This is a genomic window from Prauserella sediminis (assembly GCF_014195435.1).
Classification (GTDB): Bacteria; Actinomycetota; Actinomycetes; order Mycobacteriales; family Pseudonocardiaceae; genus Prauserella; species Prauserella salsuginis.
This window is the reverse complement of the sequence record NZ_JACIBS010000001.1, coordinates 3,531,477-3,646,819: the sequence shown is the minus strand read 5'-3', so window position 1 is coordinate 3,646,819 and position 115,343 is coordinate 3,531,477. Positions and strand designations below refer to the sequence as shown.

Below are 115,343 nucleotides of genomic sequence, written 5' to 3'. Positions count from 1 at the left end.
GTAGTCCTGGCTGATCGTGCCCGCCAGCTCGTCCTCCCGCTTCTCCAGCTCGGCCAGCACGCGACCGTAGTGGTTCGAGAGCTGGTGGGTGTGGTCGTCGAACTCGACCGACTTCATGCCGAGGCGCGTCAGCTCCTTCTTGTAGAAGCCGGGCGCGCCGAGGCTGTCCAGGTGCAGCCGGTCGAGGATCGGCTGCAGCGACGACGTGTCGCAGTTGTCCGCGGCCATCGGGTCGGTGAAGACCATCTGGCCGTTCGGCTTGAGAACGCGCACGGCCTCCTCGACCACGCGGACACGGTCACCGCTGTGCAGGTAGGCGTCCTGCGACCAGATGACGTCGAACTCGTTGTCGTTGAACGCGAGGTTCTCGAAGTCGCCGTCGACGACGTCGATCAGCTTGGCAAGGCCCGCGTCCTTGTTGAACTGCCGGTTCCGGTCGTTCTCGACCTCGGAAAGGTTCAGGCACGTCACGTGTACACCGTAGGTCTCGGCCAGGTAACGGGCGGCACCCCCATAGCCCGCACCCAGGTCCAGCACCTTCTGACCCTTCTTGAGGTCGAGCTTGTTCGCCATCTGCTCGACCGTGCGGCGGCTGGCCGCAGCGATCTCCTCGTTCTCGGACTGGTAGAGGCCGACGTGGATGTCGGTGCCACCCCAGACGTGGTAGTAGAAGTTGTCCGCGTCCTCGGAGTTGTAGTACTCGCGCGCGGTGTTGACCGCGCTCGAGTAGTTCTCCGTCATCGCGCTCTCCAGGTACTCCTTCGTCGCGACGTGCACGAAGAAGTCCGGCGCGTTGTCGTTGCCGTAGGCCTCCTGGAAGTCGCCGTACGTGTCGACCTTCTGGAAACCGACCTCACGCAGCAGCCGGCGCAGGTAGTTCTTGCGCAGCGGGAACATGTTGAGGTGGTAGAGCGAGCCGTCGGGGAACTCGTAGCGGAAGCGGGCGAGGCCGTCGTCGACGTACTCGGGCTCTGCGCTGACCTGGTCACCGCAGTAGTAGTACGTGTGCTTGCTCGAGAACCCGTCATCGAGGATCGAGTCGTAGTTGCGCTGGTCGATGATCAGGAGGCCGTCGTGCTTGAGCACGGCGTAGAACTCGGCGAGCGCTTTACGCCGGTCGTTCTCGTCGAACAGGTGCGTGAAGGAGTTGCCGAGGCAGACGATCGCGTCGTACTTGCCCTGCACGTCCTTGCTGAGCCAGCGCCAGTCGGAGTGCACGACCTTCAGGACGTAGTCGCCGTACTGCTTGCCGTTCTCGAACGCCTTGGCCAGCATCTCGGCGGCACCGTCGACACTCGTCGTGTCGAAGCCCGCCTCGAGCATGCGCACGGAGTGGAAGCCCGTGCCGGTCGCAGCGTCGAGCACGGACTCGACACCGTGCTTACGGAGCAGGTCGACGAAGAAGCTGCCCTCGCTCTCGTACCGGCCCTTCCAGTCGATCAGCTCGTCCCACTTGTCGACGAAGCCCTCGTTGTACTCCTCGGCGTAGTGGTCGCTCTCCCGAACGGCCAGCGGGTCGGAACCGAACGCCTGGTCGGGATGCGCGTCGGCGCGGCTCTTCTCTGCGACTTCGGCCTGCGCATCGGTGGTGCCAGCCGCTGATTCCTGCATTAGGTTCCCTCCACGTTCGGCGGATCGGTGCTTGATCGTCCGTGGCCGGCTCACCGCAGTCTCGCCTGCACCTCTCGGCGCACATCGGTGCGGAGATACGGCCGCGAACACGTCGGGGAAGGGCACAGAAAAATCCCGGGCCGACGACGCGATGTATCGATCGCGGTTCAAATCAGCCCGCGGCGCGCATTGTGCGCAGCCTGAGTATCGCGCGTCACACCTGACGCGGCCCTTCGCCCCGACTGGGCGGAATTGCGCCGTGATCCGCACTGATCCCGCGCAAACCGCCTGAGCCACAATCTATTCACAAACTCGCCGTTCGATCAATGGGTCCATGGCGTGACGTGAATTTTCACCCCTCGTATACCGCTCGAGCGGGCCGCGACGAGCGGAACAGCGCCGCTCGCCACGGCGCGGCGAGCGGCGTTCTGCCAGGTCGGAGCGCCAATGCGCGCCATGCGCAACCGCGCCTCCGTTACACATCCAAGGGTTTTGTGACCTCCGCAACAAGCCGACACGTTCGGCCGAGCGAGCACTACTCAGGGTGTGTTTGTACGGATATTTCGCCGCAGCTCTAGTCCACGAGCCTGATGAGTGATACGGGATCTAAGTTCGTAGCGTATTCGGCAACGCGTTGCGTATGAATCAACAAGAACACCCTCGCGAAAATCGTGAGATCTCCGCGAGGGTGCTCCGCTGCCTGCGCTCCGGTTGCCAGAATGTTGTACCGTTATCGTTCTGTTACCACCATGACATCGTCATGAAACACTGCAATGTGCACGGACCGCAATTTCGAGGTGTGCGAACAGGCACAATTCCGGTGATCGAGATCATCACTGTCGGCCGATTCGGATTGCGAATCAGAATTTTTATGAGATGGACTACCCTCCCCTTGAAAATAGCGCTTCCCGCCGGACATCGCCGTCGTAGCCGCCCTCGATCGGCGGCAGACCGAGTAGCTCGCCCACGGTGGGCGCCACGTCGACCGTGGTGGCCGGGGCCGACGACATCGCCCCCTTGCGCACTCGCGGATGCCCGCCCGCGATGAAGAACGGGATCGGCTCGGTCGCCGGGTGGCCGTGGTTGCCCGGGATCGGATTCGATATCGGAGTCGGATCCGAGAAGCGCCAGCCCGCCTTGCAGTACACGACCAGGTCTGCGCAGTCCGGCGCGAGCCGCAGCGAGCCGGGCCGATGGACCGACAGCACACCCGGCGTGGCGAGCGCGATCTCGCGCATCCGTGCCACGGCCGCAGCACGGTCGGCCTCGGGACCGGTGAAGGTCAGCAGGTCCGCTCCGCCGTTCTGCGCGATCGCGATCCTGCCGGCCAGCGCCGCATCGGCCTCCAGTGGCGCCTGCAGCGAGATCACCTTGTGACCGTGCGACCAGTCCATCGAATGGTCCGCGATCACCATGACCACGCTCGACTCCCAGCGTCCGCTGCTGCGCAGTTCGTCGACGAACCGGCCGACGTACGCATCCGTCGCACTCAGCGCACCCGCACGCAACAGGCCCAGCGACGTGCCGGTCAGATCCGCATGGCCGACCCTGTCCACGTCACCGAGGTTGACGAACACCAGGTCGGGATCGGTCTCGGCCACCATGGCCGACAGCGCCAGCTTCGTCGCCAGGTCCGGCGCGTGGTCGGTGATCGGGATCAGCGGCTCCGGTTCCCAGCGGACGCTCGCCCGCTCCCCGAAGATCGTGTACAGGTACTCCTTGCTGAGCACGCTTCCGCTCACCCGGCCGGTCTCCGCAACGCGCTCGAGCAGGGTGGGCACCCGGATGTCCGACGGCCGGTCGAGCGTGCGCACCGCGCCTTCCGCACGGTCGTAGACATCGTTGGCAGGCACGCCGGAACGGTCCGGCCGCACGCCGGTCATCATCATCACGTGATTGGGCAACGTCTCCATCACCGGCAGCGCCCGCGCCTGCGGGAAGTTCGTTCCCTCGGCACGCAGCGTGTACAGGTGGGGAGTCGTGTCCGGGGTGATCTCGTCCGGCCGCAGTCCGTCGACGACGAGAACGTAGACGCGCAGCTTCTTCTCCCCCGCGCCACCGGCACCGTGTACTCCTGCCTGCGATGCCGACACCGCCGGCACCCCCGCCGCCGTGGACAGCACGACGGCGGCGCCGGTGGTCGTCGCGACCCGCAGAAACCGGCGCCTCGACACGTCCGTGCCGTCCGATGCCGCCGCGCCGGGCGTAGTGATCTCGTCGTTCATCGCGCCTCCTGCCGTGCCAGTGCCTGCCGGTGCGCGGCCGCGAGCTCGTGTTCCGTCGCGGCCTCGTGTCGCGGGACGATCCCGTCCATCGAGCGCGGAGCCCGCTCGAGCTTGTCGGAGCCCGCAGGTACGCGGTAGGACGCCGTGACCTCGGCAGCGCTGGCAGGGTCGGCGCGATCGGCGAGCCGGAACCAGTCCATACGCACATGCGCGGGCGTGACCTCGAGGACCGAAAAGCCGTGCGAGTCGAAGTCGAGGTACTTCACATGCGGGTTGGCGAGCTTGATGACCGCTTCGACGACCAGCGACAGCGTGCGGGGCGGCAGCTTCAGGTAGTCGTCGAGGTTGTCGCTCGTGACCGAGGTGCAGACCAGTTCGGTCGCGACAGAGTCACCGCTCAACGGATATGTCATCGGGTCGGCAGGTAGATCGGCGGCCCACCCGGAGTGGATATCACCGGTGAGAAACACGGTTCCGGAAACACCGTGGTCGCGCAGCGCCCGCAACACCTCCGCCCGATCGGACGTATAACCGTCCCATTGATCCACATTGTACGGAACGCCCTCGATGGGACCGAGTATCTCTGCGACCGCCTCGAGTTCGCGATTGTTCAATGTGGATGGAAACTGCACGGGCGAGATCATCACAGAATTGCCCACGAGCTTCCACTGCGAGGTAGCGGTCGTGAGTCCGGCCGTGAGCCAGTCCAACTGCTCCTTGCCCGTGATGGTGCGCTCCTCGTCGTGGACGCCCCGGTCGAACGGGTGCGCAACCTGCTCACTGCGATAGGACCGAAGGTCCAGCATGGACAGTTCGGCCAGCGAGCCGAACGTCAGCCTCCGGTACAACTTGCCCCCAGGCTCGTAACGCACCGGCATCCACTCCGCGTACGCCTGCTGGGACACGGCCTTGCGGTCGGCCCACGCGCCCTCGTCCGGCTCGGTGTGGTTCTCGGCGCCACCCGACCACGCGTCGTTGGCCGACTCGTGGTCGTCCCACGTGACCGCGAACGGCGCTGCCGCATGCAGGGCCTGCAACGACGGATCCGTCTTGTACTGCGCATGCCGTCGGCGGTAGTGCTCCAGCGTCGTCATCTCGACCGGCGGATCGTGCCGGCGCGGCGCATCGGACTCGGCGCCGTACTCGTACAGGTAGTCCCCGAGATGGATCACCAGGTCGAGATCACCCCGCTCGGCCAGGTGCCGGTACGCAGCGAACTGCCCGGCCTGCCAGTTCGAGCACGAGACGACGCCGAAGCGCAGGCTCGCCACCGCACTGCCGACGGCGGGGGCCGTGCGGGTACGGCCGACGGGTGAGCTGCTGCCACGCCAGGAGAATCGATAGAAGTACCACGTGTCCGGATCGAGCCCGACCACATCGGCCTTGACCGTGTGATCGCGATCGGGGCCGGTCCGCACATGTCCGCGCGCAGCGATCCGACGGAAACCGGCGTCGTGGGCCACCTCCCAGCCCACGAGCGACTCCTCTCCCCTGCCCGAACCGGGTGTGGCGCCTGCTGACGGGGTCAGGCGCGTCCACAGCAGCACACTGTCGGGCAGCGGGTCCCCCGAGGCCACCCCGTGCCGGAACGGCTGCTCGGCGCCGGCCGCGACCGCAGGCCCGGCAAGTGTGACGCCACCCACAGCAGCGAGCGAACCCGTTCGCAGCACCTGTCTTCTGTTCATCGTGTTCACGCTGGCACCCTTGCCGAAGGCACACGTTCGTGTCACGGGGCGCAGCCGGTTCGTTCAGCAAGATTTCGCCCGGACGAACAGGGACCGACGCTCGCGTGTGACCGTCATGGTTGATGGACTCAGCACGCTTGTGTGAGTATCGGACAACTGCTCGCTGAGTCGGTCCGGATGCCCCCGGATTCGGACGGACAGGAGTCGGTGTTGAACCAGGTTCAATTCGCCTTCCAACCGCTCTACAGCCTGCACACCGGCAGTGCGGTGGCTGTGGAAGCACTGGCCCGCCCTGCCGCGGGCCGCATAAGCGAACTGCTTGAATCAGCCATGCGCCTCGGCAGGCTGGTTCAAGCCGACACGGGCCTCGCGGCCCGTGCGATCCATGAGGCCGAACACCAGGCCATGCGACTGCCGCTGCACCTCAACATCACGGCACTGACGGCCGCCTCCCCCTCGTCCTCACTGGAACCGCTCCTCACCGCGTTACAGGAGACCGGACGCCGACCCCACGAGGTCGTCTTCGAAGTCGGCCCGCCCTTCCACACAGCCCCGCCCGCCGCCCTGCTCGACGGACTGAACCGGCTCACCGCACACGGCTTCCGACTCGCCTTCGACGGACTCGGCGCCGCCGACCTGCCACTCAATCTGCTCGCCGAGTCCCAGACCGACATGGTGAAGCTGGACCGCAGTTCACTCCGCCGGCTGCCGGACGACACCCCGACGGCCGCGTTGACCGAGGCGCTCGTGCACTTCGCCGACCGCACCGGTGTCCGGCTCGTCGCGACCGGCATCGAATCCGAGGACCAGCTGGACATGGTCCGCGGCCTCGGGATCGGCCTCGTCCAGGGAAACCTGTTCGCTCCGGCAGGACCCGGCTCCGTCCCCGCCGGCGCCATCGCCCCCGCCCACCAGGGCCGCGACGTGTACCCGTCCGGCGGCACACCCGCGATCAAGGACTTCCTCCGTCCTGCCAGGACCGTCGCCGCCGACGCCACGTGCGACGAAGTGCGCACGGTCCTCGTCGACGACGTCGCACTCAGCGGCCTCGTCGGCGTCGACGCCGACGGCAGGCCGCGCTGGTCGATCGACCGCACCCGGTTCCTGCTCGCCGTCACCGGCCCGTTCGGCCACGCGCTCCACGCGCACCGCCCGGCACAGCGGCTCGCCGACCCGCCGCACGTGATCCGGAACTCGGCGTCCGCACTCGAGGTGCTCGATCTCGTCAGCGACAGCCCGTCGGGGCGCGCCTCGGACGACGTGGTCGTCATCGACGAATCGGGCCGCTGTCAGGGCGTGGTGCTGATGCACGAGCTCGTTCGCGGCATGGCCGAGGCCAAGGTGGAGCAGGCCGCGGCCCTGAACCCGCTGACCCGCCTGCCCGGCAGTGACGCCGTGGCGAGGGACGTCGACCGTCGCCTCGCCGCGAACGAATCGCTCGTCGTCGGCTGGCTGGACATCGACTCGTTCAAGACGATCAACGACACGGCCGGTTTCGCCGCGGGGGACGACGTCATCCGCGCGATCGGGCGGGCGCTCACGCGCCTCGCGACCGACCTGGGCGGCGTGACCGTCAGCCACGTCGGCGGCGACGACTTTCTCATCTCGTGCGGGCCGGACACGATCCGCCCGCTCGCCGACGCGATGCTGGACACCCACTGGTCGGCGGACGGCATGCCGGTCACCGTGTCGTTGTCCACGCTGTGGTGCCTGCGACGGTCGGTCGAGTCCTACGGCGAGATCTCCCGGCTGCTGGCGCCGTTGAAGAAGCACGCCAAGAACCTCGCGGGATCGAGCTGGGTGTGCGGCAAGCCGGGCACGGACCACGTCGAGGTGTTGCGCGGCACGCCCGGCGGCTCCGGGGCATCGGCGTCCGCGGTCTGAGGGTTCACCCGTCACCGATCCGTGCCGGGCGCATCGCCCTCTGCATGGCCCGCCACGGCACACCGGACCCGGCCACCAGCCGGCACCGGCCGACCGGACACGAGGCCGAACTCGGCGCGCACCTCCCTCGCAGCCGCCAGGCACACCGAGGCAAGGGCGACGGGCTCTCCCGGATCGCCGAGGCCCGCCTCGACCGCATCGAAGTCGTCCCACAACGCGTCGATCACGCGCGGACCGGCATCGCAGGCCGGATGGACCAGGCGCCCCTCCCCGGGGTCACGCCTGCCGTCCTGCGGTTCGATCCGGGTGACGGCCGCTGCCGGCGCACCTCGCGTGTCGACGATCGTCGCCGCCAGCTCGGCGGCCCTGGCGGGAGCATCCCCCGGGCCCGCCAAGAAGGAGACCCGCTGCCACACCTGCCAGCACGGGCCCGGCATGGACGTCTGCGGCAGCGTCCGGCGTACACCGCGGCCCGCCAGTTCGAGCGCCGCGGCGTGATCGGCGGACTGCGCACGTTCCGCGTCCCGGCGAGGCACGTCCGGACCGCACGGTAGACCCCCCACGAGAGTCTCGTACTCCGGTCCGGACGACGGATGCGGGCCGCCGTGCAGGCGCCCGTCCACGGCGGCGTCCACCGATCCCGGCGGACTCCACCGGACCGGACCTGCCACCGAACAGAGCCGCCGGGCATGGCCGGTGCGGTGGTACGGGTGCGCCAACGTCACGAGCCGAAAGGTCGCGTCCTCGACGTCCCGTGCCGTCGTTCGCACCAGCAGCTCCGCACACCACAACCGCACGGTGCGGCCTCGCCGCCGCGCCTCCCAGGCCTCGACGTCCAGCGCCTCCTGACGACGCCTCCACTCGTCGCCGTCCTCCTCGTACGGACCGGGTTCGGCGCCACGGAGACGCGCCTCCCCGACGGCCACCGCCGTCCACGGCAGATCGGCCCTGCCACTGATGCCCACGATCGGCTCCCCCGTTCCCTGACGTCCTCCGCCGCGCACCGCGCCCGCTGAAACCGCACAGTGACGACGCTGGACAGCTCGTGACGCTGGGCAACTCGTGACCCTGGGCAGTTCATGACACTGGGCAGTTCATGACACTGGGCAGTTCATGACGCTGGACAGCGTCGACACCTGCCCAGAGCCGACGGTGCATCGGTGTGATGTTGTGCCGACCCGGGACGCGCGGCCCCAATCCGGCATTCAGTGCGTCAACGCTGGTGAGCGGCCCGCGACGCGCGCTGATGGCGGGAAAACTAGCACGGAACGGGACAGCCGCGCTACAGCGCGTTGCACAATGGTGTGACGCGGACCGACGCCGACCGACGCGGTGTGCCGCGTTCCACAACTTCGTGCAGCTCGGGACCGTTCTAATGTCGAGGTCATGAGCGGTCCCGCACCACGCAAGTACAACCCGGACAACAAGACCGGATACGAATACGAGCTGCTGGCCGAACACCTCGCCGGACTCATCGCCAGCGGCGAATGGACCCCTGGCAGGCGCATGCCAGGTGAGCGGTCCCTGGCCGAGGAGTACGGCGTCGCTCTCGACACCGTCCGCAAGGCCACCCGCATCCTGCGCGAGCGCGGCCTCGTGCAGACCTTGAAGTCGAAGGGCACGTTCATCGCCCATCCCGACTGAACCGCCGTCGCCGGCTGCCGCCGCCGAAACCTACAACGGGCGCATCGACCGCACCCGAATCCGGCCGACCGCTGTCGGTGCGGCCACCGAACGTGTCACCGTGGAACCATGAGCGAGCGCAACATTCTCGGCGACGAGCTCGAACCGTGCGGTAAGGACCCGCTGACCGGCTACTACCGCACCGGATGCTGCGAGACGGGCGACGACGATCCGGGTAATCATTCGGTCTGCGCCGTGGTGACGACCGAGTTCCTCACCCAGCAGCGGGCAATGGGCAACGACCTCACGACGGCACGCCCCGAGTTCGGCTTCCCCGGCCTCACTCCGGGAGACCGGTGGTGCGTCTGCGCCGACCGCTGGCTCCAGGCACACGAGGCCGGCGCCGCTCCGCCGGTCGTACTGGCCGCGACCCACGAACGGGCCGCCGAGGTCATCCCGCTCGACGTGCTCCGCGACCACGCGGTGGACGTCCCGGCCGACCCGAGCAGCCTGCTCTGACGCCGGGCCCGTCAGGCGCGCTCGGGTCCCGGCTTCTCGGCGAGCACCCGCGCGACGGGCGCCGTCGTCTCGGCCTCGACGACGGTCATGCCGTGAGCCCGCAACGTGGCCGCGATGGCCCGGTGACCCGGCATCCGCAGTCCGGCGAGGCCCGCCGCCGCGGCGACGGCACCCGCGCCCGGCCCGGCGTATCCCGGTTGCAGGACCGCGATCCGGCCACCGGGTGCGACGACCCTGGCGCATTCGGCCAGCGCCGTCTCCTGATCATGCACGAGTTGCAGCACCATCAGGCACGTCACGGCGTCGACGCTCGCATCCCGCAGCGGCAGGTCCGTGACGTCGGCCCTCAGGAACCCGACGTTGGCCCCGGAATGGGCCTCAGCCGCGCGTCGCAGCATCGACCGTGACACGTCGACACCGATCGCGAGTCCCCGGCGGCCGACATCACGTCCCAGCTCCGCGGTCACGGTGCCGGGCCCGCATCCGACGTCGAGCGCCGTCCCGCCCTCCGGCAAGTGCAACCGCTCGGCCGGCGGCCGCAGCCGCGCGACAACCTTCCTGGCGAATGCCTGCACCGGTTCGTAGACGGCCGTGCCCGCGCGCGATTCCCACAGCGACTGCACCGGACCACTCGGCTGCGGCTCCTCGGCGCCCAGCAGGTCGAGGTAGCCGTCCTGCAGCGGCGCGGCCGCCGGCTCGGTGGTCAGCAGTGGAAGTGCGCGGCGCAGGGCGTCGGGCAGCGCAGTGGTGTCCATGCGCGCGACCGTACTGGGCCCGTGGCGCCCCGGCACTCCATCGACCGAGTGGGGCGGCAGGTGAATACCGAACGACCCGTGATCACCGTTCAACAGTAGTTCGCCGGTCGGAAGCCGGAATGACACCGGGAATTCACTCCCCGGGTGCGGCTGACGTCGAGCTCCGCCTCCATCGGTGACCGAGCCGGAGAGTCCGGTTCACACCGGCCGCGACCGACGACGCCCGCCCAGCCGTCCGAACCTCCGTCGACGCCGGCCGCGACCGACCGCGACTTATGCCGACATCGACCTGCTGGGCATGCGCACCGCGTCGACCGCGGGTGGGACGTCACGGTAGACCGGAAGTTGCCGCTCCAGACCGGTCACCTCGATCGGACGCAGGACCGGCCGTGCCGCGGCGAGCGCCCACGGAATGTTCCGCGACCGCGCATCGGCTCCGGTCTGCAACAGCAGAGACAATCCCGCCGCGCTCAAGTAGCTCGTCTCAGTGAAATCGAGAACCAGAGCCCGCACACTCCGTAATTGACGTTCGAAGCAGGGACGCAACAGGGAAACACCGAGCAGGTCGATCTCTCCCAGCACGTGCGTCACCACCAACCCGCCACTCCGAGGTTCGATCACCACTTCGACCCCGGTGGCCGAGATCGTGCCCGCGCCGAATCTTGCGCCGACGACCGTCTCCATGAAATTCCCTCCCCCGGATTCCATACTCTGTTGTCCCGCCCCGACGTCGGAACCCCGGATCGGTGCCCCGCAACACCACAGCACCGCAACACCGCCGCAGCGCCGCAGCACCCGACGCTCCGTCACTCGGTGACACCTGCCGTCTCGGTGACACCTGCCGTTCAGTGCCACCCGCCGTTCGGCGACGCCCCGTCGTTCGGTGAACCCCGCCGTCCGTGACGTCCGCCGTTCCCGTGGCTCGTCGTCGACCCGCGGCCCGCCGGACTCACCGGAGGATCACGCCACATCCCGCGATATGACGAGTACCCGCAGCGGCGAACAAATCGGAGCCGACCGTCCGCGATCTCACCTGCCCCGAGCCGAATTCACTCGGCGAAACCCGCTGCGAATCGGCGAAACTGTCACCAATCGCCGTCACCAATCGACGATGCGTCAACGGCCCCGACGCCGCTGCGGAAAACGGTACGCCCGTCGCAAACGAACTTCAATACCCGACCTCACCCGGCATTGGCTTGTCCTTAATGGACATCATCTGGAAAGTAACTCACGAACTTCATTCGTTCTACGATTAATCGCCGAATGCGAATGCGGCACTTCCGAGCGTCCACCACAGTCGGACCTCGTTCACGCACCCGCGGCGCATCTCCGACACGGCCCGTCACTGCGGCACGGTGACCACACCACTCTCGCCGCGACCGTCGCCCCACCCGGCCGTCGCCGCACCCGGCCGTCGCCGCAACCGGCGCGGACCCGAACGGCTACGGTCGTTTCCATGGCGACGCTGGTGACTTTTCACGCGCATCCGGACGACGAGTGCATCACGTGCGGCGGCGTGATGCGCATGGCAGCCGACCAAGGGCACCGGGTCGTGCTCGTGGTCGCCACGCGGGGTGAACTCGGCGAGGTGACCGACGGCGTGCTCGAACCGGGGGAACCGCTGTGGCGACGGCGGGTCGCCGAGACCCACGCCGCCGCCGACATCCTCGGCGCCGCCCGCGTCGAGTTTCTCGGCTACACCGACTCCGGCATGATGGGCGAGCCCTCCAACGACGAACCGGGCACCTTCTGGCAGGCCGACGTGACCGAGGCCGCGCAGCAGCTGGCCGACCTCCTCCGGGAAGAGGCCGCCGACGTCCTCACCGTCTACGACTCGCACGGCGGCTACGGCCATCCCGACCACATCCAGGTGCACCGGGTGGGCATGCGCGCGGCGGAGCTCGCCGGCACGCCACGCGTCTACGAGGCCACGCAGAACCGCGACCACATGGTCAGGGGACTCGCACAGCTGGCCGACAACCCGGAACTCGCGGGCATCGAACTGCCGGATCTCGACGACGCTCCCGAGTTCGGCAGCCCCGAATCGGTCCTCACCGCGGCGGTCGACGTGACCCCGTATCTGAACGCCAAGCGCGCGGCTATGCGGGCGCACGCCAGTCAGATCGCCGAACAGTCGTTCTTCCTCGCCATGCCCGATGAGGCGTTCGGGTTCGCTTTCGGCACCGAGTGGTTCATCCGGGCGGGCGGCGGGCCGGGAATCACCGAGAGCGACCTCATGGCGGGGCTGGACGTCACGGCCGGAGCGGAAACGTCCGGGTGAACTCACCGTCGCCACGGGCATGAGCGACCCGGCCGTCTCGCGGGTAACGCGGCGCCTCCGCGCGCACGGACCGGTCACCGCCGAGTGCGGCCACGGCCGGGTCGGCTCCCACCGGCTCACGGACGAGACCATGCCGAGGTGATCCACCGGGTTCGTCCGCGCCGGTGAGCCCGATCAGCTCGGCCCGATCAACGTTGACCCGCGAGCGCTGTGCAGATGGCAGGGTGACGACGAGCCCACTAGCGTGGAGGCACATGATCGGCCTTCCCGCGACGATCACCGCCTGCCTGTTCGATCTCGACGGCGTGCTCACCAGCACGGCGTCCCTGCACCGGGCCGCATGGAAGCGCACGTTCGACGAGGTGCTCGCCCGCCACGGGGACACGCCCTTCACCGACGAGGACTACGCCACCTACGTCGACGGGCGGCCACGGCTCGACGGTGTGCGTGCGTTCCTCGCCTCACGCAGCCTCGACCCGCCGGAGGGCGGTCCGGACGACCCGCCGGATGCGGAGACGGTCCACGGCATCGGCACCCGCAAGAACGACCTGGTCATGCGGCTCATCGACGAGACGGGCGTGACCCCGTTCCCGGGCTCGGTGCGGTATCTGACTGCCGTGCGGGAGGCAGGCCTCGCGATCGGCGTCGTCACGTCGTCGGCGAACGCGGTCCACGTGCTGGGCGCCGCGGGCCTGGACGGGTACGTGCAGGCCCGCGTCGACGGCGTGACGATCGCCGGCGAAGGTCTGCGCGGCAAACCCGCGCCCGATTCGTTCCTCGTCTGTGCCCGGCAGCTGGGAGTCGCACCCGAGGCCGCCGCCGTGTTCGAGGACGCGCTCGCCGGGGTCGAAGCGGGCCGAACCGGCGGCTTCGGCCACGTCGTCGGCGTCGACCGGGCCGGACAGCCAGCCGCGCTGCGCGAACACGGCGCCGACGTGGTCGTAGCCGACCTCGCCGACCTGCTGGAGGTGCCATGACCGGAACACGAGGTTACGAATGCTCGCCGTGGCAGCTGCTGTGGCGGGGTCTCGACCTGAAGGGGCTCACCCAGACCGAATCGACGTTCGCACTGTCCAACGGGCACATCGGCCTGCGCGCGACACTCGAGGAGGCCGAGCCGCGCGGCAGGCCCGGGACGTATCTGAACGGGTTCTACGAGGAACACCCGCTGCCCTACGCCGAGGCGGGGTACGGCTACCCGGAGGCAGGCCAGACGGTCGTCAACGTCACCGACGGCAAGATCATCCGCCTGCTCGTCGAGGACGAGCCACTCGACCTGCGCTACGGCCACACCACGGCACACCACCGCGTGCTCGACTTCCGCTCCGGCACGCTGCGGCGGGAGACGGAGTGGACCTCGCCGACGGGCAGGCGGGTGCGCGTGCGCAGCGAACGCCTGGTGTCGTTCTCGCAACGAGCGGTGGTGGCGATCCGGTACGAGGTCGAACCCCTCGACGGCGAGATGCAGCTCGTGGCGCAGTCCGACCTGCTGACGAACGAACCGATCGAAGCCGAGACCGGCGATCCCCGGGTCGCCGCCGCCCTGGAGGCACCGCTGCACTGCGAGTACATGACCGCAGCCGACTACGGTGCGGTGCTGATCCACCGGACGAGCCGGTCCGACCTGCGCATGGCCGCGGCGATGGACCACGAGATCGGGGCTCCCAACGGCACCGGCCTTCGCACCGACATCGCCGTCGAGGACGATCTCGCCCGGTTGACGGTCGCCGTCAACGTCGCCGAGGGCGGGAAACTCCAGCTGACGAAGTACCTCGGCTACGGCTGGTCGGCACAGCGTTCGATCCCGGCGCTGCGTTCCCAGGTGGACGCGGCACTGGCCGGGGCGCGTCAGACCGGGTGGGAAGGCCTGCTTGCTGAACAGCGGCAGTTCCTCGACGACTTCTGGACCTCGGCGGACGTCGAGCTCGAGGGCGATCCGGAGCTGCAACAGGCGCTGCGATTCGCGCTGTTCCACGTGCTGCAGGCCGGCGCCCGCGGCGAGAGCCGCGCCATCCCCGGCAAGGGACTGACGGGCCCCGGATACGACGGGCACGCGTTCTGGGACAGCGAAACGTTCGTCGCACAGGCCCTCACCTACACGTTGCCCGGCGCCGCCGGGGACGCACTGCGCTGGCGACACTCCACATTGGATAAGGCGCGTAGCCGCGCGCAGCAACTGGGGCTGCGCGGATCGGCGTTCCCCTGGCGTTCGATAAACGGGGACGAGTGTTCGGCGTACTGGCCGGCCGGCACGGCGGCGTTCCACGTCAACGCCGACATCGCCGACGCCGTGGCCCGCTACCTCGCCGCCACGGGTGACACCGAGTTCGAACGTGATCACGGCACGGAACTGCTGGCCGAGACCGCTCGGCTGTGGGTGTCGCTCGGCCACCACGATCCGCACGGCGGGTTCCGCATCGACGGCGTCACCGGGCCCGACGAGTATTCGGCCATTGTGGACAACAACGTCTACACGAATCTGATGGCGCAGCGGAACCTGTTCGAGGCCGCCGCATCGTGCAACCGCCAGCCGGACGTCGCCGCCCGCCTGTCGGTGACCGAGCACGAGATCAAGGCGTGGCTTGCGGCGGCCAGGGCGATGCTCGTGCCCTACGACGACCTGCTCGACGTACACCCGCAGTCCGAACGGTTCACCGAACACGCGCGCTGGAACTTCCAGGCGACGCCGGCGTCGGCCTACCCGCTGCTGCTGCACTTCCCGTACTTCGACCTGTACCGCAAGCAGGTGGTCAAGCAGGCGGACCTGGTTCTGGCCATGCACCTGCGCGGCGACGCGTTCACCGACGAGGAGAAGCGGCGCAACTTCGCCTACTACGAGGCACTCACCGTGCGGGACTCGTCGTTGTCGGCCGCCACACAGGCGGTGCTGGCGGCCGAGTGCGGCCATTCCGACCTGGCCTACGACTACCTGGCCGAGGCGGCGCTCGTCGACCTGCGCGACGTCCACGGCAACGTACGCAACGGCCTGCACATCGCGTCCCTCGCGGGCGCGTGGATCGCGCTCGTCGCAGGGTTCGGCGGCATGCGCGACCACGACGGCGAGCTGTCGTTCCGGCCCCGACTGCCGCGCGACCTCGACTTCATCGCCTTCCACGTGTGTTTCCGGCAGGCGCGGTTCCGGGTCGAGGTCAGGAAGGACGAGGTGACGTACACACTCACCGACGGCGGACCGGTGTCGCTGCGCCATTACGGCGACACGGTGACGCTGGTGGCGGAGCCGGTGACGTTGCCGTTGCCCGAACCGCCCGACCTGCCGCGTCCGGCACAGCCCGAAGGCCGCGCGCCGCAGCGGCGTCGGCCGCGGCCGGGAACCGGTGCGGCTGCCGCCGCCGCTGCCCCTGCCTCGGTCGCGCAGGGCACGGTGACCGGCGCGGAGGACGGCAGGGTCAGCGGCCGCTGACTAGTCGGGGGGCTCGACCGCCCCGGCATCCGGGTTGACGTCGTCGTTTCCCTGCAGCTCTCGGCGCTGCCGGCCGGGCAGTCCGGTGTCGACCTCGTCGCGGTTCGGCGGTTCCGGCACGTCCTCGGTGCCGCCACCGGCATCCGGATGCGGCGGCACGGGTACGTCCGGGGACAGCGGCGGTGGCTCGGCCGGCCCCTCTGTCGTCGGCTCGTCGGGATTGCGCTGATCGCCCATACCCCGAGGTGTACCCGCAACGCCGCGACCCTGTCGACGTCACCGACACGGGCCGCGGCCGCGGCTCGCAGCGACTATCCTGCGCGCCATGGGGAAACGTCGTCAGCGGATGTGGCCGCCGTGCCAGTGCGGCGAGGCGTCGTCGCACTCGGAGCAGATGCCGGCCTGTGGCCGCGCCACCTGTCTGCGCCGCTGGTGGACGCTGGTCGGCATGCCGTCGTTGCTCGCACTCGCCGCCCTGGTCACGGCGGGAATGCTGCTCGGCTCCGACCAGACCCGCAGCTGCCCCGACGGCATGATCGACAAGGGCGCCGGCATCTGCGTCGACGCCGGCTGAGACCGCGAAGGGACCCGCCGACTACGAGGCCGCCACCTCGGTCGCTCCCGCCCATGCGGATACGACCCCGTCGAGTACCGACAGCGGCATCGCACCGCCGCCCAGCACCACGTCGTGGAACGCCCGGATGTCGAAGGCCTCCCCCAGCGTCTCCTCGGCCTTCGCACGCACCCGCTCGATCTCCAGCCTGCCCACCATGTACGCCAGCGCCTGGCCGGGCCAGTTGATGTACCGGTCGACCTCCGAGACGATCTCCACCTCCGGCATGGGCGTGTTCTCCAGCAGGTAGTCGATCGCCTGCTGCCTGCTCCAGCCCTTCGCGTGCAGCCCCGTGTCCACGACGAGCCTGCCCGCGCGCATCGAGTCGTTGCTCAGCATGCCGAGTAGCGTCACGTCACCGGAGTACAGGCCCATCTCGTGCGCCAGTCGTTCCGCGTACAGGCCCCAACCCTCGGTGTAGGCGTTGAAGTCACCGAGCCTGCGCAGCAGTGGCAGGTCCGTGAGCCCCAGCGCGCGGCTGATCTGGAAGTGGTGACCGGGAACGGCCTCGTGGAAGGCGGTGGCCTCGACGGTGTGCCGGAACCGCTCCTCGGCCTGGTACGTGTTGGCGAAGTACATGCCGGGACGTGACCCGTCGGTCGCGGGCGAGAGGTAGTACGCGGGCGCCGACCCCGGGGCCTCCGCCTCGGGTACGGCCTCCACCACACACTGCTCCGACGGGATCGTGCCGAACCACTCCGGCGTGGCCCGCTCGGCGCGGGCCACCGCCTCCCGGGAAGCCTCCAGCAGTTCGTCCCCGCTGTTCCAGCGCAGTTCCTTGTCGGTGCGCAACCGCCGGAAGATCTCCTGCAGATCGCCGGTGCCGAAGACCCGCCCACCGATCTCGCGGTACTCCTCGGCCAGCTCACCGATCAACCGCAGCCCCGTCTCGTGCAACTCGTCGGCGGTGCGATCGGTCGTCGTGTGCACGCGCGCCAGCGAACGGTAGATCGTCTCCCCGCCGGGCACGTGGCACACGCCGGACTCCTCGTCGGGCCTGCCGCGGGGCAGGATCTCGGTTTCCAGCACATCGCGGTACCGGCGGAACGCGGGCCGGACGCGTTCGGCGAGGATCTGCTCCCGCTCGGCGGCGAAGTCGGGCGCGTCGGCGGGCGCCTCCTGGCGCAGCAACGGGTCGGCGCCCGAGTCGGCCAGATAGCGGTCGATGTGGGCGATCGCGTTCCGCACGCCACGGGCGACCGGCCTGCGTCCCGCGGCGATCCCCGTGCGATGCCGTTCGGCGGCCTCCTCCAGGAAACCGGGGACCGCGCGGAGTCTGTCGAGCTGCGCGGCGGCCTGCCCCACCGTGGCGACGGGCGTCATCGGCAGCAGCATCAACACCCCCGTGGCCGGCGCCTGGAATCCGTCGCTGACACAGAACTCGACGGTCTTCGCGTCGAGGCTCTCGAGGCGAGCCTGCGCCGCCGCGATCAGCACGTCCCTCGTCGTACTGCTCTCACCCGACAACCGCGCCGGGTCGATCGCCTTCGCCCGAGTGACGATGTCGGTCAGGGCCCGCCACTGCCGCTGCTCGGCCTCCTCCCCGAGGTCCTCCAGCCCCGATCGCTCGGGATCGATCCCGAGAATCGCCGGCATCAGCGGGTCCACGTCGAACATCAGGTCCATGTACTCATCAGCGAGCGCCACGACGTCATCCATGGGCGACGAGGATAACGGCTGTCGCGCGTTCCGGCTGCCCGTTTCGACTGCGCCCGGCGGCCGTGGCCGGTCACGGTATCGTCGGTGGCGTGTCCGTCACCGATCCCGCTGACGCACGGCTGCTGCAGGTCGTCGCCGACCTGGGCAGGGCGTCGGTCGTCGACATCGCGTCGCGTGCCGGCATGGATCCGCGCGAGGTCGCTCAGCGACTGCTGGCACTCTCGGCGACGGGCCTACCGTTGCAGGTCGGTGTCGAAGCCGACGGCAACCGGTTACGCGCCGCACTCGCGGCCGCGCCAGCGTCCCCGAACACCAACCCGCCGAACATCACCGCACCGGGTTCCGGGCCTGTACCGGGTTCCGGGGCAGCGCCGGGTTTCGGGGCCGCCGCACCGCAGGGCAGGCCCGCGTATCCGGAGCGGCAGGGGCGGCCGGGTCCGTCGGTGCCGCCTCCGGCCGGCCCTCCTACTCCGAGCGGACCTCTCCCCGCGGGCCCGCCGTATCCGGCCCCGCCCACCGCACAACCGCCCACTCCACAACCGCCCACTTCACCACCGCCCACTTCACCACCGGGCACGGCTTCACCACCGGGCACGGCCGCGCCGGACACGGCACCACCGCCGCCCACCGAGTCGCCAGCGGCACCGCCACCCGCCGCCGAGCCCGCCGAAGCGGACGAGTCCCGGCAGGCGATCGACCCGGTGATCAGCACATGGGGACCGCCGCAGAGCGCGTCGTGGACACGCCACGACGACGCCTGACCACCGCGCCGGCGGCGGGCGATGACCTCGTGCCACACGTTCCGCCTCAGGCCTGCGCGGTACCGGGCCCGTGTCGTCGGCCCCGACGTCGTCAGGATTCGGCGCGCAGGATCTCCAGCGCGTGAGCCAGATCGTCCGGATAGTCGCTCGTGAACTCGACCCACCGGCCGTCCGCCGGGTGGGCGAAGCCGAGGGCCCGTGCGTGCAGCCACTGGCGCGTCACGCCGAGCCTGCGCGCCAGCGCGGGATCCGCACCGTAGGTCGCATCGCCCACACACGGGTGCCGCAGTGCGGAGAAGTGCACGCGGATCTGGTGCGTCCGGCCTGTCTCCAGCTTGACGTCGGCCAGCGACGCCGCGCGGAACGCCTCGATCACTTCGTAGTGCGTCACCGAGGGCCGCCCGCCCTGCACGACCGCGAACTTGTAGTCGCGGGTCGGATGACGGTCGATGGGCGCGTCGATCGTGCCGCGCATCGGATCCGGATGGCCCTGCACCAGCGCGTGGTAGCGCTTCTCGACGGTGCGCTCCTTGAACGCACGCTTGAGCACCGTGTAGGCGTGCTCGCTCTTGGCCACGACCATCGTGCCGGTCGTGCCCGCGTCGAGGCGGTGCACCACGCCCTGCCGCTCCGCCCCTCCCGACGTGGAGATCCGCAGTCCTGCGGCGGCGAGACCGCCGATGACGGTCGGGCCCTCCCAGCCGGGACTCGGGTGCACGGCGACACCGACCGGTTTGTCGACCACGACGATGTCGTCGTCCTCGTGCAGCACCTTCAGCCCGTCGACCGGCTCGGCCACGACCTGCGGCGGCTCCTCCGGTTCGGGAAGGGTGACCTCGAGGAGTCCGCCCGCGACCAGCCGGTCCGACTTGCCTGCGGGCACGCCGTCGAGGAGCACGTCGCCCTTGCCCGCGAGCTCCGCCACCACCGTGCGCGACAGGCCGAGCAGCTTGGCCAGCCCCGCGTCGACGCGCATGCCGTCGAGCCCGTCCGGCACGGGCAGCATCCGGGCGCTCATGCCTCGTCCTCCGGGTTCGTCCGCCCGGCAGTGCCGGACCGCGATCCGTCCGCCGGTTCGGCTGCCGCGGTCCCGGTTGCGGTCCCCGACGGTGCGTCGACGTCGGAACCGGTGTCGGGAGCGGCCGCTGCACCATCGTCGTCGGCGTCGCCGGTGTTCTTCTTCGGCCCGCGGGTGATCGCGCCGTCGTAGTCGCGGCCGAGGACCGACAACACCACGATCAGGACCGCGCCGACCGTGATGGCCGAATCGGCCGCGTTGAACACCGGGAAGTACCGGCCGTCGGGGCCGAACACGGAAAGGAAGTCGACCACGTGCCCGTGCATCGGCGCGGGGGCACGGAACACCCGATCGGTCAGATTGCCCAGCGCACCGGCGAGTACGAGGCCGAGACCGATCGCCCAGCCGGTCGAACGCAGCTTCCTGGCGAACCAGATGATCACACCCACGACCGCGAGGGCGACCAGCGCGAGGATCCACGTGCCCCCGAAGTCCATCCCGAACGCGGCGTAAGGGTTACGGATGAGCTGCAGGTAGACGATGCCACCGAGGATGCGGACCGGCTCTTCGCCTTCCAGCGCGGTGGTCGCCGCGACCTTCGTGCCGAGGTCGATCAGGTAGGCGACCAGGGCCACGGACGCGAGCAGCACGACGTACCGGGCCGGTCGACCGCCGGTGCCCGCCGGTTCGCCGGACGTGGCGGTCTCGGGTTCACGCTCGGTGTTCACCGGTCCATTGTCCACCCCGGCCACCTCGACCCTCCCCGGTGGTCAGTCGCCGGACTCGCCCTTCCACGCGGCCAGCGGCCCAGCGCGGTCGACCGCACGGATCCGCCGCTCGGCACGACTGCGCGCCTCGCTGGTGGTGACGACCAGCAATCGGTCCCCCGACTTCAGCCGCGTCCCCGCGCCGGGGGTGAAGCTCGCCCCGTCTCGCACCACCAGGCTGACGCCCGAACCGGTGGGCAGGCGCAGCTCGCGCAGGTACACCCCGTGCAGCCGGGAGTCCGGCCGGATCGCGACCTGCAGCAACACCGCGCCCAGCTCGTCCAGCGGTGCCGCGTCGACGTCGAGCTCCTCGGGTTGCCCCGTGCGGGCGAGCCCGAGCAGCCGCGCGACCGGGCCGAGCAGCGCCCCCTGCAGCAGCGTGAAGACGATGACGATCACGAACACGGCGTCGAGCAGCCCCTGCGCGCCGGGCAGCCCCTCGGCCAGAGGGATCGTCGCCAGCACGATCGGCACCGCACCCCGCAGCCCCGCCCACGACAGGAACACCTGCTCCCGCCACGGGAGCCGGAACGGCAACATCGACACCAGTACCGACACGGGCCTGGCGAGCACCAGTACGACCGCGCCCGCGACCAGGCCGGGCACGATGCCGTGCACCAGGCGTTCCGGCGAGGCGAACAGCCCGAGCAGCACGAACAGCCCGATCTGGGCCATCCAGCCGAGTCCCTCGGCGAACGACAGCGTGTCACCGCGGTGCGGCAGCCGGGCGTTGCCGAGCACGAGCCCCGCCAGGTAGGTGGCGAGCAGCCCGGACGCCTGGCCGAGCTGCCCGGCCGAGTAGGCGACCACGCACACCGCGACGGTCGCCAGTGGGTACAGGCCGGTGGCCGGCAGCGCGATCCGCCGCAGCGCCTGCGCACCGAGCCAGCCGAGCGCCAGCCCGATACCGGCACCTGCCCCCAGTTGGTACAGCACCACCAGCGGCAACGTCCACTGCACGTCGGCGCCACTCGCCAGCAGCACCACGGCGATGTAGGCCGGCGCGTCGTTGAGGCCCGACTCTAGTTCCAACGTGCCCGACAGCCGCCGGTTGATCCCCGACCCGCGCAACATCGAGAACACGGCCGCCGCGTCGGTACTGGCCAGGACCGCGCCCCACAGGAACGCCAACTGCCAGTCGAGGTCGAGCAGCCAGTGCAGCGCCGACCCCGCGACGAGGATCGTCACCACGATGGCCATTGTGGACAGCGCGATCCCCGGTCCGAGTGCGGGCCGCACCGCCTCCCAGCGGGTCGTCAGCCCACCTTCGGCCAGGATCATCACGAGCGCCGCGAGCCCGAGACTCTGGGTGAGATCGGGATTGTCGAACTCGATGCCCAGGCCCGCTTCGCCCAGCAGCACACCGATACCGAGATAGATCAGCAGCGACGGCAGTCCGAGTCGGATCGAGAACCGGACGGCGAACACCGACGCGAGCAGGACGATGGCCCCCGATCCGAGAATGATCGGAAGCTCGTTCATGCCGCACGTCCCTCGCTCTCGCCCCCTGCGCCGTCACCCCCGCGACTCCGCCCTCCGGCCGGGCTCACCCGCACCGCGGGCCGACTCATGGAAATACGGTATCCGGCCGCGGCGCCGCCGGCCGTCACAGCCGCCGCGGACGTGACGCCGGCCGCACCGGTGGTGACCACGCGAGCACGCGCGGGTGAGGTGCCGCCGTCGCCTCAGTCGAGGCGGTAACCCATGCCCCGCACGGTGACGATCCGCTCCTGGCCGATCTTGCGGCGCAGCGTGCGCACGTAGACGTCCACGACGTTCGAACCGGGATCGAAGTCGTAGCCCCACACGTGCGAGAGCATCTGTTCGCGGGAGAGCACCTGCCGCGGATGCCGCAGGAACAACTCGAGCAGGGAGAACTCGCGCGCGGTGAGGTCGACGACGCCATCCGGGGTTTCGGCGCGGCGAGTCCGCAGGTCGAGCGACAGCTCCCCGTGCCGCAGGACCGTGACCTCGGGCGTGCGATCGGCCGACCGCAGCCGCAGCCGCACGCGCGCCAGCAGTTCCTCGAACCGGAACGGCTTGGTCATGTAGTCGTCGGCGCCACCTTCGAGCCCCGCGACCGTGTCGTGCACCGTGTCCCTGGCGGTCAGGATGATCACGGGGATGTGCACGTGGGCGCGCCGCATCGCCTGCAGGACCGCGAAACCGTCGCGTTTGGGCAATCCCAGATCGAGGATCACGAGGTCGAACTCGCCCGCCACCACCTGTGCGAGTGCGGTATCGCCGTCCTCGACCACCGAGGTGGTGAAACCGTTGGACCGCAATCCCTTCTCGATGAACGCTGCGATCTTCGCCTCGTCCTCGGCGATCAGGATGCGGCTCATCGGTCTCCTCCCTGTAGCGGCAATTCGAATCCGAACGTCGCGCCCTGTCCCGGCGCCGACATCACCCGCACCTGTCCGTGGTGCGCACCGGCGATCGCCTTCACGATCGCCAGGCCCAGACCGGCCCCCGTACCGTCGCGCGCACCGGCGCCGCCCCGTACGAACCGGTCGAAGATCCGCTGCTCGTCCCCGCTCTCCAACCCGGGACCGGTGTCGCTGACCCAGAACGAGACCGTCTCCGCGCCGACAGCCGAACCGATGCGGATCACCGCCCCGTCGGTGGTGTGGGCCGCCGCGTTCTGCGCCAGCTGCACCATCGCCTGGGTGACGCGCTGGGCGTCGACGCGGGCATCGCCCTCCCCGACGGCCTCGAGCGTCCAGGCCCGCGGTGCGATCGCGCGCACCTTGGCGTCGATGTCGCTCGTCAGCTCGGGCACGGACGTCCACGCCGGATGGACGAAGTCCGGCTGCTCGGCCTTCGCCAGCAGCAGCAGATCATCGACGATCCGCGCCATGCGATCGAGTTCGTCGGTGCACAGGCGCACGACCTCCGCGCGTTCGGCCGGGTCGTCGCCCATCAGCTCGAGATGCCCGCGCACGATCGTGATCGGCGTGCGCAGCTCGTGGCCCGCATCGTCGAGGAACTGCCTGCGCGTGTCGAACGCCCGCTCCAGCCGGTCGAGCATCGCGTTGAACTGCTCGGCCAGCGCCGCGACGTCGTCCCGGCCCTCGACCCGGATCCGCCGCGTCAGATCGGCCTCGGTGAGCCGCCCCGCCGCCTTCCGCACCGTGTTGACCGGGGCGAGGATCTGCCCCGCGACCAGCCACGACACCCCTGCCGCCAGCACCAGCGCCACCGCACTGACGATGATGAGGGTGCGAACCGTCGCGCCGGCCTCCGCCCTGACCTCGTCGACGAAGTAACCGCTGACGAACCAGGCGTCGGCCTCGGTGCCGCCCTGGCGGGGCAGCACGTCGACGCGCAGCCAACGCAACGTCCCTGCCGGGGTCGACACCGTGCCCGTGACGTCCTCGCGCGAGACGATGTCCCGCAGCACCGCGTCGGAGAGCCGCACGTCCCGGAACGTCTCGTCGGCCTGCCGGATCGCCTCGAGCTCGCCCGCGGTGCTCCGGATACCCAGCATGAGCTCGGCATTGTCCGGATACTGGCTGCTCAGGTGGCGGTAGAACAGGTCACCGGGGTCCGTCACCGGCTTGCCGGTCGCCGGGTCCAGACCCGCTTCGGCGAACCGCCGGAACTCCTCGGCATCCTGGGCGAGGGCCGCGTTGACCCGGTCGTCGATCGCGCGGTACTCGAATTCGACGACCAGCAGGACGACCGAGGCGAGGCCTGCCGCCATGACGGCCGCGAGCCAGCCCGTGATCTGCAGCCGGGCCGGGATGCGCGTCCCTCGCCTGCGTCCGGGCACGGGCCTGCCCGCGCCCTCCGTGTCCGACGCGTCACCGCCTGCACCGGACGCGGCGAGTTCCTGCGTGGTGAACACGTCAGGCATCGGCCACCGCACCCGCCGGTCCGGGTCGGCCACGCCGGTCAGTCGTCGTCGCCGTCGTCATCGTCCCCACCGTCGTCGTCATCGTCGTCATCGTCGTCGTCGACCGGCGGCGGTGGCGGGACGACATCGCGGGTCGGCTGCGGCTCGGATCCGGGACGCGACGGCGGCCGTTCCGGCCCGTCCGGACCGGTTCCGTGCCCGTCCGTCGTGGTCGACGACGGCGGCGGCGTCGAGTCGCGAGACGGCAGCGAAGGCAGCTCACTGCGTGATCCGTCGGCTCCGCCGATACGGACCACCGGGCTCTCGTTGACGGGCGCGTCGGACCCGCGCAGCAGCAACGTCACGACCACCGCGGCCACCGGCAGTGCCAGCACGGCCACGAGCGCCAGCGCCCTCGGTGTCGGTTTCATGGCGTCCACTCTGCCCCGATACGGCGAAGCCCGGATGAGCCGGAGATGAAGACATCTTCATCAAGTCTCATCCGGGCCTGCTCACCGGCCGGACGCGAACGTCAGCCCGCGTGCGCGCGCACCGCGACGGTCACCTTGTCACCGTCACCGACCGCACCGGCGAAACCGTCGCTCACAGCCGCGTACGCCACCTCCGTGGCCAGCGTCTCCGACGCCACGAACTCCTGGTGCTCCCGCACCGCCGCCACGACCGCGTCCGGCGCGTCGATCGTCAGCGCGATGCGGTCGGCCACGTCGAGCCCCGCATCGCGCCGAGCCTGCTGGACCACGCGCACCAGGTCACGCGCCACGCCCTCGGCGGCCAGCTCCGGCGTCACATCGGTGTCGAGCAGCACGAGGCCGGAACCCCCCGGCAGCTCACCAGCGATGCCCTCACCCGAGGCGACCAGCCTGCGCTCGTACTCACCGTCGACCAGTTCGATCCCGGCCGCGACGACCGCGCCCTCGGCCGTGGTGGACCAGTCGCCCGCCTTCACGGCCTTGATCACGGTCTGCACGTCCTTGCCCAGCCGCGGTCCCGCAGCACGGGCGTTGACCGCGACCTCGAACGATCCGTGCGCCGCCACGTCGGTGGTCAGTTCGAGGGCCTTGACGTTCACCTCGTCGGCGACGATGTCGGAGAAGGGCCGCAGCAGCTCGGCATCCTCGGCCGCCACGAGCAGGGAGGCCAGCGGCAGCCGGACCCGCAGCTTGTTCGCCTTCCGCAACGACAGCGCCGCGGAACACACCTGCCGCACCCGGTCCATCGCGGTGACGAGCTCGGGGTCCGCGGGCAGCACCGCGGTGTCCGGCCAGTCGGCCAGGTGCACCGACCGACCACCGGTCAGCCCGCGCCACACGGCTTCCGTCGTCATCGGCAGCAGCGGTGCGGCCACCCGGCACACCGTCTCCAGCACTGTGTGCAGCGTGTCGACCGCGGCCTGCTCGCCCGCCCAGAACCGGTCGCGGGAGCGCCGCACGTACCAGTTGGTCAACACCTCGAGGTAGTCGCGCAACGTCGCGCACCCGCCCGCGATGTCGTAACCGTCCAATGCGGACTGCACATCGGCCACGAGCTCGCGCGTCTTGGCGAGGATGTACCGGTCGAGCACGTGCCGCGAGGGCTGCTTGCAGGCGCGAGCCATCGCTTCAGCGTCGGTGACCGATGTTCCCTCGACGCCCTCGGCGTTCGCGTACAACGCGAGGAAGTAGTACGAGTTCCACAGCGGCAGCACCGCTTGGCGCACCGCGTCGCGGATGCCCTTCTCCGTGACGACCAGGTTGCCGCCGCGCAGGATCGGGCTCGCCATCAGGTACCAGCGCATCGCGTCGGAACCGTCCCGGTCGAACACCTCGTTGACGTCCGGGTAGTTCCGCAGCGACTTCGACATCTTCTGCCCGTCGGAACCGAGCACGATGCCGTGCGAGACGCAGGTCCGGAACGCCGGCCGGTCGAACAGCGCCGTGGCCAGCACGTGCAGCGTGTAGAACCAGCCCCGGGTCTGGCCGATGTACTCGACGATGAAGTCGCCCGGATAGTGGTCCTCGAACCACCCGGTGTTCTCGAACGGATAGTGCACCTGGGCGTACGGCATCGACCCGGAGTCGAACCACACGTCGAGCACGTCCGGAACGCGGCGCATCGTCGAGGCGCCTGTCGGGTCGTCCGGGTTCGGCCGGGTGAGCTCGTCGATGTACGGCCGGTGCAGGTCGGTGGGCCGCACCCCGAAGTCGCGTTCCAGCTCGTCGAGCGATCCGTAGACGTCGACGCGCGGGTGGTTCGGGTCGTCGGAGACCCACACCGGGATCGGCGTGCCCCAGTAACGGTTGCGCGAGATCGACCAGTCGCGGGCGTTCTCGAGCCACTTGCCGAACTGGCCGTCCTTGATGTGGTCCGGGTACCAGGTGATCTGCTGGTTCAGCTCGACCATCCGGTCCTTGAACTCCGTCACCGCCACGAACCACGACGACACGGCGCGGTAGATGAGCGGGTTCCGGCACCGCCAGCAGTGGGGATAGCTGTGCTCGTACGTCTCGTGCCGCAGCAGGATCGCGCCCTGCCGCGCGGCCGAGCCGGTGCCGTTCTTCAGGTCGCGGATGATGTTCGGGTTGGCCTCGAACACCTGCTGGCCCTCGTAATCGGGCACCTGCGCGTCGAATCGGCCCTTGGCGTCGACCGGCGTCGCGGGAACGATGCCCGCCGCATCGGTCACGACCTTGTCCTCGTCGCCGTACGCAGGGGCGATGTGCACGATGCCCGTACCGTCGTCGGTGGTCACGTAGTCGGCCGACAGCACCCGGTGGGCGTTCTCCCTGCCGACGAAGTACGGGAACGGCGGTGCGTAGCGGGTGCCGAGCAAGTCGGATCCCTTGTACCTGGCGACGACCGTCGGCTGTTCGCCGAGTTCCTTCGCGTAGGCGCCGAGGCGCGCTTCGGCGAGCACGAAGCGCCTGCCGTCGGCGTCGGCGACCTGGACGTAGTCCACATCGGGATGCACGGCCGTGGCCAGGTTGGACGGCACGGTCCACGGCGTGGTGGTCCAGATGAGCAGATATGCCCCGTCCAGCTCGCTGTCGTTGCCCTCGACGCGGTAGCCGATGGTCACCGCCGGGTCCTGCCGCGACTGGTAGACGTCGTCGTCCATCCGCAACTCGTGGTTGGACAACGGCGTCTCGTCACGCCAGCAGTACGGCAGCACCCGGTAGCCCTCGTAGACCAGGCCCTTGTCCCACAGCCGCTTGAACGCCCAGATCACCGATTCCATGTAGGTGACGTCGAGCGTCTTGTAGTCGTTGTCGAAGTCGACCCACCGCGCCTGCCGAGTGACGTACTCCTGCCATTCGGCGGTGTAGCGCAGCACCGACTCGCGGCACGCCCGGTTGAACTCGGCGATGCCCATCTCGTCGATCTGCGACTTGTCGGTGATGCCGAGCTGTTTCTCGGCCTCGAGCTCGGCGGGCAGGCCGTGGGTGTCCCAGCCGAACCGGCGCTCGACCCGCTTGCCCCGCATCGTCTGGTAGCGCGGAACGGTGTCCTTGACGTACCCGGTCAGCAGGTGGCCGTAGTGCGGCAGCCCGTTTGCGAACGGCGGACCGTCGTAGAAGACGTAGTCGTTGTCACCGCCGGTGCCCGCATCGCGCGCCTCGACACTGGCCTGGAACGTGCGGTCGCTCTCCCAGTAGGCCAGGATGTCCTTCTCCAGGGCAGGAAAGGACGGCTGCGACGGGACCTCGTCGGCGGCCTGCGCGCCGACGGATGCCTTGGGGTACATCCGGTGTGCTCCTCGCGGAAATGTCCGTGTTGCCGTACGGGCCTTCCGGCCCACACGGGGACGACGCGAGCGCTACAGAGCGCACGTTCCGCGGTACCACCCCGCTTGCCCGCGCCGGTCGGCGCGGACCCCTCGTTCGGCGGCTGTGACGGGCCGCTGCCGTCCGGTTCTACTGAGCCGTCGCGGGCGTGTCGCCCCGCGACGTCCGTTCTTCCGGAAGCTCCCCGGTGATGGCCGGATCGTCGCCGTGTGTGTTCAGGATAACCGGTCACGAACCGGCCCATCACGCGCCCACGGAATCACGCACCCGCGGAGTCACGCACCAGCCGAGTTACGGTGCCGCTGCGCGAGCGTCGCGTCCGGCGCGCACCGGCCGCACGGGCTGAAACCGAGTTCCCTGGCCTCCCTGGCCGGCAGCGGGATCGTCTCGCGCGTCTCGAGCCACGCGCATTCGGCGAGGTGGTACCGGGGCCGCTCGTCCACGACGACGACCTCCTCCTCCAGTCGCGAGACGAGCAGCGCGTCGGCGTCGGCGGAGTTCTCCGTGGCCGGTTCGTCGTCCGGATCGGCCAGGTCACCCTCGGCCGCGATCAGCTCCGTCTGGCCCTCGCCGACGGGCTCCTCGGCGTCGTCGGCCTCCTCGAGGGCCCGGTCGATGTCCTCGTCGTCGGTGTCCGAGGCCGTGGACCGCTCCGAGTCCGCCTTGCCGGCCTCGTCGTCCGATTCGGCCCGCTCCGGCTCCGCCTCCGGCTTCGCGTCGCTTCCTGCCGAACGGCGGCGCCACCAGTCGATCACGAGCAGAATCGCCGCGACCACGGACACACCCAGCGAGATCCAGGCCCACAGCGAGTCGGCGGTGATGAGCGCCGCGACCACGAGGCCGAGCGCCCCCAGTACGAGAATCAGAACGATGTAGAGCACAGTGAATTACAACACGAACGCGAAAGAGACGGCCCCGACCCCTTCCTCAGGGTGTCGGAACCGTCTCTCTCGGTGAACATCAGCCCGGTGGTGCCGGTGACAGTGCCGTGTCGGTGTCAGCCCGCTTCGGCTCGCGGACCGAACGAGTAGCCCTGGCCACCGTTCGAGGAGTTCGAGCTCGAGCTGCCCGTCGACGACGAGGACGAGGACTCGGACGACGAGGACGTCGACGCCGAGGCCGGTGCGGCCGAACCACGGTCGTCGAGCTCGCGCAGCTGCGATTCGAGGAAGCCGCGGAGTCGAGTGCGGTACTCGCGCTCGATGGTGCGCAGCTCCTCGATCTTCTTGTTGAGCTCGCCCTTCTCGGTGTTCAGGTTGTTCATCGTCTCGGTGTACTTGCGCTGCGCCTCGCGATCCAGAGTGGTCGCCTTGTCGCGCGCCTGACGCTCGAGCGTCTCCGCCCGGGTCCGTGCGTCGTTGAGCATGCTCTCGGCGCGCGTGCGCGCCTCGTTGACCATCGAGTCCGCCTTCGAGCGGGCGTCGGACAGCAACTGCTCGGACTTCGTCCTTGCCTCGGCGAGCATGCCGTCGGACTCGGTCTTGGCCTCGGCGGTCAGCCGGTCGGCCATCTCCTGTGCCAGGCCCAGGACCTTCGCGGCCTGCACGTTCGGCTCGCCGTTCTCACCACCGAGCAGGCCTGCGGCCGTGGCCTGCGTCTGCTCGGTCGACGACGGGGGCGGCACCGGGGCGAGCCGCCGAGACGGGGCCTCGTCGGTGGACCCGCGCTGCGGGGCGGGCTGTGCCGCCTGCGCGCTGCCGCCGGCCTTCGCCGACTCCAGCTCACCGCGGGTCGACTCCAGCTCGGCGTCGAGCTGCTCCACCTGCTGGCGCAGCTCGTTGTTGTCCTCGATCAACCGGGCAAGTTCCGTCTCCACCAGGTCGAGGAACGCATCCACCTCGTCCTCGTTGTAGCCCCGCTTGCCGATAGGCGGCTTGCTGAACGCGACGTTATGCACGTCAGCAGGGGTCAACGACATCAGATCACCTCACGCACTCCATGGGCTGTCGGACGATCCGGGTTCCCCGTCACCCGGGTAGCGCCAGTTGCATCAGTATGAACACAACCAACAGCAGCACCATAATCGATAAGTCCAGGCCCACGCCGCCTATCCGCACGATGGGAATAACACGTCGTACGAGCTTGACCGGTGGGTCTGTCACTGTGTAGATGCTCTCGACCGCGACCGCAACCCCTCCCGCGGGTCGCCATTCGCGCGCGAAAGCCCGTACAAGCTCGACGACGATCCGCGCCGTGAGCAGGAGCCAAAAGACAAAGAGCAGCCAATAAAAGACCATCCGGACCGCATCCACGCCGCCACTCTAGCCACAACCGGCGACGTTGTGGGCCACCGGCCCGCCGACGCGCCCGGCGGCTCTCCCCCGGCGCCCGGCGGTGGCCGGGTGACCGGCGGCGGGGGTCAGTGACCGGTGACGGAGGTCAGCGGCGGAGGAACAGTCCACCCTCGGCGATACGCCTACGGTCCTCGGCCGAGACGTCCGCGTCCGGCGGCGAGAGCAAGAACACCTTGTTGGTGACGCGGTCCATCGAGCCACGCAATGCGAACGCGAGCCCCGCCGCGAAGTCCACGACCCGCTTCGCGTCCGCATTGTCCATTTCGGTCAGATTGATGATCACCGGCGTGCCGTCCCGGTAGGCCTCGCCGATCTCGCGCGCCTCGGTGTAGCTCGTCGGGTGCAGGGTGCGGATCCTGCTCAACGGGTCCCGATTCGCCGCAGGGGCGCGCGCAGGCGGCTCCGGCGCCGGACGCAGCCGGGTGACCGGCTCGGGCTGCCGGTCGACCGCGAGTGAGCCGTGGACCGGCGACGGCTCAGCGGCCGAACGCCGCGCGCGTGCGGGTTCGGGCTCCTCGAACTCGTCCATGACGTGATACCGCGAACGTCCCCGGCGCGGCGGCTCGTCGTAGTCCGCCTCCCGGTAGTCGCCCCTGCCGCGGTCGTACGCGTCATAGGAGTCGTAGGCCTCGTAGGAGTCGTACGCGTCCGGGTCGTCGGCGTAGCCGCGCCGGTAGTCGTCGTAGTCGTACTCGTCCTCGGCAGGGACCATCCCGAAGTAGGCCTTCAGCTTGTGCAGCGTGCTCATGCCTCTCCCTCGCCCGCACGGTCGCGTCCCCACCCTTGACGCTGAGTCACCGCAAAACGCCACTGTGGGTGAACGTCTCTATGGCGAGGCTAGACCGCGGCCACCGAGCAACGCGGTTCCGACACGCACACAAGTCGAGCCGTGCGCCACCGCGGCCTCCAAATCCCCGCTCATCCCTGCTGAAAGTTCCACGGCGTCGGGATGATCACGTCTCACCCTCGCGTGCGCCTCGGCGAGTCGGGCGAAGGCCGGCTCCGGGTCCCCACCCAGCGGGGCGACGGCCATGACTCCCCGCAGTCGCAGCGACTCACCCGACCGAGCGATGACGTCGGCGAGTTGTGGCAGCTCGTCGAGCGGACATCCGCCGCGCCGTGCGGCATCATCGGCCGTGTCGAGGCTCGCCTGCAGCAGCACGTCCAGTGGTCCGGACCGGGTGCCCGCCTCTTGAGCGGTACGCACGGCCTTGGCGAGTGCCTCGGCGAGCCGCTGCGAGTCGACCGACTGCACCTCACTGGCCCAGCCGGCGACCGACTTCGCCTTGTTCCGCTGCAGCCGCCCGACCATGTGCCAGCGCACTGCCGCCTCGGGCCGCAGTTCGGTGACCTCCGCCGCCTTCGGGGCCGCCTCCTGGTCGCGATTCTCGGCCAGGTCCGTGACGCCAAGGTCGCTCAGCAGCGCGGCGTCGGACGCGGGAAAAGTCTTCGTCACGGCCAGTAGCCGCACCTCACCGGGCTCGCGCCCGGCCGCGGCACACGCCTCGTCGATCCGGCCCCTGACCGCCTCCAGCGAGGCCGCCAGCTCCGCGCGGCGCTGCTGCGGATCACCCTGGGTCTCGACGGTCACGCTCACTCCTCGATCCACGTCAAGGCAGCGATCCGCCCCGACGGGTTGTCCCTGCGGTGACTGAACAGTGTGTCGTCCTCGACGGTGCAGCGTGGGTCGACGCCGATCCTGCCCACTCCCGCGTCGGCCAGCTGCCGCCACAGGCCCGCGCGCAGGTCGAGCGCCGCCGTGCCCTTCCGGCTCCGGCAGCGACTGCCCGGCAGGTGCGCCTCGACGTCGGCGGCCATGTCGTCGGGCACCTCGTAGCACGAACCACACACCGACGGCCCCAGCAGCGCCTCGATCCGGCTCGGCTCGGCTCCCACCGAACGCATCGCCTCGAGCGCGGCGGGCACGACGCCCACTCTCGCGCCCACTCGGCCGGCGTGTACGGCGGCGACAACACCCGCCTCGGCGTCTCCCAGCAGCACCGGCACGCAGTCCGCGACGAGCACGACCGGCACCACGCCGGGCGTCGCCGTCACCAGCGCGTCCGTGGCCTCCGCGGGTTCGGTCTCCGTGCCGTCGACAACCGTTGCGGTGCGGCCGTGGACCTGTTCCATCCAGGCGAGGCGGTCCTCGGTCAGTCCCAACTCCGTCGCCAGCCGCGCCCGGTTGGCGCGCACCGCGTCGGGGTCGTCCCCGACGTGCAGGCCGAGGTTGAACGAGTCGTACGGGGGTTTCGAGTAGCCGCCCGCCCTCGTCGTGATCACGCGCCTGATGCGCACCGATTCGTCCTTTCACTCGGGCGTCGTCCGCGAGCGGCGCCGCAGAGCCGCCTGCACCGGAGAGCCTACGGACCCCGGACACACACCGAGGGTCACCGCCCCCTGCCGTGGGAACGGTGACCCTCGAAAGCGATCCGGGTGCTGCGAACGTGCCTCAGCGGCGCATGAACGGCGGGACGTCGACCTCGTCGTCGGACGGGTCCTCGGTCACCGGCTGGGTGCCGCCCGGCAGTCCCGTCTGCGGGCGCGGTGCGCCGGCCTGCGCCTGGCCCGGAGCCGGCTGCTGCGCCGAACCCGGCTGCGGCTGGCCCTGCGGTGCCGCTCCCTGCGGTGCCTGACCCTGGGGTGCCTGCCCCTGAGGGGCGGACGGCTGGGGCGCGGGCCTGCCCTGTTGGCCGCTCGGCACGGGCTGGGCGCCACCAGACGGCGGAGCCGAACCCGCTCCGTTGGCGTGCGCCGAGGCCGCCCCGTTGGCAGGGGTCGCGCCCGCCGAGGCGGACGGCGACTGCTCGCCGGGCTTGCCCGCGGCGGGCTGTGCCGGGGCGGCGGGGGCCGCGGGGCCTCCCGATTCCGCCGCTGCGCCGCCGGCCTCTCCGGCCTCGACCGTCATGGTCGACCCGTTCGCCGTCAGCGTCCCGGGATCGAGCTTCTTGTGCGTGGGAGTGCCCGCGTCGAAGCCGGCCGCGATCACCGTCACCCGGACCTCGTCGCCGAGCGAGTCGTCGATGATCGTCCCGAAGATGATGTTGGCCTCCGGGTGCGCGGACTCCTGCACCAGCGACGCAGCCTCGTTGATCTCGAACAGGCCGAGGTCGGACCCGCCGGCGATCGACAGCAGCGCGCCGTGCGCACCGTCCATGGACGCTTCGAGCAGCGGAGAGTTGATGGCCTTCTCCGCGGCCTGCACGGCGCGACCCTCGCCACGCGCCGAGCCGATGCCCATGAGTGCGCTGCCCGCGCCCGACATGACGCTCTTGACGTCGGCGAAGTCCAGGTTGATCAGACCGGGCGTGGTGATCAGGTCGGTGATGCCCTGCACACCGGACAGCAGCACCTCGTCGGCCGAGCGGAAGGCGTCCATCAGCGAGACACCGATGTCGCCGAGCTGCAGCAGCCGGTCGTTCGGGATGACGATGAGCGTGTCGCACTCGTTGCGCAGCTCCTGTATCCCGTCCTCGGCCTGCTTTCCGCGCCGTTTGCCCTCGAACGAGAAGGGCCGCGTGACCACACCGATGGTCAGTGCGCCGAGCTTGCGGGCGATCTGCGCGACGACCGGGGCACCGCCGGTGCCGGTGCCGCCGCCCTCACCCGCGGTCACGAACACCATGTCGGCGCCCTTGAGGACCTCTTCGATCTCCTCCCGATGGTCCTCGGCCGCCTGCTGGCCGACGTCGGGGGCGGCGCCCGCACCGAGTCCCCGGGTCAGTTCCCGGCCGATGTCGAGCTTGACGTCCGCGTCGGACATCAGCAGTGCCTGGGCGTCGGTGTTCACCGCGATGAACTCGACACCTTTGAGGCCGACCTCGATCATGCGGTTCACGGCGTTCACGCCGCCGCCGCCGATACCGACGACCTTGATCACCGCGAGGTAATTGTGCGGGGGCGTCATCGGGTTCGCCTTCCTGATCGTGGTGCTTGTCCCTGGCTCGCGCTGGATGTCGACCTCGGACTCCCGGAAACCCTCAACCTCAAGTTGAGGGTCAGACTTATGTCAACTACCAACGTTGCGGTAGGACGGTATGCATCGCGCGGGCCCGAATCCAGGCGCCACGCCGCGTGTCGCCGGATGTTTGCACCACGTCGGGCGTTATTTGCACCACCGCGCGGCCGGCGTCTCGGCTGCCCTGACCGCGTTGCCGCACAACGGAAAACCGGTCGGACACCGGATGCGGCGCGGCCGTCAGGACACGGTCGGCAGTTCGGGGCTCGACACGTCGTAGACCTTGCCGGGCCGGGTCATCAGCGCGCCGAGGACCTTCGCCTTGCTCTCGCTGTCCGACGCATCGCCCCACCGCACCGACTTGCCGCTGCGGAGCGTGAACTCGACGCTGCCCGGCGAGTCCGCGCGCCACTGCGTGACCTTGTCCCGCAGCTGTTTCGGCAACGCCTTGCGCACCGCGATCACCGCACGGGTCTCGGCGTTGCCGACGCCCACTTCGGACATCTTGAACTCCGGAAGTCCTTGGGGCCGCTTGGAAATCTCCTTGTACACCACCCCGCCGGTGTCGACGAGGTACAGCGTCGAGCCGGTGTCGTACACCCCGGCGGGGGCGCGTTCGGTGACCGCGATCTCGATCGTCGACGGCCAGGACCGCGAGACATCGACGGTCGCGACACCGGGGATCTCGGCGACCCGTTCGGCGATCGCGTCGGTGTCGACGCGGAGCATCGCGCGCCGCTCGGGCACTTCGGCCACCTGACGCACCCGGTCCGCCGCGACGTCACGATTCCCGGCCACCTCGACCGACCGCACACCCAGCAATGACGTGAACAGCAGCACGTAGGCCAGGCCGAGCACCGTGAGCACGCTCAGCACCGCGATCCAACGCCGCCGCAACGCGCGCGCCCGCGACACGAAACCCGTCGCCGCCTGCGCGGCGGTGCGGCCCGGCGCTGCCCTGTCCCGCTGTCCGGAAGCGGGACGACCGCGTCGTTGGGCCGCCCTGGCAGGCCGCGTGGGGGCATCGTCGTCCCTGCGCGGCCTCCGCCGGCTCGTGCTGGTCATGTCCGGAGTCCGTTCGCCGATCAGGTCCCGCGACGGTCCAGCTCGGCGAGGATCTCCGGACCGAGTTGCGTCACGTCGCCCGCGCCCATGGTCACCAGCAGATCGCCCGGCTTGACGAGGTCGGCCGCGAGCACGGTGGCACGATCGAAGGCCGGCTCGTAGTGCACGGCGGCACCGGTGATCCGCTCGGCGATGAGTTCGCCGCTCACGCCCGGCTTCGGTTCCTCCCGCGCGCCGTAGACGTCGAGCAGGATCACCTCGTCGGCCAGGCCGAGCGCCTCGGCGAACTCGCTCGCGAACGCCTCGGTGCGGGAGTAGAGGTGCGGCTGGAACACGACCACGACCCTGCCGGTCCCCGCGGCGTGCCGCACCGCCCGCAGCTGGGCATCGACTTCGGTCGGGTGGTGGGCGTAGTCGTCGTAGACGCGCACGTCCGCGGCACGGCCCTTGAACTCGAACCGCCTGCGCACACCACCGAACACGGCGAGGCCCGCGAGCATCCCGTCGACCGGGGCGCCCAGCTCCAGGCCCGCCAGCAGCGCGGCCACGGCGTTGAACGCCATGTGCTCGCCCGGCACGGTCACCCGGACCTCGAGTTCCTCGCCGCCGAGCGCGAGGCGCACCGTGCCGCCCTCGTCCGCCGGCTCGTAGGTCACGACCCGCGCGTCGTGCTCTCCGGTCGCCGACCGGCCGTACCGCAGCACGCGCACGCCCGCCGCCTCGGCGCGGACCGCCAGCTCGGCGGCGGCCGCGTCGTCGGCACACACCACGAGCGCGCCGCCCGGCGCGATCCGGTGGAGGAACTCGGTGAACACCGCGATGTAGGCCTCGACGGTGCCGTGGTGGTCGAGGTGGTCGGGCTCGACGTTCGTCACGACCGCCACGTCCGGCGTGTAGCTCAGGAACGAACCGTCGCTCTCGTCGGCCTCCGCGACGAACACGCCGCCCTCGCCGTGATGGGCGTTCGCTCCGGACTCGTTGAGGTCGCCGCCGATCGCGAACGACGGATCGAGCCTGCAGTGCTGCAGCGCCACGGTGAGCATCGACGTCGTCGACGTCTTGCCGTGGGTGCCGGCGATGCACGCGACGCGGTGTCCCGCCATCAGCTCGGCCAGCGCCTCCGCGCGGTGCAGCACCGGGATGCCGCGGGAACGCGCGGCCGCCAGTTCGGGGTTGTCGTCGCGGATCGCCGTCGACACGATCACGGCGGTCGGTTCACTTCCGGCGAGGTCGAGATTCTCGGCGGACTGTCCGACCGCGATGTGCGCACCCTGCGCACGCAGGGTCAGAAAGGCCCGCGACTCCTTCGCGTCGGAGCCGGACACCTGCGCGCCCCTGGCCAGCAGGATCCGCGCGATGCCGCTCATGCCGGCACCGCCGATGCCGATCAGGTGCGCCCGCAGCAGCACCTCGGGCGGCCGCGACGCGACGGCGTTCATGCCGGCCTCCTCGGGTGTGTCAGTTGCCATCGCCATGTCCCCCGGCCTCCAAGACCATCCGCGCCAGTGTTTCGTCGGCCGCGCCGTGGCCCAGCCCGACGGCGGCCGCGCTCATCTTCGCGAGCCGCTCGGTGTCGGTCACCAGCGGGATCACCTGTTCGGCGATCGCCTCCGGCGTCAGCGCCTCGTCGGCGACCAGCAGACCGGCTCCCGCGTGCACCGCGGGTTCGGCGTTGAGCGCCTGCTCACCATTGCCGTGCGGCAGCGGGACGAACACCGCGGGCAGGCCGACGGCGGACACCTCGGCGACCGTCATCGCACCCGATCGGCACAGCACCAGGTCCGCCGCGGCATAGGCGAGGTCCATCCGTTCCAGGTACGGCACCGGCACGTACGCCGGAGCGCCGGGGAATTCGCGCACCGCGACGGAGTTCTTCGGGCCGTGTGCGTGCAGCACACCCACACCGGCCTCGGCGAACGTCTGCGCGGCTCCGGACACGGCCTCGTTGATGGACCGCGCGCCCTGCGAACCGCCGAAGGCCAGCACGGTCGGCGCGTCGGGGTCCAGTCCGAAGTGGGCGCGCGCCTCGGCACGCAGGGCGGAGCGGTCGAGGGAGGTGATCGAGTGCCGCAGCGGGATGCCGACGACCTCGGCGCCCGGCAGCGGGGTCCCGGGCACGGCCGCGGCGACCTTCGCGGCGAGCCGGGCGCCGATCTTGTTGGCCAGGCCCGGATGCTTGTTGGCCTCGTGCACGACGATAGGTGTCCGCCCGCGTGCGGCCAGGTAGGCGGGCAACGCGACGTACCCGCCGAAGCCGACGACGACATCGGCGCCGACCCGGTCGAGCACCTCACGCGTGCGCCTGACCGCGTCGCGGACCTTCAGCGGGAGCCGCAGCAGCTCCGCCGTCGGCTTGCGCGGCATCGGCACCGGCGGGATCAGCTCCAGCGGGTAGCCGCGGTCCGGCACCAGCGTGGTCTCCAGGCCGCGCTCGGTGCCCAGCGCGACTACCTTCGCGTCCGGCCGGAGCCGCGTGACCGCGTCGGCCAATGCGAGCGCGGGCTCGATATGGCCGGCCGTGCCGCCCCCTGCGACCACAACCGTCGGCGCGGTGCGTGCCGGTGTCTTCTCCGCACCGGTGTCGGGCTGGCTCACCTGCGTCCTCTCCGTGTCGATCGACTGGTTCCCGTGGAACGGTCCGGTTTCGGCCTGCGCGGTCCGCCGCGCGCCGATTCACCGCGGCTGCGGCGACCGTACTCCGGCGCTGCACCGCGCCGGTCGGGCGCCGACGCCGACCGCGCCCCACGGGTGGCCGGCCGGCCTGCCTTGGCTCCCGACGACCGGGTTCCGCCTTGACCGCGGCCACCGCCCCTCGAGCCGCCGCGCCGCGTGGCGGGAGGCCGGTACGGGTCCGGGGCGGGCAACCGCATCAGACGTCCGAACTTACCCGGCCCCTGAGTGCGCAACGCGGCCACGGCCTCCGGTTCGTGCCGCGCACAGTTGGCGAGGAGGCCGAACAGCAGCATCGTCATCAGCAGCGAGGTGCCACCGTAGGAAATCATCGGCAGTGTCACGCCCGTGACGGGGAGCAGTCCGACGACGTAGCCGATGTTGATAGCGGCCTGCGACACGATCGACACGGTCAGTGTCCCGGCGACGATCCGGATCCACGGGTCCAGGTTGCGCATCGCGATGCGCAGGCCCACGAAGGTCAGCAGTCCGAACAGGCCGATCACGACGATACAGCCGACGAACCCGAGCTCCTCCCCGATCAGCGCGAAGATGAAGTCGTGCTGCACGTTCGGCAGGTACATCCATTTCGACTGGCCCTGCCCGAGGCCCTTGCCGAACAGCCCGCCGTCGGCGAGCGCGTACAGCGCCTGGTTGGCCTGCATCCCCTTGCCGAGCGGGTCGGCGCCGGGGTTGAGGAACGTCATGACCCGGTCGAGCCGGTAGTCGGCGATCAGTGCGAGCACCACCGCCCCCGCGACACCGGAGGCCAGCACGATGCCGAACAACCGTTTCGGCGCTCCTGCGAACCACAGCAGGGCGATGAGCACGATGCCGAGCGGCACGGTGCCACCGAGGTCGGGTTGTGCCATCACGAGTGCGCACATCAGCAGCGCCCCGGGTACCACCGGCACCAGCAGGTGCCGCCACTGATGGAGCACCTGGTATTTGGTCACGAGGATGTGGGCGCCCCACAGCGTGAGCACGACCTTGCCGAGCTCCACCGGCTGCAGCGAGAGCGGCCCGACGACGAACCAGCCCTGGGAACCGTTCTGTTCGCTGCCCAGCGGGGTGAGCACGAGCGCCAGCAGCCCCAGCGTGACCACCATCGCCGCGGGCGAGAGCGTCCGGATCCGCGGCAACGGGATGCGCACGCCCAGCCAGAACACGACAGCGCCGACGGCCGCGAACACCAGATGCCGCTGGAACAGGGCGTACACACTGCCTGCGTTGCCCGGGTCGTAGGACGAGACCGACGACGCCGACAGCACCATCACGGTGCCGATCACCATGAGCAGCCCGCAGACGGCGAGGATCAGGTGGAAGTCCGCCAGCGGACGCGACAGCCACGCGGTCAGTGCGGTACGGACCGCCGCGAATCCGCGTTCGGTGCGTTTCCTCCGGTTCCGGTCGTCGCTCCGCCGGGCGGAGTCGGAGGAACCGGATCGGCTCTCGTCAATCGCCGTCACCGAGGCGTTCCCGTCTCAGCGCGTCGACGGCCGCCGTGAACGCCTCGCCCCTCGCGGCGTAGTCGCGGAACATGTCCAGCGACGCCGCCGCGGGGGCCAGCACCACCGTGTCGCCCGCCGTTGCGAGCGTGTGAGCCGCGTTCACCGCCGATGTCATGGGCTCATGGTCACCCGGATCGACGCGTGTGACGGGAACATCGGGCGCGTGTCGCGCAACAGCGGCGCCGATCACGTCCGCGTCGACCCCGAGCAGGACCACCCCGCGTAGCCGGGCGGCCACCCCCTGCACGAGTTCGTCGACAGACGCGCCCTTGAGCTGGCCGCCCGCGATCCAGACGACACCGTCCTGGGCGAGCAGTGAGCCCGTGGCGGCGTGCGGGTTGGTGGCCTTCGAATCGTTGACGTAACGCACCCCGTCGACCTCCCCCGCGACGACGGCGCGGTGCGCGCCGGGGGTGAAGGTGCGCAGCCCTTCGGCGACGGCGGCGGACGGGATGCCGTAGGCCCGTGCCAGCGCGGCCGCGGCGAGGGCGTTGGCGACGTTGTGCGGGCCGAGGGGACGGACGTCGGCGAGCGTGGCCAGTTCCTCGGCGCCCTGCACCGGGTCGCCGACGTAGGCGCGGTCGACGAGCAGGTCCTCGACGATGCCGAGTTCACCGGGCCGCGGGGTGTCGAGGCGGAAGCCGACCCGGCGTGCGCCCTCGGGTGCGTACTCGTCGGCGAGGCGCTGCGACCACGCCTCGGCCACGTTGTGCACGACCGTCCCCGAGCGTGCGTGGACGGTGCCCTTCGCGGCGGCGTAGGCCTCGAGGCCGCCGTGCCAGTCCAGGTGGTCCTCGGCGACGTTGAGCACGACGGACGCACGCGGCGCCAGCGTGGCCGACCAGTGCAACTGGAAACTGGACAGCTCGACGGCCAGCACGTCGTGGCCGCCCCGGACGGCGTCGAGCACGGCGAAACCGACGTTGCCGCAGGCCACGGCGTCGGCACCGGCCGCACGCAGGATCGACTCGAGCATGCCGACGGTGGTCGTCTTGCCGTTGGTGCCGGTCACGACCAGCCACGCGGGCGGCCGCTCGCGCTCCTGCCCGAGCCGCCAGGCCAGTTCGACGTCGCCGATCACCTCGACACCGGCCTCGGCCGCCGCCTGCAGCAGAGGTGCCGTCGGCCGCCAGCCCGGGCTGGTCACGACCAGTTCGGTGCCCTCGGGGGGCACGTCGAGCCCAGGCTCCAGCGTGGCGCCGAGCCCGTCGAGTTCGGCGAGCCGCTCCGCGTTGCCGTCGGTCACGGTCACGTCGGCGCCGAGTTCGGTCAGCGTCTCGGTGACCGACCGGCCGGTCACCCCGGCGCCGGCGACCAGCACCCGTGTTCCAGCCAGCTTCACCGGTCAGCCCCCGCCGAGACCGAGCTGTTCGCTGTAGAACAGGCCCAGGCCGAACATGCAGCACACGGCTGCGAGCAGCCAGAAGCGGATGATCACCGTCGTCTCGGCCCAGCCGGAGAGCTCGAAGTGGTGGTGGAACGGCGCCATCCGGAACAGCCGCTTGCGCGTCGTGCGGAAGACCGCGATCTGCAGCACGACCGACACCATCTCGACCACGAACAGACCGCCGATGACGATGGCGAGCAGCTCGGTGCGCGTCGTCATCGACAGGCCGGCGATGAGGCCACCGAGCGCGAGCGAACCGGTGTCGCCCATGAAGATCTTCGCCGGTGCGGCGTTCCACCACAGGAACCCGACACACGCGCCCGCCGCGGCCGCGGCCACCACTGCGAGGTCGAGCGGGTCGCGGACGTCGTAGCACGCGGCCTGCGGCGTCTCGACACAGCTGAGCCGAGCCTGCCAGAAGGCGATCACCACGTAGGTGACCAGCACCATCGCCCCGGCGCCGCCTGCGAGGCCGTCGAGCCCGTCGGTGAAGTTCACCGCGTTCGACCACGCCGAGATCAGCAGGTAGCAGAACAGGATGAATACCGGGAGGGGGAAGAAGATCAGTGACAGGTCCCGCACGTACGACAGGTGCTGCGAGGCGGGTGCCAGGCCGTTGTCGTTGACGAACTGCAGCGCGAGGATGCCGAACACGACCGCGACGAGCAGCTGGCCGACCAGCTTGGCCGTCTTGTTGAGACCGAGGTTGCGCTGCTTGCGGATCTTGATGAAGTCGTCGAGGAAGCCCACGAGGCCGAGCCCGACGGACAGGAACAGCACGAGCAGACCGGACGCCGTCGGCCCGGAGTTCGACGAGTCCCGCAGCACGTCGACCAGGTGCGCCACGAAGTACGCGACGACCATCGCCACGATGATCGCCACACCGCCCATCGTGGGGGTGCCGCGCTTCGAGCGGTGGCCTTCCGGCCCTTCCTCACGGATCTCCTGCCCGAAGCCCTGCTTCGAGAACAGCCTGATCAGATACGGGGTGAACAGGATGGAGATCAGCAGCCCCACCGAGGCCGCGATCAGGATGCTGATCACTGGGTGCCCTCCAGCTCGGTGCCCTCCAGCAACGCGTCGGCCACCCGCCACATCTCGGCGACCTTGGAGGCCTTCACCAGGACCACGTCGTCGGAACGCAGTTCGTCGCGCAGCAGGGCGACGGCCGCGTCGGTGTCGGGAACCAGAACCGACTCCTCTCCCCAAGAACCTTCGTGGCTGGCACCGGTGTGCATCGGGGCGGCCGCGTCTCCGACCACCACGAGTCTGCTGATGTTCAGGCGCACCGCGAGCCTGCCGATCTCGTCGTGCGCGGACACGCTATCGGTACCCAGTTCGCCCATCTCCGACAGGACCGCCCACGACCGCCTGCCCGCGCCCCGGGTCATCGACGCGAGGGTCTTGAGAGCGGCCTTCATCGACTCGGGATTGGCGTTGTACGAGTCGTTGAGCACGGTGACGCCGTCGGCGCGCGTGGTGACCTCCATGCGCCGGGAGGACCGGCGCTCGGCGCCGGACAGGCGTTCGGCCACCTCGGCGACGGGCGTACCGAGTTCGAGGGCGATCGCGGCGGCGGTGAGGGCGTTGCCGACGTGGTGCTCACCGTGCAGCGACAGCGTCACGTCGGCGGTGCCCTGCGGGGCGACCAGCCGGAACGAGGCACGCGCCTGGTCGTCGAGGCGGACGTCCTCGGCCCGCACCGTCGCCTCGGAGCTCTCGCCGACGAACACGACGCGCGCCGAGGTGCGCGAAGCCATGGCGGCGACCAGCGGGTCGTCGGCGTTGAGCACGGCCACGCCGTCGGCGGGCAGCGCCTCGACCAGCTCACCCTTCGTCCGCGCGATGCCCTCACGGGAGCCGAACTCGCCGACGTGGGCGGTGCCGACGTTGAGCACCGCACCGATCGTCGGCGGCGCGATCTGCGCCAGCTCGGCGATGTGGCCGGGGCCGCGGGCCGACAGCTCCAGGACGAGGTTGCGCGTCGAGGAGTCGGCACGCAGCGCGGTCCAGGGGTGGCCCAGCTCGTTGTTGAACGAACCCGGCGGCGCGATCGTCGGGCCCAGCGGCTCGAGCAGCTGCGCGATGAGGTCCTTGGTGGAGGTCTTACCGGACGAACCGGTGACGCCGACGACCGTCATCCCGCCCTCGGTCAGCCGCGTGACGACGTGCCTGGCGAGCCTGCCGAGCGCCGCGAGCACCGCCGCGCCGGACCCGTCGCTGTCACCGGCCAGCGCCATGGCGTTCGCGTGCGCGGCCTCGACCGGCGGGGCGATCACGGCGGGGGCGTCGACCTCGCGGCCCGCGAGCACACCCGCGGCACCGTCGGCCACGGCCTTCGCGGCGAACTCGTGCCCGTCGACCCGTTCGCCGGGCAGTGCGACGAACAACCCGCCCCCGGTGAGCCTGCGGGAGTCGAACTCCACCGACGCCGTCACGCGTTCGGTGCCCTCGGCCCGGTGCAGCCGGCCGCCGGTCACCTCGGCGATCTCGGCCATGCTCATCTCGATCACACGCTCACCTCGAACCTGTCGCGGATGGCGGCCGCGAGTTCATCCCTGTCGGAGAAGGGATGCACCACGCCCGCGATGTTCTGCCCGCTCTCGTGTCCCTTGCCCGCCACGAGCACGACGTCCCCGTGGCCTGCCGCGGCGACGGCGGCGACGATGGCCTCCCTGCGGTCGCCGATCTCGCGGATCTCGCCGGCCTCGGCCGAGTCGACGGCCCTGGCGCCCTGCAGTATCTCCGCCCTGATCGCGGCCGGATCCTCGCTACGCGGATTGTCGTCGGTGACGATCACCAGTTCGCTGCCGCGCACCGCCGCCTCGCCCATGATGGCCCGCTTGGCGGTGTCGCGATCGCCGCCGCATCCGAGCACCGTGATGATGCGTCCCTGCGTGCCCGCCCGCAGCGCACGCAGGGCCTCCGTGACGGCAGCGGGCTTGTGCGCGTAGTCGACGACGGCGGCGAACGGCTGACCCAGCGCGACGCGTTCCATCCGGCCCGGGACCTCGACGGATGCCAGGCCCGCGACGATGGCGTCGAGGGGGATGCCCACCGTGTCCAGGATCGCCGCGGCCAGGGTCGCGTTGGCGACGTTGAACTCCCCCGGCAGCGGGATGCTGGCGCGGGCGGTGCGCCCGTCCGGCCCGTGGAGGGTGAAGCCCTGTTCGCCGGTGGGCGTCGTGGCGATGTCGGTCGCCCGCCATGCGGCGTCGACGCCGCGCTCGGTGGCGACCGTGATCGTCTGCGGGGTGACGAGCCTACGACCCCACTCGGCGTCGACGACCACGACCTCGCTCGTCGACCGGCCGTCGAACAGCAGCGACTTCGCGGCGAAGTAGTCGTCCATGTCGCGGTGGAAGTCGAGGTGGTCCTGCGACAGGTTGGTGAACGCCCCCACCGTGAACCGCGTGCCGTTCACCCGGCCGAGGCTCAGCGCGTGACTGGAGACCTCCATGGGCACGTGCGTCACGCCCTGCTCGACCATGAGCGCGAACAGCGCCTGCAGGTCCGGTGCCTCCGGTGTGGTGAAGGCGCTGGCGAGACGTTCGCCCGAGACGCGGGTCTCGACCGTTCCGATGAGACCGGTCGTGTGACCCGCCGCGCGCAGGCCCGACTCGACGAGGTAGGCCGTGGTCGTTTTGCCCGATGTGCCCGTGGTTCCGAGGACGTTGAGGGTCAGCGACGGTTCGCCGTAGATCCAGGCGGCGATCTCACCGAGGACCGCACGCGGCTCGGAATGCACGAGCACGGGCAGCTCGGTCTCGGCGATCGCGGGACGTTCGGTGCCCGCCTCGTCGGTGAGGATGGCAGCGGCGCCCGCGGCGATCGCGCCGGCCGCGAAATCGGCGCCGTGCACACGCGCGCCGGGCAGCGCGGCGAACAGGTCCCCTGGCCGCACGTCCTGTCCGCGCAGCGTCGCCCCCGTCACGGTCACCTCGGGCGCGGACGGGTCGGCGAGCAGGCGCGAACCGGAGCGCGCCACGAGCGTCGTCACGGGAACCGGTTCGGTGTACGCGGGCCGCGGTGGCCCGGTACGACCCGACGGCGCCGCGGACGGACCGGACACACCGGGAGCAGCACCACCGGACGCAGAACCACCGGAGGCAGTGACGCCGCGCTCGTCCTTGTTGACAGACACGCGGGAAGGTTACCCACGCCCGCGGTGGCGCCACTCAGCGGTCGCCGGCAGGAGGAGACACCCAGCGTCGCCCGCGGTCCGGCGTCCCCGACGGCACCGTCACGGCCGTGGCGGTGCCGGCACCGTCACGGCTGTCGGTCCACACCGCTGCCCGGCACCACGGCCCGGCACCCCCGCCGTCACACCACTGCCCGACAGTGCTGCCACCCCGACAGTGCTGCCACGGCGGCACCACCTGCACCCTGCCCTGCGGCGCCCGTTCCTGCGGACCGCCGTCCTGTGACGGTTCCACCTCACTCCGACGCCATGCCGCCTACGCAGCCGTGGTGACTACGAAGCCGTGTCCGTGCGTGCGTCCTGGTGCTCGGATCCGGCCGCTGTGCCGGCGCCCGTCTCCGCCAGATCCTCGGCGGCCAGGTAGCCGAAGACCATCGCCGGGCCGATCGTCGCGCCGGGACCGGCGTAGGTGCGGCCCATCACCGCGGCGCTGCTGTTGCCCGCCGCGTAGAGCCCGTCGATCACCGATCCGTCCTCGCGCAACACTCGCGCCCGCGTGTCCGTGCGCACGCCGCCCTTCGTGCCGAGGTCCCCCGGCACCATCTTCACGGCGTAGAAGGGCGCCTGGTTCAGCGCACCGAGGCTCGGGTTGGGACGGTTCCGCGGATCGCCGTAGTAGTGGTCGTAACGGCTGCGGCCCCGGCCGAACTCGGCGTCCTCACCCGCACCGGCGTACTCGTTGAAGCGCTCCACTGTGGACTCGAGTGCCGCGGCCGGTACGCCCATCTTCTCGGCCAGTTCACCGACCGACGACGCCTGCACCACGACGCCGTGCTTGTACCAGCGCCCTGGCAGGGGCTGGCGGGGGCCGAGCCCGGTGAACATGTACCGGTTGCGGTACCGCTGGTCGAACACCAGCCACGTCGGGATGTTCTCCCCGGGACCGTCACCGCGCCCCTGGTCGCCGCCGTACATCGCGTGAACGGCGTCCACGTAGGGCGCCGACTCGTTCACGAACCGGCGGCCGTGCTCGTTCACCATGATGCTGCCGGGCCGGGACCGTTCCGCCAGCGCGAACCACGGTCCGCCCGGCAACGGGATCGACGGTCCCCACCAGGCGTCGTCCATGAGGTCCACCGCAGCGCCCACGGCCGTCGCCGCCGTGATGGCGTCGCCGGTGTTGGCCTTGGCTCCGACCGTCCATTCCGTACCGATGGGGGCGCGCTGGTACCGCTCGCGCATCGCGGCGTTGTGCTCGAACCCACCCGCGGCGAGCACCACTCCGTGGCGGGCGCGCACCACGGCTTCCTCGCCGTCCCGGTCGACGACGACGCCGGTCACCCGATCGCCTGCCGTCTCGAGGCGCAGCAGCGGCCGGTTGAGCCTGACCTCGGCACCGGCGCGGCGAACGCCGATCCGGAGCGCGGCCGCGATCGCCTGTCCCATGACCAGCTGGCGTTTGCCCAGCAGCAGGCCGCCCAGCCAGCGCATGCCCAGGCTCAGCAGGGTCAGCAGACCGCGCGGGTGGCGTGCGATCAGGCTCAGCCACCGGTAGTCGGCCTGCCCGAGCGGAACCCCGAGCGGCGGCGCGCTGTACGGCGGCTCCAGCCGATCCCGATCCTCGCCGAGCAGCCGGGCATCGACGGGCTTGGGCTCGGCGGACCGGCCGACCGCCTTCCCGCCGGGAGCCTCGGGGTAGTAGTCGGAGTATCCGCGCACCCAGCGCAGCCGTAACGGCGTGGTCCGCTCCACGAACGACAGCACGGCCGGCCCGTGCTCGAGATACGTGTCGATACGCTCCGGCTCGGCCGCATCACCCACGATCGAATGCAGGTACTCCCGGGCGGCCTGCGGCGTGTCCGAGACGCCCGCGCGCCGCAGGGCGTCGTTGCCGGGAACCCACACGCCGCCACCCGACCGGGCGGTCGACCCGCCGAAGGCGGCGGCCTTCTCGAGCACCACGGTGGACAACCCGAGATGCGCCGCGCGCAGGGCCGCGGTCAGTCCGGCCGCACCGCTGCCGACCACGACGACGTCGAACTCCTCCACATCGGTACCCTCCCGCGGCGCCGCCCCGGCCGCCTGCTCGCCCGTCACTCGGACTCGTCCAGCGACAGCGCGGCCTTCGGGCACGACTCGACGGCCTGCAGGATCCGGCCGCGGTTCTCGGCATCCGGGTCCGCCTTGAGGATCAGGTTCTCGTCCTCGTCCAGTTCGAACACGTCGGGTGCGACGGCCTCACAGATTCCGTTCGACTCACACAGGTCCCAGTCGACGACGATCCTCACGCCTGTTCCTCCTGAAATCGCTTCTCGGTCAGTGCGGCCGCCACGCGGCGCCCGGAGAACACGCAGTCCGCAATGGACAGACCGCTCACATAGGACTCCGAGCACACACCGACGGCGTTGCGGCCCGCGGCGTACAGCCCCGGCACGGGCGAGCCGTCCTCACGCGTGACGGCCCCGGTCGTTTCGTCGACGGTCAGGCCGCCGAGCGTGATCATCGGGATCGGGAATCCCGGCTGGGTACGGATGGAGCAGTCGATCGCGTAGAACGGGCCGCTCGACAGCGGGTGCACGTGTGCCGGGTCCTTGCCCATCCGGTCGTGACCGGCGGCGGCACCGGCGTTGTACTCCTCGATCGTGTGGGCCAGCCCGTCCGGGTCGATGCCCCGGCTGCGGGCCAGCGTCGGCAGGTCGGTGGCGCGGACGTGGCCGATCCGCAGGACGTACTCGGCCTGCAACCGCTGGAACCACAGTGTCTGCGACGGGGCCTGCCGGAGCGCCTCGGCACGGGTGCGGGCGTCGATGATCAGATACGCCTCCGAATCGGGCTGCCGCGCGACCCGGTCGCCGATACGCGCGCCGTAGTAGGCCTCGTTGCAGATGCGCTCGCCGCGATTGTTGACGAGCACTCCGTCGACCATCGCCAGCGGCGGGTTGAAGAACCGCCACGCGGACACGCGGTGCAGCCGGTCGGCCCGCCCGCCCACCGATTCCCCGAGCGCGATGCCACTGCCGTCGTCAGCGATCGTGCCGAGCGACGAGCCGCGGCGGTAGGCGGGCGCATGTTCGGCCACCAGCTGCCGGTTGAAGACGAACCCGCCTGCGGCGAGCACGACGCCGCGGCGGGCGCGATACCGGCGCGGCACGCCGTGCCTGCGTTCCAGGTTCGCGACCGGCCCGTCGAGCATCCGGCCGAGCGGCCGGTAGTAGATGTTGAGCTTGCGGCCCGCCCACGCCAGCACCCGGTGCAGCCCGCGCGGGACGCGCCCACCGATCTCCGAGACCTCCACGCCGACGATCCGCTCGCCGTCGGTGACGAGGCGTCTGGCCTTGGTCTGGGTCCGCACCGCGATCGGCCTGCGGGCCACGGCCCTGCGCAGCGCCCCGAACAGCGGTTTGCCGGACACGCCCGCCCCCTTCGCACGGTGCCCGCGCGGGGCGGGAACCGCGGCGTCGGAGAACGGCGGGGCGAGCTCGTTGCCCGAGTAGTACAGGTAGTGCTCGTTGGTGGGGTACGACGTCTTGCGCGGCGCCATGCTGCCCTCGAACGGCACGCCGTGTCGTTCGAGCCAGCGCAGATTGTCGGGACTCTGCTCACAGAATCGCGCGAGCGTCTCGTCGGAGACCACACCGTCGGTCTCGAGCCTGAGATAGTCGAGCATCGCCTCGGTGGTGTCCTCGAATCCCGCGGCCCGCTGATGCTGCGTGCCGCCTCCGGCGTAGACGACCCCGCCGCTGATGGCGGTCGCGCCGCCGCCCTGGAAACGGTCGAGGACGAGCACGTCGGCACCGCGGTCGCAGGCGTCGATGGCGGCGCACGCCCCTGCGCCCCCGAAGCCGACGATCACGACGTCGGCCTCGGCGTCCCATTCCCGGTGCGGCATCGAAGGCTCCTTCCGGCGAGCTGATCGCCTCCACATGATGCCGATTTCTGAAACATGTTTCAACTATTGTCTGGCTCCGAAAACGGCCGCTGACAGCGCGGGTGACGGTCACCAGCACACAGGGCGGCATCGTGTTGCATTCGAAAGACGACGGTTGAGCCCGTCGTGGCACGCGCCTACAGTTCCCCGCATGCCCGCTGCCACGGCCATGCCGCCCGAGCTGTTGACCGCCGCACTCGAGGCACCCGGCTTCATGCCCACCGCCGAGGGACTCGCCCTCTACGACGCCCTGCACGAGACGGTGGCCGCCCGGCGAGGCGACGCCACGGAGACACCCGTGGCCGTGGAGATCGGCAGTTACTGCGGCAAGTCGACCGTCTTCCTGGGCGCGGCCGCGCGGGAGACGGGCGCACGCGTCGTGACCGTCGATCACCACCGCGGTTCCGAGGAACACCAACCCGGCTGGGAGTACCACGACCCCGGCCTCGTCGATCCCGGCACCGGCCGCCTCGACACCCTGGGCGCATTCCGCCGCACCATCGCCGGCGCCGGACTGGCCGACCACGTCGTCGCCGTGGTCGGCCATTCCCCCGACGTCGCAGCACTCTGGCGGACGCCCGCCGACCTGGTGTTCATCGACGGCGGCCACACCGAGGAGGCCGCCGACGCCGACCTCGCGGGCTGGGCGCCGTGGGTGCGACCGGGCGGACTGCTGGCCATCCACGACGTGTTCCCCGATCCCCGCGACGGCGGCCGCCCGCCGTTCCACATCTTCCGCCGCGCACTCGCCTCCGGCCAGTTCGCCGAACACACGGCGACCGGCTCGATGCGGCTGCTGCGCCGGATCGACGGTCAGCCGGGCACGCCGGTCACGTAGGTGTCGCAGCCACAACCGGTGCCGACGGGTGCGAGGCCGAGCGGGAGGCCGTCGCCGCGGAAGATCGCCGAAGCCGGGGTGGTGCGCGCCAGCGCATCGGCGGCCAGGATCACGGCCGCACCGGTCCACGTGGTCCGCTCCTCCGGCCAGCGTTTGCCGTCGGTGAAGACGTAGCCGGTCCAGTACGAGCCGCCGGGATCCCGCAGATGCTGCATGGCCGCCAGCAACTCCCTGCCGAGCACGGCTTCGCCCACGGCGTCCAGGCTGAGCACGAGCTCGCACGTCTCCGCCCCGGTGACCCACGGCCGGTCGTCGACACACCGCGCACCGAGCCCGTCGACGACGAACTCGGGCCAGCGCCGGTGGATCCGGTCGAGCCCGGCGGGCCCGCGGACGGCTCCCCCGAGCACCGGGTAGTACCAGTCCATCGAATACCGACTCTTGTCCGCGAACGCCTCGGGGTGGGCCCGCAGGGCGTGTCCCAGTCTCCCGAGCGCGACCTCCCAGTCCGGCTGGGGACGCTCGACGTGGTCGGCCAGTGCGAGCGCACATCGCAGGCTCTGGTGGATGCTCGCGCACCCGGACAGCAGCGCCTCGCTCGCCCATGTCCCGTCGCCGCCGCGCGCCCAGGCAACCTCGCCGCGTTCGGTCTGCGCGTCGAGCACGAGGTCGATGGCGGCCCGCACGACCGGCCACATGCGCCGGGCGAACTCGTCGTCCCCGGTGCACGTGAGGTGGTGCCACACGCCGACAGCGACGTAGGCGCAGAAGTTCGTGTCGGTGGTCGGGTCCTCCACACCGCCGTCGACGACCTTCGCGGGCCACGATCCGTCGGACCGCTGGGTGCGGCGGCACCAGTCGTAGGCGGCCGCGGCCTCCTCGCGGAGCCCGGCTGCCGTCAACGCCATGGCGGATTCAACGTGGTCCCACGGGTCGGTGTGGCCACCGGGAAACCACGGAACGGCACCGGAGCTCTCCTGCACGGCGGCGATCGACCGGGCTGTGGCGGCCACGTCGGCGGCGGCGAGGACTCCGGGCACCTCGGGCACGTCAGTCCGGGGCACCGGCGACCCCCTGTCCACCGCCGTCCCCGCCCGCGCCGGCGACGGCACCGGCGTCCTTGACGCTGTACACCGCGAGGCTCTTGCCGACCACGGGGTCGAGCAGCCGCTCGGCGGTACGTGTCGGCCAGGGGGCGCGCATCATGTCCCACACCAGCAGCCGGTGATAGGCCTTGACCAGCGGGTTGTCGTCGTTGTCGGGCCCGACGGCGCACTTGAGCCACCAGTAGGGCGCGTGCAGCGCGTGGGCGTGCTCGCCCGCGACGGGCCGCAGCCCGGCGGCACGCAGCTTGCCGCGTAGTTCGTCGCCCCGATAGATGCGCACGTGCCCGCCCTCGACCTCGTGGTAAGCGTCGGAGAGCAGCCAGCACACGCGTTCCGGCAGCCACCGCGGCACCGTGACGACGACGGAGCCGCCGGGCCGCGCCACGCGCACCAGTTCGGCGATGGCCCGCTCGTCCTCGGGGACGTGCTCCAGGATCTCCGAGGCGATCACGCAGTCGAACGAGTCGTCGGGGAACGGCAGCCGTAGCGCGTCGCCCGCGACCGTGGTGGCCGCCGCCCCCGCCGGTACCTGCCCTTCGGCGGACATCGCCGCGAACATCGTCTCGACCTCGGCCAGCGCGGGCTTGTCCTGGTCGAACGCGACGACGTCGGCGCCGCGCCGGTAGGCCTCGAACGCGTGCCTACCCGCACCGCAACCGACGTCGATCACCGTCGTACCCGGGCCCACCCCGATGCGGTCGAAATCCACCGTCAGCATCTACCCCGCCTTTCGCCGTGTCCGGTCGATCACCTCGCGGTATACGTCCACTGTGGACGCAGCGACCGATCGCCAGCTGTACCGTTCGAGGGCTCGTGCCCTTCCCGCATCACCGAGACGGCCCCGTAACTCCCGGCCGTCGAGCACCGTGGCCAGTTCCCGCGTCAGCGCCTCGGTGTCGCCGGGCGGCACGAGCCGGCCGCAGTCGCCCACCACCTCTGGCAACGCACCCGCGCGGCTGACCACCAGCGGCGTGCCGCACGCCATCGCCTCGACCGTCGGCAGCGAGAACCCCTCGTAGAGGGACGGCACGCAGGCCACCTCGGCTGAGGCCAGCAGGCCGGCGAGCTCGTCGTCGGCCAGCCCGTGCACCGCGCGCACGACGTCGCCGATCGCGAGTTCGTCGATGAGCCTGCGGGTCGGACCGTCGTCGGCGAGCTTGCTGACCAGCACCAGCTCCACGTCACGTTCGACCCGGAGTTTCGCCACCGACTCGAGCAGATGACGGACGCCTTTCAACGGCACGTCGGCACTGGCCACGGCCACGATGCGGCCCGGAACCCGGCCCCCGGCGGGGCGGAACAGCTCCGTGTCGACCCCGAGCGGAATCGTGGTGAGCCGCTCCTGCGCCACCCGGAAGTCCTCGGCGATGTCACCGGCGGACGCCTGCGACACGGTGATCAGCCGCGGAAGGCGCCGGGCCACCCGCGCCTGCATCGTCACGAAGCCGTACCAGCGGCGTACCGCGAGCTTGCGCCGCCACGACGCCGCGGCCAGGTCGGCGACCCGGTCCCTGGTGATCGGATGGTGAACCGTCGCCAGCAAGGGAACACCGGCACGCTGCAGGCCGAGCAGGCCGTAGCCGAGGCACTGGTTGTCGTGCACGACGTCGAAGTCGGCCGCTCGGCCCCGCAGCAACCGCGCGGCGCGCAGACTGAATGTCAGCGGCTCCGGGAAGCCGGCCGTCCACATGGCGCCGGTCTCGAACAGGTCTATCGCGTCGCGGTACTCACCGAGCCGCGGGGTGCGGAACGGATCCGATTCGCGGTACAGGTCGAGACTCGGCACTTTCGTGAGCCGGACCGGGTCGTCGAGGTCCGGATACGGCTGGCCGGACAGGACCTCGACGTCGTGTCCGAGTTCGGACAGTCCGCGGCTGAGGTGCCGCACGTACACGCCCTGCCCACCGCAGTGCGGTTTGCTCCGGTAGGACAACAACGCGATACGCATCCGATCACCTCACCCGCACCCGCCGGACGACCGCCATGATCATCGAGCAAGACTAGAACATGTTTCACTTTTTGGCAACGTCAGCGCCCGGGCCACACCGGACCCGTCGTACATGATCACCACACGAACGCGCCGCGCGCATCCGCTCCGGCACTCACACCGGCGACATCTCGGCGATGCGCCAGCTCCCGTCGCTGCGCACCGCCACGACGTCGATCCACACCGAATCCGAACTGCGGGAGGACATGTCCTCACCCAGCACCCGCCGATCGGCCAGCACGAGCAGCTCCGCCCGTCCGCCGGTCAGACTGCGCACCCCGACGGATCGGACCGTCGTCGACTGCACGGCACCCGACGCGGCCGCATCGCCTGTCCCGTCGGCTCCGTTCCCGCCGGCCCGGTTTCCGCCATCCCGACTCCCTGTGGCCTGCGCGCGGAGACGGGCGAAGAGGGCCTCGTACTCGCGGCGCGCCGCTCCGGTCAGTACCCGGTCGGCCGCCCGCTCGGTACGCGCGAGATCACCGCGGTCGTACGAGAACACGGCCGTGACGGCGGCGTCGACCTCCTCCGTCAACTGCTGCGTCCGCGCCGCATCGACATGGGCCACGTCGTCCGGCGCGGCGTCCACCGAACGCATGCCCAGCCAGACCGCACCCGCCGTGGCGACGACGCACACCGCGGCCAGGACGGCGAGCACCGTCGCGCGCCGTGCCGCCGGACCATCCCTCCGGGCCGCCGCGTCGTCGGCATCACCGGGCTCGCCGACCGCACGGTCCTCGCCGTCCGCATCCTCGTCCTCGGTGTCCACGGCCTCGTCCTCGGTGTCCCTGTGGCCGCGGCCCGCCCGGTCCTCGCGGTCGTCCTCGGGCTCCGCGCCGGGCTCCGTGACGGGTTCCTCGTCCTCGCGGTCCCCGGGCTCCCGCACCGTCCGCCGGGTCACGAGCCGACCGCCTGCACGTTCGACACGGTCCACCGCTCCCCTTTCCGCACCAAGGATGCGATCAACGTGCTGCGCCGCTGCTCCTTGCCGACGTCGGTGTCCACGACCGCCAGCAGCCGCGCCGTCCCGCCCTCGAGGTCCAGTTCGGACAGCGCGGAGCGGGTCACCGTTGCCGTGGCGACGGTTTCGGCGTCGCCGGCGCGGTCGATGTGCCGCTTCCGGTCACCAGTCAGCCTGCCGTGCAGCTCACCCGAGGTGACTCGTGCCCACGCGTCGAGATCCGATGCGGCGGTGCGGTGATCGATCGTGTGGAGCACCTCGAGTGCCCTGGTTCCTTCGCGTACGGCCGTGTCCCGGACGGCGGCGTTGTGGGCGGGCTCGCTGTGCGCCACCGCCCACCAGCGCCAACCCAGACCGGCGCAGGAGACGGTCGCGATCACGGCGACGGCCAGCAGCACCGCGACGGTGCGGTCCCGGGCCACCCGGCGCAGCAGCCGTACCGGCCTCATCCGTCCACCCCCAGCAGGCCGCCCATCCCGTCGCCGGACGACCCGGAGTCCGCCGAATCGCCCTGCCCGGAACCGCCGGTGGCCGAGAAGTCGAGCAGTCCGGGCAGCCCGCCACTGCCGTCCTGGCCCCCGCGCTGTGACGCCTCCCGATCCCGATCGGCACCACCGTCGATGTCGCCGCTCGCGTCCTGGTCGCCACCCGGAACCTGCACCGGCTCACCCGCCACCGGCGCGTTCTGCGCACCACGGACATTGCTCGGACTGCCCTGCGGTTCGGCGCAATAGGCCTCGGTGTTGGGCTCGGTGTTCCGCGTGTCGTTCGCGGGGCGGCGCTCGGTGCCCTCGTACCCCTTGGTGCAGCCGTGCGGGTCGAAGAACGTGGGCACGAAACCGAGATGCCCTTCGCCGTTGGACACGACCGAACGCGAGAAGCCGGACACCATCGGCAGCGCCACCATCATGTGCTCGAGCGCGTCCGTCCGCGGTTCGAGCACCTGCGAGGTCGTCAGCAGGTTCGCGATCATCACCGACAGGCTCGTCCCGGACTCGTCGAGCAGCGCGGAGATCTCGCGGCTCGCCGCGGGAGCGCGGTCGATCACGTTGCGCAGGTCGGAGTCGGATTTCTTCAGCTGTGACGCGATGTCACGGAACCCGCCCGCGATCGACCGCAACTGGTCGGCGTTCCGGCGCTGGGTGTCGAGCACGGTCCGGCTCTGCCGCAGCAGTTGCGCGGTCTGCGGCAGAGCCGCCTTGGCCTGGGCGGTGAGCGATCCCGCCGAATCCAGCAGCCGCCCCAGGTCGGGGCCCGCGCCGGTGAACGCGGTGTCGAGTTCGTCGACGACCGTTCGCAACGACTCCGGATCCACACTGGACACGAGCTGGTTGAGGTTGCCGAGCAGCTGCCCGGGTGGCACCGGCGTGCCGGTCCGGGAGCTGTCGATCGTCGAACCGTGTTCGAGATACGGCCCGTCGTCGGACCGGGGCCGCAAATCGACATATTGCTCACCGACGGCGGAGCGATTGGCGACGACGGCGTCGGAGTCGGCGGGAATGTCGGGCGTACCGCTGTCGATGTCCACGTCGACGGTCACACCGTGGCCGTCGAGGTTGAGGCCCGTCACCCGGCCGACCGTCACGCCCCGGTAGGCGACCTCCGCGTTCTCGAAGATGCCGCCCGACTCGCTCAGCTGGATGTGAACCAGATACCCGCGGTTGCCGAACAGCCGATCCAGGCCCGCATACGTGCCTCCGGCGTAGCCGACCGCCAGCAGGGAGATGAGGCCGAACACGACGAGCTGCACCCGGTTCTTGCGTTCCAGTCGCATCAGCCACCTCCCACCAGGCCGCCGAGCAGCCCGTCGACACCGCCGCCGGTACCGCCCCTCCCCTGGCCGGCACCGGCCTGCGGAGCGGTCAGCGATTCCGAGGGGTCGGGCAGCGGCAGCGGCGGCGGGGCGTCCCCGTCGTTGAACGGGATGGCACCCTCGGCGCCGGTGCCGTCGTCGTTCGGCAGCTGCACCGGCGGCCTCCGCGCATTGAGGACGTTCTCGAGGATCGCGTCGAGCTGCAGGTCCAGTCGCACGCTCACGTTCGCGTAGTCGCCGTGCATGATCGACTCGCCGAACACCGGGATCGGATAGCTGGGCAGCAGCTGCATCGCTTCCGGCAGATCGGCACCGGTCTCGGCGAGCTTCTCCAGCGTCGGGGTGAGCGCTCGCAGGTTCGCGACGAGACTCTGTTTGCTCGCGTCGACCACTCGGGTACCGGTCCCGGACAGCTTCCGCAGTGATTTCAGCATGCCGACCAACTGCTCCCGCTGTCCGGAGACGACCTTCAACCCAGGCTCCAGGTGCTCGAGTGCCGTGGACAGGTGGCCGCGCTGTTTCGACAGGGTGCCCGACAACCGGTGCACTCCGTCGATCGCCCGCACGATCTCACCGCGCTGCTCGTCCAATGTGGTCGCGAGTTCGTCCACGCGGGTCAGCAGCGCCCTGATCTCCGGTTCGTTCCCGGCCAGCGCATCGTTGAGCTCCCCGACGATGTCCCTGAGCTGTTCCACTCCGCCGCCGTTGAGCAGGAGCGACAGCGCCCCGAGGACCTCCTCCACCTGCGGATTGCGGTTCGTCCGGTCGAGGGGGATCACGTCGCCGTCGCCGAGCGCGGCCTTGCCGCCGCCGTCGGCGGGCGGCCGCAGCTCGACGAACTTCTCCCCGAGCAGGCTCGACTGGCGCAGTTCCGCCACCGCGTCGCCGGGCAGGTCGATGTCCCCGTTCAGGGCGAGGTCGGCGAGCGCGGTCTTGCCGTCGTCGGCGAGCCGCACCCGCTCCACCCGCCCCACGGCGACGTCATTGACCTTCACCGCCGCCTGTGGCACGAGATCGAGCACGTCGTGGAACCGCACGGTGATCCGATACGGCCGGTCACCGAGGTCGGCACCGCCGGGCAATGGTGCGTTGTACAGCCCCGAGAATCCGCCGTCGCCACAGCCCGCCACCAGCAACAGCAGGCATACCAACGACAGCCGCAGCGCCCGCCGCGCCCTGCCGGGACGGGCACCGCCCGGCGTTCGCTGCACCGCCGTCGCTGTCGCCACCGTTGTCTCCGTCATCACCGACCTCCCGGTGCCACGATCGACGGGAGCGGCAGCGGCGGCAGCTCGCCGCTCTGGATCGAGGCCAGCAGCTGTGAGACCGACGGCAACTTCGCGGCGCCGTCGACGACCGGGCCGAGAATCTCGCACAGTTTGTCCAGCGCCTCCGGCGTTCGGTGGTCGGCCAGCGACTTCGTCAGCTTGCACGCGCTCGTCATCAGCGGATTGGTGACCTCGTTGAAGTTGTAGCGGATCGCGATCGACCCGGAGGCGGCGTCGTAGGAGTTGATGAAGTTCGACAGCCCGAGAGGTGCGACGTCGGCGATCTCCGCGACCGCGGCGCGCTGGTCGACCAGCACCTGGGTGATGCCTTCGAGCTTGCCGATGTTGTCCGACAGCGCCTTCCGGTTCTCGCCGACGAAGCCTTTCACCTTTCCCAGCGCCCCGCCCAGCGACGACAGTGCCTTGCCGACGTCGTCGGAATCCTCGGCCAGGAACCCGCTCACCTCGGACAGCCGCTCGTAGAAGCGGTTCAGCTGCGCGTCGCTGGTCGCGAGCAGCTCGGTGAACTTCTGCAGGTTCCGCACCGTGCCGAACAGGTCGTCCGACGAGTCGTCGAGCGTCGTGGCCAGTTCGGACAGTTTCGTGACCGTGGTGTTCAGGTTCCGGCCGTTGCCGTCGAGGTTGGCCGCGGTCGTGTCGAGCACCCGAGACAGCGCACCGTCGGAGTTCGCCCCGTCCGGCCCGAGTGCCGTCGACAGTTCGTCGAGGCTCGCGTACAGGTCGTCGATCTCCATCGGGGTGGCGGTGCGGTCCCGCGGGATCACCGTTCCGGACGTCATCACGGGCCCGCCGTCGTACACCGGCGTCAGCTGCACGTAGCGGTCGCTGACGAGGCTCGGCGCGACGACGACCGCGTCGGCCCCCTCCGGCACCTGGACCCCGTTGTCGACGCGCATGGACACCACGACCTGCTCACCGCGTGGCTGCACCCGCGTGATCTCGCCGACCTCGATGCCGAGTACGCGCACCGTCGACCCGGCATACAGCCCGACCGCGCGGTCGAAGTGCGCCGTCAGCCTGATGCCCGCATCCTCACGCAACAACCACCAGACGCCGCCGGTCAGCAGGAGTACCGCCACGCAGGCCGTCGCCAGCCAGCGATACACGCTCCTGCCCGCGCGCGTGTCCATCGTCATCGGCCACCTCCGACGCCCTGGTCCGGTGCGGCCATGTCACCGACGCAACCCTCCGAGTTGTACTCGTAGCCGGTGCCGGTGTTGATCGTCGGCGGCAGCATCCCGCAGATATAGCCGTCGAACCAGCGGCCGTTACCGGTCACGTTGGTCCCGAGCCGGGTGAACGGCGCGAGCAGCTCCAAGCCGCGGTCCAGATTGTTCTGATTGCGCTGCAGCACCGTGGTGACCTTGCTCAGTTCCTGCAACGCCGGCTGGAGCTGCGCCCGGTTGTCGTCGACGACCCCGGACAGCTGCTGCGACACCTGCCGGGTGCCGACCAGCATCCGGTTGATCGCCTGCCGCCTGTTCTGCAGTTCGGTCAGCAACGTGTTGCCGTCGCCGATCACCTTGCGCAGCTGCTGGTTCCTGCTGCGGAGCGTGCCGGTGATCTGCCGGGTGTTCGACAGCAGCCTGCCCAGTTCGGCGTCCCGCGACGACACCGTCTCCGACAACGCCGAGAGTCCCTGCAACGCCTCGGTCATCGGCTCGGAGGTGTCGGCGAAGGTCTCGGACACCACGTCGAAGCTCTTCGCCAGCTGGTCGGTGTCGATGTCCTCGACCGTCCCCGACAGCTGGTCGAACGCGTCCTGCAGTTCGAACGGCGTCTCCGTGCGCTCCACCGGTATCGGCTCGGCCGGGTCCTGCGGCGCCTCGCCCTCCGGGTCGAGCGCGAGGTACTTCTCCCCCAGCAGCGTCTTGATCTCGATCGACGCCCTCGTCCGGTCGCCGATCCGCGAGGTGTCGATGCCCTCGAGCGAGAAGGTCGCGCGCACGCGCGTGCCGTCGAGCACGACCTCGTCGACCTCGCCGACCCGTACCCCCGCCAGCTGCACGTCGTTGCCCTCTGCCAGTCCGGCGGACTCGGCGAAGTGTGCGGCGTAACTCGTGCGGTCGCTCAGAATCGGGATCTCGTCGGCCCGGTAGACGGTGACGGTCGTGAGCACCACCAGCACGAGAGCCACGAATCCCACCGCGGCCTGGTTGCGTTCGGTCAGCGGTTTCACTCTGTCTGACACCTCTCCGGCTGCTCCGTCGCGGGCAGCGGCAGGATCGGCACGTCGACGTTGAGCGCCTTGATACCGATCGTCCCGCGCAGATCGCACAGGTAATAGTTGAACCAGCTGCCGTAGCTGACGGCACGCGTGAACTTCTGGAGGTGTCCCGGAAGCGTCGTCAGCACCTCGTCGATCAGTTCGCGCGAACCGGCCAGATTGCCCGCCAGCTTCCGCAGCGCTGTCACGTCCTGGCGCAACGGCTGCCGTGCGTCCTCGAGCAGTCCGCCGGTCGCCGTGGTCAGTTCGGCCAGCCCGGAGACGGCCTCCCCGATCGGTTTCCGCTGTTTCGCCAACCCGCTCACCAACTGCTGCGTCGTCGACACGAGGTTCTTCACCTGCGGCGTACGCGAGTTGACCGTGCCGAGGACACGGTTCAGGTTGTCGATGGTCTGGCCGATGACCCGATCCTTCGATGCGAGGGTCGAGGTCAACGACGCGGTGTGCGACAGCAGGCTGCGCACCGTGCCGCCCTCGCCCTGGAACACCCGGATGATCTCGTAGGAGAGCTGGTTGATCTCCTTCGGATCGAGTGCACGGAACAGTGGCTGGAAACCGTTGAACAGCACCGTGAGATTCAGCGCCGGACTGGTGCGTTCCGGCGGGATCGTGCCGCCCGGTTCGAGCCGCTCCCGGTCGGGCACGTCGGTGCCGAGCGCCAGATACCGCTGCCCGATGAGGTTGCGGTACTTGACGGTGGCCGTCACCAGCGCGGGAAGCCTGCGTTGGCCGTCGACGTCGAACCGGACCTCCGCGTGGTCGCCCTCGCCGACGGCGATCTCCTTGACCTGTCCGACCTTCACGCCCGCGATCCGCACGTCATCGCCCTCGGACAGTCCGGACACGTCGACGAACCGGGCGGTGTAGCCCGAGGCGTCGCCGAAGTTCGTGTTGGCGATGGTCGCGGCCAGCAACCCCGTCAGCAGCACCGTCACGACGGCGAACACCGAGATCTTCAGCAGCGCGCCGGCGATACTCCTCATCGCAGCTCCACCGTCATCCCGCGGTACAGCGGACCGAGCAGCACGCCGCCCCAGCCCGGCAGCTCGTCCGGTGCGATCCCGGTGCGCGGCGACTGCAGCACGCCGATGAGCCGATGTTCGGCGGCCGAGTTCGCGGGTGAGGAGATCCGGCCCTGCGCCGCACCGCCACCGCCCGCAGTATCGCCACCGGCAGCGTCACCAGCCGCGGCGTCACCGCGCGCAGCGGTCCCGGAACCGTCCTGAGCGTCGCCACCCGCTGCGTCGCCGGAACCGCCCTGCAGCGCGGCCTTGTCGTCCCCGTTCTCGGGGAACGGCACGTCGTAACCCAGCACCGGCCCCGGGAGCGGGCCGGAGTTCTTCGACGGCGCCGGATGGGTCGACCCGTCCTCGAGCGGGCCTTCCGGCGGATACTGCGGAAACCGCTCGGGCGGCACCTTCTGCGGATAGCACCTCGGGCCGCGCTTGTCGTTGTACCGCGGCTCGTCGACTCCCGGCTCGTACTTGCCGCGGTTGTCGGCCAGCATCCGGATCACGACGTGGTTCATCTCGTCGTCGCCGTGTCCGAACGCCGCCTTCGCGTTCGGCACCGCCTCGGCGAACTGCCGGAACATGCACGGATACTGCGGTGCGTACTTGGCGAGCACGTCCAGCGTGGGCTGCGACGACGTCGTCAGGCCGATGATGTTGCGCTCGTTGGCGGCGAGGAACCGGTCCAGATCGGCCGACGCACCTGCCACGCTGTTGTACACGCCGGCGAGACCCTGCCGCTTCTCGACGATCGTGCGCGTCGTCGTGGTCAGATCCCGCATCGCGGCGAGGAAATCGGGTGCCGCCTCGTGGTAGATGTCGGCCACGTCGGCCACGGCCGTGATGTCGTGCGACAGGTCGGGCAACGAGGGGTTGAAGTCCTTCAGGTACTCCGACAACCCGACGAGCGTGTCGCCGAACTTCTCGCCGCGTCCCTCCAGTGCGTCGGACACCGACGACAGCGTGCCGGAGAGCTTCTGCGGCTGCACCGACTGGAGCAGCGGCAGCACATTGGACAGCACTTCCTCCAGTTCGACGGCCGAGCGGCTGCGATCCTGGGTGATGACGTCACCGGCCGCCAACGGCACCACCTCCCCGGAGCCGGCCGAACGCTTCGGCGGTTGCAGCGCCACGTAACGCTCGCCGAACAGGGTCTTGGGCAGCAGCCGTGCCGACACACCCGCGGGCACGGCTTCGATCCGGTCACGTTCGATCGCCAATTCGAGGATCGCCTTCTGCCCGTCGGTGCTCACCGACCGCACCTCGCCCACGCGCATGCCGCGGATCTTCACATCGGCGCCCATGCGCAGCTGGTTGCCCGCGGTCGTGGCCTCGAGCCGCACGGGGACCGCGTCGGAGAACGCCTTGTTGTAGATCGCGATCGTCGTGGCGATGAACAGGGCGGCCACGACGAGGAAGATCAGCCCGAGCAGCTGCAGCCCGAGCCGATGCACCACAGCTTTCCGTGTGCTCATCCGGACAACCTCACCGTCGTCGTCGCACCCCAGATCGCGAGGCTGAGGAAGAAGTCCAGCACCGCGACCAGCACGATCGAGGTCCGCACCGCCCGGCCCACTGCCACGCCCACACCGGCGGGCCCGCCACGCGCGTAGTAGCCGTAGAAGCAGTGGGACATGATCACGATGGTGCTGAAGATGATCACCTTCAGGAACGACCACAGCACGTCCTCCGGCGGAAGGAACAGGTGGAAGTAGTGGTCGTAGGTGCCCGCCGACTGCCCGTACATCCAGATCGTCACCTGACGGGAAGCCAGATACGACGACAGCAGTCCCACCGCGTACAGCGGGATCACCGCCACGACACCGGCGATCACCCGGGTCGTGACCAGGTAGGGCAGACTCGGGATGCCCATGACCTCCATGGCGTCGATCTCCTCGGAGATCCGCATGGCGCCGAGCTGGGCGGTGAATCCGCAGCCGACGGTGGACGACAGGGCCAGCCCCGCGGCGAGCGGTGCCACCTCCCGGGTGTTGAAGTAAGCGGAGATGAAGCCCGTCAGTGCGGCCGTGCCGAGTTGTTCGAGCGCCGCATAACCCTGAATGCCGACGATGAGGCCGGTGAACAGGGTCATGCCGATCATCACGCCCAGGGTGCCGCCGATGACGGCCAGGCCGCCGGTACCGAAGCACACCTCGGTCAGCAGCCGCAGCGTCTCCTTGCTGTAGCGCCGGACCGTGCGCGGCACCCACGCGAGCACCTTGAGATAGAACAGCAGCTGCTCGCCGAGGCCCTCGAACATCGCACCCGGCCGCGCGATGGCTTCGAGCACGCGCTCGTCGGAGCGCGGCCCTCGCTGCGGGGACGGCTCCGGCTGCGGTGCGGAGGCGGCGTCTCGATCCTGGGTCGCGGTCATGGCGTCACAGCGCCTTCGGCGGGACGAGCTGCAGGTACACGGCGGTCAGCACCACGTTGATGAGGAACAACAACAGGAATGTGATCACGACGGCCTGGTTCACCGCGTCACCGACACCCTTCGGGCCACCGGACGGGTTGAGTCCCCGGAACGCGGCGACCACCCCGGCGAAGAACCCGTAGATCACGGCTTTGATCTCGCTGATCCACAGGTCGGGCAGCTGCGCGAGCGCGTTGAAACTCGCGAGGTACGCGCCGGGGGTGCCGCCCTGCATGACGACGTTGAAGAAGTACCCGCCCATCACGCCGACGACGCTGACGAGCCCGTTGAGCAGCACGGACACGACGATGGCGGCGAGCACCCTCGGCACGATGAGGCGCTGGATCGGGTTGACCCCGAGCACCTCCATCGCGTCGATCTCCTCGCGGATCTTGCGGGCGCCGATGTCCGCGCAGACGGCACTCCCGCCGGCGCCGGCGACGAGCAGCGCCGTGATCAGCGGACTCGCCTGCTGCACGATCGCCAGCGCGCTGGCCGCGCCGGTGAACGACTGCGCACCGATCTGCTGCGTCAGCGAACCCAGCTGCAGCGCGATCACCGCACCGAACGGAATCGCCACCAGCGCGGTCGGCAGGATCGTGACGCTGGCGAAGAACCAGCACTGCTGGATCCATTCGCGCCACTGGAACGGCCGCCGCGGGATCGCGACGAGCACCTGCCACGACAGCGTCGTCAGCCGGCCGACCTGGGCGAACGCGGCGGTGCCCGGGAGCGAACCCGTACGTGCGGTCATGACACCTCCTGCGCTCGCCCACCGGCTCGTGCCGGCGGCCCGGTCCTCAGAGCTTCAACGCGTGGGTCGCGGTCGCGCCGCCGTCGGCCACGAACTCGGCCCCCGTGCTGTACGAACTGTCGTCACTCGCGAGGAAGGCCACCAGGCCGGCGATCTCCTCCGGTCTGCCGACCCGGCCGAGTGCGACCTTCCTGCCCACCGGCGAAAGATCCGTGTCCTCACCGGTGAACCTGCGCACCATGGCGGTGTCGATCATGCCCGGATGCACCGAGTTGACGCGAATCCCGTTGCCGCCGAGTTCCAGGGCCGCCACCTTCGTCATGCCGCGGATCGCGAACTTCGTGGCCGTGTACGCCGCGACGTACGGCATGCCGGCCAGCCCTTCGACGGAGGACAGGTTGATGATCGAGCCGCCGCCCGCCGCCGTCATGGGTGCAACGACCGCGCGCATACCGAGGAACGTACCGATCTGGTTGACGCGCAGGAGCCGCTCGTAGTCGGCCAGCGACGTGTGCTCCAGCTCCGAGAAGTGCAGCAACCCCGCGTTGTTGACCAGCACGTTCGGCGGCCCGAATTCCTCGGTCACACGCTCGATCGCCGAGTTCCAGTCCTCTTCGGACCCCACGTCCAGCCGTTGGTAGGCGGCGGCACCGTCGCGCTCGGCACACAGCTCGGCCGCGAGCTCCTTGCCGTCGGCGTCCTCGACGTCGGTGATGAGCACCTGCGCGCCCTCGGCGACCAGTCTGCGCGCGAACGCCGCTCCCTGACCGCCGGCCGCGCCGGTGATCAGCGCGATCTTGCCGTCGAGCCGCAACCCGCGCGCGGCCGTGTCGGGTGTCGTCATCGCCTCACTCACATCATCTCGTCGCCGAGGGGCATGAGCACGGTCTTGAGCTCGGTGAACGACTCGATCGACGACTTGCCGCCCTCCCGGCCCAGGCCGGACTGCTTGAACCCGCCGAACGGCAGGTGCGGTTCGATCTGGAACCCGTTGACACACACCGTGCCCGCACGCACCTTGCGGGCCATGCGGAACGTGCGCTGAGCGTTCGCGCTGAACACGCTGGCGCCGAGGCCGTACTCGGTGTCGTTGGCCATCGCGACGGCCTCGTCCTCGTCGTCGAACGGGATCACGGCCAACACCGGGCCGAAGACCTCCTCCTGCGCGAGCGTCGACGAGTTGTCGACATCGGCGAAGATGGTCGGAGCGACGAAGTTGCCGTTCGCGTAGTCGCCGTCGAGGCGCTCCCCGCCGGTCACGAGCCGGGCGCCGTCGGCCTTGCCCTGCTCGATGTAGCCGAGCACGCGCTCCAGTTGCTTGCCGTTGATCAGCGGCGCGGACATCACGGCCGGGTCGAACGGGTCGCCGTAGCTGACCATGCCCGCCATGCCCTGCGCGGCGGCGATGAACTCGTCGTAGACGTTGCGGTGCACGAGCGCGCGCGTGTTGGCCACACACGCCTGGCCGGACAGGCCGAGGGTCACGGCACCGATCGTCGTGGCCGCGGCGAGACCGACGTCGGCGGCGTCGTCGAACACGATGGCCGGGCTCTTGCCGCCGAGTTCGAGCGACACGCGTTTCATCGTCGCCGCGGAGGCCTCGACGATCCGGCCGCCGACCCCGCGCGAACCGGTGAAGCTGACCTTGTCGACGTCGGGATGTGTGATGAGGCGTTCACCGGTCGGATCCCCGGGGCCGGTGACGACGTTGAGCACGCCGGCGGGCACGCCCGCCTCCTCCAGCAGCTCCACCATCCGCAACACCGTGAACGTGCAGTACTCGGACGGCTTCAGCACCACGGTGCAGCCGGTCGCGAGCGCGGGTGCCACCTTCTGCGCGAACAGCAGGAACGGTGCGTTCCACGGGAGGATCGCCGCGACCACGCCGATCGGCTCGCGGAACGTCATAGCCAGGTGGTCCCCGCCCTGATACGGCGTGAGCGTTTCGCCACCGAGCTTGTCGACCCAGCCTGCGTGGTGGTCGAACACGTCCGCGGCGACCTCGACCGAGACCGCGTAGACACCCGCGCCGAAACCGACTGGTACGGAGTTGTCCAACGCCTGCAGCCCGCGCAGTTCCTCGGCGTGCTCGCGCAGCAGAGCACCACAGCGGCGGAGCACGGCGATGCGCTCCTGCGCGCGGGTGTTGGACCACTCGCCGGAGTCGAACCGCCTGCGCGCCGCGGCGACGGCGGCGTCCACATCGGAGGCCGACGCGACGGCGAGCTCGCCGATGTCCTCGCCGGTGGCGGGGTGCCGGTGCGTCCAGGTGGCACCGTCGGTGGCCCCACCCCATTCGCCGTCGATGTAGAGCAGGCCCGGTTTGAGTCCCACCGTCTCGCGGTGCGGTTGCATGGTCAGCGTCATGGGCGCGTCTCCTGTCCCGGTTGTCCCAGTTCCAGCACGTCGGTCGCGGAGAACATGCGTGCGGGGTCGCGGTCGTCGAAGTAGCCGCCGATGCGGTCGGCGAGTTCGCCGACCGTCCAGGCCTCGCCGCCGGTGACGAAGTCCTGTTCGATCGACGGCGGACTCAGCAGTGCCACATGCCCGCCGTGCACGACGAACACCTGGCCGTTGATGTGGTCGGCACCCGGTGAGCCGAGGTAGGCCACGAACGGGGCGACGTGGTCGGTCGACAGCGGGTCGTTGCCGTCAGGGGCTTCGGCGCCGAACGTGCCGGCGGTCATCGCGGTGCGCGCACGCGGGCAGATCGCGTTGGCGCGCACGCCGTAGCGGGCGCCCGCCCGCGCGGTCGACACCGTCAGCGCCGTGATGCCCGCTTTCGCCGCGCCGTAGTTCGCCTGCCCGGCGGGACCGGACAGGAACGCCTCCGACGCGGTGTTGACGATCCGGCCGTACGCCGGGCCGCCGTCGGTTTTGGACACTCCGCGCCAGTACTGCAACGCGCCGCGGCACAACAGGAAATGCCCGCGCAAGTGCACCCGGACCACGGTGTCCCAGTCGTCGTCGGTGAGGTTGAACAACATCTTGTCCCGCACCAGGCCGGCATTGTTCACCACGAGGTGCAGCCCGCCGAAGTGCTCGGTCGCCGCGGCGAGGAGCGCATCCGCCGTGGCGCGCTCGCCGACGTCACCGGCCACGGCCAGCGCCTTGCCGCCGACCTCCTCGACGGCGGCCACCGTGGCGCGGGCGGCCTCGTCGGCGACGTCGTTGACGACCAGCGCGGCGCCCTGCCTGCCGAGTTCGAGCGCTTCGGCACGGCCGAGCCCGGCACCGGCGCCGGTGACGATCGCGACCCGGCCGTCGAGCACGGTCCCCGTCACCCGAAGGTCACCACCTGGCGGATCACGTCGCCGCTGCCGTCGCGCAGCGTCTCGAGTCCGGCGTTGAGGTCGTCGAACCCGATGCGGCGGCTGATCATGCCGTCGAGGTCGAGCATGCCCGCACGCCAGAAGCGCAGCATGGCGGCCGTGTCGCGTTCGACGTGCGCGGATCCGTAGAGCGAGCCGAGGATCTTCTTGTCGTGCAGGAACAATTCCTGCGCGCTGAACTCGACCATCGCGTCGGCCTTGCCCGCGCCCACCACGACGACGGAACCGCCGCGGCGGGAGTGGTCCCATCCTGCGCGGATCGTCGCGGGGGCGCCGACGACGTCGAAGGCGTAGTCGAATCCCTGGGAGGCCGTCAGCTGGTGCTTGGTCTCCTCCACTTGGTCGGGCGTCACCGCATGGGTCGCGCCGAACCGCTTGGCGACGTCGTGCTTCGCGGTGACCGGATCGACGGCGACGATCGTGGTGGCTCCGGCGATGCGCAAGCCCTGGATGACCGAAATGCCCACGCCGCCGCAGCCGTACACGATCGCGGTCGAGCCGGGTTCGACCTTCGCGGTGTTGAGTACCGCCCCGACGCCGGTGAGCACGCCGCACGCGATGAGCGCCGCGGTCTCGAACGGCACGTCCGGGTCGACCTTCACCGCAGCAGGCGCCGGTACGACGAGCTCCTCGGCGAACGTGCCGAGCCCGGAGAAGCCGAACAGCTGCTGATCGCCGATCCGGAACCTCGCCGTGGTGAACGCGTCGATGACGTGCACCGCGCACAGGTTCAGTTCCCCGCGCACGCAGTCGGGGCAGTGCCCGCACGGCGGCACGAACGACATCGTGACGTGGTCGCCGGGCTGCAGGTGGTCCACGCCGTCGCCGACGGCGACGACCTCGCCCGCTCCCTCGTGCCCGACGACCCCCGGCGCCATCGCGGGCAGCGTTCCGGTCATCGCGGACAAATCACTGTGGCAGATGCCCGAAGCACGCACCCGCACGCGCACCTCGCCCGGACCCGGTCCGGCGACCGTCACGTCGTCGCGCAGGTCGAGTTTGTCGTTCCCGATCTCGTGCAGAACGGCCGCTCTCACGTACTGCCTCCTCGTTGAAGCCTGCTCGGTGGGCGACGCGGCCGGTGGTGTGTGCTGGCTCACCGCGGCTCACATCGCGACCGACAATAGAATTTGTTCTCATTCTTGGCAAGGGCGGATTGCTCGGGTTCTCGCCGAGGCTTGATAGCGCGTGTAGAACCACTGAGCGGGGACAATGCATCGCGCCCGACAAGTCGACGCGGTCGGACCTGTTCCCTCAAATAGAACCTGTTCTACACTCAAGGTCGGCAGGGTCCGCCGCTGTGGCCGGGCCGGGTCGACGGCGATGCGACCTGACCGGCGGGCGTCACGGCCAGGTCCCTCACTACGTCCAACGGCCCACGGGAGGATCGGATGCGGATCGCGTACACACCGGAGCACGACCGGCTTCGCGACGAGCTGCGCGCGTACTTCGCCACGCTCATGACGCCGGAGCTGCGCGACGGGCTCCGCACCGAGGGCCATGGCACCGGCGGCACCCCCGCCGGCGAGGGCGCAGCCGGCGGGAATGGGGGTCCCCCCGCCGGCGAGGGCGTAGCCGGCGGGAATGGGGGTCCCCCCGCCAATGAGGGCGTAGCCGGCGGGGGAGAGTACGGCGACGGGGTGGCGTACAAGGAGATCGTGCGCAGGCTCGGCGAGGACGGCTGGCTCGCGCTCGGCTGGCCGCAGGAGTACGGCGGACAGGCGCGGTCGATGCTCGACCAGCTGATCTTCACCGACGAGGCGGCGATCGCGGGCGTGCCGGTGCCGTTCCTGACGATCAACACGATCGGCCCGACCATCATGCGGTACGGCACTCCCGAGCAGAAGGAGTACTTCCTTCCGCGCATCGCGAGCGGGCGCCTCCACTTCGCCATCGGCTACTCCGAGCCCGACGCGGGCACCGATCTCGCGGCGCTGCGGACCCGTGCGGTGCGAGACGGCGACGAGTACGTCATCAACGGCCAGAAGATGTGGACCAGTCTCATCGAGTACGCCGACTACGTGTGGCTCGCCGCGCGCACCGATCCGGACGCGAAGCGGCACAAAGGGATCAGCGTTCTGGCCGTGCCGACGTCCGCAGCGGGCTTCTCGTGGACGAAGGTTCACACCGTCGCCGGGCCGGGCACGAGCGCGACGTACTACTCGGACGTGCGCGTCCCCGTTTCCGCCCGGATCGCCGAGGAGAACGCGGGCTGGCCGCTGATCACCAATCAGCTCAACCACGAACGCGTCGCGCTCACCTCCGCCGCCCCGCTGCAGGCCGCGCTTGAGGAGGTCGTCACGTGGGCACGGGAGGCCAAGCGGGCGGACGGCAGCCGCGTCATCGACCAGGAGTGGGTGCGGGCGCACCTGGCGCGCGTGCACGCCCACGCCGACTATCTCAAACTGCGCAACTGGAAGATCGCCTCGACCGCCGACGCCGGCGGGGTCGCACCCGCCGATGCATCCGCGACGAAGGTGTTCGGCACGGAACTGGCGACCGAGGCCTACCGACTGCTGCTCGAGGTACTGGGCGCGGGCGGGCTGGTCCGCGAGGGCAGCCCGGGTGCGGTGCTGCAGGGCCGGATCGAACGGGCGCACCGGTCGGCGCTGATCCTCACGTTCGGCGGCGGCACCAACGAGATCCAGCGGGACATCATCGGAGCCACTGCGCTCGGCCTGCCCGTGACCCGCTGACGAGCACCACCCGCCGCCGGAGCACCCGCCGGATCACTGCCCGTCGGACCACTGCCCACCGCATCACTGCCTGTCGGAGCTAGCGAGGAGACGTCGATGGATTTCACCTACACCGAGGCGCAGCGCGACCTCGCGGAGCTGACCCGCCGGATCGCGGGTGACCACCCACCGGGAGCTCCGCACGGGACCGGCGGGTTCGACCGCGAACTGTGGCAGGCGCTCGCCTCCTCCGGGGTGCTGGACGCGGCTCTGCCGTCGACGGTCGGAGGCGGCGGTTTCGGCGTGCTCGAGCAGTGCGCGATCGGGCACGAGCTGGGGCGAGCCGTCGCGGCCGTGCCGTACGTGCCTGCGATCGCTCCCGCGGGGTCGGTGCTGGCCGAGTTCGGCGGTGGTGAGCTGCTGGAACGGTGGGTCGTTCCCGCTGTGCGGGGCCAGGCGGTGGTGAGTGCAGCCGTGCCGGACGACGGGACTCCGACGGGGTTCGCCCTCGACGCGGAGGGCGGGTTGAGCGGTGAGGCTCAGGCCGTGCCGTACGGGGCGTACGCCGACGGCCTGTTGGTGCAGGCGACCGCGACCGGCGGCGACGTGCTCGCGCTGGTCGCCGCGGACGCGTCCGGGCTGGACGTCGAACCCCAGCGCGTGGTCGATCACGCCGACGCCGCGTTGGTCCGCGCACGCGGCGTCCGGCCGCAGGCGGTCCTGCCCGCCGAGTCGGTGCCGTTCCTCCGCAGGCGCTTGACGCTCGGCGGGTGCGCACGCCAGCTCGGCGTCGTGGAGCGCGCACTCGAGCTGACGGCGGACTACGCGGGCCAGCGCCACCAGTTCGGCACACCGATAGGCGGCTTCCAGGCGGTGCGGCACCGCCTGGCCGACGGCTACGTCGACGTCGATGCCGTGCGGCTCACGCTCTGGCAGGCGGCGTGGCGGCTGGCGTCGGCCGACGGCGAGACTTCCGACGACCGAACCGGTGACGGCGGGGTCGACACCCGCGACACCGACGTCGATGTCGCGATCGCCACCGCGAAGTACTGGGCCGCCGAGGCCGGGCACCGAGTGGCGCACACGGCCGTGCACGTCCACGGCGGTGTCGGCATCGACGTCGAACACGACGTGCACCGATATTTCGTGGCGGCGAAACGGAACGAGTTCGCCGGGGGCGGCGCGACGGCACAGCTCAACCGGCTCGGGGAGCTGCTGGCATGACGGCGGCCGGGACGGTGTCCGAGTTGCTGCTCGCGCAGGCGGGGCGCACGGAACCGGGCTTGAAGACCCACGAGGGCACGTGGACGTGGGACGAGGTGGTCGCCACATCCGCCGCCCACGGAGCCGCCCTGCGGGAACTGCTGAGCGGCCTGCCCGGCGACGGGCCGCCACACGTGGGCGTCCTCGCCGACAACCTCCCCGAGTTCGCGTTCCTGCTCGGCGGCTGCGCGCTGTCGGGGTCGGTCCTCGTGGGGTTGAACCCGACCCGGCGCGGTCCGGCGCTGACCAGGGACGTGCGGGTGTCGGACTGCCGCGTGGTACTCACGCAGTCGTCCTACCGGCCGTTGCTCGACGCCGACCCCGGCGTTCCGGTGCTCGACCTCGACGGTCCGGAGTGGACGAATCTGGTCGCGGCGCATGCCGGGGTGTCCACCGAGCAGGCTCCCGCGGGACCGGACGACCTGCTGATGCTGATCTTCACGTCCGGCACGAGCGGCGACCCGAAACCCGTGCGCTGCACCCACCGCAAGATCACAGGTCCGGGGCGGATGCTGGCCGACCGGTTCGGCCTGTCGACCACCGACACCACCTACATCGCGATGCCGATGTTCCATTCGAACGCGATCATGGCCGGCTGGGCGGTCGGACTCGCCGCGGGGGCGGCCATCGCGCTTCGGGACCGGTTCTCCGCGAGCGGGTTCCTGCCGGACGTGCGCCGGTTCGGGGCCACGTACGCCAACTACGTCGGCACGCCCCTCTCCTACGTGCTCGCCACCCCGCCCGGTTCCGACGACGCCGACAACCCACTGCGCCTCGTCTACGGCAACGAGGGCGCCGAGGCCGACCTCAACGCGTTCGCGGAGCGGTTCGGCTGCCGCGTCGTCGACGCGTACGGGTCGACGGAGGGCGGCATCGGCTTCTCGAGGACCCCCGACACGCCGCCGGGATCACTGGGCAGACTCACCGACGGGGTGCACATCCTCGACCCCGACACCGGCGAGACGTGCGAGACCGCTGAGTTCGGACCGGACGGCGAGCTCCGCAACGCCGACACCGCCGTCGGCGAACTCGTCAACTTGTCGGGACCGGGCTGGTTCGCGGGTTACTACAACGATTCCGCGGCCGACGCCGATCGCGTCCGGGACGGCCGGTACCACACGGGCGATCTGGCCTACGTCGACGCCGACGGCTTCGCCTACTTCGCCGGGCGCACGGCCGACTGGGTCCGCGTCGACGGCGAGAACCTGGGCACGGCTCCGATCGAACGCATACTCGTCCGCCACCCCGCGATCGCCGAGGCCGTGGTGTACGCCGTGCCGGGGCGGGTCGGCGACGAGGTAATGGCGGCGATCGTCCCTGCCGGCGGAGCGTCACCCGGTCCGGACGAGTTCGCGCGGTTCCTCGACGCGCAGGACGATCTCGGCCCGAAACAGCGCCCCCGGTACGTCCGCGTGACCACCGACCTGCCGAGAACGGCGACGTTCAAGGTGATCAAACGGTGGCTCGCCGCCGACGGACCCGACTGCGGCGACCCGGTGTGGCAACGCACCGGTGACACCTACCGCCCGCTCCCCGGGTCGGGCAGCCACGCACCGGTCAGCCGGCAGGCGCGTTGAGCTGCCGCAACCGCCGGGGTCCGCTGTCGGGACGAGACGGCGGCGAACCGAGGACGATCCGCGCGTTCGTGACGAACGCTCCCTCCGGCGAGGCGAGAATCGGGTCGAGGACCAACGACCGCACCTCCGGGTTGTCCTCCCCCAGCGCCGCGACCCGGAGCATGAGGTCCTGCAGCGCATCCAGGTCGGCCGGCTCGTCACCGCGGTAACCCGTCAGCAGCGGCGCCGTCCGCGGTTCCCGCACCAGCGTCGCCGCGTCCACATCGGTCAGCGGAACCGCCCGGAACGCACGATCGCCGAGCAGTGTACTGACCACTCCGGACAGTCCGAACGAGACGAGTGTGCCGAACGAAGGATCGTCCTGCAGGCCGATGACGCACGAGATCCCCTTGGGTGCCATGCGCTGCACATAGATCTCGGCCATGCCCGAGGTGTCGCGCAGATCGCGGTAACTCGTGCGCACGGAGTCCTCGGAGGTGAGATCGAGCCGAACCCCGGCCAGGTCGGGCCTGCCGCGCAGAGTGTCGTCGTAGGCCTTCAGCGTCACCGGGTAGCCGAGCTCGGCCGCGACCGCGGCAGCCTCGTCCTCGCCGGTCACCACCCGGAACGGCACGACATCGATGCCGTAGCACTCGAGCAGCCGGACCAGTTCCGCATCGGCCAGCCGGACGTCCCGGTCACCGGACCGCTGTCCGGCAGGGTGGGCACCCGCCGGAACGCCCGCAGCCCCGCCGGCGCCGTCCGTCCCGGCCGCGCCGTCCTCCGCGGCCCCGCTGCCCTTCCCTGCTGCGCTGCCCTTCCCTGCTGCGGGGCCCTCCCCGGCTGCGCCGTGGTCCGCGTTCTCACCCGCATGCCGGGCCTCGGCCGGCAGCCACTCCCGCACCAGTCCCTGCGCTCGTTCCGGATGCAGGCCGTCGGGCCTTACGACCGCACCCTGGGGCCGTGCGCGCCACTCGGCGTACCGGATGACCCTGGCGAGTGCGTTCACCGCCCGCTCCGGACTGGGATAACTCGGTATCGAACCGACCACCGGCTGCCCCTGCTCCCCGAGGGTCGCCAGCTCGGCCGGCACACCTTCGACGGCGAGGAACGTGGACACGATCGGCTTGTCCGCGGCTTCCCGCGCCTGCACCGTCTCGCGTAACGCGCGAGCGTACGCCGTGCCCGGGATCGACACGGGCGGGGCGAACACGGCGACCAGCGCATCCACGTGCGGCGAGTCGAGCGCCTCGCCGACCGCCTCTGCGAATTCCTCCGGCGAGGCCTGCGGTCCGATGTCGACCGGCTCGATACCGAGTTCGAGGCCGTTCCCCCTCGCCGTGTCCGCCGCGAGCAGGCCGATCGCACTCGAGTTGCCCACGATCCCCACCCGAGAGCCGGCCGGCAACGGCTGATGGGCGAGTACCAGCGCCGTGTCGAACAACTGCGCCAACGAGTCCACGCGGACGACACCGGCCTGCTCGAACAGAGCCTGCACACTCGACTCGTCGATCTCGGTCGACGTCGCCGCGAGCTGGGGGCGGACGGCGTGCCTGCCCGATTTCACGGCGACGATCGGCTTGGTGCGCGCGAGCCGCCGCGCGAGGCGGGCGAACTTGCGCGGGTTTCCGAACGACTCCAGGTACAGCAGCACGACGTCGGTGTTCGGATCGGTTTCCCAGTACTGCAGCAGATCGTTACCGGAGACGTCGGCGCGGTTGCCCGCCGAGACGAACGTCGACAACCCGAGCCCACGCGCCTCGGCGTCGGCCAGGATCGCCGTTCCCAGCGAACCCGACTGACAGAAGAATCCGGTGCGGCCGGGTTTCGGCAACTGCGGTGCGAGTGTCGCGTTGAGCCGCACCCGCCGGTCGGTGTTGAGCACGCCGAGCGCGTTCGGACCGACCACGCGCATCCCGTGCGCCCGCGCCTCGCCGACGAGCTGCAGCTCCGCGTGCGCACCGTGCGGGCCGGCCTCGGCGAACCCGGCCGAGACGATGACGAGCGTCTTGACGCCCTTCGCCAGCGCACCGTCGAGCACCGCCTCGACCTGATCGGCGGGCACGGCGACCACCGCGAGATCAACCGGATCCGGGATGTCCAGCACCGACCGGTAGGCCCGCACCCCGCGCACGGACGCGTGCTCGGCGTTGACCGGATAGACCGGCCCGGAGAAGTCGGCGCCCAACAGGTTGGTCAGCACCGCGTAGCCGATCTTCGTCGGATCGGTCGAAGCTCCGATGACGGCCACCGACCGCGGGTGCAACAGGTTGTGCACGCTGCGCGCCTCCGCGGCCTGTTCGCGGGCGCGAGCCACCTCGAGAGAATCCTCGGTGGGGTCGATGTCGAACTCGAGGTGCACCACACCTTCCTCGAAGGCACGGCTCACCTGGTAGCCCGCGTCCCGGAACACCCGCACCATCGCCGAGTTCTCGGCGAGGACCTCGGCCACGAACCGGCGCAGCCCCGACTCCCGTGCCGCCGCGGCGAGGTGCTCCAGCAGGATCGACCCCAGTCCACGACCCTGATGGGCGTCGTCGACGACGAACGCCACCTCCGCGGAGTCGCCGTCGAGACCCTCGTACCGTCCGACCGCCACGGCGTCGTCGCCGAGCAGCGCGATGAACGCCACGCGACTGCGGTGATCGACGGTGGTGAACCGCTTGAGATCACGCGCGGGGATCCGCGGGTAGGCCCCGAAGTAGCGCAGGTAGCGCGTGCGTTCGGACAACCTGCTGTGCAGCGCGACGACCCGGTCGGCGTCGCTCGGCACGATCGGCCGCATGTGCACGGTGCCGCCGTCGGAGAGCACGACGTCGGCCTCCCACTCACGGGGATAGTCGAACGGGTCCGGCTCCCCGTGCTCGCCCGTGTCGGCGCCGGCAGCCGCCGTGGCTGCGGCCTCCGCACCGCCACCGGCGTCCATCGCACCGGCGTCCATCGCACCGGTATCCATCGCGCCGCCGGTACCCGCGCCCGACCCTGACTCGCCGGAGCCCGCGCTCGAGGTCTCATCCGTACCGGAGGAATGCTGCTGGTCGGTCATGGCGGTTCAGTCCCTCGGATCGTCCGGATCCAGTCCGTGCAGGGGGAACACGGCCCGGCGGGTGTCACGTATCGCCGCGTCCACGGCGTCGTCGACGCCGTCACCCCACGGCGAGTACCCCACGTCGGCGCCGTCGGACATGGTCGGCGGCACCTCGGCGGACGGCGCCACGCCGCGCACCAGGTCCGTCCATTCCGCGGGCAGCGGAACGTCCGGTGTGACGTCGTGGTCGAGCACCGTCGCGATCAGATGCGTCCAGGACCGGGGCACGACCCGCATCAGCTGATAGCCCCCGCCACCGACGGCGAGCCAGCGACCCTCGGCCCAGCGCTCGGCCAGCGCACGCAGCTCCCGGTAGATCGCCCGGTGCCCGTCGACCGTGAGCGACAGATCCGCCAGCGGATCCTCGCGGTGCGAGTCGACACCGCACTGGGTGACCAGGACCTGCGGACGGAACGCCTCGAGCAGCGATGGCACCACCGCGTGGAACGCGCGCAGCCACCCTGCGTCACCGGTGTGCGGCGGCAACGGAACATTGACGGCACGGCCCTCGCCGTCGCCCGCACCGATCTCGCTCGAATATCCGGTCCCGGGGAAGAGCGTGAACGGATGCTGGTGGAGCGAGATCGTCAGCACCCGCGGATCGCCGACGAACGCCGCTTGCACCCCGTCGCCGTGGTGCACGTCCGTGTCGACGTACGCGATGCGGTCGTAGCCCTGTTCGAGCAGCCACGAGATCGCCACCGAGCAGTCGTTGTAAATGCAGAACCCCGCGGCACGGTCCTGCATCGCGTGATGGTGCCCGCCCGCGATGCTCACCGCCCGCTGCGCTCTCCCCTCGGCGATACACCGGGCACCCAGCAGCGTGGAGCCGACGACAAGCGAGGCCGCGTCGTGCATGTCGGTGAAGAGCGGGTTGTCCTCGGTCCCGAGGCCGTGACCGACGTCCCAGCCCGCCATCGGAGCCTGCTGCACGGCCTCGAGGTACTCGGCGGAGTGTGCGCGGTAGAGGTCCTTGGCTCCTGCCGGCTCGGGACTCAGCAGCGGCACGTCGTCGAGCACGCCGAGCGCCGCCGCGAGCCGCATCGTCAGGTGCAGCCGCACCGGGTTGAACGGGTGCTGGTCGCCCATGTCGTAGGCCAGCAGCGCGGGGTCCCAGACGACGGCGGAGGGAGACATGCCCAGAGCGTAGCTGCCACCGGCGCCGAGTCGAGGGTGAAGATCAGCCCGGCTCGTCGCCTGTCGCGGCCGGCCGGTTCGGGTCCGCCGACCAGTTCGACCACGAGCCCGCGTACAGCGCGGCCGGCCGCTCGCAGCCCGCGCGTTCGAGGGCGAGCACGACCGAACTGGCCGTGATGCCCGATCCGCAGTAGGCACCGACACCGGACATCGCCGACGCCGCCGACGCCGCGGCCGCCGAGACCGACCGACCCGGGCTCGCGGCACCCGAGGACTCGGTGTTCGAGGACTCGGTGTTCGAGAGTTCGGTGCCCGTTGCCGGTGTGGCCGGATCCGCGGTTCCCGGCTCCGCACCGGCGGTGCCGACGCCGAGGCGCGCGAAGTGTTCGCGCAGCTGCTCGGGGCTGCGCCAGTGTCCGTCTGCCTCGACGTGGGCCGCGAATGGGGCGTTGCGCGCGCCCGGGATGTGGCCGCCGCGCGGGTCGACGGGCTCGTGGTCGCCGATGTACCGCTCGTGGGCCCGCGCGTCGAGGAGGACGCCCTCACGGGCCAGTGCAGCCGCGCCGTCGGCGTCGAGCACGGGCAGGTGGCCGGGGTCGACGGTCACGTCGCCCTGAGCCGGCGCGGGGATCTCTGTGGTCACGGGCCTGCCCTCGGCCTGCCAGGCGGCGAACCCGCCGTCGAGCACGGCCACGCGGTCGTGGCCGGCCCAGCGCAGCAGCCACCACGCACGGGCGGCGACCGACGAGTCGGCATCGTCGTAGGCGACGACCGGTCGGTCGCTGCGCACGCCTGCGGCCCGCAGCACGCGCTGCAGCTCGCCGGGATCCGGCAGCGGGTGGCGCCCCGCGGCACCCGGCGTACCGGCGAGTTCCGTGTCGACGTCGACGAACACGGCTCCGGGCACGTGGCCCTCGGCGTACGATTCGGCCCCCGGTGGTCCGAGGAGCCGCCAGCGCACGTCGAGCACCACCGGCCGCTCGCCGGCCGGGCCGTCGAGCGCTGCGGCCAGCTCGGCGGTGCTGACGACCGGGCCGAACGACGCGGACTGCGAATCGGGCATGGTTTCGGGCATCGGTGACGTTCCTTGTCTAGGGAGCCCTCATTCAGGGAGCGGCGCGGGCGGCCTCCGGCGCTGCCGACGGGTGCTCCGCAGCGGCGCCGGTCTGTGATTACCACACCACCCGCGCGAGATCGCGGCACCTGACGGCCGACCGCTTCGTCGGGGGCGAGGACTACCATGAGTTCGGCGAACAAAGGGGACAGGCGTGAACGATCTCATCGACACCACAGAGATGTACTTGCGCACCATCTTCGAGCTCGAAGAGGAAGGTGTCACCCCGCTGCGCGCACGAATCGCGGAGCGGCTGGAGCAGAGCGGTCCGACGGTGAGCCAGACAGTGGCGCGCATGGAACGGGACGGCCTGGTCGTCGTGGCAGACGACCGGCACCTGCAGCTGACGGAGCACGGACGCGAGCTCGCGATCGCCGTGATGCGCAAGCATCGGCTGGCGGAGCGGCTACTCGTCGACGTCATCGGCCTGGAGTGGGAACACGTCCACAGCGAGGCCTGCCGCTGGGAACACGTGATGAGCGAAGCCGTGGAACGCAAGCTCGTCACACTGCTGAACCAGCCGACCACCTCGCCGTACGGCAACCCGATCCCGGGCCTTGACAAACTCGGTGACGGCGGCGAACCCGCCCCGCCCGCGGAGGCCGACCTCGTGCGGTTGGACGACGTGGCGCGCTCGGGTGGCGGCAAGGTCGAGATCCGCCGCATCGCCGAGCACGTGCAGAGCGACGAGACGCTCATGGCGCAGCTCAAGGCGGTCGGCATCGTGCCGGGCCGGACGGTCCACGTCGGCAAGAACGCGGGCACCTCCGTCGAGGTGTCGGACGACGCGGCCTCGGGCACCGTGAACACGAACGTCCTGCACGCCGTTCTGGCTCAGACCCGGTGACGGCCTCGGACCAGGCGACGGCGGCCGGCCCCGCCGACACCGCCGACGACGCGTTCCGATCCGTCCACGACCGGGCACCCGCAGGGGTGTGGTCGGCTCCGGGACGGGTGAACCTCATCGGCGAGCACACCGACTACAACGACGGGTTCGTGCTGCCGTTCGCACTTCCCCACCGTCTCGCTGCCGCTGCCGCGCCCCGCGAGGACGGCAAGCTGACGTTCGCCACCGTGGGCTCCGACGGTCGCGTCCACACCGGGGCGCCCGTGGCCGTGTCCGATCTGCGGCCCGGCACGCCGGACGGCTGGTCCGGTTATCCGGCAGGCGTGGCCTGGGTGCTGCGCGAGGCCGGTATCGGTGGCGGCGCCGAGACGGACGGCTGGACCGTCGACCGGGGCGCCGACCTGGTGATCGCCGGGGACGTGCCGACCGGAGCCGGGCTGTCGTCGTCCGCCGCGATCGAATGCGCCACGGCGATGGCACTGCTCGGCCTGGCGGGCGAGCACGACCAGCAGGCGGCCCGGCGCGCCGAGATCGCGCGGTGGGCACAGCGCGCCGAGAACGAGTTCGTCGGCGTCCCGACCGGCTCGCTCGACCAGACGGCGTCGATGTGCTGCGTCGACGGGCACGTGCTCTTCCTCGACTGCCGGTCCGGTGACACCGAGCAGGTGCCGTTCAACGCGACGGGCGCCGGCCTGTCGGTGCTCGTCATCGACACGCAGGTCAAGCACTCGCTGGGCGGGTCCGAGTACGGCGACCGGCGGGCCGGCACCGAGAAGGCCGCGCGGCTGCTCGGTCTGCCCGCGCTGCGCGATGTCACCCCGGACACCCTGGACGACGCCCTCGACCGGCTCCCTGCGGACCTGGTACCGCTCGTCCGGCACATCGTCACGGAGAACGCACGCGTGCTCGAAGCGTCCCGGTACCTGCGGGACGGCCGGATCGCCGACATCGGGCCCGTGCTGGACGCTTCACACGTGAGCATGCGCGACGACTACCGCATCTCCTGTCCCGAGCTGGACCTCGCGGTCGACACGGCGCGCACGGCGGGCGCGCTGGGCTCTCGCATGACGGGCGGCGGCTTCGGCGGGTCGGCCATCGCGCTGGTCCGCGAGAACGATCGCCACGCTGTCGAAGCGGCCGTGACCACGGCGTTCGACACGGCCGGGTACCGCAGACCGCGCATGTTCGTCGCCGTGCCGTCCGCCGGAGCCGGCCGCGACCGGTGACGACCTCGCCACAGCGGCACGACAGGGCTGCGGCACACTGTCGTCGGTCCAGTCGTCGGCTCGCTTGCCGGCACACTGCTCTGGCCCGGCGACGGCGGCCCACCACAGCGGCGCGGCGACACCGGTCCACCGGCCCGGCCGGATGTCACCCGTCCACCGTTCGCACCCGATCAGGAAGGCCCGGAACATGCCCACCGACCCGGCCCTGTCCCGCAGTCCGATGAAGCTGGTCGTCACCGGCGGCGCCGGGTACGTTGGCAGCGTGTGCGCCGCCCGGCTCGTCGAAGCCGGTCACGACGTCACCGTCGTCGACGACCTGTCCACGGGGCATGCCGACGCGGTTCCGGACGGAGTCCATTTCATCCAGGGCGACGCCGCCGACGTCGCCCAGACGTTGCTCAGCCAGGGCTTCGACGGCGTGCTGCACTTCGCGGCGAAGTCGCTCGTCGGCGAGTCCATGCAGGACCCAGGCCTCTACTGGCGGGGCAATGTCCTCACCTCCCTGCGGTTGCTCGACGCGATGCGGACGCACAACACGCCTCGGCTGGTGTTCTCCTCGACCGCCGCCACCTACGGCGAACCGGACGTCAGTCCGATCCCGGAGACGGCCCCGACCGGGCCCACGAACACCTACGGTGCGACGAAGCTGGCCATCGACTACGCGATCACCAGTTACGCTCGCGCCCACGGCCTCGCGGCGACCAGCCTGCGGTACTTCAACGTCGCCGGCGCCCACGGCGCGTTCGGTGAGCGCCACGCCACCGAGACGCACCTGATCCCGATCGTGCTGCAGGTCGCCACGGGCGACCGTGAACAGGTCCAGATCTTCGGCGAGGACTACGCGACCGCCGACGGCACCGCGGTCCGCGACTACATCCACGTCACCGACCTCGCCGACGCACACCTGCTCGCGCTCGAACACGCCCGTGAAGGCCGGCACGAGATCTACAACCTCGGCAACGGGACCGGTTTCTCCGTGCGCGAGGTGATCGACACCTGTCGCGAGGTCACCGGGCACGACATCCCGGCGGCCGTCGCACCGCGGCGGGACGGTGACCCGGCCGTGCTCGTGGCGTCGTCCGAGAAGGCGCGTGCGGACCTGGGCTGGAAGCCTGTGCACACAGACCTGCACGGGATCGTGGCCGACGCATGGCGGTTCACGCAGGACCGCCGTTCCGCGGGCCGCCGGTGACCTACGGCCCGGCGCCTCCCGGTCCACGGGTCGCGCCGGGCGCACCCGACCCGCCGGCACGAAGCGCCAAGTGCCTTCCCCGGTTCCGCGCGAGGCCGGCGAGCGTCTCGGGCGGCACGGCGTGTGCCAGCGCCCGGTCGAGGAGTTGAGCCAGCGTGTGCCCCGGATGCGACTCGAGCGCCTTCCTCACGGCGACCCCGGCCAGCGGACCGTCGCCGCGGAGATAGGCGGTGTAGGCGAGCAGTGACGCCGCTTCCGCCCGCTCCGGGGCCGGAACGCCGCGCACCAGCACGGTCCAGAGGCGCTCGGCGGCCACGGCCAGATCGCTTCGCGGTGGCCAGCACACGCCGAACGACGCGTCCCGCACCTCGTGGTGCGTCAGGGCACGTGCCAGCTCCACGATCTCCCGATCGGACAACACGGGCCCGGTGCCGCCCACCCCGCTCCGGAACCGCGCGAGTACGTCGCCGACGAGTGCACAGGCGTTCTCGATCTCCTCGTCGCGGCAGGCCGGGTCCGTCTCGTCGCGAGAGGCGGCCAGGTCCAGCAGGGCCGCCCGCCGAGCGAGCACCGTCGCCTCTTCCGGATCCAACGCGCCTTCCATCGCCTCCCGGCTGGCGTAGGTCAACTGTCCCGCGTGCGTCGTCACCGCCGCCATGGTCGAGGCCGTCGGATCCGGCAGTTCACCGCCGCACATTTCGTCCCCGTAGCAGCACCAGCGCGCCCCGAGCCGGATCTCCGATGCCCACAGCGCGTGGTTGATCGGTACGCCGAGATCGGTCATCACGGCGGTCAGCGCCCGCATCACGTCGCGGTGCGCAGGCCCTTCGTCCGGTGCTACACCGCCGACGAGTACGACGGTCACGGCCGCGGCATCCGCCAGCGGGACGCGCAGCGGCGGCTCCAACTCGGGTACCGCCGCCACATCCGGGATGTCGACGCGCATGACGTGGCCGACTGTGTCGGCCTCAGGGCCGTCCGGTGCGTGCGCCAGCAGCACCAGAGAATCGGCGGGCGTGAACCCGAGCAGATACGGAAGGGCCGCGAGGAGCTGTTCCGGACTGCGCAGGTCGACCCGCGTGCCGAAGTCGGGATTGGTCGTCGATGAAGTGCTCATGCCTCCACGATGCGGCGGCGCGAACGCGTCGGGCGGCACCGCGGGAAATCTGTGGACACGCTCGTACGACGTGGACAACTCGCGGCCGGGCCGACGCCGGAACGCGGAACTGTCGGTGGCAGGCGTTAGGGTGCCGCGCCCGCCACCGGCGGCCGACCCGCAAGGCAGGAGGCCGGGCCGATTCGGAAACCGGCCCGGCCCCTCCTGTTCGGCCTGGACCTCACTCGCCCTGTGGCCTCGTTCGCCCTGTGGCCTCGTTCGCCCCGAGCACCGCCCCCCTGCCCAGGCCAACCCGGCGCCGGTCGGACTGAGGCCGGGCCCGGCCTGACACCTACTGGACCGCGCCGGCCCCGCCGACGGTGGGAACCGTGACCGACGAGTGCTTCACGTCCACCGTGATCCCGGTGCCCGGCCGCGGCCGCAACGTGAAGTCGTGGTCACTGGAGAGCACCGCGAACTCGAGACGGTGCCCCTCGTCCAACACGTAATCCTGCGGCTGCAGGTCGAACGACAGGCGGTACGACTGCCCGGGCCGCACCGGCCGCGTCGATGCGCGGTCGTGCCGATTCTGTGGATCCGCCCAGCCGCGTGTGATGACGTGCGAGCTGCCGTCCGGAGCGCGATCGACGAGGACGCCGGTCACGTTCGCCGCGGGCCGGTCGAACGAGACACGCAGGTCCACCGACGGTGTTCCGCTCAACCGCACCGCATTCGGGACGGCCTCGGTGGCATAGCGCAGCCGATGCGGGGACGTCTCCGCGTCCACGAGCTGCTCGACCTTCTTCGATGCGTCGTCGGTCAGTGACTCCGTCACCGGTCGGCCGTGCTGCGCACCGTCGGGCGACAGCCCGCCGACACCGTCACCGCCCGGACGCAGGTGCAGTCGCGCGTCCTCGGCACCGGCCGCGGGCCAATCCGCCTCGTCGTGCCACGACTCGTCCTCACGCTGGATCGTCGCACGCGGTTCCGCGTCGACGCCGTTGTCGATGCCGTAGAGATAGTGCGAGAACCACCGGTTCAGCGTCCGCAGCCACGCCTCCTTGCGCACGCCGTACGGGTCCGTGTGCGCGAACTGGTGCAGCCAGATCTTCCGTTCGACGCCGTGGTCGGCGAGCGCCTCGTACCAGCGCACGGTCTGGCTCGGCGTCACGTTCCAGTCCGAAAGGCCGTGCACGGCCAGCACCGAGGCCTGCACGTTGCCCGCGTCGTCCAGATAGGACCTGTGTTGCCAGAAGTCACTGTCGTCGCCGGTGACCCGGTCCTGCCGACGTGCCAGCTCGTCGATCACGGGCCGGCAGATCTCCCTGTCGTCGCGGGTGTAGACGTACTCGGCGAGCACATCGGCGTCCTCACCCTGATAACCCCCTGGCGCGACGACGGCGCCGTTCTCCCGGTAGTAGTCGTACCACTCGGAGATCGCCGCGATCGGCACGATCGTCTCAAGGCCCTCGACCCCGGTGCTCGCGACAGCGTTCGGCAGCGTCCCGTTGTAGGACACGCCCATCATCGCCGTCTTCCCCGTGGTCCAGTCCGCCTGTACCGGATCACCGCTCTCGGCGCGCGCCGGCGCACGCCCGTTCAGCCAGTCCACGACGGACCTCGCACCGATCGTCTCGTTCTCACCCCCTGTCGTCGGGCAGCCCGTCGACCCGCCGGTGCCGAGCGATTCGGCGTACACCACCGCAAAACCGCGGGAGAGCAGATAGTCCTCGTACCGCGACGTCATCTCCGCGCGCGGCACGTACAGTTCCACGTCGACGTCGTGGTTCTGCACGTCGTTGCCACCCGAGAAGTAGGGACTCGCGGTGTAGACCACCGGTACCCGCACGCCGTGCTCGGTCTCGGCGGGCCGCACCACGCGAACGTGCACCTCGTCATCGGCGCCGTCGCGGTCACTGTCGACCGGAGCGCGTACCCACAGGTTCTCCCGCACGACGTCGCCGGGATCGAACACCGGTTGTGCCTCGCCGCCGGCGAACACGGGCCGTTGCGGCGATCCCGCGGCCGCCGCGGGCGCGAGCAACGGCAGTGCGATGGCCGCCGCCAGCAACGGAACGAAACGTCTGGCTCTCCCTCTGGCTCTCAACACGAAACACCTCGATCGGCTCGTCGGGCAGGGACGGTGCACTCGGTGCGCGCACACGAGCGGCCCGACCCTTCCGCCGATCCCGAGGGCTGTCAAGATCGCGCGAACTGCGCTCCCTGCGGGAGAATCACCGCCCGTCGTCGCCCCGAACTCCGGCCGCACGCCGCGCCGCCGGGCCCGGCGAAACGCGCCGAGACGTGGTCGGATGGGGCCATGGGACATCGCGTCGTCGCGGCAGGTGTCGTCGCCGGTGCAGTACTGGCCGCCGGCATCACCCTCACCGCAGGCGGAACCTCGGACGATTCCGCAGGGGACACCCGCCGCTCCGTGATCGCGGCCGCGCCCGGACGAAGCAGCGACCGCGCAACACTCGAACCGCCGACCACCGCACACGACCGCGAGCAGGCTGCCGCGGCCGTCGTCGGAGCCGTCCGCGGTGTCGTGCCCGGTTCGAGGCCGGGGCTGGCCGTCTACGACCGGCACACCGACGCGATGGTCGTCGGAGCCGGCCCCGACGAGCCCTTCTACACCGCCTCCGTCGTCAAGCTGCTGATCGCCGTCGACGTGCTGCGTGCCCACGACTGGCGCGTGCCCGGCGGGGACACGGGCTCCGATCTGACGACGATGCTGTCGGCCAGCGACGATGCTGCAGCGACGCGGCTGTGGGACGAGTTCGGCGGCGCCGCCATCATCGGCCGCACCGCCTCGCTCATCGGACTGGACTCCACGACGCCGCCCGGCGAGGCCGATGAGTGGGAGCTGACCCGCATGAGCCCCCGTGACATCGTGCGCACCTACACCTACCTGCAGCACGACCTGCCCCGGCCTGCGCGCGACGCGGTGCTCGGCACGCTCGCCCACTTCGACGCGACCGCCGCCGACGGCTTCGACCAGCGGTTCGGCCTGCCGACGGCGTTCGGCGACGCGACCGTGGCGGTCAAACAGGGCTGGATGCCGGTCGGCGACGACGTGGTGCTGAACACGACGGGTGTCGTCGGCGCGGGCGGCCGGTTCGTCGTCGCCCTGCCCGTGGTCCTTCCCGGTGACACCGATTTCGCCACGGCACGGGACGCGCTGACCGCCGGCGCGCAGGCGCTGGCCCGCTCCCTCGGCCACAATTGACTCTCCGCACCTGCTGGCAGACTGTGGTCATGACCGACGCGCCCGACCCCGCCACAACCCCCGACGACCCGTACCTCTGGCTCGAGGACGTGACCGGCGAACGCGCCCTCGACTGGGTTCGCGCCCGCAACGACGAGACGACGGCCGCCTACACCGACCGGCCTCGGTTCGCCGCTCTGCAGCAGGAGCTGCGCGAGGCCCTGGACGCCGACGACCGCATTCCGTACGTCGTGCGACGGGGCGAGTTCCTCTACAACTTCTGGCGCGACGCGCAGCACCCGCGCGGGCTGTGGCGCCGCACGACGCTCGATGAGTACCGCACGGCCGAACCGGAGTGGGACGTGCTCATCGACGTCGACGCGCTGGCCGAGGCCGAGGGCGAGAACTGGGTGTGGCAGGGCGCCACGGTGCTCCGGCCGTCGCTGGACCGCTGCCTCGTGGAACTCTCCCGCGGCGGCGCCGACGCGGCGGTGGTGCGCGAGTTCGACCTGCAGCGCCGGGAGTTCGTTCCGGACGGGTTCCAGCTGCCGGAGGCCAAAAGCTCCGTCAGCTGGATCGACGCCGACACGATCTACGTCGGCACGGATTTCGGCGACGGCTCGCTCACCGCGTCGGGTTACCCGCGCGTGGTGAAACGCTGGCAGCGCGGCACGCCCCTCACCGACGCCGAGACCGTCTTCGAAGGGAAACCCGAGGACGTCGCCGTTCGCGGTGTCCACGACCCGACGGAGGGGTGGGAACGCGACCTGGTCCGCCGGACGATCGAGTTCTACCGCAGCGAGCTACACCTGCTGACGGGCGACGGCCTCGTGCGGATCGACGTGCCCGACGACGCCGTCGCGTCACTGCACCGGGAATGGCTGCTGGTGCGCACTCGCTCCCCGTGGGGTGACCACCCCGCCGGCTCGCTCCTGGTGGCCCGTCTCGACGCGTTCCTCGCCGGCGACACCACGATGACGGCCCTGTTCACCCCGGACGCCCACACCTCGCTCGACTACTACGCCTGGACCCGCAACCACCTCGTCGTCGGCACCCTCAGCGACGTGAAGACCCGACTGCGCGTACTCACCCCCGGCGAACACGGCTGGCGCGACGAACCGCTCCCCGGCGTTCCCGATGTCGGGACCGTCGACCTGGTCGACACCGAACCGGACATCGACGACGCGATCATGCTGGAGGTAACCGGGTTCACCCAGCCGTCCTCGCTCCTGCACGGAGACGTCGGAGGCGAGTACCAGACGGTGAAGCAGGCTCCGGCGCGGTTCGACGCCGCAGGGCTCACGACCGAGCAGTTCTTCGCCACGTCCGACGACGGCACCGCAGTTCCGTACTTCGTGGTCCGTTCCCCCGGCGCGGCACCGGGGCCGACGCTGCTCGGCGGTTATGGCGGCTTCGAGGTGTCTCAGACGCCGTACTACAGCGCCGTCGTCGGCCGCGGCTGGCTCGCCAGGGGCGGCACCTACGTGCTCGCCAACATTCGCGGCGGCGGCGAGTACGGACCGGATTGGCACAACCAGGCCGTCAAACAGCACCGACACCGCGTCTACGAGGATTTCGCCGCCGTGGCACGGGATCTGACCGAACGCGGCATCACCACGCCGGACCGGCTCGGCATCCAGGGCGGCAGCAACGGCGGACTACTCATGGGCGTGATGCTCACGCGGTATCCCGAACTGTTCGGCGCGATCGTGTGCCAGGTACCCCTGCTCGACATGCGGCGCTACCACCTGCTGTTGGCCGGGGCATCGTGGATGGCCGAGTACGGTGATCCCGACGACCCCGAGCAGTGGGACTACATCCGTTCCTATTCGCCGTACCAGAACGTCCGGAGTGGACACTCCTATCCCCCGCTGCTGATGCTCACGTCAACACGCGACGACCGGGTGCACCCGGGCCACGCGCGCAAGATGGTGGCGCGGCTGCTCGAATCCGGCTATGCGCCCGAGAACGTCCGCTACTACGAGAACATCGAAGGTGGCCACGGCGGCGCGGCCGACAACGCACAGTTGGCCTTCAAGACGGCGCTGGCCTACGAATTCCTGTGGGAACGGCTCGGCGACTGACGTGGCCAGCACCACGGTGGACCGCACCACGCCGGCCCGCACCACCGTGGACCGCACGACAGGGGCCCACACAGCGTGAGGGTGGCGCAGCGGCGGGGCCGGAGACGATGTCGGTCTCCGGCCCCGCCGTTGCGGTGGTCACCACTCCGATCGCGTCACCGGCGGCTCCTTGGCCCATCACCGCGTTCCGGTGCGGTGTCAGGCGGAGAACTCGCCGTTGAGCTCCTGAGCACGCTCCTCCAGCTCGAGCGCGATCGGTTCGGCTTCGTCGTATCGGTCCGGGTAGGCCGATCGCTGCACGGACTGCGCGACCTGTCCCGCGGTGAAGTCGGGATTCGCCGCGTCGATCTCGATCGCACCCGCCGTACCGTCCGACGGATTGCCGTGCAGGAAGTCGTACGTCGCGAGCTCCGGATCGCCCGCGTTGACCCAACCGTAGTCGGGCCGCTGCTGGAACACGCCAATCGACGACGCGTGTCCGCAGTCGAGATCGTTGGCATGCGATTCCACCCACGCCGCCTCATAGGTGGCCAGCCGCACCTTCTCACTGGCCTCCTCCGCGTCGAGAACGTTCTCGATGGTGACGAGAACGTCGTCGTCGGCGTCCGCGGGAACCTCACAGTTGATCTCCACAGGAGACTCGGCCGCCGGAACGTGACCGCCCGGCCGCAGCAGCGCATCGGAGCCCTCGTCCGCCGCCGCGGGTGCCGCGAGTCCCACTGTCAGTGCCGACACGGCAAGGCCGGTCAGCAATCCTGTCCTCAGCTTGGTCATGCCGTCCCTTCCATAGGTGGTCGTCCTACGAGCAGGTGAAGTGACGTACTCCGGTCACCCACCAGGCGACCACTCCGCGGAGTCGGTCCACCCGATGCAGCGACCGCGTTCACGCTAAGTGCACCCACAGGTAGGCACCTACGGCCGAAAGTTCCTTACACACTGAACTGGACCGTCGCGAATATCGCACAACGAACGATATCGGGCACAACACGCGTGGGTGACGACGAACCGATCGCGCCGACGGGCGAGTCGCCGACGTACGAGTGAGGGCCGGGGATCGTCGTGATCCCCGGCCCTCACCATCGGTCACGCCGGCCGGTTACCGCCGACTCGTCGGCGGATCAGCTACCGCCATTAGGCCCAGCTACCACCCTTCGGATCAGCTGCAACCCGACGTGGCGCCACAGCCCTCGCAGGCGTAGCACGAACCCGCGGGGCGCATCTTGGTCCCACACGTCATGCACAGCGGCGCGTCCGCGGCCTTGCCGAGCTGCAACTCCACCAGTTCCGTGGTCGTGTGCGCCTCATCCCCGGAGGTGGCTGTCTCATCGGCGGACTGTTCGGCCACCTGCGTTCCACCGGAGTCCACCGTGCTGCGCAGTGTCTCCAGGTCGACACCGTCGCCCTCGGAATCGCCTCCGCTGTAGTCGGCCTCGACCTGCGCCGAGCGCTCGTCGGCGGTGAAGATGCCGAGCTGAGCCCGCTTGTCGTACGGCAAGTAGTCGAGCGCGAGCCTGCGGAACAGGTAGTCGAGCACGCTCGTCGCCATCCGCACGTCCGGGTCGTCGGTCATGCCCGCGGGCTCGAAACGCAGGTTCTGGAACTTCTGCACGTAGAACTCGAGCGGGATGCCGTACTGCAGCCCCACGGAGATCGACATCGAGAAGGCGTCCATCACGCCTGCGAGGGTCGAACCCTGCTTGCCGAGCTTGACGAAGATCTCGCCGAGACCGTCGTCCGGGTACGAACCGGCCGTCAGGTATCCCTCCGCGCCCGCGACCGTGAACGACACCGTCTGGCTCGGCCGCTTCTTCGGCAGGCGCTTGCGCACCGGGCGGTACTCCACGACCTTCTCCGGTTCCGCCTCACCCTTCTCCTGCTTGCCGGTCGACAGCGGCTGGCCGACCTTGCAGTTGTCCCGGTAGATCGCCAGCGCCTTCAGCCCGAGCTTCCAGCCTTCGAAGTAGATCTCCGCGACCTCGTCGACCGTGGCCGACTCCGGCATGTTGACGGTCTTCGAGATCGCGCCCGAGATGAACGGCTGCACCGCCGCCATCATCCGCACGTGTCCCATCGGCGCGATGGACCGCTCACCGACGGCGCAGTCGAACACCTCGTAGTGCTCGCTCCGCAGCCCCGGGGCGTCGATGACGTGTCCGTGCTGGGCGATGTAGTCGACGATCGCCTCGACCTGCTCCTCCTGGTAGCCCAGGGCACGGAGTGCGCGCGGCACCGCGTTGTTGACGATCTGCATCGACCCGCCGCCGACGAGCTTCTTGAACTTCACCAGCGAGAAGTCCGGCTCGATGCCCGTGGTGTCGCAGTCCATCATGAACCCGATCGTGCCCGTGGGCGCGAGCACACTCGCCTGAGCGTTACGCCAGCCGGAGCGCTCGCCGATCTCGATGCCGCGCTTCCACTCGTCCGTGGCGAGGGCACGCACGTTCGCGTCGTTGCGGTGCAGCGTGCGTACGAGCTCGTTGGCCGCGGCGTGCTTGCGCATGACCCGCTGGTGACCTTCGGCGTTGCGGGCGTAGCCCTCGTACGGGCCGACGACGCCGGCCATCTCGGCGGAGCGACGGTACGACACCGCGGTCATCAGCGACGTGATCGACGCGGCGAGCGCACGGCCGCCGTCGGAGTCGTAGGCGTGGCCCGTCGCCATGAGCAGCGCGCCCAGGTTGGCGTAACCGATGCCGAGCTGGCGGAACTTCCGCGTGGTGTCACCGATCGCCTCGGTCGGGAAGTCGGCGAAGCAGATCGAGATGTCCATCGCGGTGATGACCAGCTCGACCGCCTTCGCGAACAGCGGTGCATCGAACGACCCGTCGTCGGACAGGAACTTCAGCAGGTTCAGCGATGCCAGGTTGCAGCTCGAGTTGTCGAGGTGCATGTACTCCGAGCACGGGTTGGACGCGGTGATCCGGCCGGACTCGGGACACGTGTGCCAGTCGTTGATCGTGTCGTCGTACTGCATCCCCGGGTCGGCACATTCCCAGGCCGCCTGCGCCATCTTCCGGAACAGCGGCTTCGCCTCGGTCTGGTCGATGACGTCACCGGTGGTGCGGGCGCGCAGGCCGAACTTGTCGTCCGACTCCACGGCGCGCATGAACTCGTCGGACACGCGCACCGAGTTGTTCGCGTTCTGGTACTGCACCGAAGCGATGTCGGAGCCGCCCAGGTCCATGTCGAACCCGCCGTCGCGGAGCACCCGGATCTTGTGCTCCTCCTTGGCCTTGGTCTCGATGAACTCTTCGATGTCGGGGTGGTCGACGTCGAGCACCACCATCTTCGCGGCGCGGCGGGTGGCCCCACCGGACTTGATCGTGCCCGCGGAGGCGTCGGCGCCGCGCATGAACGACACCGGGCCCGATGCCGTACCGCCCGACGAGAGCAGCTCCCTCGAGGAACGGATCCGCGAGAGGTTCAGACCGGCACCCGAGCCGCCCTTGAAGATCCGGCCCTCTTCCTTGTACCAGTCGAGGATCGACTCCATGGTGTCGTCGACCGAGAGGATGAAGCACGCCGAGACCTGCTGCTTCGACGCGGTGCCCACGTTGAACCAGACCGGCGAGTTGAAGCTGAACACCTGGTGGAGCAGCATCCAGGTGAGCTCGTGCTCGAAGATCTCGGCGTCGGCGGGCGAGGCGAAGTAGCCGTGTTCGGTGCCCGAGGCGACGTAGGTCTTCACGACGCGGTCGATCAGCTGCTTGAGGCTGCTCTCCCGCTCCGGGCTGCCGGCGGCGCCCCGGAAATACTTGCTGGTGACGATGTTCGTGGCGTTGATCGACCAGGACTCGGGGAACTCGACGCCCCGCTGTTCGAAGTTCACCGTCCCGTCGCGCCAGTTGGTCATGACGACGTCACGCTTCTCCCACGTGACCTCGTCGTACGGGTGCACCCCCTCGGTCGTGAACACACGCTGGACCCGCAGGCCCTTCCGTGTGCCACCGCCGCCACCGGACCGCTTCTTCGACGTCTTCGAGGCCTCGGCGCCGGCTCCGACCGTTTCTGTCATGACTCCCACTCCCGCGATTGGCACCAAGCGGCGACGCCGGGGCGTCGTCCGCATTTACTCCCGCTGTCGACCGAGGAACCTCAGTCGACCGAATCCGCAATCGCCTGCCGAAGGTCCGTGATCTCCTTCTCGAAGTCTTCGATGGAGGAGAACGCGCGATAAACACTCGCGAACCGCAGATACGCCACAGCGTCCAGTTCCCGCAGGGGACCGAGGATCGCCAGACCGACCTCGTGACTCGGGATCTCCGCCACGCCGGCGGCCCTGATCGACTCCTCGACCCGCTGCGCCAGCTGCTGCAGCGCGTCGTCGTCGACCGGGCGCCCCTGGCAGGCCCGATGCACGCCCCGGATGACCTTGTCCCTGCTGAACTGTTCCGTCACCCCGGAGCGCTTGACGACGGCGAGCACCATCGACTCCGAGGTCGTGAACCGGCGACCGCACTTCGAGCACGAACGCCGGCGCCGGATCGCCTGCCCTTCATCCACCTCACGAGAATCGACGACGCGGGAATCGGCATGCCTGCAGAACGGACACCGCATGACCGAACCACCTCCCCATCACAGGCGCCGGCGCACCGTGCGCCGCAACCATCGCCGGGCCACGTCTCGCGACACCGGCTGCCGGCGTGCCCTGACGCACCGCCGACGACTCTCGAGCCCCACCGATCCCGGAACCCGATGACGTGATCGGCCGCGAAGACTCGGCGAGGACTGTCGTTCACCAGGGCGATCCTGGTGATCAATCTGTGGATACCCGGTGGGCGAAGGCCGACGAGCTGTGGATAACCCTGTCCGAGTTTACCCCAATTTGTGGACCAACTACAGCCGTGTAACTACTAGATGTGGGGGTTGACTCTAGGAGTGCACCCACCCGCCGCGCAAGCTGACACAGCCATCCGACGGGTGATCACCGACATAGCTCACCGTCACGGGGGAGCTGGTCCGGGCGACGTCCCAGGGAAACCGCAGGAAGACGTGCCACGGCAGTCACGGTCCGACGGGCACCACCAACGGGGTACCCGTGCGCACCGCGCCGCCGGCCAGGTCGTTGAGTTGCTCGATCCGTGTGACGACGGCCGCCGGATCCGCCTCGGGTGCGGTGGACTCGGCGATGTCCCACAGCGACTCCCCCGCACCCACGGACACGACCGCCGTCTCCGCCGGAACCTCGCCGGCACCGGAGCCGCCGAGACCGGCGAGCGCGTTGGCGACGAACCCGGACGCCACGACGAAGGAGAACACGCCCACCGCCACGGCGATCAACAGCCACCCCTGCGCTGTGATCCGCGTCCGAGCACACGCGCGCACCGGAATACGCGTATGCGGCCGGACGGGACCGCGCCTCGTCGGCGGGCGACGGGAATCGGCGGGTACGACACGAACCCACCGGACCGTTCGCCGGTCGCGAACGCCGCCGCCGATCGACGTGGACACCGTGTCCGCATCCCGACCCGCACGCGCACCGTGGACCTTCTCGAACACGCCGCGTCCACGTCTCCGCGCTCGGTCCGCCTCGACACCCGGAGCGAAGCCGGCGGACCCGGGAGAATCACCCGGCTCGCCGGACCGCTCCGGCCTGCTATACCTCGCATGCCCGCGCTCCAGCGGCTGCTCCCGCTGCAGTACCATCGGCATGGCCACCTCCTCGAACATCCGGTCGATCGAACGCCTGTACGATGTCTACCACCCGGGTCTGACAAAATCGAGACCCACACGGCGCGTCCCTCGAACAGATGTTTGAGATTCGCGGCCGGGGAGGCTAGCGTCGGAGATGTACGGCGTGCCATCCGGCCATCACGGCCTGTCGCGGCCCGCCGAACACGACCGAGCACACGACGACACGCGGCTGCCGCACGGCACCGCGATCACCGGGCAGCCGTACCCGCTGCCCGCGACTGGGAGGCGACACGGTGGCACGCAAGACCCACGACGAGGCCGGCGGCAAGCGCGGTCCCGGCAGCACTGTCCACGACCTGCCGGAAGTCACCGAAGAAGGCCTCACCCCACGACAGCAGCGCGTGCTGGCGGTGATCCGCTGGTGGGTGGACCGCTACGGCTACCCGCCGAGCGTGCGTGAGATCGGCGAGGCCGTCGGTCTCACGTCGACCTCGTCGGTGCACCACCAGCTCGGAGCGCTGCAACGCAAGGGCTACCTGCGACGAGACCCCAATCGTCCTCGCGCCGTGGGCATGTTGACCACGGACTCGATCTCGAAGCTGAATCCCTCCGAGGACCGGCCAACCCCCGCGTTCGTGCCGATCCTCGGTCGTATCGCCGCAGGCGGCCCGGTACTGGCCGAGCAAGCGGTCGAGGACGTCTTCCCACTGCCGAAGGATCTGGTCGGTGAGGGCAATCTGTTCCTGCTGAGCGTCACCGGTGACTCCATGGTCGACGCGGCCATCACCGACGGCGACTGGGTCGTCGTCCGCCAGCAGGAGGATGCGGAGAACGGCGAGATCGTCGCGGCCATGATCGACGGTGAGGCGACCGTCAAGACGTTCAAGCGCAAGGACGGCCACATCTGGCTGTTGCCGCACAACGAGGCATACGAGCCGATCCCCGGGGACGATGCGCAGATCCTCGGCAAGGTCGTGGCGGTACTGCGCCGACTGTGAGGGTGCCGTCGTGACCCGGTGTGCCGCGCACCGACGTCACGATCTGCGACGACGGACGACCACGAGGATCGCCCCGAGTAGTCCGATCACGAGCGCGCCCACACCGACCGGTACGGGGGGAAAGCCGGACGCATCGCCGTCACGCTGGGCATCGCCGTGACGTTGGGCATCGCCGGCAGACCCTCGATCCGCCCGCCGGCCGTCGTCCGGCCCGGCCGGCCCCCTGCCTCCCTTCGCGTGGGCATCGTCGTCGGTGCCGTCACCCGCTGATCCGTCCCGCTCTGGTCCGCCGCCTCCGGAGCCGGTGACGAGGTCGGTGGCGTCGCGTACGACGCGAACGGGGTTGCCCACTCCTTCGCTCACCGACACGAGAGTGCCGTCGGGTTGGAACGCGATGGCCTCCCCCTGGGGTTCGCCGGGCAGTGGGATTCTCACCGGGTCGCGCTGGAGCGCAGCGACGACGTCGCCGTCGGGTGCCGGGTACAGGTAGGCGTCCGTGTAGGTGCGCAGCGCGACGACCCGTCCGTCGTGGCTCGTCGCGCCGCCGGTGATGAGCAGTGTCCCGGCGGTGCCCACGGGACCACCGGGAGTGCCTGTCGGTGGGACTGTCACCGAGCCCACCCGTTCGAGTGGCGTCGGCCCTGGACTCTGCAGCGCCGCGGCAGGACGGTACACGCCCGATGTCCCGGTCACGCTCTTCGTGACGATGTACGGCGTGCCCTCCCGGTCGAGGAGTACGGCCTCGGCGTCGTGCGCACCGTCGGGATACGTGAGCCGGTAGAGCGTCGATCCATCTCCCGGGCGAAGCGCGTGCAACGCCACGGTGTCGCGGGCCGAGCGGTTGTCGCCGATGTCGGCGAGCCAGAACGTGCCGTCGGCCGCTCTGGCGAGATCCTCGACGTCGTACGGGTCCGTGGGATCGGTGATCACGTCGGTGACGGCGCAGCCCCGGTCGAGCGCGTAGACGCGCAGGACCGTGCCCCCGTCGTTGACGGCGTACCACCGGCCGTCACCGGCGACCAGCCCAGATGCCTCGTCCACGGCGGGATCGTCGATCCGGCACACGGCCCCGGGCTCAGGCGGGCCGTTGCCGTGGGGCTGTGCCTCCGCCGCCGGTACGGCCGCGGGAATGCCCAGCACCACGGCGACACACGCCGTCACGACCGCGAACGTCCCGCGCATTCGCCACGCGCGCCGGCGCCCCGTGGTGCGCTCGATCGAACACGGCTCCATCGAACACGGCCTCGTCGAACGGGGCATCGGCGAACGTGTGGTCACTGTCCCTCGAGGCCGGGTCGTCAGCCTGCCGGTTCGCCGACAGCGCCCGCGTCGGCCGGTTCCGTCACGTCGGCGCCCTCGATGCGGTACGAGTCCAGCGCACCGGCGAGATCCGCGTGGACACGTGCGCACAGGCGAGTGCCGTCGGCGGTGTGGTCCTCGGTCAGCACCTCGCCTTCGGCGTGCGCCCGTGCGACGAGTTCACCGCGCGCGTACGGCACGAGCACGTCGACCAGCGTCTCCGGACGAGGCAGCCGATCGGCGATCTCCGCCACCAGTTCCGTGACGCCCTCCTGCGTCCGGGCGGACACGACGTGCGCGTCCGGAAGCAGGTGCCGCAGGCGGGCCAGCGATACCGCGTCGGCGGCGTCGGCCTTGTTGATGACGATCAGTTCCGGCGGCAGCGACTCGGAACGTTTGCTGCCGATCTCGGCGAGCACCGTCCGGACCGCCTGCACCTGTTCCTCGGGTGCCGGGTCGGAACCGTCAACGACGTGCAGCAGCACGTCGGCGTCGGCCGCCTCGTCGAGCGTCGAGCGGAAGGCGTCCACCAGCTGGTGCGGCAGGTGCCGGACGAAACCGACGGTGTCGGTCAGCGTGTACGCCCTGCCGTCGGGGGTGACGGCCCGGCGCGTCGTCGGATCGAGGGTGGCGAACAGCGCGTCCTCGACGAGCACACCGGCATCGGTGACGGCGTTGAGCAGGCTCGACTTGCCGGCGTTGGTGTAGCCGACGATCGCCACGCTCGGCACGTCGTTCGCGACACGGCGGCCGCGTTTGGTCTCGCGGATGGTGTCCATCGCCGAGATCTCGCGCCGGAGTTTGGCCACGCGCTTGCCGATGCGCCTGCGGTCGATCTCGAGCTTGGTCTCACCCGGTCCGCGCAGCCCCACGCCGCCGTTGCTACCCGCACGACCACCGGCCTGTCGGGACAACGTGTCACCCCAGCCGCGCAGTCGCGGAATGAGGTACTGCAGCTGTGCGAGTTCGACCTGCGCCTTGCCCTCCTTCGACCGCGCGTGCTGGGCGAAGATGTCGAGGATCAGGGCCGTGCGGTCGACGACCTTGACGTTCAGCTTGTCCTCCAGCTGGCGGAGCTGGCCGGGCGAGAGCTCACCGTCGCAGATGACGGTGTCCGCACCGGTGGTGGCGACGATGTCGGCGAGTTCGCGAACCTTCCCCGAGCCCACGTACGTCGCCGGGTCGGGCCGGTTGCGCCGCTGCACCAGACCCTCGAGCACCGTGGAGCCCGCCGTCTCGGCAAGCCTGGCGAGTTCTTCGAGGGAGGCTTCCGACTGGGCAGCCGTGCCTTCGGTCCACACACCGACGAGCACGACATGCTCGAGCCGCAGCTGCCGGTTTTCGACCTCGGTGATGTCGGACAGTTCCGTGGACAGCCCGGCGACCCGGCGCAGCGACGCGCGGTCCTCGAGCTCCAGTTCGCCGGTCGACGGTGCGTCGTCGAACACCTCGTCCAGCGATTCGGCGGGCAGATCCGCCTGCGACGTCAGTACGTCGCCGCGATTCGGGTTACTCACAAGCCTCCATGTCGAATGTCGTCACCGCGTATGCGGCTCCTCCGGGTCCATCATCCCACGTTCCGTCGAATTCTCCGACCCGTTTACCCGCTCGGGTACAGAGCCAGGTAGATCGCGGTCGCACCCGGCTGCTCGGCGGCAGACTCGGGTGGTGCGTCCTCCTCGTCACCGGCTGCGAACTCGTCAATCAGCTCGGCCAGCCGGCCGCGGAACTCGGCGAGGCGGGCTTCCGGCAACCGGGCGACCGCACGCGTCTGGTGCAGCGCTGCCGGTTCGAGGTCCGCGATCTCGGTCAGAAACGCCTCGAGCATCGCGTCTTCCACCGGCGCGTTCCACGGGCCACTCAGCCGCCACGACAAGCCGGTCGACCGGTACGGAATCTCTTTCGCACCACGCGCCCCCCGGCGTTCCACCTCGGTGACGAGGAAGCCCGTGGCAACGAGTTTGCGCACGTGATACAGCGTCGTTGCCGGATCCCGGTCGAGCCGCCGAGCGATCTCCTTGTTGGTCAGTGCCTCGTGATGGGTCAACCGGATGATGCGCAGGCGTATTCCCGAGGCGAGTGCATTCGCCTCGGCCTCGGTCGCTGTCCGTCGCCCCGCTCCCATCCGCCCAGCATACGTAGCTGACATACGGGACTGATTGACGCTTTCCAATCAGTTCGGAACACTCGCCGGATGCGACAGGAATCGCCGTGGCGGCAGCCGGATTTCCGCCGATTGTGGGTGGGCTCGCACAGCCGGGCGCCGGAGCCTGGTTCGTCGGCGGTGCGCTGGCAGCCCTCGGTCACGGTATGACCGTGTACAACATCGTCCAGGTCAGTTACCGGCAGGCGATCTGTCCCGACCGGCTACTCGGCCGCGTGACCGCCGGGATCCGGTTCCTGGCATGGGGCACGGCACCCGTGGGCGCGCTGGGCGGGGGCGTCCTCGGCGAAACGATCGGGCTTCGTGCGACCGTGTGGGTGTTCGCGGGCATCACCCTCGGCGCCGCGGTGCTGCTCGTGCTGTCGCCGCTCCGTACCGCCGGCACACCGGCCGAGCGAGCCCCCGACGCGGCCGCTCGACCCGGTTCCTAGGTGGCCCCGGCCGCACCAGCGCAGCCACGCTGCTGACGGTCACGTCCCACAACATTGGCCGATCACGACCAGGCCCCGCGCTGCTGGACGACCGGCGGCAACCGGGCCTCGCCTCGTATGCGGGACGGCACGGTCTCAGTGCGCCCAGTGGGGCTCTCGGTGACCGGGATGCCGGCAGACCTGCGGTAGGCGGTTTCCTGCGTTCACGCGAAGTTCCGCGCACCGGTCACCGGTCGTGATCGCGGCATCAGCAGGTCGGGCGATGGTGTCTACACGTTCGCCGTCTGGTCACCGGCATCCGCCGACGGATAGGACATAACAGGCCTGTTCGACGGCGATCGGGGACACATGCCGGCACAGCGATCCGACCACACCGACACCCACCACCCGTCACACCGTCGACGGCACCATCGGCTCCCCCACGCCGTCACCGCGCGCGGCGCCCGGCCGACGGCACGGGTTGTGACCGCACTCGGCACACTCGCTCTCGCGCTGGCCATGACGCTCACGGCCACCCCGTCGGCGTCTGCCACCGCGTGGCAACCGCGGTTCGAGCACTACGTCGCCCTCGGCGACTCCTACACCTCGGGCCCGTTGATCCCGCTGCCCAAACCGACCCCACCGCTCGGCTGCGCCCGATCGACGACGAACTACCCGACCGTGCTCGCCGTTCAGACGCGGGCCGACACGTTCCACGACGTGAGCTGCGGCGGCGCGACCACCGGTCACATGACCGAACCGCAGCACACCCCGCTCGGCACCAACTCGCCCCAACTCGAGTCCTTGCGGCCCGACACCGACCTCGTCACGCTCGGCGTCGGCGGCAACGACGAGGGCGTCTTCGGCGACATCATCGGCACCTGCCCCAAGCTCCGGGACGAGAACCCCTCCGGAAGCCCCTGCCGGGAGCACTTCACCGAGGCCGGCACCGACACCCTGGCCGAGGCCGTGGCTCGCACCGGGAGCCGGGTCGCCGCGGTACTGGAGGAGATCACGGCTCGTTCCCCGCACGCCACGGTGCTCGTCGTGGGCTATCCGCGGATCGTCCCCGCCCCCGAAACCGGTGTCACCTGTCCGGACGTCCTGCCGTTCGCCGACGGCGACCTCGCGTGGGCTGACGAGATCGAGATGGCGCTGAACGACGCACTCCGGACGGCGGCCGAGCACCACGGCGCATCCTTTGTGGACATGTACCCGGCGTCCTACGGCCACGACGCGTGCGCGGGGCTCCAGGCGTGGATCCAGGGCAAGGACACCAATCCTCTGGTCGCGATGTCGTACCACCCGAACGCCGCAGGCATGTACGGCATCGCCACGGAGATCCGACGGACCCTGGACGCGATGTCCTGACACCGGCGTCCCGAACCCGGGGCGGAGCCCACCTCGAACCCTCGAACCGGAACACCCGTGGCCCGCTCCTCCGCTGGACGCGGAGTCGCGGGCCACGGCAGGAACGGCACCTGAGGGTCAGGACGCGGGCAGCGACTCCAGCCGCGCGGTGATGCGCTCGATGTCGGCGGCCGCCGTGTCACGGCGTACGCGGATCTTGTCGACCACGTCGGCGGGCGCCTTGTCGAGGAACGCCTGGTTGCCGAGTTTGCCCTCGGTCTGCTTCAGCTCCTTCTCCGCTGCCGCCAGGTCCTTCTCGAGCCGCTTGCGCTCGGCGACCACATCGATCGTGCCCGACGTGTCGACCTCGACCGCGGCGGTGCCGTCGGCGAGCGCGACCTCGATCGACGCCGTGGCCGTGAACTCGTCGCCGGGTTCGGTCAGCTTGGCCAGCGAGCGGACGGCCTGCTCGTGGGCGGCAATGGCCTCGAAACCGGCGCCGGTCAACCGCGTGGCCACCTTCTGGCCCGGCTTGAGGCCCTGATCGGAACGGAACCGGCGCACCTCGGTGACGAGCTTCTGCACATCACCGATCCTGCCCTCCGCGGTCGGGTCGGCAGCCGGCAGCAGCTCGCCCGTCGGCCAGTCGGCCACGACCAGGGACTTCCTCCCGGTCAACGTCGTCCACAGCCGCTCGGTCACGAACGGGACGAACGGGTGCAGCAGGCGCAGCACCGTGTCCAGCGCGTGCCCGAGGACGGCACGGGTGTCGTCGGCCCTCTCGCCCGACAGCTGCACCTTGGCCAGCTCGATGTACCAGTCGCACAGCTCACCCCACGTGAAGTGGTAGAGCGTGTTCGTGGCCTTGGCGAACTGGAAATCCTCGAGCAGTTCATCCACTTCGGACAGAACCGTGGACAGCCGGCCCAGGATCCAACGGTCCGCCTCGGTCATGTCCTCGACCGCGGGAAGCGGGCGCGCGGTCGTCGCACCGTTCATGATCGCGAACCGCGCCGCGTTCCACAGCTTGGTGCAGAAGTTGCGTGACCCGGCCGCCCAGTCCTCGGCCAGGGCCATGTCCGTGCCGGGGTTGGCGCCGCGGGCGAGCGTGAACCGCGTGGCGTCGGCGCCGTAGTTGTCCATCCAGTCGATCGGGTCGAGAACGTTGCCCTTCGACTTCGACATCTTCTTGCCGTACTGATCACGGATCAGGCCGTGCAGATAGATGTGCTGGAACGGCACGGACTGCTCGGCGCCGCGTTCCCGCATGCCGTGCAGGCCGAACATCATCATCCGCGCGACCCAGAAGAACAGGATGTCGTAGCCGGTGGACAGCACGGTCGTCGGATAGAACTTCGCCAGGTCGGCGGTGTCGTCGGGCCAGCCCATCGTGGAGAACGGCCACAGGCCAGACGAGAACCACGTGTCGAGCACGTCGGAATCCTGGTACCAACCCTCTCCGGACGGCGGCTCTTCGTCCGGGCCGACGCAGACCTGCTCGCCGTTCGGGCCGTACCAGACCGGAATCCGGTGCCCCCACCACAGCTGGCGGGAGATCGTCCAGTCGTGCATGTTGTCGACCCAGTCGAAGTAGCGCTTCGCCAGCTCCGGCGGGTGGATCTGCACCCGGCCGTCACGCACGGCGTCACCCGCGGCCTCGGCGAGCGGGCCGACCCTGACCCACCACTGCAGCGACAGCCGCGGCTCGATGACCGTGTCGCAGCGCGAGCAGTGACCGACGGCGTGGACGTACGGCCGCTTCTCCGCGACGATCCGGCCGTCCTCCCGCAGCGCGGCCACGATCGCGGGGCGTGCCTCGAACCGGTCCATGCCTTCGAACGGACCCGACGCGGTGACCACCCCGCGCTCGTCCATGATCGACGGCATGGGCAGGTCGTGGCGCCGGCCGATCTCGAAGTCGTTCGGGTCGTGCGCGGGCGTCACCTTGACCGCACCGGTGCCGAACTCGGGGTCTACGTGCTCATCGGCCACGATCGGGATGCGCCTGCCGGTGAGCGGCAACTCGACCTCGGTCCCGACCAGGTGCCGGTAGCGCTCGTCGTCGGGGTGCACCGCGACGGCCGTGTCACCGAGCATCGTCTCGGCACGCGTCGTGGCGACGACGACCGACGCCTCGCCCTCGCCGTAGCGGATGGACACCAGTTCGCCGTCGTCGTCGGAGTGGTCGACCTCGATGTCCGACAGCGCCGTCATGCACCGCGGACACCAGTTGATGATGCGTTCGGCCTGGTAGATCAGTCCCTCGTCGTAGAGGAGCTTGAACATCGTCTGCACGGCGCGCGAGAGGCCGTCGTCCATCGTGAAGCGTTCACGGGACCAGTCGATGCTCTCGCCGAGCCGCTTCATCTGGTCGAGGATCTTGCCCCCGTACTCGTTCTTCCACTCCCAGACGCGCTCGACGAACTTCTCGCGGCCGAGGTCGTGGCGGGAGACGCCCTCCTTGGCCAGGTCCCGTTCGACGACGTTCTGCGTGGCGATACCGGCGTGGTCCATGCCCGGCAGCCACAGGACCTCGTAGCCCTGCATCCGCCTGCGCCTGCTCATGGCGTCCATGAGCGTGTGGTTCAGCGCGTGGCCCATGTGCAGGGTGCCGGTGACGTTCGGCGGCGGCAGTACGATGGAGAACGGCGGCCTGTCAGACGACGCGTCGGCGGTGAAGTAGCCCGCGTCTACCCAGCGCTGGTACAGGGCGGCCTCTTCGTCGGCCGGGTTCCAGGCGGTGGGAAGGTCCGTGTGCTGCTGGTTCGCGTTCTCCGTCACAGCCGGTAAGTCTACGAACCCGCTTGCGGCGGTTCGTCACCGGCGTGGCCCTACTCGCGGCCCCGCCTGCGAAGGCGCCGGCTACGAGGTGGTGACGACGGCCGCCATCACCGCGACCATCACGGCGGCCGTCACCTCGTCGATGGCCTTGCGCACGGCGTCACTGCCCCAGTTGCCCTCGGCGACCTGCTCGGCCCGTTTCTGCGTCAGCTGCGGGTCGTCGGTCGGGAACGCGTGCCGGACCGACTTGGTGGCGACGAGCAGGGCGACCACCGCGGCGGTGCGCTCGTCCGGCTCGGCCTCCTCGACGAGCACGCGGTGCAGCTCGGTGCGGAGCTGTTCCTCGTGCCGGCAATCGGCCGCGGGCCAGCGGGTGACGGGGAACAGCTTGAGTACCTTCCTGTCCTCCCGCTTCAGCACACCGCGGTCGGCCAGTCCGGACAGCAGCCGGTCGACGGGACCGTCCTTGGCCAACCGGTTGACGGCGTCCTTCGGCTTCGCCCCCTCCTTCTCGGCGAGCGCCTCGAGCGCCCCGTCCAGTTCGGCCTCGCCCACGGGAGTGGCGTCGCGCAGCACGATGCGGCCGGCCCGGCCCTCGTCCGCCTCTCCGGTGACGTCCACCCTGCCGCGCAGAGTCAGTTCGAGCAGGAGTGCCCCGGCCACGGCCTGGTCGAGGTTGTGGACGCCCGAAACGGGTTTGCCCTCGGTGTCGTCGAACGCCAGGAGCAGCAGGTCCTCCGCGATGAGCATGGCCGCACCCTAGCCGCAGCCGCCGGTGTCCACCACCGGTTCGCCGCAGCTCCGGCGCTACGACGTCGCCCAGAACACCGCGTCCGCGACCTGCGCGTACAGCCCCTTCGGATGGTCACGGAACATCGGCTCGGTGCCGAACAGCACCGTCCGCGTCCCCCCGGCCGAGACGCCCGAGACGACCGACGCCTCCCCCGCGGCCTCGGCAGGACCGCCCGCGGCCTCGCCCGGCAGCCAGTGCCCCGCGACGAGTGGATCGCGGGCGTAGCGCTGTTCGGCCGTCACGGAGTCGGCGAGACCGGTGAACCACACCGGCGAGTAGACGAACGAGTGCGCGGGCGCGCGGTCGAGCACGCCGCCCTCACCGTCGGTCACGGACACGACGCCGTTGGCGTCTCCCCGTCCTTCGACCGCGGTGACCGGCAACAGCCCGGCCGCCTCGTTGAACGCCGCGCCACCGCCGCCGCGGGTGATGACCCCGCCACCGTCGTCGAGGAACGCCTGCAACCGCCGCTTCGCCTCGGCCGTCAACGCGTCGTGGTCGAGACCGGTAGAGACCAGCAGCGCGCTGACGTCGTCGAACTCGAAGCCCTCGTTGAGCACCGCGGTCGAGATCGGGCGGACCTCGAACCCGAGGCCGCGCAACACGGCGAGCTCGTCGGCGGACGCCGCGGCGGCGATCACCGGCGCTGCCAGCGCAGTTCCGGCCGGGCCTCTCCCGGCCTTGGTGAAGGTCACGCCGAACCGGTCGGCCGCCGTCGCCGCTTCGCTGCGCGCCGACGCGGGGACGACGAGCGTGCCGTCGTCGCCACGGGTCACCTCGACCCCGCGATCGAGCAGGTAGGTCACGGCCTGCACGTCGGCACCGTCGGTGAGCGCGAGCTCGAGGTCGGCCTTCGCCGGCGGCGGAAGCGACCCCGTCGGCCCGGCCGCCGCGACCGGCGACGTGCGCACCGCGGGCGCCTCGTCGGCCGAGACGTCGACCGTGGCGCCCCACAGCAGCCCGAGACTCCAGCCGGAGATGTCGTACATCCGCGGGACGTCACCGGAGATGTCCTGGCCTGCCGAGAGCATGGCGTTGGCCAGGCCGCGCTTGGGCTGGTGCATGTCGACCACGTACGAGCCCTTCGGGTAGCGCTGCCCGTCGAGGTGGAACGTGTGCTCCGCACGCGAGACCCGCACGTCGTGCGCAACCAGGTGGTCGACGAGCCGTGCCGCGGCGGACGCCGACCGCTGGTCATCGCCGGCGGGGATGACGTAGGCCCGCGGGAACTCCGCCGAGTAGCGGTCTTCCTCGCCGAAACCGGGAACGTATCCGTCGGGGATCTCGCGCTGCGGCTCGCCGGCCCAGCCACGGCGGAACGTCTCGATCTGGTCGTCGATCAGCTCGGCGCGGTTGCTCTTGGCGTAGTCGATGGCCGACGTGATCGTCGCGCCCGCCACGTCACGGTTGATGTCCGAACGCCGCCGCAGCTCCTCGACCGGCAGCTGCTCGTACTCGCCGCGGTTCACCCGGAGCGGCACCTCGACCGTGTGCCCCACCGCGCCGTGATAAATCGAGTACATCGGCGTGAAGATGGGCGGCCAGTCGTCCCACTCACCCGGCTCGAAGTCGCGGAACGGGATGTCCGCCCGCTCCGTCTCGTCGTGGCCCAGCTTCCCGATGGCACGTTCCATGCCGAGTGCGTTCTCGTAGGCGTGCTTGATGTAGAGGTCGTACTCGTAGTCCCGGCCGTGCGGCGGCGTTCCCGGTTCGATGAGCGTCGTGCCCGTGTAGCCGTGCTCGTCGATCATCACGAGCGGCTGGGTCTCGATCAGCACGTCCCGCACCGCGCGGGATTCCGGCTGTGTCGAGCTGATGTGGTCACGGTTGACATCGAATCCCGCGGCGTTCGCACGCGTGCCCGCGACACGGCCGTCGGGATTGTTGGTGACGGTCAGGTAGATCCGGGTGGATTCGAGCAGGTCGGAATCGGCCTCGTCGGTGCTGGTGGCGAGGCGTTCGATGACGTCCAGCGCACCGTCGGTGCCCTCCCACTCGTCACCGTGGATGTTGGCGTTGATCCACACCGGTGCCTTGTACTCCCGAGCCAGCCGCTCGTTGCCCGCGGCAGCCGACGGATCGTCCTCGATCAGCTCTCGCCAGCGCGCCTGCCGCGCCGCCTCGGCGGGCGATTCGGGAGCGGTGAGCGTGACCAGGTAGAGGTCTCGGCCCTGGGTGCTCCGCCCGACGACCTCCGCCGAGACGCGGTCGCTGCGCTCCTGCAGCTCGTTCAGCTGCGGTGCGATGTCGTGATACGGCGTCAGTCCGAGCTTGATGGCCTTGTCGTCGGGGTTCTCGGGGAACTCCCGCAGCCTGGTCTGCCGTGGGTAGCCGGTCTGATCCCCGGCCTGCCGGTTCTCGTCCGATGTCGCGAGCCGAGTAGCCGCGGGGGTGGCGCCACTGCGCGCCAGCTGCCCGGATTCGCGGTGGGCACCGCCCCCGGATGCGCCCGGATCGCTCCACTCCTGCGCGTTCACCGGTGTGGTCAGCGCGGGCAACGTCACCAGGACGGCGAGTGCGGCGAGTCCGCGGCGGACGGATCGGGATACGGCCACGAGAACCTCCGGTCGGCAGCTGCTCCCTGTCGGGATCGGCTGCCCAGCCTTTCGCACGGCTAACGATCACCGCAAGATGCAGCGGGTAACGCGGACGTAAAACCACCCGGCCGCTGTAATCGGACATCCGCGGCCGAACACGCCCCGTCAAGCGCCGAAGAGCTGCACCAGTTTCCGCGCCAGTTCGAAGGCGCCGTACGCGAACGGCAGCCCGACCCACAGCCACGCGAGCACCAGCAGCCCCCTGCGGCGCTCGGCCACGGGACTCGTCGCGCTGCCGCCCGGTTCCTCGCTCCGCTGTTCTGTCATCGCCCCTCCTTCGCGGGATCGCCGGCCGTGGCCCCCTCGGATCCACCGACGCCCGGTTCATGGAACCGGGGATGCACCGGCCGGACGAACTCGTTCGCCACGAACCCGACGATCAGCAGGCCCATCATGATCAGCAGCGACATGCCGTACAGGTCCGGCCCCTGCTTGCCGGCGGCCTCCTGGCTGTCGGCGATGGCGTTGACGATCAGCGGGCCGAGCACGCCAGCCGTCGACCACGCCGTCAGCAGCCTGCCGTGGATCGCACCGACCTCGTAGGTACCGAACAGGTCCTTCAGGTACGCCGGGATGGTGGCGAACCCGCCGCCGTAGAACGACAGGATGAGTGCCGCGCACAGCACGAACACCAGCGTCGAGGAGTTCGTCGTCAACGCGATCGCCAGGTACAGCAGCGCACCAACGCCCAGGTACATCCGGTAGATGTTCTTGCGGCCCACGACGTCCGATGTGGAAGACCACACGAAGCGGCCGAGCATGTTCGTCAGCGACAGCAGCCCGACGAACCCGGCCGCAGCCGCCGCGCTCACCGGCATCGCCGTGTCGCGGAAGAACTCGGTGATCATGGGCGAGGCCTTCTCGAGGATGCCGATGCCCGCGGTCACGTTGAGACAGAGGATGAGCCAGAGCAGCCAGAACTGCGGCGTGCGCAGCGCGTTGTTGGCCGAAACCGCGATCGTGCGGCCACCGGCCTGCTCCACCGGGGTCCCCGGTGGGGTCCAGTCCGGTGCCGGTACCCGCACCAGAACGACCCCGAGACCCATGAATCCGAAATAGACGACGCCGTGCACCAGCATCGTGGTCGCGATACCGCCGCTGCCCGTGCCGAACCATTCCAGCATCTGGGCCGACCACGGCGACGCGATCAGTGCGCCCCCGCCGAAGCCCATGATCGCGATGCCGGTCGCCATGCCCGGCCGGTCCGGGAACCACTTGATCAGAGTCGACACCGGCGAGATGTACCCGATACCCAGGCCGACACCACCGACGACGCCGTACCCCAGCACGACCAGCCAGAACTGCTCCGTGGCCACGCCGAGCGCCGAGATCAAAAAGCCCGAGGAGAAGCACGTCATCGAGACGAACATCGCCCAGCGCGGCCCGTTGCGCTCGACGAGCGTGCCGCCGAACGCCGCCGACAGCCCCAGCATCACGATGGCCAGCTGGAACGGCAGCGCGCTCTGCGTGCCGCTCAGCCCCAGGGACCCCTCGAGCGGCGGCTTGAACACACTCCACGCGTAGACTTGCCCGATCGCCAGATGCACCGCCAGGGCCGCGGGCGGGACGAGCCAGCGGCTCCAGTCCGGCGGTGCGACGGTCCGCGAACGGTCGAGAAAGCTGAGGGCCACTCGCTCACTCTCCTACTCTGGAGTCACGGTGCTCGCGTCACCGTAGGCCACCCGGCCGCGACGCGGCACCCCCGAACCACCGAAACCACGTCTGGAGTGGACGCACCGATGGGCCGAGTGACGGTACGCAGGCCGGTACGCATGCTCACCTCGAACGGCGAGCGCACGCGCCCGGACGCGCTCGCTGCCGAGGAACCCCTTGAACTGCGCGTGGCGGGCGCTCCCCTCGCCGTCACCATGCGCACGCCCGGCAACGACGTCGAACTGGCACACGGGTTCCTGCTGTCCGAAGGCGTCATCGGCGACCGTGAGGACGTCCTGACCGCCCGGTACTGCGCGGGAACCGACGACGACGGCCGCAACACCTACAACGTCCTCGACGTCGCGCTCTCCCCCGGTGTCCCCGGGCCCGAGCCCGGTGTGGAGCGCAACTTCTACACGACGTCGTCGTGCGGGGTGTGCGGCAAGGCAGCGCTCGACGCCGTGCGACTCAGTACGCGGTTCTCCCCCGCCGAGGCCGATTTCCCCGTCACGCCGGAGATGCTGTCGGCACTGCCCGACGCGCTGCGGGAGCGGCAGAAGGTCTTCGCCAGCACCGGCGGGCTGCACGCCGCGGCGCTGTTCACCGCCGACGGGACGCTGCTTGACGTGCGGGAGGACGTCGGCAGGCACAACGCCGTCGACAAGGTCCTCGGCAAGGCGCTGCTCGACGGATCCATTCCCGCCGCCGACCGGGGCCTGCTCGTGTCCGGGCGTGCCTCGTTCGAGTTGGTGCAGAAGGCCGCGATGGCGGGTATCCCCCTGTTGGCCGCCGTCTCCGCTCCGTCCTCGCTGGCCGTGGAGCTGGCCGCCGAACAGGGCATGACACTCGTCGGCTTCCTGCGGGGATCCAGCATGAACGTCTACACCGGGGGCGATCGCGTTGCCGAGACCTGACCGCCGCTCGGTGGTGCTCGGCGGCACCGCGGTCCTGGCCACGGCAGGGCTCGCGGCGCTCACGGGGTCATCGACGGCCCGCCGGTCGGCGACCGCGACCGCCCCCGACATCCGCTCCGAAGTGGTGTTCTCCCGAGCCCGCGGGCAGCCGGTCAATCTCGTGCTCATGCTGCCGGGCCGGCTCCCTGACCGCGGGCTGCCAATGGTGGCGGTGCTGCATGCCCGGGGTGGCACGGCGCGCGCGGCCACCCCGAACGGGATGGTGCGGTACCTCGCGCAAGCCGTCGCGGTGGGCGACGTGCCCCCGTTCGGCCTGGCGGCGGTCGACGGCGGCCCGTACGCCTACTGGCACGAGTCCACCCCTGGCGACGACCCCATGGCGATGCTGCTCGACGAGCTGCCCGTCTGGCTCGCCGCTCGCGGCCTCGGCGGCCCGTCCGGACGGCCGTTCGCGGTGGCCGGTACGTCGATGGGCGGGTTCGGCGCACTCGTGTACACCCGCAGGCGCCGCGAACGCGGGGACCCGCTCGCCGCGACCGGTGTGATCGCCCCGGCGCTGCTGACCAAGTGGGACGAGATGAGCGAACGCGAGGCGTTCCGCGACCGCCGGGCATGGGCGGCACTCGATCCGCTGCGGCACCCCGACTCGCTCGGTGACACACCGATCGGTGTGTGGTGCGGCACGTCGGATCCGTTCGTGGCCGGGACCCGCCGGTTCGTGCGGCGTGTGCACCCCGAGGTCGCGCACTTCAGCGACGGCGGCCATACCGGGAACTTCTACACCTCGGCCGTGCCCGGGCTCGTCTCGTTCCTCGGCAGATACGCTCCCGGGCAGGCCGAGCCCCGCGTCTGAGGCGCTACCGGTCGAACCACACGCGCGTGGCGGTGTGGCCCGCGCCGCGGTAGGTCCGCACGAGATCGGCGAGCCGGTTCACCAGCAACAGCCCCCGCCCGCCGAGCTGCTCGGCAGGCACGGGGAGCCGGCCGGCGAACGGGTCGGTGTGGCTGCCCGCGTCGTCGACCTGGCACACGACCGCTCCGGTCGGGGCGTCCTGCCACACACACAGCGTTCCCGAGCCGCCCCCGTGCTGCACGCTGTTCGCGGCGAGCTCGCCGATGACGAGCGCGATGTCGGGCAGCCGGTCGCGATCCACGCCGTGGCATTCCGCGTGCGCGACGGCGAAGCGCCGTGCTTCGGCGAGCGTGTGCACGTCGAATCGGAGCGCCGACACCGACGACGGCACAGGCAGCGGCCGATTGCAGTCATCGATCACGGCGTTCGGATCGTAGGCGTCACTCGCGTGCCTGCCCGTCTCATCGACCAGATCCGGATGGGTCGCCAGGACGTCGTCGAGCACCGCTCGCCCCAGCCGGGACGCGTCATAGGGACAGAGGATGACCGCCGGCGTGCCCGCGAAGGCCTCGTTGATCAGCGCCTCGTGTTCGACCGCGGCGGTGTACTCGGCCGCGGAACGCTCCGGCCAGATCGGTTCGCCCACGATCCGCACCCTTCCATGGTGACTGTCGGCGAATGAGTGGAGCACCCCACTGAGGACCGCCGCCGGATTGCGACCGGCTTCAGCCATGTCGATGAACACGACGTCGGCGGCGGTGTCACCGAGGGCCTGCTCCACCGTCGCCAGCTTGTCGGTGGGCAACGCGAGTGCGACCGGCTCCTCGTTGTGAATGCCATTCGCGACGAACGCCGTGATCGCCTTCACGTAGGCGTTCTCGTCGCGGTAGAGCAAAGCCTCGTGTGAGAACTCGCCGGTGGCGAGCTCGCCCATCATGGTCACAGCGTGGCGTCCTCTTCGCGTCGGCACACCCTACCGGGAGAGGTTAGCCACGACACGGATTCGCGAAACCTCCGCGTGGACGCATCGTCGCCCGGAGTTCACATCGCCCGGGGTTCACCAGACCCGGTTGATCATGCCGAGCAGCCAGAACCCGAGCGCCACCCCACCGGCCACGACCGTCGTCCACGCGACCGCGTGGCGGTCGTCCGCGGCGGTCCGCGCCCGCCACGCCGCGGCCGACGCCCCCGCGAACGACAGCAGCGGCAACAACGGCAGCAGCGACAGGCGCGTGATCGTCGCGATCACGCACACCACCATGAACACGACCAGAAAGCCGGCGATCGCCACCTGCACCCGCGGCTGCCGCAGGCGCAGGGCCGCGACCAGACGTGCCGCCACGTCATCGGATTCGTTCACCATGTCCCCAGCTGTCCGCTGCAGCGTCGGCAACCCCCGAGTGGGCGAGCGGTGCGACGTCTTCATCAGCGGCGCCCGCCCGGTCAGGCGGACTTCTCCCCGCGCTCACCGTTACGCCGCCGGGACGGCTGCCGCGACACGATCGTCGGGTTCACGTTCTCGCGCACCGTCTGCTCGGTGATGACGACCTTCGCCACGTCCTCGCGGCTCGGGATGTCGTACATGACCGGCTGGAGCACCTCTTCCATGATCGCTCGCAGGCCCCGGGCGCCGGTTCCGCGCAGCAGTGCCTGGTCCGCGATCGCCTCGAGCGCCGTGTCGGTGAACTCGAGCTCCACGTTGTCCAGCTCGAACAGCTTCGTGTACTGCTTTGTGAGCGCGTTCCGCGGCTCGGTGAGGATCTGCACGAGCGCGGCCTTGTCCAGGTTCGTCACGCTGGCCATGACCGGAACGCGGCCAATGAACTCGGGGATCAACCCGAACTTGATCAGGTCCTCAGGCATCGTCTCGCTGAAGACGTCGCTCTGCTCGATCTCCTGCTTCGTGCGGATCTCCGCGCCGAATCCGAGCCCGCGCTTACCGACGCGTTCGTTGACGATCGCCTCGAGCCCCTGGAACGCACCGGCCACGATGAACAGCACGTTCGTCGTGTCGATCTGGATGAACTCCTGGTGCGGGTGCTTGCGGCCGCCCTGCGGCGGGACCGCCGCGGTCGTGCCCTCGAGGATCTTCAGCAGCGCCTGCTGCACGCCCTCCCCCGAGACGTCGCGGGTGATCGACGGATTCTCGGACTTGCGGGCGATCTTGTCGACCTCGTCGATGTAGATGATGCCCGTCTCGGCACGCTTGACGTCGTAGTCGGCGGCCTGGATCAGCTTGAGGAGGATGTTCTCGACGTCCTCTCCGACGTAGCCGGCCTCGGTGAGCGCCGTGGCGTCGGCGATCGCGAACGGCACGTTGAGCATTTTCGCGAGCGTCTGCGCGAGATAGGTCTTGCCGCAGCCCGTCGGGCCGAGCATGAGGATGTTCGACTTGGCGAGCTCGACCGGCTCGTCCTTCGAATCCTTGGGACCCGCCGAACCCTGCGACTGGATGCGCTTGTAGTGGTTGTACACCGCGACGGCCAGCGCGCGTTTCGCCTCGTCCTGGCCGATGATGTACTGCTCGAGGAAGTCGTGGATCTCCGCGGGCTTCGGCAGTTCGTCGAGCTTGACGTCGCCGGCCTCGGCCAGTTCCTCCTCGATGATCTCGTTGCAGAGATCGATGCACTCATCGCAGATGTAGACGCCTGGTCCGGCGATGAGCTTCTTCACCTGTTTTTGGCTCTTCCCACAGAACGAGCACTTGAGCAGGTCTCCGCCCTCGCCGATGCGTGCCATGGCCGCTGACCTCGTCCCCTCCGGTGCGTCAGGCGCACCTGACTCGTTCTCGGTGCCGCCTGGTGGACACAGTGAACAGGCGCCACGCGCTGTCTCTTGACGGTACCCGCCGGGCGGGACCGATGGGAGTCCGCCGGATCGTCCCCACTCACGTGAGGAGCGCTCGACGGCCTTCCCGACACCATAGCCCGCCGGGCGGGAACCTGTCGGGTGACGACACGCTCCCGCCCGGCGGCGGGTCGATCAGTTCGAGCCGGTGCCCTTGCGGTACGGCAGCACCTCGTCGATGATCCCGTACTCCTTGGCCTCCGCGGCCGTCAGGATCTTGTCACGTTCGACGTCCCGGCGGACCTCTTCTTCGCTCTTGTCCGTGTGCTGGGCCAGCGTCGTCTCCATGAGCCGGCGGATCCGCTGGATCTCGGCGGCCTGGATCTCCAGGTCGGACACCTGGCCGTAGGTGCCCTCGGTGGCGGGCTGGTGGATCAGCACCCGGGCGTTCGGCAGTGCGTACCGCTTGCCCTTCGTGCCCGCCGCCAGCAGCACGGCCGCGGCCGAAGCAGCCTGGCCGAGGCACACCGTGGCGATGTCGGGGCGTACGAACTGCATCGTGTCGTAGATCGCCATCAACGCGGTGAACGAGCCACCCGGCGAGTTGATGTAGATCATGATGTCCCGGTCCGGGTCCTCGTGCTCGAGGTGGAGCAGCTGGGCCATCACGTCGTTGGCCGACGCGTCGTCCACCTGCACACCCAGCATGATCTGGCGCTCTTCGTAGAGCTTGTTGTACGGGTTCGACTCCTTGATCCCGTAGCTGGTGCGCTCCACGTAGGAGGGCATCACGTACCGGGACTGAGGAAGCTGGAAGTTGCTCATCGATGGTCTCCTTCTCGGGTCCCGGTCAGTTCGAGTTCGAGCCCGGCGCGGGGTTCTCACGCGTCAGCACCTGGTCGACGAAGCCGTAGTCCAGGGCTTCCTGTGCGGTGAACCAGCGGTCGCGGTCACCGTCGGCCAGGACCTGGTCGACCGTCTGGCCCGTCTGGTCGGCCGTGATGCGCGCCAGCTCCTGCTTCCACTTGCCGAAGACCTCGGCCTGGATGGCGATGTCCGACGCCGTACCGCCGACACCGGCCGACGGCTGGTGCATGAGGATGCGCGCGTGCTCCAGCGCGTAGCGCTTGCCGGGCGTACCCGACGACAGGAGGAACTGGCCCATCGAGGCGGCCATGCCCATCGCGTACGTCGCCACGTTCGGCTCGATGAGCTGCATCGTGTCGTAGATGGCGAAACCGGCCGTGACCGAGCCACCCGGCGAGTTGATGTAGAAGCGGATGTCGGACTGCGAGTCCTCCGCCGACAGCAGCAACAGCTGCGCCGTGATGCGGTTGGCGACCTCGTCATTGACCTCGGAGCCCAGCACCACGATGCGTTCCTGGAGCAGCCGCTCGTACACCGAGTCGGTCAGGTTCAGTCCCGCGGTGCTGGTGCGCCCCTCGGGCATGTGCTGCGTCACGTCTGCCTGCCTTTTTTCGAAGTCTCAGATCTTGCAACCGACCCTAACGAACTCGGGCGGCGCAGAAGTCCTGACACCGCCCGAGTTCGCTCAGAGCATGAAGAGAAATCACTTGTCCGAGGACGTGTCCTGCTCCCCGGCCTCGGTGTCCTCCTGCGCCTCGTCCGCACCGGTCGCCGCGTCGTCGGCCTCGGCCTCCGACTCGTCCTCACCGAACAGCTCGGCCAGGTCGAGCGCCTCACCCGACTCGTCGGTCACCGTGGCGCCGCGCACGACGACCGCCAGCGCCTTGCCACGGCGGACGTCGGCGAAGATCGCGCCCAGCTGGCCCGACTGCTGGGCGCGCTGGATGTACTCGTCCGGGCTGACGCCGAAACGCTGGGCCTGGTAGATGATCCGCTCGGTCAGCTCCTGGTCGCCGACCTGGACGTCCTTCTCGTCGGCAAGCGTGTCCAGCAGCAGCTGCGTGCGAACCGACTTCTCGGCCTCGGTGCGAACCTCGTTCTCCCACGCCTCCGGGTCGCCGCCCTGGGCTTCGAGGGCCTTCTTGTAGGCCTCCTCGTCGTGGTCGTACGGGTGGATCGCCTCGTGCTTGGCGTTGTCGATCTCGCCCTGCAGCACCTTCTCCGGCACGGGCACGTCGACGCGCTCGAGCAGCTGCTCGAGCACCTTGTCGCGCGCCTCGACGCCCTGCTGCATGCGCTTCGAACGTCCGAGACGCTCGCGCAGGTCGGCCTTCAGCTCGTCGATCGTGTCGAACTCGCTGGCCAGCTGGGCGAACTCGTCGTCGGCCTCCGGCAGCTCCCGCACCTTGACGCTGCCGAGCGTGACCGTGACCTCGGCCTCCTTGCCCGCGTACTCACCGGCGAGGAGATTCGTGGTGAACGTGGCCGACTCGCCCTCGGACAGGCCGACCAACGCGTCGTCGATGCCGTCGATGAGCTGCCCGGAGCCGATCTCGTACGACAGGCCGGACGTCGAGGCCTCGGAGACCTCCTGGCCGTCGACGGTCGCGGACAGGTCGATCGAGGTGAAGTCGCCGTGGGCGGCGGGCCGGTCGACACCGGCCAGCGTGCCGAACCGCGCGCGGAGATTGTCGAGCTCCTCGCCGACCTCCTCGTCGGTGACCTCCACGTCGGACACGGTCACCGACAGGTCGTCCAGGTCCGGGATCGTGATCTCGGGACGGACGTCGACCTCGGCCGTGAACTCGAGGACGTCGCGGTCCTCGAGTTTCGTGATCTCGAACTCGGGCTGGCCGAGCGTGCGGACGTCACCGGTCTGCACGGCCTCCATGTACTTCGCCGGAATGGCCTCGTTGACGACCTCGTCGAGCACGGGGGCACGGCCGATCCTGCTCTCGAGGACGGGCGCCGGTGCCTTGCCGGGGCGGAAGCCGGGGATCCGGACCTGCTGAGCGATCTTGCTGTAGGCGCGGTCGAAGTTCGGTTTGAGCTCGTCGAACGGCACCTCGACATTGATCTTCACGCGCGTCGGGCTCAGCTGCTCGACGGTGCTCTTCAACGTTTTCTCCTAGCCGGGACAGTGGTATCGGTCGGTATTTCGGACTCATGTCGCACGCGCAGGTCCACGCCGCGTGGGCGCGCAGGCGTGCGTATGGTTCACGGGCTCGCCCACGGGCACCGCAGGTGACGATGGGGAACCGATGTCCGAGTCTAAGTCAGCGGACCTCCGGAGGCGGGGCCGCCCCTCACGGACCGTACGCGGGCCGGCGCGCGACGGGTCGTCAGTCGGTGGAGCCGGAGCCGGCATCCGGGCCGTCACCGGTGCCGCCGGCGCCGCCCTTGCGCTTGCCGAACCCGAATCCGTGGCCGAATCCGTGGCCGTTGCCGTGGCCCTCGGCGGAACGTTTGCCGGACGCACCGCCCTGCACGGAGCCGTCATCCTGTCCGTCACGGCCACCGGTGTCCAGTTTGCGCAGCCACACCCGCCAGATGACCGCGGTCGGCACCCCGGCGGCGATGATGACTCCGAGCGCCACCACGACGGGCGCGCCTGCGCCCGCACCGAGCGCG

General features: G+C 70.2%; 96 protein-coding genes (2 of these 96 cut by a window edge). 22 read left to right on the top strand and 74 right to left on the bottom strand.

The genetic code is table 11. The features are described 5' to 3' along the window. The 3 genes from FB384_RS16530 to FB384_RS16520 all read right to left on the bottom strand — a co-directional run. A protein-coding gene (locus tag FB384_RS16530; protein ID WP_183784091.1) for a glycine/sarcosine N-methyltransferase crosses the window boundary here: on the bottom strand, window positions 1-1,611 show its 5' portion. 90 nt of this gene lie to the left of the window's left edge; 1,611 of the gene's 1,701 nt are visible here — the first part of the coding sequence; it begins with the start codon at window positions 1,609-1,611; its stop codon lies off the left edge, out of view. Window positions 1,612-2,492: 881 nt separating this feature from the next. Beyond that, window positions 2,493-3,836, bottom strand: a complete 1,344-nt coding sequence (locus tag FB384_RS16525; protein WP_183784089.1) for an alkaline phosphatase family protein — start codon at window positions 3,834-3,836, stop codon at window positions 2,493-2,495. Continuing rightward, on the bottom strand, window positions 3,833-5,521 hold the full coding sequence (locus tag FB384_RS16520; protein ID WP_183784087.1) for an alkaline phosphatase D family protein: 1,689 nt from the start codon (window positions 5,519-5,521) through the stop codon (window positions 3,833-3,835). The genes FB384_RS16525 and FB384_RS16520 overlap by 4 nt, the downstream gene beginning before the upstream one ends. Window positions 5,522-5,698: 177 nt before the next feature. Between FB384_RS16520 and FB384_RS16515 the strand changes: the two genes are divergently transcribed. After that, window positions 5,699-7,405 (top strand): GGDEF domain-containing protein, encoded by a 1,707-nt coding sequence (locus FB384_RS16515; RefSeq protein WP_183785660.1) that lies wholly within the window; start codon window positions 5,699-5,701, stop codon window positions 7,403-7,405. Window positions 7,406-7,416: 11 nt separating this feature from the next. On the opposite strand, the gene FB384_RS16510 is transcribed toward FB384_RS16515, so the two are convergent. Then, a complete protein-coding gene (locus FB384_RS16510; protein WP_183784085.1) occupies window positions 7,417-8,370 on the bottom strand; it encodes a hypothetical protein in 954 nt (317 codons plus the stop codon). 421 nt (window positions 8,371-8,791) lie between these two features. On the opposite strand from FB384_RS16510, the gene FB384_RS16505 reads away from it, so the two are divergent. Together FB384_RS16505 and FB384_RS16500 are read left to right on the top strand one after the other, a co-directional pair. After that, the gene (locus tag FB384_RS16505) at window positions 8,792-9,049 is read left to right on the top strand and encodes a winged helix-turn-helix domain-containing protein (protein ID WP_183784083.1); all 258 of its coding nucleotides are present in this window, start codon (window positions 8,792-8,794) and stop codon (window positions 9,047-9,049) included. Between the two features lie 108 nt (window positions 9,050-9,157). Next, on the top strand, window positions 9,158-9,547 hold the full coding sequence (locus tag FB384_RS16500) for a DUF2237 family protein (protein WP_183784081.1): 390 nt from the start codon (window positions 9,158-9,160) through the stop codon (window positions 9,545-9,547). Between the two features lie 11 nt (window positions 9,548-9,558). Here FB384_RS16500 and FB384_RS16495 read toward each other — a convergent pair whose 3' ends face one another. Further along, the gene (locus FB384_RS16495) at window positions 9,559-10,302 is read right to left on the bottom strand and encodes a class I SAM-dependent methyltransferase (protein WP_183784080.1); all 744 of its coding nucleotides are present in this window, start codon (window positions 10,300-10,302) and stop codon (window positions 9,559-9,561) included. A 273-nt stretch (window positions 10,303-10,575) separates the two neighbouring features. Then, window positions 10,576-10,986 (bottom strand): STAS domain-containing protein, encoded by a 411-nt coding sequence (locus FB384_RS16490; protein WP_183784078.1) that lies wholly within the window; start codon window positions 10,984-10,986, stop codon window positions 10,576-10,578. Between the two features lie 772 nt (window positions 10,987-11,758). Here FB384_RS16490 and FB384_RS16485 point away from each other — a divergent pair. The 3 genes from FB384_RS16485 to FB384_RS16475 all read left to right on the top strand — a co-directional run bounded on the left by FB384_RS16485 (window position 11,759) and on the right by FB384_RS16475 (window position 16,004). Continuing rightward, on the top strand, window positions 11,759-12,583 hold the full coding sequence (locus tag FB384_RS16485; RefSeq protein WP_183784076.1) for a PIG-L family deacetylase: 825 nt from the start codon (window positions 11,759-11,761) through the stop codon (window positions 12,581-12,583). A gap of 254 nt (window positions 12,584-12,837) precedes the next feature. After that, window positions 12,838-13,560, top strand: coding sequence for a beta-phosphoglucomutase family hydrolase (locus tag FB384_RS16480; protein WP_183784074.1), 723 nt, complete (start codon window positions 12,838-12,840; stop codon window positions 13,558-13,560). Continuing rightward, complete coding sequence (locus tag FB384_RS16475; RefSeq protein WP_183784072.1) at window positions 13,557-16,004, top strand: glycoside hydrolase family 65 protein; 2,448 nt, start codon at window positions 13,557-13,559, stop codon at window positions 16,002-16,004. Before FB384_RS16480 ends, FB384_RS16475 begins: the two co-directional genes overlap by 4 nt. On the opposite strand, the gene FB384_RS16470 is transcribed toward FB384_RS16475, so the two are convergent. Then, window positions 16,005-16,241, bottom strand: a complete 237-nt coding sequence (locus FB384_RS16470; RefSeq protein WP_183784070.1) for a hypothetical protein — start codon at window positions 16,239-16,241, stop codon at window positions 16,005-16,007. An 88-nt stretch (window positions 16,242-16,329) separates the two neighbouring features. On the opposite strand from FB384_RS16470, the gene FB384_RS16465 reads away from it, so the two are divergent. After that, entirely contained in the window at window positions 16,330-16,578 is a 249-nt protein-coding gene (locus FB384_RS16465) for a hypothetical protein (RefSeq protein WP_183784068.1), read from the top strand. A gap of 21 nt (window positions 16,579-16,599) precedes the next feature. Here FB384_RS16465 and FB384_RS16460 read toward each other — a convergent pair whose 3' ends face one another. After that, window positions 16,600-18,276: a DUF885 domain-containing protein gene (locus FB384_RS16460; RefSeq protein ID WP_183784066.1), complete on the bottom strand. Its 1,677-nt coding sequence runs from the start codon at window positions 18,274-18,276 to the stop codon at window positions 16,600-16,602. 89 nt (window positions 18,277-18,365) lie between these two features. Here FB384_RS16460 and FB384_RS16455 point away from each other — a divergent pair, with 89 nt between their 5' ends. Further along, the gene (locus FB384_RS16455) at window positions 18,366-19,037 is read left to right on the top strand and encodes an AsnC family protein (protein ID WP_183784064.1); all 672 of its coding nucleotides are present in this window, start codon (window positions 18,366-18,368) and stop codon (window positions 19,035-19,037) included. Window positions 19,038-19,128: 91 nt separating this feature from the next. Here FB384_RS16455 and FB384_RS16450 read toward each other — a convergent pair whose 3' ends face one another. The 25 genes from FB384_RS16450 to FB384_RS16330 all read right to left on the bottom strand — a co-directional run bounded on the left by FB384_RS16450 (window position 19,129) and on the right by FB384_RS16330 (window position 49,357). Continuing rightward, window positions 19,129-20,055 carry an RluA family pseudouridine synthase gene (locus tag FB384_RS16450; RefSeq protein WP_183784062.1) on the bottom strand — a complete coding sequence of 309 codons (927 nt, stop codon included), beginning with the start codon at window positions 20,053-20,055 and terminating at the stop codon, window positions 19,129-19,131. Further along, a complete protein-coding gene (gene lspA / locus FB384_RS16445) occupies window positions 20,052-20,783 on the bottom strand; it encodes a signal peptidase II (protein WP_183784061.1) in 732 nt (243 codons plus the stop codon). Before lspA ends, FB384_RS16450 begins: the two co-directional genes overlap by 4 nt. A gap of 42 nt (window positions 20,784-20,825) precedes the next feature. Continuing rightward, entirely contained in the window at window positions 20,826-22,304 is a 1,479-nt protein-coding gene (locus FB384_RS16440; protein ID WP_183784059.1) for a potassium/proton antiporter, read from the bottom strand. Window positions 22,305-22,507: 203 nt separating this feature from the next. After that, window positions 22,508-23,167, bottom strand: a complete 660-nt coding sequence (locus FB384_RS16435; protein ID WP_183784057.1) for a response regulator transcription factor — start codon at window positions 23,165-23,167, stop codon at window positions 22,508-22,510. Then, window positions 23,164-24,681 (bottom strand): sensor histidine kinase, encoded by a 1,518-nt coding sequence (locus FB384_RS16430; protein ID WP_183784055.1) that lies wholly within the window; start codon window positions 24,679-24,681, stop codon window positions 23,164-23,166. The genes FB384_RS16435 and FB384_RS16430 overlap by 4 nt, the downstream gene beginning before the upstream one ends. A gap of 38 nt (window positions 24,682-24,719) precedes the next feature. Beyond that, window positions 24,720-25,091: a hypothetical protein gene (locus tag FB384_RS16425; RefSeq protein WP_183784053.1), complete on the bottom strand. Its 372-nt coding sequence runs from the start codon at window positions 25,089-25,091 to the stop codon at window positions 24,720-24,722. A 101-nt stretch (window positions 25,092-25,192) separates the two neighbouring features. Continuing rightward, complete coding sequence (gene ileS, locus FB384_RS16420; protein ID WP_183784051.1) at window positions 25,193-28,402, bottom strand: isoleucine--tRNA ligase; 3,210 nt, start codon at window positions 28,400-28,402, stop codon at window positions 25,193-25,195. 315 nt (window positions 28,403-28,717) lie between these two features. After that, window positions 28,718-29,323 (bottom strand): hypothetical protein, encoded by a 606-nt coding sequence (locus tag FB384_RS16415; protein ID WP_183784049.1) that lies wholly within the window; start codon window positions 29,321-29,323, stop codon window positions 28,718-28,720. A gap of 116 nt (window positions 29,324-29,439) precedes the next feature. After that, entirely contained in the window at window positions 29,440-30,360 is a 921-nt protein-coding gene (wag31, locus tag FB384_RS16410; protein ID WP_183784047.1) for a DivIVA-like cell division protein Wag31, read from the bottom strand. Between the two features lie 49 nt (window positions 30,361-30,409). Next, complete coding sequence (locus FB384_RS16405) at window positions 30,410-30,679, bottom strand: YggT family protein (RefSeq protein ID WP_183657479.1); 270 nt, start codon at window positions 30,677-30,679, stop codon at window positions 30,410-30,412. A 142-nt stretch (window positions 30,680-30,821) separates the two neighbouring features. After that, window positions 30,822-31,484: a cell division protein SepF gene (locus FB384_RS16400; RefSeq protein ID WP_183784045.1), complete on the bottom strand. Its 663-nt coding sequence runs from the start codon at window positions 31,482-31,484 to the stop codon at window positions 30,822-30,824. A gap of 78 nt (window positions 31,485-31,562) precedes the next feature. After that, window positions 31,563-32,327 (bottom strand): YggS family pyridoxal phosphate-dependent enzyme, encoded by a 765-nt coding sequence (locus FB384_RS16395; RefSeq protein ID WP_183784043.1) that lies wholly within the window; start codon window positions 32,325-32,327, stop codon window positions 31,563-31,565. Window positions 32,328-32,329: 2 nt separating this feature from the next. Further along, on the bottom strand, window positions 32,330-33,034 hold the full coding sequence (gene pgeF / locus FB384_RS16390; protein ID WP_183784041.1) for a peptidoglycan editing factor PgeF: 705 nt from the start codon (window positions 33,032-33,034) through the stop codon (window positions 32,330-32,332). A gap of 154 nt (window positions 33,035-33,188) precedes the next feature. After that, complete coding sequence (gene ftsZ, locus FB384_RS16385; RefSeq protein WP_183784039.1) at window positions 33,189-34,643, bottom strand: cell division protein FtsZ; 1,455 nt, start codon at window positions 34,641-34,643, stop codon at window positions 33,189-33,191. Window positions 34,644-34,934: 291 nt separating this feature from the next. Next, window positions 34,935-35,759, bottom strand: a complete 825-nt coding sequence (locus tag FB384_RS16380; RefSeq protein ID WP_183784037.1) for a cell division protein FtsQ/DivIB — start codon at window positions 35,757-35,759, stop codon at window positions 34,935-34,937. A 20-nt stretch (window positions 35,760-35,779) separates the two neighbouring features. Further along, entirely contained in the window at window positions 35,780-37,228 is a 1,449-nt protein-coding gene (gene murC, locus FB384_RS16375; RefSeq protein ID WP_372497756.1) for a UDP-N-acetylmuramate--L-alanine ligase, read from the bottom strand. After that, complete coding sequence (gene murG, locus FB384_RS16370; RefSeq protein ID WP_183784035.1) at window positions 37,218-38,354, bottom strand: undecaprenyldiphospho-muramoylpentapeptide beta-N-acetylglucosaminyltransferase; 1,137 nt, start codon at window positions 38,352-38,354, stop codon at window positions 37,218-37,220. The genes murC and murG overlap by 11 nt, the downstream gene beginning before the upstream one ends. Continuing rightward, a complete protein-coding gene (gene ftsW / locus FB384_RS16365; protein ID WP_183784033.1) occupies window positions 38,351-39,898 on the bottom strand; it encodes a putative lipid II flippase FtsW in 1,548 nt (515 codons plus the stop codon). Before ftsW ends, murG begins: the two co-directional genes overlap by 4 nt. Beyond that, window positions 39,885-41,282 (bottom strand): UDP-N-acetylmuramoyl-L-alanine--D-glutamate ligase, encoded by a 1,398-nt coding sequence (gene murD, locus FB384_RS16360; protein ID WP_183784031.1) that lies wholly within the window; start codon window positions 41,280-41,282, stop codon window positions 39,885-39,887. The genes ftsW and murD overlap by 14 nt, the downstream gene beginning before the upstream one ends. A 3-nt stretch (window positions 41,283-41,285) precedes the next feature. After that, entirely contained in the window at window positions 41,286-42,371 is a 1,086-nt protein-coding gene (mraY, locus tag FB384_RS16355; protein WP_183784029.1) for a phospho-N-acetylmuramoyl-pentapeptide-transferase, read from the bottom strand. Beyond that, window positions 42,368-43,840: a UDP-N-acetylmuramoyl-tripeptide--D-alanyl-D-alanine ligase gene (locus FB384_RS16350; RefSeq protein WP_183784027.1), complete on the bottom strand. Its 1,473-nt coding sequence runs from the start codon at window positions 43,838-43,840 to the stop codon at window positions 42,368-42,370. The genes mraY and FB384_RS16350 overlap by 4 nt, the downstream gene beginning before the upstream one ends. Further along, entirely contained in the window at window positions 43,837-45,399 is a 1,563-nt protein-coding gene (locus FB384_RS16345) for a UDP-N-acetylmuramoyl-L-alanyl-D-glutamate--2,6-diaminopimelate ligase (RefSeq protein ID WP_183785658.1), read from the bottom strand. Before FB384_RS16345 ends, FB384_RS16350 begins: the two co-directional genes overlap by 4 nt. Window positions 45,400-45,801: 402 nt before the next feature. Beyond that, window positions 45,802-47,565 (bottom strand): 3-oxosteroid 1-dehydrogenase, encoded by a 1,764-nt coding sequence (gene kstD / locus FB384_RS16340; RefSeq protein ID WP_323985254.1) that lies wholly within the window; start codon window positions 47,563-47,565, stop codon window positions 45,802-45,804. Beyond that, complete coding sequence (locus tag FB384_RS16335; RefSeq protein WP_183784025.1) at window positions 47,562-47,756, bottom strand: ferredoxin; 195 nt, start codon at window positions 47,754-47,756, stop codon at window positions 47,562-47,564. Before FB384_RS16335 ends, kstD begins: the two co-directional genes overlap by 4 nt. After that, window positions 47,753-49,357, bottom strand: a complete 1,605-nt coding sequence (locus FB384_RS16330; RefSeq protein WP_183784023.1) for an FAD-binding protein — start codon at window positions 49,355-49,357, stop codon at window positions 47,753-47,755. The genes FB384_RS16335 and FB384_RS16330 overlap by 4 nt, the downstream gene beginning before the upstream one ends. 190 nt (window positions 49,358-49,547) lie before the next feature. On the opposite strand from FB384_RS16330, the gene FB384_RS16325 reads away from it, so the two are divergent. Beyond that, window positions 49,548-50,234 carry a class I SAM-dependent methyltransferase gene (locus FB384_RS16325; RefSeq protein ID WP_183784021.1) on the top strand — a complete coding sequence of 229 codons (687 nt, stop codon included), beginning with the start codon at window positions 49,548-49,550 and terminating at the stop codon, window positions 50,232-50,234. Here the strand turns inward: FB384_RS16325 and FB384_RS16320 are convergent. The 17 genes from FB384_RS16320 to FB384_RS16240 form a co-directional block, all read right to left on the bottom strand. Next, a complete protein-coding gene (locus tag FB384_RS16320) occupies window positions 50,210-51,298 on the bottom strand; it encodes a prenyltransferase/squalene oxidase repeat-containing protein (RefSeq protein WP_183784019.1) in 1,089 nt (362 codons plus the stop codon). The genes FB384_RS16325 and FB384_RS16320 overlap by 25 nt on opposite strands. Beyond that, window positions 51,285-52,058: a class I SAM-dependent methyltransferase gene (locus FB384_RS16315; RefSeq protein ID WP_183784017.1), complete on the bottom strand. Its 774-nt coding sequence runs from the start codon at window positions 52,056-52,058 to the stop codon at window positions 51,285-51,287. The genes FB384_RS16320 and FB384_RS16315 overlap by 14 nt, the downstream gene beginning before the upstream one ends. Then, window positions 52,059-53,288 (bottom strand): glycosyltransferase family 4 protein, encoded by a 1,230-nt coding sequence (locus FB384_RS16310; RefSeq protein WP_183784015.1) that lies wholly within the window; start codon window positions 53,286-53,288, stop codon window positions 52,059-52,061. 154 nt (window positions 53,289-53,442) lie between these two features. Beyond that, window positions 53,443-54,228: a hypothetical protein gene (locus tag FB384_RS16305; RefSeq protein WP_183784013.1), complete on the bottom strand. Its 786-nt coding sequence runs from the start codon at window positions 54,226-54,228 to the stop codon at window positions 53,443-53,445. Further along, window positions 54,225-54,737: a hypothetical protein gene (locus tag FB384_RS16300; RefSeq protein WP_183784011.1), complete on the bottom strand. Its 513-nt coding sequence runs from the start codon at window positions 54,735-54,737 to the stop codon at window positions 54,225-54,227. The genes FB384_RS16305 and FB384_RS16300 overlap by 4 nt, the downstream gene beginning before the upstream one ends. Then, entirely contained in the window at window positions 54,734-56,062 is a 1,329-nt protein-coding gene (locus FB384_RS16295; RefSeq protein ID WP_183784009.1) for an MCE family protein, read from the bottom strand. The genes FB384_RS16300 and FB384_RS16295 overlap by 4 nt, the downstream gene beginning before the upstream one ends. Then, window positions 56,062-57,345: an MCE family protein gene (locus tag FB384_RS16290; protein ID WP_183784008.1), complete on the bottom strand. Its 1,284-nt coding sequence runs from the start codon at window positions 57,343-57,345 to the stop codon at window positions 56,062-56,064. The genes FB384_RS16295 and FB384_RS16290 overlap by 1 nt, the downstream gene beginning before the upstream one ends. Beyond that, complete coding sequence (locus FB384_RS16285; RefSeq protein WP_183784006.1) at window positions 57,345-58,526, bottom strand: MCE family protein; 1,182 nt, start codon at window positions 58,524-58,526, stop codon at window positions 57,345-57,347. Before FB384_RS16285 ends, FB384_RS16290 begins: the two co-directional genes overlap by 1 nt. After that, entirely contained in the window at window positions 58,523-59,569 is a 1,047-nt protein-coding gene (locus FB384_RS16280; protein WP_183785656.1) for an MCE family protein, read from the bottom strand. The genes FB384_RS16285 and FB384_RS16280 overlap by 4 nt, the downstream gene beginning before the upstream one ends. Continuing rightward, complete coding sequence (locus FB384_RS16275) at window positions 59,566-60,600, bottom strand: MCE family protein (RefSeq protein ID WP_183784004.1); 1,035 nt, start codon at window positions 60,598-60,600, stop codon at window positions 59,566-59,568. The genes FB384_RS16280 and FB384_RS16275 overlap by 4 nt, the downstream gene beginning before the upstream one ends. After that, a complete protein-coding gene (locus tag FB384_RS16270) occupies window positions 60,597-62,102 on the bottom strand; it encodes an MCE family protein (protein WP_183784002.1) in 1,506 nt (501 codons plus the stop codon). The genes FB384_RS16275 and FB384_RS16270 overlap by 4 nt, the downstream gene beginning before the upstream one ends. Then, on the bottom strand, window positions 62,099-62,887 hold the full coding sequence (locus tag FB384_RS16265) for an MlaE family ABC transporter permease (RefSeq protein ID WP_221213338.1): 789 nt from the start codon (window positions 62,885-62,887) through the stop codon (window positions 62,099-62,101). The genes FB384_RS16270 and FB384_RS16265 overlap by 4 nt, the downstream gene beginning before the upstream one ends. Window positions 62,888-63,005: 118 nt before the next feature. Beyond that, a complete protein-coding gene (locus FB384_RS16260; RefSeq protein WP_183784000.1) occupies window positions 63,006-63,794 on the bottom strand; it encodes an MlaE family ABC transporter permease in 789 nt (262 codons plus the stop codon). A 46-nt stretch (window positions 63,795-63,840) separates the two neighbouring features. Further along, window positions 63,841-64,638 (bottom strand): glucose 1-dehydrogenase, encoded by a 798-nt coding sequence (locus tag FB384_RS16255; RefSeq protein WP_183783998.1) that lies wholly within the window; start codon window positions 64,636-64,638, stop codon window positions 63,841-63,843. Between the two features lie 8 nt (window positions 64,639-64,646). Further along, the gene (locus FB384_RS16250; RefSeq protein WP_183783996.1) at window positions 64,647-66,161 is read right to left on the bottom strand and encodes an aldehyde dehydrogenase family protein; all 1,515 of its coding nucleotides are present in this window, start codon (window positions 66,159-66,161) and stop codon (window positions 64,647-64,649) included. Further along, window positions 66,158-67,078, bottom strand: coding sequence for a 3-oxoacyl-ACP reductase (locus tag FB384_RS16245; protein ID WP_323985253.1), 921 nt, complete (start codon window positions 67,076-67,078; stop codon window positions 66,158-66,160). The genes FB384_RS16250 and FB384_RS16245 overlap by 4 nt, the downstream gene beginning before the upstream one ends. Next, window positions 67,075-68,163, bottom strand: coding sequence for a Zn-dependent alcohol dehydrogenase (locus FB384_RS16240; RefSeq protein WP_183783994.1), 1,089 nt, complete (start codon window positions 68,161-68,163; stop codon window positions 67,075-67,077). The genes FB384_RS16245 and FB384_RS16240 overlap by 4 nt, the downstream gene beginning before the upstream one ends. A gap of 354 nt (window positions 68,164-68,517) precedes the next feature. Between FB384_RS16240 and FB384_RS16235 the strand changes: the two genes are divergently transcribed. The 3 genes from FB384_RS16235 (at window position 68,518) to FB384_RS16225 (ending at window position 72,641) form a co-directional block, all read left to right on the top strand. Continuing rightward, window positions 68,518-69,822: an acyl-CoA dehydrogenase family protein gene (locus FB384_RS16235; RefSeq protein WP_228726044.1), complete on the top strand. Its 1,305-nt coding sequence runs from the start codon at window positions 68,518-68,520 to the stop codon at window positions 69,820-69,822. A gap of 96 nt (window positions 69,823-69,918) precedes the next feature. Beyond that, complete coding sequence (locus FB384_RS16230) at window positions 69,919-71,025, top strand: acyl-CoA dehydrogenase family protein (RefSeq protein ID WP_183783992.1); 1,107 nt, start codon at window positions 69,919-69,921, stop codon at window positions 71,023-71,025. Further along, complete coding sequence (locus FB384_RS16225) at window positions 71,022-72,641, top strand: long-chain-fatty-acid--CoA ligase (RefSeq protein WP_183783990.1); 1,620 nt, start codon at window positions 71,022-71,024, stop codon at window positions 72,639-72,641. The genes FB384_RS16230 and FB384_RS16225 overlap by 4 nt, the downstream gene beginning before the upstream one ends. Here the strand turns inward: FB384_RS16225 and FB384_RS16220 are convergent. Genes FB384_RS16220 through FB384_RS16210 form a run of 3 tightly spaced genes read right to left on the bottom strand, consistent with a single transcriptional unit; the run spans window position 72,622 to window position 77,920 of the window. Beyond that, entirely contained in the window at window positions 72,622-75,666 is a 3,045-nt protein-coding gene (locus tag FB384_RS16220; RefSeq protein WP_228726043.1) for a bifunctional GNAT family N-acetyltransferase/acetate--CoA ligase family protein, read from the bottom strand. The genes FB384_RS16225 and FB384_RS16220 overlap by 20 nt on opposite strands. A 6-nt stretch (window positions 75,667-75,672) precedes the next feature. After that, window positions 75,673-76,845 carry an acetoin utilization protein AcuC gene (locus FB384_RS16215; RefSeq protein WP_183783988.1) on the bottom strand — a complete coding sequence of 391 codons (1,173 nt, stop codon included), beginning with the start codon at window positions 76,843-76,845 and terminating at the stop codon, window positions 75,673-75,675. Window positions 76,846-76,888: 43 nt separating this feature from the next. Further along, window positions 76,889-77,920: a sulfurtransferase gene (locus tag FB384_RS16210; protein ID WP_228726042.1), complete on the bottom strand. Its 1,032-nt coding sequence runs from the start codon at window positions 77,918-77,920 to the stop codon at window positions 76,889-76,891. Between the two features lie 193 nt (window positions 77,921-78,113). Between FB384_RS16210 and FB384_RS16205 the strand changes: the two genes are divergently transcribed. From FB384_RS16205 to galE, 3 genes are all read left to right on the top strand, one after another. Then, window positions 78,114-78,806, top strand: coding sequence for a metal-dependent transcriptional regulator (locus FB384_RS16205; protein WP_183783986.1), 693 nt, complete (start codon window positions 78,114-78,116; stop codon window positions 78,804-78,806). Further along, on the top strand, window positions 78,803-80,032 hold the full coding sequence (galK, locus tag FB384_RS16200) for a galactokinase (RefSeq protein ID WP_183783984.1): 1,230 nt from the start codon (window positions 78,803-78,805) through the stop codon (window positions 80,030-80,032). Before FB384_RS16205 ends, galK begins: the two co-directional genes overlap by 4 nt. A gap of 187 nt (window positions 80,033-80,219) precedes the next feature. After that, on the top strand, window positions 80,220-81,224 hold the full coding sequence (gene galE, locus FB384_RS16195; RefSeq protein WP_183783983.1) for a UDP-glucose 4-epimerase GalE: 1,005 nt from the start codon (window positions 80,220-80,222) through the stop codon (window positions 81,222-81,224). A gap of 1 nt (window position 81,225) precedes the next feature. On the opposite strand, the gene FB384_RS16190 is transcribed toward galE, so the two are convergent. Continuing rightward, entirely contained in the window at window positions 81,226-82,341 is a 1,116-nt protein-coding gene (locus FB384_RS16190; RefSeq protein ID WP_183783981.1) for a DUF4192 domain-containing protein, read from the bottom strand. A 331-nt stretch (window positions 82,342-82,672) separates the two neighbouring features. Beyond that, complete coding sequence (locus tag FB384_RS16185; RefSeq protein WP_323985252.1) at window positions 82,673-84,430, bottom strand: Xaa-Pro dipeptidyl-peptidase; 1,758 nt, start codon at window positions 84,428-84,430, stop codon at window positions 82,673-82,675. Between the two features lie 210 nt (window positions 84,431-84,640). Between FB384_RS16185 and FB384_RS16180 the strand changes: the two genes are divergently transcribed. Together FB384_RS16180 and FB384_RS16175 are read left to right on the top strand one after the other, a co-directional pair. Continuing rightward, window positions 84,641-85,549 (top strand): serine hydrolase, encoded by a 909-nt coding sequence (locus tag FB384_RS16180; protein WP_183783979.1) that lies wholly within the window; start codon window positions 84,641-84,643, stop codon window positions 85,547-85,549. Between the two features lie 29 nt (window positions 85,550-85,578). Further along, window positions 85,579-87,612: a prolyl oligopeptidase family serine peptidase gene (locus tag FB384_RS16175; RefSeq protein WP_183783978.1), complete on the top strand. Its 2,034-nt coding sequence runs from the start codon at window positions 85,579-85,581 to the stop codon at window positions 87,610-87,612. A gap of 198 nt (window positions 87,613-87,810) precedes the next feature. On the opposite strand, the gene FB384_RS16170 is transcribed toward FB384_RS16175, so the two are convergent. From FB384_RS16170 to FB384_RS16155, 4 genes are all read right to left on the bottom strand, one after another. After that, entirely contained in the window at window positions 87,811-88,386 is a 576-nt protein-coding gene (locus FB384_RS16170; RefSeq protein ID WP_183783977.1) for a hypothetical protein, read from the bottom strand. 382 nt (window positions 88,387-88,768) lie between these two features. Beyond that, on the bottom strand, window positions 88,769-91,627 hold the full coding sequence (locus FB384_RS16165; RefSeq protein ID WP_183783976.1) for a vitamin B12-dependent ribonucleotide reductase: 2,859 nt from the start codon (window positions 91,625-91,627) through the stop codon (window positions 88,769-88,771). A gap of 80 nt (window positions 91,628-91,707) precedes the next feature. Next, complete coding sequence (gene nrdR, locus FB384_RS16160) at window positions 91,708-92,169, bottom strand: transcriptional regulator NrdR (RefSeq protein ID WP_183657185.1); 462 nt, start codon at window positions 92,167-92,169, stop codon at window positions 91,708-91,710. Window positions 92,170-92,616: 447 nt separating this feature from the next. Continuing rightward, window positions 92,617-92,892 carry a LysM peptidoglycan-binding domain-containing protein gene (locus FB384_RS16155; protein ID WP_183783975.1) on the bottom strand — a complete coding sequence of 92 codons (276 nt, stop codon included), beginning with the start codon at window positions 92,890-92,892 and terminating at the stop codon, window positions 92,617-92,619. Window positions 92,893-93,539: 647 nt separating this feature from the next. On the opposite strand from FB384_RS16155, the gene lexA reads away from it, so the two are divergent. Next, window positions 93,540-94,244: a transcriptional repressor LexA gene (gene lexA / locus FB384_RS16150; RefSeq protein WP_183783973.1), complete on the top strand. Its 705-nt coding sequence runs from the start codon at window positions 93,540-93,542 to the stop codon at window positions 94,242-94,244. Window positions 94,245-94,280: 36 nt separating this feature from the next. On the opposite strand, the gene FB384_RS16145 is transcribed toward lexA, so the two are convergent. From FB384_RS16145 to FB384_RS16135, 3 genes are all read right to left on the bottom strand, one after another. Further along, entirely contained in the window at window positions 94,281-95,426 is a 1,146-nt protein-coding gene (locus tag FB384_RS16145) for a hypothetical protein (RefSeq protein WP_407676095.1), read from the bottom strand. A 116-nt stretch (window positions 95,427-95,542) separates the two neighbouring features. Next, entirely contained in the window at window positions 95,543-96,991 is a 1,449-nt protein-coding gene (hflX, locus tag FB384_RS16140; protein ID WP_183785650.1) for a GTPase HflX, read from the bottom strand. 152 nt (window positions 96,992-97,143) lie between these two features. Beyond that, the gene (locus FB384_RS16135; protein ID WP_183783969.1) at window positions 97,144-97,668 is read right to left on the bottom strand and encodes an ArsR/SmtB family transcription factor; all 525 of its coding nucleotides are present in this window, start codon (window positions 97,666-97,668) and stop codon (window positions 97,144-97,146) included. A gap of 86 nt (window positions 97,669-97,754) precedes the next feature. On the opposite strand from FB384_RS16135, the gene FB384_RS16130 reads away from it, so the two are divergent. After that, entirely contained in the window at window positions 97,755-98,138 is a 384-nt protein-coding gene (locus FB384_RS16130; RefSeq protein WP_183783966.1) for an MFS transporter, read from the top strand. Window positions 98,139-98,636: 498 nt separating this feature from the next. After that, window positions 98,637-99,488 (top strand): SGNH/GDSL hydrolase family protein, encoded by an 852-nt coding sequence (locus tag FB384_RS16125; protein ID WP_183785648.1) that lies wholly within the window; start codon window positions 98,637-98,639, stop codon window positions 99,486-99,488. 117 nt (window positions 99,489-99,605) lie between these two features. Here FB384_RS16125 and FB384_RS16120 read toward each other — a convergent pair whose 3' ends face one another. From FB384_RS16120 to FB384_RS16100, 5 genes are all read right to left on the bottom strand, one after another. Next, a complete protein-coding gene (locus tag FB384_RS16120; protein WP_183783964.1) occupies window positions 99,606-102,248 on the bottom strand; it encodes a valine--tRNA ligase in 2,643 nt (880 codons plus the stop codon). Window positions 102,249-102,329: 81 nt separating this feature from the next. After that, window positions 102,330-102,998, bottom strand: a complete 669-nt coding sequence (locus FB384_RS16115; RefSeq protein WP_183783957.1) for a GOLPH3/VPS74 family protein — start codon at window positions 102,996-102,998, stop codon at window positions 102,330-102,332. Window positions 102,999-103,055: 57 nt separating this feature from the next. Then, complete coding sequence (locus FB384_RS16110) at window positions 103,056-105,596, bottom strand: M14 family zinc carboxypeptidase (RefSeq protein ID WP_323985251.1); 2,541 nt, start codon at window positions 105,594-105,596, stop codon at window positions 103,056-103,058. Between the two features lie 147 nt (window positions 105,597-105,743). Continuing rightward, a complete protein-coding gene (locus tag FB384_RS16105) occupies window positions 105,744-105,905 on the bottom strand; it encodes an MFS transporter small subunit (protein ID WP_183783955.1) in 162 nt (53 codons plus the stop codon). Continuing rightward, window positions 105,902-107,269 (bottom strand): OFA family MFS transporter, encoded by a 1,368-nt coding sequence (locus FB384_RS16100; protein ID WP_183783953.1) that lies wholly within the window; start codon window positions 107,267-107,269, stop codon window positions 105,902-105,904. The genes FB384_RS16105 and FB384_RS16100 overlap by 4 nt, the downstream gene beginning before the upstream one ends. Before the next feature lie 108 nt (window positions 107,270-107,377). Between FB384_RS16100 and fdhD the strand changes: the two genes are divergently transcribed. After that, complete coding sequence (gene fdhD / locus FB384_RS16095; protein ID WP_183783951.1) at window positions 107,378-108,205, top strand: formate dehydrogenase accessory sulfurtransferase FdhD; 828 nt, start codon at window positions 107,378-107,380, stop codon at window positions 108,203-108,205. Next, the gene (locus tag FB384_RS16090; RefSeq protein WP_221212756.1) at window positions 108,192-109,058 is read left to right on the top strand and encodes an alpha/beta hydrolase; all 867 of its coding nucleotides are present in this window, start codon (window positions 108,192-108,194) and stop codon (window positions 109,056-109,058) included. Before fdhD ends, FB384_RS16090 begins: the two co-directional genes overlap by 14 nt. A 4-nt stretch (window positions 109,059-109,062) precedes the next feature. Here the strand turns inward: FB384_RS16090 and FB384_RS16085 are convergent, their stop codons facing one another. The 7 genes from FB384_RS16085 to FB384_RS16055 form a co-directional block, all read right to left on the bottom strand. After that, window positions 109,063-109,995, bottom strand: coding sequence for an anti-sigma factor RsbA family regulatory protein (locus FB384_RS16085; RefSeq protein ID WP_221212755.1), 933 nt, complete (start codon window positions 109,993-109,995; stop codon window positions 109,063-109,065). A gap of 120 nt (window positions 109,996-110,115) precedes the next feature. Beyond that, window positions 110,116-110,421 (bottom strand): hypothetical protein, encoded by a 306-nt coding sequence (locus tag FB384_RS16080; RefSeq protein ID WP_183783949.1) that lies wholly within the window; start codon window positions 110,419-110,421, stop codon window positions 110,116-110,118. An 80-nt stretch (window positions 110,422-110,501) separates the two neighbouring features. Then, complete coding sequence (clpX, locus tag FB384_RS16075; RefSeq protein WP_183783947.1) at window positions 110,502-111,797, bottom strand: ATP-dependent Clp protease ATP-binding subunit ClpX; 1,296 nt, start codon at window positions 111,795-111,797, stop codon at window positions 110,502-110,504. Between the two features lie 243 nt (window positions 111,798-112,040). Then, on the bottom strand, window positions 112,041-112,670 hold the full coding sequence (locus FB384_RS16070; protein ID WP_183783945.1) for an ATP-dependent Clp protease proteolytic subunit: 630 nt from the start codon (window positions 112,668-112,670) through the stop codon (window positions 112,041-112,043). A 25-nt stretch (window positions 112,671-112,695) separates the two neighbouring features. Next, window positions 112,696-113,307, bottom strand: coding sequence for a ClpP family protease (locus tag FB384_RS16065; RefSeq protein ID WP_183783943.1), 612 nt, complete (start codon window positions 113,305-113,307; stop codon window positions 112,696-112,698). A 108-nt stretch (window positions 113,308-113,415) separates the two neighbouring features. Continuing rightward, entirely contained in the window at window positions 113,416-114,831 is a 1,416-nt protein-coding gene (gene tig / locus FB384_RS16060; RefSeq protein ID WP_183783941.1) for a trigger factor, read from the bottom strand. Between the two features lie 223 nt (window positions 114,832-115,054). Further along, window positions 115,055-115,343 carry the 3' portion of a DUF3040 domain-containing protein gene (locus FB384_RS16055; RefSeq protein WP_183783939.1) on the bottom strand. 170 nt of this gene lie beyond the right edge of the window, so only the last 289 of its 459 coding nucleotides appear in the window; its start codon lies beyond the right edge, outside the window — the gene reads right to left on this strand; its stop codon occupies window positions 115,055-115,057.

Coding starts and splice junctions, on each gene's coding strand:
- FB384_RS16525 (WP_183784089.1), bottom strand. CDS start 3,836: ATGAACGACGAGATCACTACGCCCGGCGCGGCGGCATCGGACGGCACG.
- FB384_RS16520 (WP_183784087.1), bottom strand. CDS start 5,521: ATGAACAGAAGACAGGTGCTGCGAACGGGTTCGCTCGCTGCTGTGGGT.
- FB384_RS16515 (WP_183785660.1), top strand. CDS start 5,699: ATGCCCCCGGATTCGGACGGACAGGAGTCGGTGTTGAACCAGGTTCAA.
- FB384_RS16505 (WP_183784083.1), top strand. CDS start 8,792: ATGAGCGGTCCCGCACCACGCAAGTACAACCCGGACAACAAGACCGGA.
- FB384_RS16500 (WP_183784081.1), top strand. CDS start 9,158: ATGAGCGAGCGCAACATTCTCGGCGACGAGCTCGAACCGTGCGGTAAG.
- FB384_RS16495 (WP_183784080.1), bottom strand. CDS start 10,302: ATGGACACCACTGCGCTGCCCGACGCCCTGCGCCGCGCACTTCCACTG.
- FB384_RS16490 (WP_183784078.1), bottom strand. CDS start 10,986: ATGGAGACGGTCGTCGGCGCAAGATTCGGCGCGGGCACGATCTCGGCC.
- FB384_RS16485 (WP_183784076.1), top strand. CDS start 11,759: ATGGCGACGCTGGTGACTTTTCACGCGCATCCGGACGACGAGTGCATC.
- FB384_RS16480 (WP_183784074.1), top strand. CDS start 12,838: ATGATCGGCCTTCCCGCGACGATCACCGCCTGCCTGTTCGATCTCGAC.
- FB384_RS16475 (WP_183784072.1), top strand. CDS start 13,557: ATGACCGGAACACGAGGTTACGAATGCTCGCCGTGGCAGCTGCTGTGG.
- FB384_RS16470 (WP_183784070.1), bottom strand. CDS start 16,241: ATGGGCGATCAGCGCAATCCCGACGAGCCGACGACAGAGGGGCCGGCC.
- FB384_RS16465 (WP_183784068.1), top strand. CDS start 16,330: ATGGGGAAACGTCGTCAGCGGATGTGGCCGCCGTGCCAGTGCGGCGAG.
- FB384_RS16460 (WP_183784066.1), bottom strand. CDS start 18,276: ATGGATGACGTCGTGGCGCTCGCTGATGAGTACATGGACCTGATGTTC.
- FB384_RS16450 (WP_183784062.1), bottom strand. CDS start 20,055: ATGAGCGCCCGGATGCTGCCCGTGCCGGACGGGCTCGACGGCATGCGC.
- FB384_RS16440 (WP_183784059.1), bottom strand. CDS start 22,304: ATGAACGAGCTTCCGATCATTCTCGGATCGGGGGCCATCGTCCTGCTC.
- FB384_RS16435 (WP_183784057.1), bottom strand. CDS start 23,167: ATGAGCCGCATCCTGATCGCCGAGGACGAGGCGAAGATCGCAGCGTTC.
- FB384_RS16430 (WP_183784055.1), bottom strand. CDS start 24,681: ATGCCTGACGTGTTCACCACGCAGGAACTCGCCGCGTCCGGTGCAGGC.
- FB384_RS16425 (WP_183784053.1), bottom strand. CDS start 25,091: ATGAAACCGACACCGAGGGCGCTGGCGCTCGTGGCCGTGCTGGCACTG.
- ileS (WP_183784051.1), bottom strand. CDS start 28,402: ATGTACCCCAAGGCATCCGTCGGCGCGCAGGCCGCCGACGAGGTCCCG.
- wag31 (WP_183784047.1), bottom strand. CDS start 30,360: ATGTCGTTGACCCCTGCTGACGTGCATAACGTCGCGTTCAGCAAGCCG.
- FB384_RS16405 (WP_183657479.1), bottom strand. CDS start 30,679: ATGGTCTTTTATTGGCTGCTCTTTGTCTTTTGGCTCCTGCTCACGGCG.
- FB384_RS16400 (WP_183784045.1), bottom strand. CDS start 31,484: ATGAGCACGCTGCACAAGCTGAAGGCCTACTTCGGGATGGTCCCTGCC.
- ftsZ (WP_183784039.1), bottom strand. CDS start 34,643: ATGACGCCCCCGCACAATTACCTCGCGGTGATCAAGGTCGTCGGTATC.
- FB384_RS16380 (WP_183784037.1), bottom strand. CDS start 35,759: ATGACCAGCACGAGCCGGCGGAGGCCGCGCAGGGACGACGATGCCCCC.
- murC (WP_372497756.1), bottom strand. CDS start 37,228: ATGGCAACTGACACACCCGAGGAGGCCGGCATGAACGCCGTCGCGTCG.
- FB384_RS16330 (WP_183784023.1), bottom strand. CDS start 49,357: ATGCCGCACCGGGAATGGGACGCCGAGGCCGACGTCGTGATCGTCGGC.
- FB384_RS16325 (WP_183784021.1), top strand. CDS start 49,548: ATGCCCGCTGCCACGGCCATGCCGCCCGAGCTGTTGACCGCCGCACTC.
- FB384_RS16315 (WP_183784017.1), bottom strand. CDS start 52,058: ATGCTGACGGTGGATTTCGACCGCATCGGGGTGGGCCCGGGTACGACG.
- FB384_RS16310 (WP_183784015.1), bottom strand. CDS start 53,288: ATGCGTATCGCGTTGTTGTCCTACCGGAGCAAACCGCACTGCGGTGGG.
- FB384_RS16300 (WP_183784011.1), bottom strand. CDS start 54,737: ATGAGGCCGGTACGGCTGCTGCGCCGGGTGGCCCGGGACCGCACCGTC.
- FB384_RS16295 (WP_183784009.1), bottom strand. CDS start 56,062: ATGCGACTGGAACGCAAGAACCGGGTGCAGCTCGTCGTGTTCGGCCTC.
- FB384_RS16290 (WP_183784008.1), bottom strand. CDS start 57,345: ATGACGGAGACAACGGTGGCGACAGCGACGGCGGTGCAGCGAACGCCG.
- FB384_RS16285 (WP_183784006.1), bottom strand. CDS start 58,526: ATGACGATGGACACGCGCGCGGGCAGGAGCGTGTATCGCTGGCTGGCG.
- FB384_RS16275 (WP_183784004.1), bottom strand. CDS start 60,600: ATGAGGAGTATCGCCGGCGCGCTGCTGAAGATCTCGGTGTTCGCCGTC.
- FB384_RS16270 (WP_183784002.1), bottom strand. CDS start 62,102: ATGAGCACACGGAAAGCTGTGGTGCATCGGCTCGGGCTGCAGCTGCTC.
- FB384_RS16265 (WP_221213338.1), bottom strand. CDS start 62,887: ATGTTCGAGGGCCTCGGCGAGCAGCTGCTGTTCTATCTCAAGGTGCTC.
- FB384_RS16260 (WP_183784000.1), bottom strand. CDS start 63,794: ATGACCGCACGTACGGGTTCGCTCCCGGGCACCGCCGCGTTCGCCCAG.
- FB384_RS16255 (WP_183783998.1), bottom strand. CDS start 64,638: ATGACGACACCCGACACGGCCGCGCGCGGGTTGCGGCTCGACGGCAAG.
- FB384_RS16250 (WP_183783996.1), bottom strand. CDS start 66,161: ATGACGCTGACCATGCAACCGCACCGCGAGACGGTGGGACTCAAACCG.
- FB384_RS16235 (WP_228726044.1), top strand. CDS start 68,518: ATGCGGATCGCGTACACACCGGAGCACGACCGGCTTCGCGACGAGCTG.
- FB384_RS16230 (WP_183783992.1), top strand. CDS start 69,919: ATGGATTTCACCTACACCGAGGCGCAGCGCGACCTCGCGGAGCTGACC.
- FB384_RS16225 (WP_183783990.1), top strand. CDS start 71,022: ATGACGGCGGCCGGGACGGTGTCCGAGTTGCTGCTCGCGCAGGCGGGG.
- FB384_RS16220 (WP_228726043.1), bottom strand. CDS start 75,666: ATGACCGACCAGCAGCATTCCTCCGGTACGGATGAGACCTCGAGCGCG.
- FB384_RS16215 (WP_183783988.1), bottom strand. CDS start 76,845: ATGTCTCCCTCCGCCGTCGTCTGGGACCCCGCGCTGCTGGCCTACGAC.
- FB384_RS16210 (WP_228726042.1), bottom strand. CDS start 77,920: ATGCCCGAAACCATGCCCGATTCGCAGTCCGCGTCGTTCGGCCCGGTC.
- galE (WP_183783983.1), top strand. CDS start 80,220: ATGCCCACCGACCCGGCCCTGTCCCGCAGTCCGATGAAGCTGGTCGTC.
- FB384_RS16190 (WP_183783981.1), bottom strand. CDS start 82,341: ATGAGCACTTCATCGACGACCAATCCCGACTTCGGCACGCGGGTCGAC.
- FB384_RS16180 (WP_183783979.1), top strand. CDS start 84,641: ATGGGACATCGCGTCGTCGCGGCAGGTGTCGTCGCCGGTGCAGTACTG.
- FB384_RS16175 (WP_183783978.1), top strand. CDS start 85,579: ATGACCGACGCGCCCGACCCCGCCACAACCCCCGACGACCCGTACCTC.
- FB384_RS16170 (WP_183783977.1), bottom strand. CDS start 88,386: ATGACCAAGCTGAGGACAGGATTGCTGACCGGCCTTGCCGTGTCGGCA.
- FB384_RS16165 (WP_183783976.1), bottom strand. CDS start 91,627: ATGACAGAAACGGTCGGAGCCGGCGCCGAGGCCTCGAAGACGTCGAAG.
- nrdR (WP_183657185.1), bottom strand. CDS start 92,169: ATGCGGTGTCCGTTCTGCAGGCATGCCGATTCCCGCGTCGTCGATTCT.
- FB384_RS16145 (WP_407676095.1), bottom strand. CDS start 95,426: ATGCGCGGGACGTTCGCGGTCGTGACGGCGTGTGTCGCCGTGGTGCTG.
- FB384_RS16135 (WP_183783969.1), bottom strand. CDS start 97,668: ATGGGAGCGGGGCGACGGACAGCGACCGAGGCCGAGGCGAATGCACTC.
- FB384_RS16125 (WP_183785648.1), top strand. CDS start 98,637: ATGACGCTCACGGCCACCCCGTCGGCGTCTGCCACCGCGTGGCAACCG.
- FB384_RS16115 (WP_183783957.1), bottom strand. CDS start 102,998: ATGCTCATCGCGGAGGACCTGCTGCTCCTGGCGTTCGACGACACCGAG.
- FB384_RS16105 (WP_183783955.1), bottom strand. CDS start 105,905: ATGACAGAACAGCGGAGCGAGGAACCGGGCGGCAGCGCGACGAGTCCC.
- fdhD (WP_183783951.1), top strand. CDS start 107,378: ATGGGCCGAGTGACGGTACGCAGGCCGGTACGCATGCTCACCTCGAAC.
- FB384_RS16085 (WP_221212755.1), bottom strand. CDS start 109,995: ATGATGGGCGAGCTCGCCACCGGCGAGTTCTCACACGAGGCTTTGCTC.
- FB384_RS16080 (WP_183783949.1), bottom strand. CDS start 110,421: ATGGTGAACGAATCCGATGACGTGGCGGCACGTCTGGTCGCGGCCCTG.
- clpX (WP_183783947.1), bottom strand. CDS start 111,797: ATGGCACGCATCGGCGAGGGCGGAGACCTGCTCAAGTGCTCGTTCTGT.
- FB384_RS16070 (WP_183783945.1), bottom strand. CDS start 112,670: ATGAGCAACTTCCAGCTTCCTCAGTCCCGGTACGTGATGCCCTCCTAC.